The organism is Cytobacillus sp. IB215316 (genome assembly GCF_033963865.1).
Classification (GTDB): Bacteria; Bacillota; Bacilli; order Bacillales; family SM2101; genus Nanhaiella; species Nanhaiella sioensis.
In genome coordinates, this window is sequence record NZ_JAXBMC010000007.1 from 57,672 (window position 1) to 173,014 (window position 115,343).

Below are 115,343 nucleotides of genomic sequence, written 5' to 3' on the forward strand. Positions count from 1 at the left end.
TCTTTTTATAAAAATATTGTTGCTGTATCTACATAAGTATAAAATTTTAACATAAAACTCGTAAACTATAGGAGATAATATATGAAAAAGATGGAGCGGTTGGTTGGAATTATTTATGCATTAAAAGAACACGAACAGCTAACAGCTAAGCAAATTTCAGATCTATTTGAAGTAAGTGAAAGAACAATTTATAGGGATATAGAGGCACTTAGTCAATTAAACATACCTATCATATCCTTAGAAGGATTTGGTGGAGGTTATCAAATAGATGATAACTATTTCATACCAAGTGTTGCTTTTAACGAAAAAGAAATCTTATATTTATTAATGAGCTTGCGGTTAGGAGAAATTATTAAAGTTCCGAATATGCAAGAAGACTACGTATCATTAAAGTATAAGCTACTTAACATCCTAGATAACAATAAGAAGGAAAAATATCTTACTTTATTAGAGAAAATAACTTTTTTTATAAATGATATTTTCCCAGGTTCTTATAAGAAAGATGTAATTCAAATTATTGTTGATAGCTTTCTTGAATACAAAAATATAGTTATACAGTACTACTCACCTAAAACAAATGTACTGATTGAAAGAGAAGTAACTCCATATCAACTATTCTATGATAGTGGTGGTTGGTATATTAATAGTTTTTGCCACCTAAGAAAGCAAGATAGATGCTTTAGATTAGACAGAATAAAGCAAATAAGTATTTCCGAAAATACATATTCTTCAACATTACTAGATGAATTAATGCAAAACAAGAAGCAAGGGCAAGGCGATAAAATAAATGTTACGCTATCAATGGAAAAGAGCCTATATGAAACAGTTAAACATGATTATATGTTTCTAGATTCTGTCGTAAAAGACTGTGGAAATATAGTTACGTTACAGTTTTGGGCGTATGTTGATGATATTATAAGATTATCAATAACGAATATAGATGAAGTGACGATTATTGAGCCACCTATGCTTATAAGTCACTTATCTGAAAAATGTCAACAAATCATGAAAAAATATAAACAACACTGACAAGTTTATGTCAGTGTTGTTTTGTTATGATGAATGGGTGTTTGATTTAAAGTTACAAAATAATAAGGAGCTGGATTTACATGAATGAAGTTAAACAGCTGAAATCTTTACTACTACAAATTAAGTCCAATAACTGGAGTGTACCAGTAGATGTAAATTTAGACCAATTAACAACTGCAATGATGAAACATCTAGGATCAACAGATTCAGAATTAAGAGATGAACTAATTTATTCTCTTTTTCACCAGTTGATTAGAGAAAAAGCCTTATCAGATAATCAATTAAAAGATATATTGAAGCTGTCATTGTCTGATCAACATTTGTTTTATAACATAGGGGCAAAAGGAGATGATACGGTTTTTAATAGGGCTTTTGCTATTTTAATAGTTAGTTCAATTGTAATGTATCATAATCAAAATGGAGAAAATTTGCTGACAGAAGAAGAACTTTTTCACGTACATAAAAATGCTTTATGCTATGCAAAACTTGAAAATGATGTTCGAGGATGTGTGAAAAATAAGGGATGGGCTCATTCTACAGCACATTTGGCAGATGCACTTAATGAACTAGCAATTTGTAAAGTTATGAAAAAAATTCAGCTAACTGATATTCTAGAAGCTGTAAAAGAAAAAGTATGTATTAAAGACTACACATATATAAACGAAGAGGATGAACGTTTAATTACTGCAGTAACAAGTATTATGGAGAGAAATATCTTGAGTGATGAAGAGATTACAACTTGGATACAGCAATTTGATAATATTGAACAAATAAAAAACTCTCAGCAGCAGCATTGTCTGTTAGTTAATCGTAAAAATTTTTTACGTAGCCTATATTTCAGGTTTAAGCAAAACGAGGTATGCCGACCGTTTATTGCAACAATTGAAACTGTTTTAAACAAAATTAGTTTTGCTTATTAATTACTTTATTTTCTCTTTTTTTGTACTTGTAAAAAATAAGGATCTAAATCGTATTCGAGTGGTCTTTTCTTCAATAGAAAAGGCTCCTTTCATAAACATGTTGCTATTCTTACAAATAAATGGACAGAATGAAGAGCTAAATGAGGGCTCAAAAATTTTAAAAGTAGTAAAGATGCTACTACCACAAGATATAGATGTGGTTATATTTAAGTACGAAAAGCAACAAGCTATTTGAAAACAAGTAAAAAAGATAACTTGTACTATCTTTAGAGGAGAATTTATTAATGATTAATGTGAAGAATATTCTTGAAGAATATAAAGGGGAATATGGTGCTGTTGTTTATTGTACAAAAACCAATGCTCTAATTTGTTCTTATCATCCAGATTTTATTATACCTTTAGCTTCAGTAGGTAAAGTTTTAGTGGGGTACGTTGTTGCAAAGTACATCGAAGAAGGGGTTTTATCGTGGAGCTCTATCATCAATCATGTAAGCTTTGACCCTAAAGAAGACAGCCATATTATTTACCCCCACCTTCAAAAAAGGACTTCTTTACCGTTAAGTACTATGATTGAAGTCATGATAGCATGTCACGATAACGTCATAGCAAACCATATAGTTTCATACATCGGTGGTTGGGAGAAAGTAAACAATAAATTATGGGATGAAAACTTTAGTAGTTTTAATCTTACTAAAAATCCACAAGATACTCAAAACTACGGGTCAATAAATGACCTACTTTACATTTTAATAAAGATTTACGATGGTTATCAAACACAACCCGAAATATTTATACCACTAATCACAGGTATGGTCAGGCAGCAGGACGCTCATCGTCAAATACCTAAACAATACCTTGCGCATATGACTGGTGGTTTACATGACTTAATCTTGGATATAGGTATCCTAGGTCATTTCTCAAAAAATCCTTATATATTCGTAATAGCAGGTAATAACGTTCCAAATCGGTTGAAAAATAGTGAGTCCGACAATAATGTAGCAAACATTTTGTTTGATGTATATAGAGAATGGAGAAAAAGCATGGTCCATCATAACGCCAACATTTAGTGGTCTATGTTGTTACAGGGTAATAATCTAGCAATGGTTTTGGATTTTTACTCGACATCTACTAATCAGGTGGAGTGAGTCTTCACCTTATAGCATAAGATTGTATAACGTGTTCACTGATAGCATTAGCATCTTGAAGGTATCCACAATGTTTTTCCTCAATCATTTCCTCTGTAATTTTCATACCTTAAGAAATTTCAATCTGTTTATTATAAAAATTATGGTTATACAATCTGTTTACAATAATATTACTTTTCAAAGTGTATTTTCTGAAAATTTAATAATAGCACTTGTAAATGAAGAAAATTATGGTAATATTAACATATAACCAAAAGGTTATATGTTGGAGGTGAGGATAACAGATTTTTATCGTGCAATTGCAGACCCCATTAGGAGAAGCATTTTATCAATGCTATCTTATAATGAAAAAACCCAATCTCAGATAGTAAATAGGTTCAATATTTCTCAACCAGCTATTAAAAAACACTTAAAGATTTTAAAAGAAGAGGAGTTGATTTATGAAAGACGAGAGGGAAGATACTGTTTGTACGGTTTGAAAAGGGAGATATTTCAAAAACAATATGGGATGTTGAAGCAAGAGCTAGAAGCGGTATTAGATCGTAAGCTTGCGAGCTTAAAAAATTATTTAGAGGAGGATGATGATTAGAGTGACAACATATCATTCAGTGAAAAGAGAGATATTTATTAATGCTAAACCAGAAAAAGTATGGAAGGCTCTAACAAGCGGTGAGGAACGCAATAAGTGGGAAACAAAAAGTTGTAAAATCGAGCTGAAAGTCGGTGGGAAATTTTCTGCAGATTACGGATGGGGTGTAGCTCATAGCGCTACAATCGTTGAAATTGTGGAAAACAAGCGACTCATTATGGAAGATGAAAATAATGGAAGAACAATTTGGACAGTGACCCCTCAAAATAACGGTAGCTTAGTTACACTAGAGTTCAATGGATTATGGACTGGAGACTTAGGAATGATGGAAATGGAAAATAGCTCTTTCGGTCAATACCAGTTCATGAGAAATATGAAAAGTGTTATTGAAAACAATGAGGATATTCGACATTTGTTTTGGAACAGCTGGATAGGTATGCAGCACAAAACAATAGAACGAGAAGGCTTTAAAGCGCGAGAAATCGTCAAGATTGTCCCAAACACTCCGGCTGATGAAGTACTACGAATAGGAGACCTCATTACTTCAGTAAATGATCAAACCGTAACGACATATGATGATCTAGAAAGAGTGATTACTGAAATGCCTCCACAGCAAGAAATAAAGTTAGTTATAAAACGAGATGATAAAATAAAGGATGTGTATTTGGTAACAGTACCATACGGAAGTACAAAGTCACCTACACCATCAAAGTAAATTGTTATGGTCACTGACATGAACATGTTGTCACTAACTAATCTAACCATACAACTTATTAAGCTTCTAACCTAATTTCCATAAATCAAATTTCATCCAATAGACATAATATTGTGGTTGTTAAAGATTGAAGGTTAAAATTCCACTAATAGACTGAGAAACTTCGTAGCAATTATCTGCTTTGTACCCACTACAATTATAAAAAACCTTTTCTTGCTAAGCCTAATTAGTTACAAAAACATATTTATTAATATTAGTTAAAACTGAGGAGTTGTGCTTTGGATAAAGTGTAAACCCTCGGTTATTTTAGTTAATTGATACAGATTGAAATGAAGAAGAAATTGTCCATTATATCAAAACGAATAGATCTGATATAGAAGCCTGTACTACTAATAAAAAGATTTTATGCCACTTTAGAATTATACAACAATAAATAACGAGCATGATTGAATATAATGTGTTAGTATAATTCTAATTCTTGTTATATGAGGTGAGTTAGTTGAGCATAGTTGAGCAAAGTACAAAATTGGATTTAGAAAGAATTATATTTATTGGGAGAACATTCAAAGAATACATGGATATGTTTTCATTCTCTGAAGATGATTTAAGTACTAAAAAGATACTAGATTGTCCCGCTGGTGCATGCTCTTTTGCAGCAATAGGAGAAAAGGTAGGTTTGAATATTACTGCTTGTGATATTGTCTATGACTATTCGGTTGAAGCCTTAAAAGAGAAAGGGTTGAGAGACATAGCACACGCAATGAAGCATATGGAACAAGCTAAAAGTAATTATATTTGGAATTATTTCGATAATCTAGATGGCTTAAGAAAGCATCGGGAAAGTGCTTTATATGACTGTACAAGCCACATGAAACAATCAAGTGATCGTTACATTTCAGCTACATTACCAACATTACCATTTGCAAATGAACAGTTTGATATAACGTTATCTGCGCATTTTCTGTTTATGTATGCAGATAGATTAGATTACGATTTCCATATAGAGGCCATAAATGAACTATTGCGAGTAACAAAAGATGAAGTTCGAATCTTTCCTTTAGTAGATTTAGAAGGGACCCGATATGAACATATAGATAGGATCATCAACTACCTTACAGCGCAAGGTTATAAGCTTGATGAACTCAGTAGTAAGTATGAATTCCAAAAAAATGCTAATTCAATGCTCAAGATAATAAAATAGGAACAGGGGGTAGCGTTCAACGCTACTCTTTTCTCTATGTAAATACATATAGATGATACACGTTTTTTGTTAATGATGTAAAAATCTCATTTATTATAAACCATTTTTTAATTATTATGATTATATATTACATATTTAAATATATTATTAGTAGAAATAGAAAATATAAATAAGTAAAAAGGAGCTCGTAATTAAGGATTTTGTCTCCGAAGTACACAGAGTCGTCTTGAATAGTATGGCCATATTGAATGTGAATTTAATCAGATTCATTGTAGTATTTAAATCAGCACATACACCACAAGATAAAGAACAATCGCCCTTATGGAATGTATAAAAAAATAAGAAGTGTATAAATTAATGATTGTTGTTTAACTACACTGATAAGTAAATTATGTAGGGTTGTCATCTATAAATTGAACTGATTACTCACAAGAAGTTCTGTTGTAATTATTCAAAACAAATATTAATAACATAACGATATGAAGAAGTTAACCTAGGTAAAGAAAAAGGAAAGGACGATGATTTATGATTATTATTCATGCTGTGACTCATGTAAACCCTGCGAAGGAAGAAGCATTTCTTGAAGATATTCGTTCATTAATTACTGCCTCTAGAGCAGAAGGTGGGAATATATCCTATGACCTAATGAAAGATACCGAAAAGGATAGTGTGTATACAATGGTAGAAGCTTGGAAAGATTTAGAGGCTGTTAACAGCCATAACGCTAGTGAACATTTTACATATTTTACGAACAAGGCAAAAGAATATCTCATTGCACCACTGGATGTGAAGATTTACGATGCTAAACAATTAGAAATGTAACATATGGATGTACAATATTCATCGACACCTTCTCGTTACGGAAGGTGTTTTAATTTGATCATAGTGTAAATGAGCAAATGTATTATACTTATTCAAAGGAGAGATAGAGATGTTCACTCAATCTCTTTCTAAGGTTAAAAGTTTGGGATGGAATAAGAGCTATGATGAAAAAATAGAACCAGCTAATATGGTCAATAGTAGCTGGTTCTGAAATAAAGAATGAAGTTTCACATTGTTGAACTTGCTATACTATTTGCTTCCTCTTGATAGTTCTGTAAATAGTAATCAATAAAATGATACTAATAAGAAAAATCGCAGGATAATGTACTAATGGGTCTAAGACTGGGATGCCAAACATATTAATTGCATGGAACGAATTAACAAAATCAGGTGCAGTTATGAAGTTCGCAAAACTATACTTCATCACATAATTCCATAACGGAATGCTAAATGAAATTGTTGGTAAGATAAAAATTGATGCACTAATAATGAACGACATTAATGTATTTTTTGAAAGCGCAGACACTAATAAAACTAATGTCATAAAAGTAAGAGCCACTAGAAAATGAATACCGGTTTGAATGAGGAAAAACTCCAACATAGTCAAGTTATATGGTGTATGCTGTGAGATCATTTGGACAGGTGCATCCCATCCGCCACTCCCATAAACATACATGTTCATTAAAACATCAAATGTTAACCAAGACAAAATCACAAACAATACGTAAATGATGGAAGCGAAAATTTTTGCTGTGATACTCTTACGACGACCATGTGTACTACTATATATTAACTGATCCATTCCCGTATTCGTTTCATTCACAAATATGGTAGCTAGACCGATTAAGATCATTATACTTGTAAAAAAACGTGAAAAATATGCAAAGCCTATTGTTTCTTGTGGTCCTTTACTATAGGTGAATGTTTCAAAATTCAAATCTACCAACATATTTTTTTCTAACAAAGCTTCCTTGTATGAAAAATCACTCTCGTTTAATTTACTCATATTATTTTGAAGCTCAGATAATCTATTAGGAATTATTAAACTATTCATCGTTTCATTTTCAAATAGAGACATTATCACAAATTGTTCAGCAACTTCTTTTTCTGATAATGTACCTTCGATACTTTTCGGTGTAAGCAATTCTTGTATATTTGACGCATCTTCTAATTTCTTCTCAGTAATAGCGCCTTCCCAATTTTCCGCGGCTAACTGTAAATCACTCTTTAACTCCAGAGCCTGATATGGGGAGGTTGATATATGTGCACTAAGACTATTCATACTAAATAGGATAAACATGAGTCCCATAGTAATGTAAATTCCTTTTTGGCGAAATAATTTATATAGCTCAAACTTTACTAGCTGCTTCATATGGCTACCTCCTGATCAAAGTAATATAAATAGAGATCCTCTAAGTTAGGAGTTGCTTTAATAGCTCTTTCGTCAGGCTTCATTTTAGAAATGACTCTAATTCCAACTTCATTTTGTTGACGAATAATATTTCCTACCTTATATTTTGCTTGAAATGCTTGTACCTCATGCTCTTTTACATTTATTGTCCATACATAGTCTTTGATTTGTTCTAGTAACTCTTCTGGCTTTTCTTTATGAATGAGCTGACCTGCTTTTAAGACAAGTATTTCTTTTGCGATGAATTCAATATCAGAAACGATATGTGTTGACAATAAAACAATTCGGTCCTTTGAAATGGATGATAGAAGATTCCGGAATCTAATGCGTTCTTCAGGATCTAGTCCCGCTGTAGGTTCATCAACGATTAATACTTTTGGATCATTTAATAGTGCTTGGGCAATGCCAACTCTTTGCTTCATCCCACCTGAAAACTTACCAACTTTTCTATTACGGTGCTCTGTCAAATTGACAACCTCTAAAAGCTCAGCAACTTTCCTTACTGCTACCTTTTTCTCAATACCTTTAAGAGCAGCAATGTACATTAAATACTTTTCAGCTGAAAAGTTCTTATATAATCCGATGTATTGAGGCAAATAACCGAGTACGTCACGATATTCTTCATCTAACACTTCAATATCTTTCCCATCTAATAAAATTCGACCCGAAGTCGGCTTTATTAATGTAACGAGCATGCGCATCAATGTCGTTTTTCCAGCACCGTTTGCTCCTAAAAATCCATAAACTCCATCAGTTAACTCAAATGAAACATTGTTTACTGCTAACTTATCTCCAAACTGTTTTGTTACTTTTTCAATAGTTAAATTCAAGGAAAACACCTCTATTTATTTTTATTTTTATAAACAAAATTGCTATGACACTGAGGATGATTGATCAAAATTCAAGCCATTGACTTACCAATTCAATTGATGGGAAAAATGACTGGACCTTTTTGACGATCTATAAATCTATTTATGAAAATTGTTCATCACAGTTAATTAAACGAAAAGGGCTTTAAAAAAGTTTTATAGAATAAACATGAAGTTTTTTCCAACCACAAATAAATGAGCTATGGTTTTATAAATCTAACACATAGATGAAGAATCGGGGTCTTACACCATTGAAGGAATGGTGTTTATTTATATAAATAGCAACAATGTTTAAGAAAAAGAGTCATAGGAACACTGTAATTAATATTAGTTCAAGATACTAAAAACATATGAAGAATAAGACAGAAGGGAGGGGTTATTTAAGATTTTAGATTCCCAGCAAAGAAGCACTTTAGCTATTAGTAATCCGTTTTCGTATTGCTATTAATTGGAACAGGGAAGGAAATAATAGTTCAAATGAAATCATATAAATCATACAACACAGGAAATAAATTTCCCAGAAAGAGTATGAAAATATATAAACAATGAATATATAAGTGTTTGTAAATTTGAACCGATTGGGTTCAGTTTTAGAAGAAATGATGTGGTGTGTAGCTTGTTTATTTCGTCGAACAATAACGAAACAATATTTGAACAAATACAGAATAAACAGGAATGACCTAAAACTAGAATTATGATTCTAATTCTGACGAGATTATTAATGCTAACAATTAATTTCATTTTCTGTCTCACTATCATAAGTTTACTTAGTTTATGAGATGGTTTATATCTTTTTATAATTGCTTCCTATAATATATATTATGTAAACTAGATAAAAATATAAAAAAATACCGTATGATCAATCCTCCACTTCACAACAATTATTTAAATCACCTAGATAATCTTTGTACGTTATTGTTTAGGTCTTTAAGCAACTTATTAATTTATTTACTATTAAAGATTAACTTTATCAATTATTATTTTGTTCTCCAATTTTCTCCGTAACCTAAGCAACAATCTAAACTGTTATTTTTTATATCTAATGTTATCTAACATCTGATCCATGACATCCATGTCAAACTCTGAAGCCAGAAAATATTGTTTTAACCAATATGCATTTTCGTTAACATAGGTTTGTAGTGCACTTTTGATAATGTCTTCATTTAGTGTTCTAACAATAATAAATGGTGGGCTTGCAGGAATATAATTAATTTGTTCCTGGTCCATTTGTGTAAAAAGATTTTTTGGAGTTGCTACTACTAGTGTGTACGTCATCCCATCTTCTAACTCAACAAAAACATCAATATTATCATCTTCAATATCCTTTACTTTTTCTAGTGCTGTAGGAAATTCAATATTCTTTATTTTCATCTCATTCTCCTTGCTTTTTTAATTTGCAATATAAAATTTGATAAAAGTATTTATTATGATCTGTTCAATACAATTTAAATATATAATCTGTTTTTTGTTAAGGGTAGGTAATCCTAAAATGAATCAACCACGGCGGATTTTTTGCTATTGGTTGACAAGATTTAGTATATTTCATTTCAAATGGCTAGAAAAATGATATCAGAATCACTAATTAATATTAGAAATGTTCTTATAAACTTTAGCTTCTAGATTCCATATTCTGGTATACTGATAAGTTTATAATTCCTCATCCCAATTATCTATTATGTTGCTCCAGAACCGTATAGGTTTAATATTATTAAAATCTAAATCCTTAGGTTTCTTTAATATAAATTCTTTCTGTAGATAAGATGATAGATTTTCACCATAATAGATAATATCGGTTTGATATACAGACATTATTGGATTCCCGTTCTCAATAGGTTCTGATGAAATATATCTATGAGAATATACAGGAATAAGTTTTGGAGCCTTATGATAATGTAGAGTCGCTATCTTAATTGCATCTTGTAAAGAATCGGGTATGTTGCCCCACTCTTTTATCCAAAAATGATTATGTTCAATATCAAAAATAATACCTTTTAATGGCCAGTTTATCCGATCATTAATACTTTTTACATTTTTTTCACTAATATCTCTCCAGTTTACAAATCCCTCTGAAACTGGTAGAGCATACATTAGAAAAGATTTTAAGTCAGGTGGAAATTTAATGTTGTATAATGATTCAGCTTCAGTAATTTCACTTTCATTTAATCCACTTGTAAATTTAATACCTGCTTTCCCTAATCTTTTTACTATTTTAGTAACATTCAAGTAAAATACCGCCTTTTAGCTCTCCCAGTGATAAGTGCACTTCACTTCTCTACTTCATAAATCAAAACTCTTATAGACAAAACTGTATTAGTGTTTTCTCATCTTTGTTTAATCTGTCTCCGTATTTTTGCTTGTATAATAGATACTAACATCTTATCCATGACATCCATAAGGAAACTTTGAAGGTGTCATGAAAGGAAAAATCAACCCACTTCCTAACGTTTTCACACTAGGAGTGGGCTTCTGTTTTATTGAACCTTAATTTTAGAAGGATTATTTATTTTATATGGAAACTCTTTGTGTTTTTTCTTTACGATCTTCGCACTAAATTCTAATGATTGCCCTTCTTGTAACTCTAACTTCTTCAATGTCTTACTGTATCCGCACCATGCGAAACCAACTTCCAATTGCTTATCTGCTGTAATCTTAACATTATCTAGTAGTAAAATTTCATCATCATTATCGCTAAAAGGATTGGGCTTGGTACCAAACCCCTTTACCGTTGCCATAAAAGTAACTTTGTCTTCTGGTAAAGCGATTTCTGATTTAGTCGCTTTTTCATTTGTTGACTTATTTTTTGGCTTTGTAGTAGATGTTAACGATTTATCTTTTTTAGGTGAGCTTTTAACTGGGACCGGTGATTCTTCCGTTTCTTTTCCAAAGGTCGATTTTTGCATTTCTTTTAAATAATCAGGGTGGATACAAGAAATATTTCCATCCTCGAATTTAATAATTAAAGTGTGGAAAGTTCCGGTTACACCGTACTCTATAAAGCCGACCACTTTGACAGAACGCTTATATCCTTTTCCTTTGTACCAGAAATCTTTCTTAGGCGTTTTGCCAAATAAGCCCCATTCCCTTCCCAGTTCTTCGTAATGCTCGTCATTCTCAAATGTATTGTATTCTTCTTTAGGTGGGATGTACTGCGTTAGTCCACTTTCTTCTATTTGTGGGTAATTTACTGACATTTTAAAACCTCTCTCATTATTTTCATTTAATACTATTATAATCGATATAAGAATTTTTTATAGTCGTAAACAGTAAAGGTATCTCAATAAGTTTTGAGGATATTTGTCTAACAGCTGCTGCCATGCTATCTAGCCGTAGCTTGTAACCCCCTCTTGCTGCATATGCTCCTGATAATGTAAAAAGAATATCTAATTACTCAATCTTAATTTTTTAACTAGATTTATAATTTCTTCATCATTACCTGTGTCAACGAACACTAACTTTGTGTTGTTAATAATATCTATGTAGAATTTTTCACTAGCTGGGTAAATACCATCCCAACGTAAAGGAACGTTGTAGACATTTATCGTGCCGTCCCAATTACGACTATATGTAACTGAACCATCCACTAATCGAGACCCAGCTAACTGAATAACATCTTCAAGATACTTAGCGCTAGTGTCATCATCGGGGTTAAGTGGGGTTCCAACTAGAATATGTCTAACATTTAATTCATTTATCTCTTGATTTGGACCTAGTTGCAACCAAATTCTAGCGTATTCAATTTCTTCTTGAGCGTATTTAAATAATGGTATATTTTCCTCGCTTCCAAGAGCATTTTGTTTTTCCTTCCGTTTGTCTACGTCTAAAGAAGCTTCATTAGAATTATCCTTAGTAGATTGCTCTGTTTCTGTTGTGGACTTGGACTCAACTTCATTAATGTCTACCACAGAATTATCGGTATTTGATGTGTTGTCTGTACCACCATTACAACCGGAGAGCAATAGAATAACCAATAACAGAGCAACTCCATAATACAAAATCTGTGTTCCTTTATTCATTTAATCCTTCCTTCCCTATTCAACTTGTAAAATTTGATTCACAAGAAATACTCTTTAAGTTTGAAGAGTCACTTTTAGTAAAAAATAAAGCCCTTCTCAAAACATTACTCAATATGCTTTATTAGCTTCATTACTTCAGTCATGAAACCTACTATATATATTAGGTCAGAGTCCTCCTTAGTTAAATGAGTATCCAACCAAATTAGAGTTAATTTCTCCAAATGGAAATTGCCTAACTGTAACTTTTTCAACTAAATTTCCTTAGCTAATAACTTGAAAGTTAATTTTCAAAATACTAATAGGCAAATAACACTTGTTCATTATTTTACCAATCCAAAGTATTATTAACTATCAAATTATTCATTTATTTACCCATAACTTTTAATTAATGCTTAAAAAAACAAAAAAACACCCTTAGGATGTTTTAGTATGATTTACAAGGTCTTTTCTTAACCATATCTATTAAATAATGAATAAGAGCAATTAAGTATGATAGCAGTAAAATAATGATTATTCTAAATGTGTTTCTCCAAGCATGACTGTAAAAGTTACAAAAAGAACAAAACTAGTAAAAATTAATGCAAAGAAAATCGCAACGTATCCTTCCAAAGAACATTATGTAAATTTATACTTCGAAAACAAAAATGTACTATAATTATCTAAATCTTTTAAATTAGAATTAGATCTCTGATATCAAAAAAAAAGATAGATGAGCATAATGAGATTTGCTCCAACTATCCCTAATTTAATTGTTCTAATTAGCAGGCAAAACAAACATTTGTACCCAATAAGTAGAGTAATTATTATGTTCTGACCCTTCAATATATCCAATCCCAATTTCAGTGAATTCAGGACGCAAAATGTTTTTACGATGACCCTCACTATTCATCCACGCTTCAACAACTTGTTCTGGAGTAGTTTGACCCGCAGCAATATTTTCTCCTGACATATTATAATTAACACCGAAGTGTAGTAACATTTCACCTGGTTCTCCATAAGTTGGAGAGATATGATCGAAATAATTCTGATCCCGCATATCTTCAGCTTTAATTTGAGCCACTTCAGTCACCTCATTAGATAATATGAGTGGATCTACTCCCTCTTCTTCACGCTCTATGTTAACTAAGCTAAACACTTCATCGACAAAAGCAGTTATTTCGTCTTCACTATCTTCATCTCCAGGGTTCTGGGTATCATCCTCTCCTGGAATAGATACATCATCTTCAACTTCGATGTCAATGGTTTGAGGTGTTATTTTACTATTATTGAAATCTTCAATACCTGATATGTTTAGTTCAAATTTTCTTGTGTTTAAACTTTCAAATAATTCTAAGGTAACTGTGTTTGTAGCATGGTCAGGCGTTACTTTAGCTGTTACATTTTGATCATCAATCGTTATTTCAGATAATGTGTTATAGCTAGATTGTGAGAATGAAACCGGCTCGGAAAAATAAAGTTCAATTTGTTTATTATTCAGTACTTTTACATCTAACAATTCAGGAGTGTTAACATCTCTCACAGTTATTACTTGTTCATATTCAATATTATTATTATCAACCGTTTTTATACGATCTAGTACAACGGTAACATCCTCACTAGCTTTTAACTCTCCTGATTCAAGAATGACGGCTACCTTATCACCATTTATAATTGTAAGATCCATAACCTTTAATTCTTTGTTAGTCTCGTCTAAAATTTTTACAGTTGAAGTAGTTAAAGAACCTTCATTTATGTCCTCATTGAACAAAATTTCAATCTTTTTAAGGTTGTCTGCAATTACACTTACAACTTGTGATTGAGGTTGAGGTTCTTCTATTGGTGGATACTCATCTTCAGTTACTAGTCCAGCCTCTTGGTTAAGTGCACGATATAAGAAAGCTGCGAAGTTCGCACGGGGAACATTTCCGTTACCATCGTAAGTGCCATCACCCTTACCCGTTGTTACGCCATTTTGAAATAAAATTGCGACATTGGCTCTGTGAGAATCATCAATATGCTCTATGTCTGTTAAAGTAACTTCAATCTCATCATTAACTTCTAAGCCGAATGCACGAACAAGAACTGAAGCCATTTGAGCACGAGTTAATGTGTCGTTTGCTCCGAATATACCGTTACTCCCCTTGAAAATTCCAGCTGCTTTTACTGCAGCAGCAGCTTTTTTAAGCTCTAGATCAGTAGAGTCTTCTACATCATTAAAAGAAGTTAAATCTTCAGGAACTTCTAAGTTAAGTGCGCGTTGGAATAATTTCGAAGCTTGACCACGAGTTAATTCAACATTAGGCCCGAATGTTCCGTCTGTAAACCCGTTGATAATTCCTTCATTTGCTAGTTCAGTAATGTAGTTATTAGCCCAATGCTCAGCTGATACATCCGAAAAGCTATCAGTGCTGGCAACCACCGGGACGACTGCGGTTGCTACGAATGCAGCTGAAATAGAACCCGCTAGGAACTTATAATAAGATTTTGTTTTTATAGACATTTCAAAATTGTCCTTCCTTCAATTAGTAGTTTTAAGTAATGACTAAAGAGTTAAAAGAATACATGAAAGATAGTGGCTGAGGGTTAATATTCTCTTAAACATATTCAGAGATTATTATATATCTAACATTTTCTGTTTTGCATGAGGAGATGGTTGTAGTTCCATATTAGGGTCTTGAACCCATATTGTTCTAAATTGGAAGGAAATTATTCATGGAATAATCCGTATTATTTGAAGGTTCTTTTCGTAAGCTTAGTTGCTGTTAGTCCCAATAAATAGCTGTCTTTTTAATCAACATATAGAAGAAAAGATCCTGCCATATGTAGTTGATATGTGTATAATTTTTAGGATGAAAATCAGTCTATTGTAATTATTGCTGTTTTGTTTATAGCATCCTTTTGCACTATGCAATGAAGTTGTTTAAATAAACTTGACATAAATCGAAAAAAGAACTCTTTTGTCAAAGCTTCTATTTTATCAATTGCTGCCCATAAAATTTTAACCCTCGTCCAAATCTCATGTGGATGATTTAAGAAAAATCTTTTTTGTAAGCTCGTTACGCAGTTTACCACTCCATGAACAAACACAAACCTCAAGTTCCATGTGGATGTAATTGACTTCGTATCTGCTGTTATTGTCATTGAATATTTTTTTTGCAGATATTTAAATTGCTCCATCAGTCCATCGTTTCACTCTGGTCTTAGATTGTACGTCCAATTCATTTGAAACAGCGGGATACCCTCTGGACGACCACTCGCTTTAACTTCAAAGTGAATACATCTCATTCATCTTCTATCATAATAAAAACTGCCCAAGCGTCTATTCAGACCCGTTGAGCAGTATAATTTTTCTTTCCTTAGCATGTATTTAATATGAGCACATTACTTACTAGTGAGGCTCACATTATCTAAGAAGATTTCATGAGTCTTGTATAAAGGATCCTCACCATCCATTAGCCCTGCAAAGAATTTTAGATTAACATCATCCTTGTATGGCATCGTAAACTTAAACTCATATGATTTATCTTCTGCGGTTAAATCAATCACTTCTTCTAAGTATCTTACATAATCTTTATTGTCTACAATAACCTGAAGCTTTCTTGGTAATGTACTACTTGCATCAAACTTGACGATGTATTCTTGCTCTCTTCCTAGTGTAGCCACATTCATTTGATTTAAAGATAATGTAAAGAACATATCTCCCTCATTCTGAACCATTATTTTTGCTTTACCTTCTTCAACAGTAATTTCACCTAATTCCTCAGAAAGTAAAAACGGCTCCCAAGACTCTAATGAATCTTCAAACGTTCCATTCATTACTAAATTAGTAGAGAATTTCACATTATCAATGAATATATCATGGGCTTTCGTTAACGGTTCTTCGCCATCAATTAACCCTGCAAAGAATTTTAAATTTATATCATCATCGTTTGGTATCGTAAGTGTAAACTCATATGATTTATTTTCTGTTGTTAAATCAACTACTTCATCTAAATATCTTACATAATCTTTATTATCTACAATAACCTGGAACTTTCGTGGTAATGAACTGTTAGCATCAAATGTAACTCTGTATTCTTGTCCTTTTTTTGCTTTGCCGATGTTCATTTGATTCAAGGATATCGTAAAGAACATATCTCCTTCATTTTTTACAGCAAATTTAGCTTGGCCATCTTCAACTGTAATTTCACCTAGCTCATCAGACAGTATATATGTCTCCCAAGCGTCAAACGAATCATCAAAAGATCCATTATTAATTAAAATATCTGTTGATTCATCATTTTTACTCTCAAGATCTTTTACGATACCTGTCTCTTTAAATACGACATTATCTATATATATATTATGTTCGTTACCTATTGGCTCATTAAAAAGACCCATTAAATATTTGAACGAAACGCTGTCATTTGCTGGCATAACAAATTTAAAGCTATAGGTTTCTGTTGAGTCAGTTAACTCAAACGTTTCATCAAGGTATCTTTCATATGCCCTGTTATCTACGACTACTTGAAACTGTCTAGGGATGGTGCTTCTAGCATCAAATTCAACTACATATTCTTTACCAATTTCAAGATCAAAAAATCCTTGAAAGTATTGAATACTATAGAATTGTTCTCCTTCGTTTTTAATAGCTATTTTTGTCTCACCATTCTCAGTTGCGATCTCTGCGTCACCAGCAAATCCAACATAAGTGTCCCAACCATCAGTTCCATTATCAAAATTGCCGTTCTTAAATTGATCTATTCCACTAGACTTTTCTCCTTTTATTACTCCAGGTGTTTCATAAATCGTATCTATCATTTCTTCTTCAACAGTTTCAGGATTTGTATCTTCATAAACTCTTACATAATCTATTTTCATTTCTGATGGAAATATGTTATCCTCACCTACAGCTCCACCCAAATGTCCACCTACTGCCAAATTAAGTATGAGGTATTGAGGGTTATCATATACCCATTCTATTTCACCATACTCATAATTTGATTCATCTTTATTTACAATATGATATAACGTATCATCAACATAAAATTCTAGTTCGTCCTCATCCCATTCCAAAGAATAGACATGGTAGTCGTCTGTGAATTTCTTTCCCTCTGGTAAACTATAATCACTTGTAATACCTAGACCACTAGACAGTGGACCATGAAGAGTCCCTGCAATTGTTTCTGGCTCTCTTCCTATAAGCTCCATAATGTCTATTTCACCAGATGGCAACCAGCCAACTTCATTAAAGTTTGCACCTAATGTCCATATTGCAGACCAGAGTCCATCTCCTTCTGGTAGCAGTGCTCTAACTTCAATACGGCCGTGTGCTTGACTAAAAAGTCCGCTTGTCGTCAATTTTGCAGAAGTATAAAAGAATTCCTGCCCCGCCTCTTCTCGTGGGACCTCTTCCTTAACTGCATTTATAACTAAATTACCATCTTCAATATATGAATTTTGTGCTTCATCAGTATAGTATTCCAGTTCAGAATTGCCCCAACCTGGATTTCCATAATCAGCACCATTCCCAATCTCATATGTCCACTTTGTGCGATCAATTTCCTCTCCATCAAATTCATCGCTCCATGTCAGCTCCCAGTTCTCGACTTTATCTTCATCTGCTTCAGTTTTAGTCCTTGTCAGTAAAGCCTTTCCTTCTGGATCAATATCTTCAGGAATATCGATGTTTGTTGGGTAATCGTATGTATCATTTATTTTCTCTGGGGTTACAGTCGAAGCATATGATTCCTTACTAGGTGATAAGGTAAAATAAAGCACACCTACAGTAAATAAACATACAATTAATATAATACTAAATTTACTATTTTTTGTTATTTTTCGAACCACTTTCATTCCCCCTAATGATAGATTTTTCTACAAACAGTCTTTTTCCCTCCTTCATTAATTAATAGCCTCTTCTAAATTTTACTTCTCTACCAATTTGTTTTATAGTTACATTTTTTTGGAAACGGTTTCATTTTTTTACATTTTTGAAATACTATAATATTGAACACCACCATATCACTTGTTCATTTTTTATACCATTACGCTAATTGTCTCAAGATTAAATATTAGAAATGTGTTAAGCATTCTTCTGGAATGCAATATGAAAGAAGAGAACTTACGAATACAGACGAATTCAAGCTAGATCTAGAATTAAAATCCATAGAAGTGAGCATATGAGGCTTAAGTCAAAGATATGTCAAAGTAATAAATATTAAGAAGCTAGAGTGCTTAAATGAATTATAAGAACGTTCATTTTCTCGTCTAGTTTAAAACATTCATTTAATTTTGACATAGAAAATGCTGATTTAATTGGAAACCTTTAATGGTCATATTTATTTTCAGTATTAACATCGAATTCATCTAAATGATGTGAGAACTTTGTTGCTGCAATAGTTCTCGCTTCAGAGTTAAGCAAAGTGAAGATTTACAAGATGAGGTAATCTCAAGATTAAAAAGCCCGATTTCTCAGTATTAATATTGAGAAACGGGCTTTTTCAGTTATTCTAGAAAGGAACGAGTTACTGAATAACATGTTACTTACCATTAATTATATCTAAAAGAGCTTATCGGCATATCAATCATTTTATTGCCAATTACAAACCATACCCCATCAAAAGTCATAGTTAAACAACGAATGAGTATTTTATATAATGTATTTTTCAGCGCTAGTTCTGATTATTTAACAAACCGTATTTCTCTTTTAAAAATTGGTGCTCAATAAGCTGATCTAGTGAAAACTTTTCGACTAAAGCTACATACTGTTGAAGTAAGTATTCATATCTAGGCACATTACGAATTGGGATATTCTCCTCCATATAATCAACCATCCATCGATTAATATGACGATAATAATGAATGCCATCTCCCATAAAATTTCCTATGTTAAAAGTAATATACTTAATTAATTGGAAATCATATAACTGTATGTTCGGATACTTACTTAATAATTTAAAAGATTCGGCTTTAAACTTTGCTCTTTCCTCTAAATACTCAGGATTTGACTTATAATATTTAAATTGATTGTAAATTGGATAAGGAGCAAAGAAAAAAGTAAATGTAGTATCAGGGTGATCTTCCACAACCGAGATTACATTTTCTTCAAAAGAACGAAGCATCTTTTCAGCTGTATCGAATTCTGGAACTGCATCTTCCTTATCTATGTTGTCAATTGCTCCTACTATTCTTTCAAAATCATCCTTAGGAGCATCATTACCAAATTTATAAAGAGTCTCAACATCTCGCTTACTTTTTATGTCATTTACGTTAGCTTGAAGGTTTTTTACCAAAACTTCTAAAGAATATGAGTTAAATAAATATCTAATATCATTTAATTTTGAATCATCATACATATATTCAGGAAAATCAGTTACCCAGTCCGGTTCTCCAGAAAATGAATAAAAATTCAATTCCCAGAACACTCGGTCGACTTTTTCTTTGTTTTGAAGGGCTAATTGTACTACCATTGATTGCTCTCTTGCTGTTGAGGCAGGCAACGACCCATTAAATGATTTTGTACCAAATTTTTCATTAACATAGCTTTCTTCAAAATTGCGTCCCATCGATGTGCCAGTAATTAAGGTTTGATAGTCTATTGTCTTTACTAGACCCGGCATCTGATAGCGTTCGTTAGCAATATATTGTGGTTCATAAAGTTCCGTTTGACGATATAAAAATAGCGGATCTATCCAATAAAACAAGGCTGAAATCAGCAATACAAATGCCGAAATAAAGACTCCAACTATGGCTAAAAAATTCTTTGCTGACATTTCTTCACCCCATTAAAAATTAAAATATAGAAATTCACTTACACGGTTTAAATAAAGGATAGAAATAACGGCCAAGATACTTATTATTGCAGCATTTTTTATCGTGAAGGAAAAGTTATTTAGCTTTTCTACTGAATTTTTCATCCAAACTACTATAAATAAAAAGATTAGGATTAGTATTATTAGTTTTAAATCAAAGAAATTAGGTGCTGATTGAACTGGTAGGCCCATCCCAATAACTACACTTGCGATTTTTGGTGGTAATTCCCCGAACGAAAACATTTTTACAATCATCGCATTAGCTGTTGCTACATCAGGAGAGCGAAAGTAAACCCACGCAATATGTACAAATAGGAAGGTCACAAACCATGCAAGGAGTTTAGGTAGTTTAAACCCTAACTGATTCCATATCCGATATGTAATGCTTGCTACACCATGCAATATTCCCCAAATAATAAAAGTCCACCCTGCACCGTGCCAAAGACCACTAATAAAAAATATTATAAAGAGATTGAAGTTCCTTCTAATCGGTCCAACTCTACTTCCACCTAACGGAAAGTAGATATATTTAGTAAAAAATCGACCTAAAGTAATATGCCACCTTCGCCAAAAATCTTGAATATTAAGAGACTTATACGGTGAATTAAAATTAATTGGTAGCTTCAGATTAAATATTAATGCGATCCCAATTGCCATATCACAGTATCCGCTAAAGTCAAAATATAGCTGAAACGTATATGACATAGTTACAATCCAGCTATCCACAAAAGTTAAGTTAGCTAGATTACTATAGCCATCGTTTGCCCAAATAGCAAACGTATCTGCTATTATGACCTTTTTAAATAACCCAATCACAAAAATATACAGACCTCTGGATATATTGTCGAAGTTCATTTTATAGTGAGTGGGTTCTTCCAATTGTTTAATAATTTCCGAATGATGAACAATGGGTCCGGCAATTAATTGCGGAAAAAATGACACAAAAAAAGAATAATTTAGAAAGCTATATCCCTTTGTTTCTCCTCTATAGCTATCTACCAAGTATGCAATTTGCTGAAAGGTAAAAAAGCTAATGGCCAATGGTAACGCTAACTGCAACAATGGAAAGTTAGATTGAAAAAGTGTATTTACATTAGTTAAAAAGAAATCTGAGTATTTAAAATAACCTAATAGAGAAATATTAAATATGATTCCTAATACTAGAATGACTTTTTTTCCTTGAATTCCCTTGTTTATCAAAGTAGCGAGTAGAAAGTTAATTAAGATTGATACAATCATAATTGGTAGATATTTAACATTCCAGTAACTATAGAAGTATAGGGAAGCAAGGACAAGAAAACCTTTTGCAGCTGTTCTAAATTTTAATTTCTGCAATAAAAAGTAACAAATAAAGACAATCGGCAAATAAAGTAGAATAAAAACATATGAGTTAAAAAGCAAAAGTCCCCAACCCCAGTCATTAATTTGAACATCAATTATTATATCAATATTAAATTTTTCATGGAATACAGATAAGGTAAAAAATATAAAATGGGAATTTATAACCAATTTGATTAATTTTTCTATTTTAATGTTGGTACATTTTTTATTTAGGGATTTTGCACTAGCTTTGGTAAACCATAGCGTAGAATGATTTATATAACCATTGAAATTGATTGCATTTTTTTCAATTATCACGATGATAATACATCCGGAACATTTTGTACTGAGTCAAGGTTTTGTTTCCTATAGAATAGATTTCTAGCAGCTGCTTCAATGAATATCTCAAAAAGGTATTAGCTCTTAGTTAATGAATCAAAAGATTTAGCATACACGAAAAGACTGTTGAACCTCTCTACATCTTTTTCTCTATCAATCCGATTCACATCTTTGCCATTGAGTAATAAATATACACTTTCTTCTAAATTGAAATATTAGTTTTCTTATTACCTCAGATTAAAGTAGTTTATATAACTTAGAAAATTACACCAGGTATCATCACAACAATTATTCATTCACTCTTTCCTATATTTCAGCAATTCTTCTCTTCAAGGATAGTCATATTCTTGAAAACTATGTCACTTCATTTGTCAAATCGTGTAATGGAACTTATTTCAATGGGTACCACAACGTCTTTTTTATTTGTATAAAACAATCGTTTATGATTATTTCTTAACTAGACGATTTATTTTAACAATTTAATAATGGATTGGTCTTTATTCTTCTTTGCGTAATATTTAGCGGATAACCACTTTTTATTTTTTATCTTTATATTTACTTCTGCTTGAATTAAAGCTTCCACAACCTCAATATTTCCAGCTCGACAAGCCTCAATGAGAGCAGTATCTCCCTTATGGTTTTGCATATTAGGGTTAATACCATATTCTAAGAGTTTCTTTATAATTTGTAGTCGGTTGTCCCTACCAGCAATAATAAGAGCTGTGTCTCCATAATGATCTTGATGGTTAATATTAGCACCAGCTCTATGTAGCTCGCGGACAATTTTTAACTGATTATCGGTATTTGTTAAATAGACAGCTTCAAATAGTGGCGTTTTACCTCTTTTAGTTTGCTGATTAGGGTGGTTAGGATCTGCACCAGCTTCAAGTAAAGCCTTAACAATATCAAAATGACCATAACTTACAGCACCATTGAGAGGACGGTTATCATTATTAGGATCTATCCCAGCAAGTAATAAGACATTTACAATATGAAGATAACCCGAACTAGCAGCTAAATAGAGAGAAAAGTTACCACTTTCATCATGTATACTTGAATGTTTAAGTAAAGTTTGGACCATTTCAATGTTATTACTGAAAACAGCGTCTACTAAAATTGTATAGCCTTGATCATCTAGTATATTCGGGTTCGCACCAGCTTCAAGTAATGTAAGAAATACCTTAAAATCTCCTCCTACAATCGCTACACTTAGTGCCGTATCATAACTCATGTTCTGAATATTTAAGTCTGCACCATTTTGGATTAAATATTTCACCATTTCAAGATCATGGTGATCAACCGCAAACATAAGAGATGTTGTACCAGATTGGTCGACTATATTAACATCTCCTCCTGATTCTAATAATCTCTTAACAATAGCAATATTACTTCGTTTAACAGCCTCAATTAATAACGGAGCTTCGTTTATATAAAATGTATTAACATCTTCCCCTCGAGAGAGTATTACATTTAAAGCCTCAATATCCTCATTTATCACAGCTTTTACAAATGATGCTTCCACTTCTCTTTGCAATATGCCATCCCCTTTCTAGTATTTAGGTTGTTTTTTACACTAATCCACTACTCATAGTCTTGATTTCATATGACACTCCAAACGTCATCTGTTAGGTGATTTACGACATATATTACTAATTATCCTATATTTTTTTCAATATGCTAAAGTATTTTTAATATTCCTTCAACCTTGATTGGGAAATTAACCTTTATTTCAGATGAGCACCATAAAAGATAAACACAATAAAAAGGAGTAATTAAAACTCTCCTTTGTAAAGTTGAATCATGACTTCTTATCTTAAATACATAAATTTATTTAATCTTTTATTTATTTCATGGTCATTGAATGAATGCATATTTAAATAAAGTTTCATTTTCTACGCTAAACACCATCTCCCCTGTGAGTATTTTAGGTGGACTATATGTACTTTTCTATAGTGGAATATGGTATATTACGGCAGCATGAAGATTGCTTGCGTGAGGACATACTATTGTTTTACCATTATTGGGTAGATAAATCATGAGAGCGAAAAAAGCCTTGTAAAATCAAGAAATTCTTTCATTCATTTCTTTTAACCACTTTATTTTTCCTTTTAATAGTGTGGGACTTGGATGATAATAAAAAGGTCTTTCCTTATGTTCGATCCCGATAATTTTCTCCAGAGGTAATGAGGCATATGCTTTCTTTGCTAGGCTTTTTACTATAGGATTAATGCCCCACCCCAATATGATAGGTCCCTGGCATCTCACCAATACATCTTTTAGCTCTTCTTTGCGCTGACTTGAAAAAATGCTATGCTTTTCAAAGCCCTTACTATAAGCTTCACTTACCACTTGTTTAAAAGTAGATATATTGCCTGCTCGAATATCTGAAAGATTAATTATAAGAATGTTATCCCATTGCTTTAATAGCATGAAACGCATAATTTGATATTGAGTATTGTCAATGTTAGCCGGAGTAAAGTTTTTTGGAATGCTTCCTTTGTTGTAATGAGGGATTTGATAGGTTGGATACTTGGGTGAGCATAAACCTGGGTTTACTAAAACAAACACTGCGTCATAATGTGAGTGAATTATGTTATTCTTGTGGTAGATTTGTGCATAATTTCTACATTCAAACACTTGATTACCTATTTCTACGTTATAAAAACTTGCCTTTACACTAAATAATCTCTTTAAATCTTCTGCTTTTACAAATTCCATATACTTTCCTCCAATATTAATGTTTAGAGTTATCTATATAGAAGTATATTCATTAATAATATTAGCTATCCCCCCTCTTTATGGCTCATAAATTAGCATCTAATTCATATCGCTAAATCTCCTTATCTGTTTATTTGTCGATCCAAGGATATGAAAACCAACACTATCTCTCTTCCTAATATTGGGTGAATGGTACAAGTATTAAATAATATGAAATTTTTAATAAGAAGTTCATGTATTTATCCAATAATTGTTGGAAATCATAGAAACATCTAATCTATTTAGAGGTGTTTCTTATGAATAATCTACTTGATAAACTATGTGATGTAAAATTAATTAAAAAGAGAACTGGTGAAAGACACGATGAACTAGAAATACAATATGTTAACATTTCTGAACCTGAATACTGTAGGTATTATTTATTATTAATTAAAGATAATAAAACCGATACCGCTCATGATAGATTTTCGGTTAATAATATATGTGTATATAACTTCAAAACTAAATGCTATGAAAGTATTCAAGGGTTATATGCCCATTCATTAATGGAGCAAATAATGTACATCATATTATTCAAGTTAAAATATACAGAACATCCTGTACTTACTAGAGTATTAAAAGAAGTAAATTAAATTTTTCATTCTGTTATGCAAATAACGAATAAATAAGCTATATAGATGAATTAGTTCTGGCTACGAATATTAATAGAATTTAAGATCCACTTAATGATGCTGAAATCTAAATATCCATTTCACATTACTAATAGAAATTACCTCTACTAAGATGTTTACTTTAAAACTCTGTTCTATATTTTCTTTAAAAATTTACAAATTTTTTCTAAATTATTCTCAAAAATCCATTTTTTTGATATAATACTAAACATTATATTGCAATATTCAACAAATTCCACAGAGGGGGTAAATTTTGAAACAGTTAGCGCAAAGTACACTTTATATTGTCTTAATATTCTTAATTATGAGTCTTGTCATTTTAATACCGAGGGAATCGTATAATGCGGATTTGAATGATGGAAATGGGGTTCAATTACATTACAATACTGGATTTGAAGCATATAAAAATCAAATAACTAATTTTATTGCGAGTATTAAAGAAAACAAGGGTTTTGGACTATCTTATACTGGGGTCGAAATAAGTGAAGAAATAAAGAGATATATGGGAAGAAGTATTAAACTGATTGCTCCTGCATTCTTAATAGGATTTGTAGGTGGATCATTAATTGGCTTAATTATATACTATTTTAGAAAAAAGAGATTTTTTAAATACATAAGGTCATTTTTAGATTTATTGTTTACAATACCGGATTTCTTTTTACTTCTATGTTTACAACTCATATTAATTAAGTTTCCTTTATATGGACTTCCAAGAATTGATCTTTATGGTCATGAACAAGCTAGTAATATACTCATCCCCACCATTATTTTATCCATATATCCAGCAATCTACATGGTGAGAGTGATGTATAATAATCTGACGCTTGAGGAAAGTAAACTGTATATGGTCTATTTATCAGCAAAAGGTATGTCAAAGTTTAGGAAGATTTTCGTTCACGGATTATGGAATTCATGGAACAGTATATTGAGCGCTGCTCCAAAAATGATGATTTATATATTAACAAGCTTACCTGTAATTGAGATTTTCACAGATTATAAGGGAGCAGCGTACAGATTTATCGTAGCGACAAATTATTATGAATATCAAACACAAATTGCTTTTCTTATCACCTTTATGTTGATCATTTTCTTAACAATACTCATCACGAAGATATTACAAACTTTCTTAACCCCGACATTTAAAGTCGGTGATCAGCTTAGCTTTTCTACTGTTAACAATTCAAATAATCTTTTTAGAAAAATCATAACTTTTTTAAAAACAAAAATAAAAGAAAATTGGCAATTAACGATCGGATTATTATCGATAAGTTTATTACTTCTGATAAGCATTATAACTAGTATTCTACCGATATTTGACATGACCCGTGTTAAGCATTTATACATCAATGATAAGTTATTCATGCCACCTGTTGCTCCTATGGATGAGTATCCACTTGGAACTGACGAATTTGGTAGAGATCTAATTGAACTATTCATTGTTGGAGCAAAGAACACACTGACTTTAATCGTTGGCATTGTGTTGTTAAGATACGTTTTAGCCATCATCATTAGCTTTGCTGTTAGAAATACAAATAGTATATTTAGAAGAATCATCACATTTTGGAATGATTTATTGAGCTATGTCCCAACTATAATTTTTGTTTTAATCATTTCGGTAATTCCACAGCTTGTACTTAGTGAATGGAGACCGTTTTGGATGATTTTACTCATTGCTATTGTTGAATTAGGTGCTGTTGTTCACCTAATGTCTAATGAGCTAGACAAGCTTTCGAGTTCTGAGTACGTCAAATCAGGTGTAGCCGTTGGGAATACGGCATTTAAAAATTATCGCTATTATTATTTACCTCATTTGTACCCAAAAATTGTCGTTAATTTTACGTCTGATCTTGCTAAAACGACAACTTTACTTGCTCAACTAGCGATCATTGGCGTATTTATGTCTCAAGAGAAAATACAAATGGGTTTTACAGGTCAATGGGTGTGGGTTAGCAATTCCCAATCATGGATGGCATTGTTAGAAAATAGTGCCGTAGATATAAGGGTTAACCCTTGGGTTCCATTTTGGACGTGTTTAGTCATTACGTTACTTATCATTAATTTTATGGTTATTGAAAGAGGATTACAAAAGTATTTACGTAAAAAGAAAGTAACTTAACTACGTAAATATCATAAAAAATAATGTATTTTAAGCCTCTCTACCCTTATAAGTCGAAGAAACTTACGTAGAGAGGCTTTCTTTCATTATATTTGCTCGTGTGTCTATATATATTTGTAGAATGACTTAATCTAGTAGGTATTCATTCGGGATAACATTATACGGTTATTCATATTCATGGAAATTTGTATCCTTTGGCATTATGCTACGAATTGTTTGAGCTTCACCTTTGTTTAAAGCAGAGACAACAAATTCTGTTCCCCAATGTTCTGAGTTAAAGGTTATGTTTCCATCTTTGTAAAAGAATAAAGAAAACCATTTTATCTTTCCTGTTTTATCTAGGTATTTTGTTGTCAGTTGGCTAATTAATTCCGGAGATAAGGCTGTTTTAATAATGGTCATACCATGCATGACATCCATAGTATAATCCTCATTTATTAGCAATAACTCGTCGGAAATTACTTGTTCCTCATTCCAACAATGGATTTCAATTGTATTTGAGTGTTTTAAAAAGTGCTTAATTAACGGAATCCAATAATCATAATTTAACGGTACCCCTATCCATGAGTCTTCTTTAAGATAAGTTGATACCGAAAAATACATTTTATTAGTCATATCCCCCCACCTTTCTAACCTTATGAAAATTTTATGGAATCGGTATGGAGTGCTTTGTATATTATCTAACTACTACTTCTCTTAACACATTTCTCAAAATTGTAAGTTATTGATCTACTATTTCCTAAGACGAATCTTATTACATGTAATAAAAAAATTTATGTAGTAGTTTACACTATAGTTTGCATGAATTGTCTCTTTCCATTGTGCAATTTGTTGCTTGAATTCTTACATAAATGGGCGGTGTGGTTCTTTCGTAATGTAGATTCTCCTCATCATTATATAGTAAGTTCATGCTGCTTGATCAAGTAGATTTAATATTTTTAATTGACTGTCACATATTTTTCGAATAACAAATACCCAATATAGTAGCACTGGAGAAAATATTTCATATCCTTTTAACAACGACTAAATGAAGAGGTGCTTTTATTTGGCTACATTTGTTATTGATGCAAAATCCCTTTCAGTAATAGCTACAATACCTAAAGGGAACTTCCCCCCTGCTACCTTTACAGCAACCTCCTTCACTCTTACACATACGTTTTTGCTGTTCAGAGTAGTCAATAATTCAATAATTATGTCCAATCGCATGTTAAGTTAATTCGTTGTTAAAACTGATGGAATAAAGCTTTTATTCTAGCAAGTCTCGACAAATCCTCTTTAGTTAAATTGATCATTTATTAAAGAATGATTAAGTTGACTTAGCACAAAAATACAAGCACCACACTTTAAAGTACATAACATATCTTATAACCATTAATCATCACTCCACCCCCTCCTAACTTTGCTTTTGAAGATGACCTAAGAGGGGGTACATATTGGATAACATTGATTTTCTTATAATATGGTCCATTGAAAAAAAGTGATTGTTTCATATTCTTTGTTATCGTTAAGATGTCTCGTCTAAAAAAACTAAGTTGACTGGTAATAGCTTGCTATTGTATGAGGTGACTGTTTAGTATGATGGTATAAAACGTATAACCCATATTGTTTGACATATGTATTTTTCTTATACACTATGTAACCAAATTGAACGAGAAATTAGCTGTTTTAAATAAGTGTAGGTAGCATCATAGTTTCCTAAAGATGTTGAAAAAATAGTCATTTGTAAAGTAAGTTATTAATTAAAAGAAGCTTTATAACAATTGAACATACTACATATTCTTGAGGAATGAGTAGAATAACAATTTAGAATTTGGTAAAATTCTACTAAACTACGATAAAAATTATATACATTTTAGAGGTGGCTTCAGATGCCTAAAATTGACAATTTACTAGCAATATTATGGATGCTAAGCACTGGTAAAAAAATAACTGCAAAGGAAATCTCAGAAAAATTAGAGATTAATATAAGAACTGTGTATCGATATATTGACACACTCTCTATAAGTGGTGTACCTATAATTTCTGACTCAGGTCATAACGGTGGATATACGTTAATGACTAAATTTATCAAAGCTCCTCTTTTTTTTGATAATGAGGAACAAACATCCTTATATCATGCTGCTGTTTTTGCAAAAGAAGCGGGATACTACGGAGGAGAAGCACTATCTAGGGCAGTTTCAAAACTAAGTAAATATTCCAATCAAGAGCAAGAAAGAAAAATAAACCAACGCAAAGCTAGTCTTGAAGTTATAAATAAAAAAAATTCATTCTCTGCGGTACCTCTACTGAAAGAACTTGAGCAGGCAATTGCCGATAAATACGCTGTTAACATTCAATACCATAAAAGTGGCGAAAAGCAATCGAAGTTTAGGTTGATTGATCCTTATACAATTATTTATTGGAAAACTAACTGGTATGTAATTGGATTTTGTCATCTTAGGAATAATATCCGCAGTTTTAAAGTTGAGCGTATTGATACCATCAAGCAAACCGAATATCAGTTTAACAAACCAAAAGAGTTTTTAGCACGTGAATTTTTTTTAAAAAATATGCTTCCGACTATGGATGATAAGGAAGAGATTATTTCTCTAGTTATTAACGGAAATAAAAACACATTGAATGAAATATGCCAACATTGGTTTTTAGAACATTATTTACATGAACGGACTTCTAATCAAGCGATATTCCTACTTGAGAAAGAAATACTAAATACATATGTACCTCATATCATTTTACCTTATGGTAAATCGATTCAAGTTCAAGAGCCAATAAGTATAAAAGAAAGGTTGATCGAAATTCTTTCGGATTTAATACAATTTTATGAAATTTAATAACTTCCCTGACGCTATCTGTCAGGGAAGTTATTTTATAATTTCTATAATATATTAGATTGGAGTGTTATTAGATGCAAACAAACAGAGTTCTTCTTTACGTATTTAATACGATGTCAGATTGGGAATATGGATATTTAATTGCTGAATTAAACTCTGGAAGATATTTCAAAAAAGGTTTAGCTCCCTTGAAAATAATGACAGTTGGAACTAATAAAGAAACGGTTACTACGATGGGTGGACTGAACATACAACCAGATATTTCACTTGATGAGTGTGATTTAAGGAGTAAAGACCTTTTAATATTACCTGGAGGAAATACATGGGGAGAAAATATTCATCAACCTATCTTAGCGAAAATTGGAGATGCTTTAAACTTTGGTACAATTGTTGCTGCAATTTGTGGTGCAACTCAAGGGTTAGCGAATGCTGGCTACCTAAACTCTAGAAAACATACTAGCAATAACTTAGATTATATGAAAATGAGCTGTCCGAATTATAAAGGAGAACAGTTTTATAAATTGGGACCTGTAGTATGTGATGGAAATTTGGTAACAGCATCAGGTATAGCTCCTCTGGAATTTGCTATGGAAGTACTGAAAACATTAGATGTATTCACGCCAGACACATTACATTCATGGTATAACCTAAATAAGTTTCATAAATCTGAATATTTCTTCCAGTTAATGAATTCAATAAATAGCTAAATCTAATAGTTATTTTTGTTAAAAATGAATAAGTGTGAATCATAATGTAGCCATAAAATAATTTAAATTACTGATTGCCAACAATCTTTATCCTAGTTGTTCTGCTAAAATAATTACAACGCTATAACCTAGATAATATCCTAATCTTTTAGACGGTTTAGAAAAAGGATTATCAAATGATCGTATTTTTAAAGAATGGTTTTCTTTAACCGGTGGCTACCACTATAAGTATGACGTTCATTAGCTAAATTCCATTGTTTAATAAATTTGTTAAGCTAGCTTCTTCAGTGTAAATGACTAATTACTACATAAGGAGTTCTTACTAAAAAAAGAATAAGCATGCTGTTAAGTGAATATAAAAATAAGGTGATCATCCAGCATGTGTTATTCTTTTTTTATTATCATTGATTAATCCAAATAGTTCACTTGAAACGTTTGTTCTAATCTACAGGATAAATTGCTATAACAAAATTCAACCAAAAGATAAAGCTTTTCTCACCTAATTGTCTTACAATTATATGGTTTGTGGAAAGGTTATTCACTTGACATAGAGTCTAGAGCATTTTCAACATTGCCATTTTTTATGTTTTCGGTAACTTTAAATAAATTATAGTATATATTATTGATTTCTTTATTATTTATTTTGTCCTTTAATAGACCTTTACCTAATATCCATGTTTGATGATTTTCTGCATCTGTCATTAAATATCCTTGTGTATGCCCCATATAATCACGAGAGAATGCATCATCATAAGTACCTCTATAATCATCCTCTAAAAAAACCCAGAGAGGTTTGTATAATCCTACAAAGAAAACTGGTGTATGAAAGTTGCTAGCGAAGACTTCTTTATTTGTACGTAACGATGCTTCTTGAAAAACATCTTCTGTTAACACGAAAGCATCATATTGTATATTATCGTCAGCAATTTGTTCTAAGGTAGCTTGATGTAATAATACATTGTGGGATTGAATGTCTGGTAGTGTCCCGATTACTCCAACATTTAGTAAGACACCGTCGTAATAATGAAGCTGTGTATTTTTTACATTTGTATAAGTTAAAATGAATGCAAAGATAACTGTGATCGTTATTAAAACTATAGCAAATACTAATTTTTTCATTAACACTTCCTCGATTCTAAAATTATAAATATTGTCCAACTTTTTTTCTCATATACAAGACGAATCTCTTTAAAAAAAGTTGCAAAATATAAGGTTGAATTTATTGCCAATTATTGGTTTAAAATTAAACATATTAGAATATACTTCAATGGTTCTAATCCATAAAAATTTGAAGGTAATCCCTTTTTTTGTATATTAGATTATAATATTTGGTAGTATGAGTATATATTAAGTGAAAAGGAGGAAAATTGATGAAAGTTAACAAAACAAAGAAAATGATTTCAGGCGTAAGCGCTGCTGTTGTTTCACTTTCATTAACTGGATGCGGGGAATCAACCTTACCCGAAGTACCAGATAATGAAGATTGTTTAGATTGGGAATTCGACAATGAGTTGGGTGTATGGGAATGTGATGACGACGATTCCGATTATTATGGACATTATTTTTTATATGGCAAACGTTATATTAATAAAAGTAAATTGATTAAGAGCTCAGCTTATAACTCTTACAAATCTACCTCAACGTACAAAAATGCTACTACAAAGGCCGGTTTTGGTTCCGGAGCAAAAGGAGGATTTGGGGGTTGATTCAAAGAATATCTTCCGAACAGTAAGAGGACAACAAGTGAGGGTTTTTAATCCATTTGTACTAAACCTGTGACACATACATTATGAAAAGGTTTACAACACAAATATTAACATTTTATAAGAATCTAAGATGGTGTTCTCTAAGGATTAGACATTGGAAAATGAATCTTATTTCTTACCAATTGGTACGGAATGAGAAATACATTTAAGGAGAAATAACAAATGGTAAATTTCTTACTATATTTAGGAACTAATATTATTATGCTTATTATAGGATTATTTTTAATGGAGCTGACAACAAAAAACAAAGAGTTTCGATTAATTGCAGCTGGGAATAAAGCAGCTGCTTATGTTCTTGGTGGTAGATTAGTAGGTTTAGGGATAGTTCTATATTCTACATCTGCTAATTCACTTAACCTTATTGATTTAATGATTTGGGGCTCCATAGGAATCGTCGCACAAATTGTAGTCTTTTTCTTAGCAGAATTACTTACTCCGCAATTTAAAATTACTAAAGCAATTGATGAAGACAATCAAGCGGTAGGTCTTTTCCTATTACTTTTATCAATAGCAGTTGGTTTGATTATAGCGGGATGCTTAACATACTAAACAAAAAGGATTGCCTAGACTGAAATGGCAATCCTTTTTCAATTCATTCATTTACTCGTATTTAATCTAAAAGCCTGTTGTCATTAACAGTAAACTCGTACAAAACTACTTTTTAGGATGGGTATATATGGCTACTCCTAGCTTTAAGTAGAATTAGCTATTATTTTATGATTCTTTGTATATCTCCTTTTTCATCGTAATATACTCGGTAATTGTCCACATTTCCAGTTTCGTTATTAATATAATAAATAGAATATTTTTCTACTGTACCATCTTCATACCAAGTAATAAATATTTGAGCCTCAATAACTCTACTATTTAAACCTTCCACGTCTATAGCATCAAATAATTCATCATTAAGTGGTTGATGATTTTCGTCTTTACCTATATCATACCTCCACAATTGTTCACTATTCTTGGCTCCTATCCCTTTCTGATAGTCACTTCCTAAAAGATGTTCAACTTCATCATTCGATTGGCCTAGTTTTAATTTTTCTTTAATTATCTGAACTGATAATGATTTATTCCCGTTTGCTTGATCTTCATTTTCCATAGTTTCTTCAGCTGACACATTATCTTCATTTGATTGTTCATTTTGATCTTTACTTTCTTCTTGCATAGCATTTTCTTCATGTGCTAGTTCGCCTTTATCTATATGTGTGTCAATTTCCATATTTTCTGTTTGTAGATCATTCTTACTTGTTTTTTCCTTCGTCATTTCTACAGAGCTACAAGCAGTTAAGCTACCTAACCCTAATGTTAATATAAACAATAATATTTTCACAGATTTCATGAATGCCTCTCCTTTGATGTCTAATCTTATGACCGTAAATTTGCTTAAGTGTTTCCTACGTTGTTTGTTTTTGTCCCAATAATTTATAATAAAAAACCGTTCCAAGTAGTTTGCCATCTGATGACTGTGCATAGGATGGTATAGTCCCAGATTCTACATAACCCAAAGATTTGTATAAAATATTTGATTGATCACCTAATCTAGTATCTAAGATTATTAAACTTCTACCTTCATTCGTTGCTCTAGACTCGATAGTTTTCATTAGTGTAGAGGCAATACCACACCTACGACTACTTGGGTCAACCATTAACTTTGAAACCTCAGCTCTGTGTGTTCCATTTTGTTGCATAGCTAAATGCAACTGAACAGCTCCTCTAATTTCATTATTAATCTTTGCAACATACAAAATCACTCCAGGCTTAAGCACTTTGCTCCAATACTCTATCGCTGTATCTGTGTTTATAGGTGCTAAAAACCCTACAGAAGCACCCTTATTAACAACTTCCTTTAACAAATTAGCAAGTTCTATTATGTTGTCGTCAACAGATGTAAGTTCAATTACTTCCAACGAATTATTCATAGTAATATTCTCCTTATATGTAAAATTAATAATCACCTGATTCAGCTATATTAGCTATACATTACTTCATCACGTACTCTACATCATTGGATATAGCGTTGTTATATTCGTCATAAGTGGTAATATTTTACCTCTTCCGTGTAGCCATCTGTCAATTCAATAGAAGATTTAACTAATTTAGCAGTTTTGCCAAACATTTTCACATCTTTAATATTAGGATCGCTTTCTCTTATTAAAGTTACACATATAGAATCCTTTTGGCAATGTGTTGACGAGCCCTCATAAAAAAATCTTTATACCCAGTAACCCAATTTAGGTACTTCTATAGGTCTTAAATACTTTTTACTTTAATAGATGACAAAAACATGTTTAGCTTTAACATCATAATCAATGATGGTACCAAGGTTAATTTGATTTTGAAGTAATAAATCTTGAATTTGTTCTTCAAATGATAAAGTATCATCAACGTTCTCTAATTTAGAACAAGCTGACAACAGCATTACAGTACTAACAATCATATAAATATATTTCAATGTAATCACCTCTTTTCATTAAACATGAAAACATCAGAATATTATATTAGGCACAGTATCCACTAAAAATATCTCGTTTTCAGCATCACAACAATTGTTTAAATCCAAGAAGTAATAATATCCTACCAATTTTGCTAACTGCCTCCTAAATAACTCATTTATACATGCTAGACGAATGAATTCATGTAGAAGTTGCAAAATAAATATGGTAACTTTAGGACAACATGACACGAAGTAGATCGATATAAGAAGGGGTGACAACGTTTGAAATGAGTACATAGATGAACTAAAAGCTACTATAAGTAGCATAGAGAGCTCCTACCCACATATAGAAACCATCTTTTAGTCTACGGACGGAGGCTTATTAAATAAGTGATATTTATGATATGGTGAAGAGGATATATCGTGATATACCTTTTTGAACGACATTAACATAGAGACTACATAAATTGAATAATTCAGTTTAGCTAAATCATTAATGATCTAATAACTATTCTTGGTTTTATGTGTTCACATTTTTCATGCTCTGTTTCTAATCGTTGTATTTTCTATTGTGGATGTTCGTTGCGATTATGAGTGACTTTACTAAATTCTTTTTTCTCCCTCGCCTTTCCGGAGGTACTCTTTACTCTTCAACCTCCTCCCTTTTTTATTGGGAAAAAAGGTATCCACCTCACCACTCTTCCCTCTTTATTGTTCACCATAAAAAATAGAGGATTTTTATCTGTGAATGGCGAAAAAATATCATTAATAAATTTGTGGAAGGAGATGTAATTTTGAGTACATATAATGACAAGGCAGGCTTGTTTAGTGATTTTAATTTTAAATTAGTCGTGATAAATAGCTTGATAGAATCAGATGAATTTACAAGGTTTGAAGATGATTTACAAAAGTTAGAAGAAAAATTTGTCGACAATTACGAATGGTATGAAGATAATCCTCCAATACCAGAGCTTATGCAATATTTTAGTGAATTAGTTCTTGAAGATAGTGATCTGAATTCCATCACAGAGCTAGTATTTGATGGTGGAAATGAAATTTACACCTCATATTTAAAGCCGGATTGGGATGGAGATGATGATATTTTTGATGTGAAAAATATAGAGGGTTATCAAAAGTTAGTAAATTTAAAAACAGTGCATGCAATTGGTATGGTTGATGAAGAACTATTAGCACCAATGATAGATGATGGAATTACAGTAGAGTAATCAATAATGGAGTTGAATAGAGGGCTTGAAACAGCCCTTTTTGTTTTGAAGCTATATTTTAACCTATACAAGCTGTATGCTACTTAATTCTACTCCTCCTCCTCTTTCTTCTTGGAGTTTGTTGAGAAAAGATCACTTAAGAAGTCAAAAAAATCTGACACCCAGTCCCAAATACTCATATTTCATCACCTTTTCCTTATTAAATTCGTAGCCGAAACATATAAAATATAATATTCCTTGTGATTTATTGTAAGTGAATTAGCCAATTTATTTCTCCATTACTTTATTACAACAGGAGTCGCCTAGTATTTTAGGAACTGTTTGGTTTCCGTTGTTAGGAATCCCCACTTTAAATCAAGACCGTGGTGCCTGATAAGTAGAAGATTTTTCAACATAGATTATACCTAGTCGTTTGTTATTTTTAATTTTCTGAAAATGTGGATTTATTTTATTCTAAGAAATACCGCCTCAGACGATCATATTCATTTATTAAAAGCTTTAAGAGGTGGGATTTCCGATATATATAGATTAAAACTTATGTCATTTAAGCCTGCTGCTTATCCTTTAAAATGGATTTAAAATCTCGTTCGACTCAGTTCAGTTTCTATAGCGCTAAATGGGCAGCTTGCACTTCCAGATAGGAAAATCAACACTAAAGTGTCTATGGTTTTATAAAAACTGTATGTAAAATAACCTTATTGGATGATTAATACTTGTAAGAGGTAGTGAGTTGGGAGTTATAAGAAATATTAGAAAGATTTTGAGAAAGCAATTTAATAACCAAAATACGGAACATTTGATTTAAAATGTACAATTAAATATGGGGGTGTATTATGAAAAGAGTTAAACGAAGTGAACATTTAATTGATCCAGAAATACGAGATAGTTTAGATGCTATGGGCGGTTTGAGCTTAACACCAGACAATTATTTAGAAGTTCGAGAACAAATCAATGCGTTTTTCACTTCTAGTATGACAGAACGGTATGATGTTGAAATAGAAGAAATAAGGATTGATAATTTATTTGATGATTCTAAAGTAAGGTTAGTAATTACAAAACCGAAAAATAAAGCTGAGCACCTAAATCCATTAATTTATTCTGTACATGGCGGTGGTATGATAGTTGGTAGTCCAGAAATGAATAATGAAAAACATGCATTTCTAGCACATCACTATAATTTTATCGGTGTCTCTGTAGACTATCGTTTAGCCCCTGAATTTTCTCAACCTGCTCAATTACATGATTGTTATTCAGGAATTAAATGGTGTATCGATCACGCTAAAGAATTAAATATTGACATTAATAGAATTGCTGTTGCAGGTGAAAGTGCTGGAGCTGGATTAGCTGCCGGATTAGCTTTATTTACTCGTGATTGTCAGGAGTTTAATATTCATCATTTGCAATTATCTGTACCAATGCTAGATGATCGTACGGCTATCGAAGAACCCCATCCGTTTAATGGTGAATATTTTTTCGATAATGCTATCAATTATTTTGGGTGGAAGTCTGTTCTTAAACAAGAGCCTGGAACTGAAGGCATTTCAGAATATTATTCGCCTGCTAGGGCCAAAACATTTAAGGGCTTACCAAGCACATATTTATGTGCAGGCTCTATTGAATTATTTGCTGATGAGACATTGGATTTTGCAAAACGTTTAATGTATGACGGAGTACTTACAGAATTGCATGTTTATCCAGGTTATCATCACTTAGGGTTAACAGTGCCAAATGCGTTTCATAGTAAGAAAGATGCAGATAATAGTTTAAATGCATTACTAAGAGCTTTAAATATCCTTAAATGATTTATTTGAATTTTCATCAGAGGATGGTTATCGGTGAAAATTCCCTCCTTTTCATGAACAGAACAGGGAGGTTACATATTTTTCTTAGAAGTATATGTTGTTCTTTCTCTCTTGGAATAATAAGTTAAAATCTGACTTTTGTACAATTAAATGTAGATTTACTTTTTAACAGCACCATTTAGTAGAATTTTATGTCCAAGTTGATCATTAGTCTAGTAAACTGATAGACTCATTAATGAATATGTTTCCTGTCTCCAACTAGGGAAGCCCCTAATTAAATTAAACTTTTAGTTTGATTTACCTCTCATCGTTTTATCTTCTAGAACATTCCCCTATCAACCACAGCCTATCTTGTATTTACTATAAGATTTTAGTTTTTGTTATAAACATACAATTTTTACATCAAAGATACATTTTTCTCATACACTGTAAAAAAATTATTTTTTAGATAGGGGTGGACTTTTTGGCTACTGTCGTAATTGATGTTAATACTCATTCTGCTATAACAACTTTTCCAATTGGTATAGCTATTGGTACATCACCATTAGATATCACTCCGAATGGAAAATTAGCTTATGTTGCAAATGAAGATGTTAACACTGTATCTGCTATAACGATACCAACACAGGAGGTTATAGCTACCATTCAAGCTGGTGTTAATCCATGTAATGTTGTTTTTACTCCTGATGGGAAAATTGCTTATGTTACTAACGGAGGCACAGGTCCCCCATTTGGAGATACTATTTCAATTATTGACGTTAAAACACACTCAATTATTGCTACTGTTCAAGTGGGTAGCAATCCGAGTACCATCGTTTTCACGCCTGATGGAAAAATAGCTTATATTACTAATCAAATGGACAACACTGTTTCTGTTATCGACGTTAAAACCCATTCAGTAATTGCTACTGTTTCTGTTGATACAGGTCCAGAATTAATGTCCATTTCTCCTGATGGGAAGCTATCTTATGTTGCTAATAGTGGAGATGCTACTTTGTCTGTCATTGACGTTAAATCACATTCTGTCATTGCTACTGTGACTTTTAGTCAAAACCTAAGAGATATTGCTTTTACTCCTGATGGGAAATTAGCTTATGTTACAACTAGATCTCAACAACAACCTGGAAATGTATCAGTTATTGATGTAAAAACCCACTCTGTCATTGCTACAATACAAGTTGTTGACCCAATTAGAGTCCTTTTTACTCCTGATGGAAAAATTGCTTATGCTACAAACTTCGGTGGTATCGTATCCGTCATAGACGTAAAAACACATTCATTAATTTCTACTACCCTTGTTAATCCTAGTATCAATGCTAATGTAAATGATGTTGCTATTACTCCTGATGGAAAAATAGCTTATGTTACGATTTCAAATGAAAATTCTGTTCCCGTCATCGATGTTAAAACTCACTCTGTAATTACTACAATTCCAATACCAATGCTAATAAGTAACATAGGTTCAGTTACCTTCTCTCCTAATGGAAAATTAGCTTACGTAGTTGAATCTACTACATAGAATTCAGTATGTCGTAGATTCAACTATGTTTATAGACTTTTAACATTCACCATTAAACCGACTATCATTCGCCTTTTTAAAAAAAATGATGGAATTGAAGTTAAAAACACACTCAAATATAGCCACTATTCTAGTTGGCCCTGCACCTATAAATGTTTGTTTTACTTTATGTGGAAAGGTTGCTTATGTTATTAATGCATCTGCTGGGACTATTTCAGTAATCGTTGTTAAAACACATTCGGGTATAGCTAATGTTTCTAATGGTGGGAATCTGAGATTTTTAGCTTTTCCATCTAATTAACACAATTATTCTTAAATTTCTCTAAAAATTTTTCTAATATATTTGAATATATATCATAATTAGGTAGACAACTAGTGGGAGGTATTAATTTTGGAGATCAAATTTAAAAGGCGATTGATATTTAATACCTTGTTAATAGTTTTACTATTTAGTGTCGGTGTAATCACATATCCACATCAAATCTCTCAGACAGCTTTTCTTTGGGGTATTATCGGAATTATCATTACAATAGGCTTGTTTCTTCCACATACGACAGCAAAATTCATTTTTCTTCCGACCTCAAAAAAATTTAGGTTTGTTGTACTTGTAGTTATATCATTAGTATTCTTTTTTGCAGTATTTTATTATACAGTTAATCTCTAAAAAACTATCTCTAAGTGCTTAGTAACCGTAATAATCATTGCATTAAGAAGCTAGGTTGTTTCGTTATTATTTTCTATTATTAACCTTCTTCTATCATTATTAAATTTTATTACGTTTTTTAGATTTGAAAAGGATTAAAACAACTCCAGTGACAAATATTACTAAACTTGCAACATTTGAAGCAGTAACGTATGTTGACATGTTTATCCTAAAGATGTTTGAAATTGTAAAAGATGCATTTGCATTATACCCTAGAGTTTCTAAAATAAATAGTTTAACAATCGTTATTAGAATTGAAACGAATATGATTATTAATCCAACTGTTTTTTTCTTGAAAATCAATGAGTAACCCTCCAGAGATAGACAAAGTTGTACCTCAATATAACATAAATCCACATATGTATCCATATTTATCCTATTAGTTTCACACTATAGAACTGACAATTTGAATGAGGACAAAAAACGTATAAGTGTATTATCATATACGGCTAGGATTCGGAAATAGACTTGAGATCCATTTATTTTTTGAATAGGAGGATGTTGTAGCTCTTTAAATTTGGTTCAATTTATAACTTTTGAATGTCTGCATTGACCACACTAGGCTTATTATTATTAGAAGCAGCATTGCTTTCTTGAAAAGCACTTGGAGACTTGAGTGGACTTAGATAAAATTGACCGTCCCTTCTTCGGATCGTCTACTTGATATGGATGCATCCATTCACCTTTAAAAGTTCCATACATTTAACTCTCTAACAATGATTGAACGTTTGTTAATGATGTCATAATATTTCAGCTTCATATTGATGTACCCGACTCATAATGGTTGTACGATCGGTTGTTTAGCATCTTTCCCCATCATTTCTACTACATCAAGAAAACTCAGGTTATATCGAATTACCATCGAACTGTATGAAGAGTATTTTTAGGTTGATAACGATTGAGCGAATTTTCGTATATTATCATACACTCACACCTTTTTTAGAGTCATTATATCCAGGTGTTCTCATTCTTTAATTTATTTGCACCCGGACCATTTTTTCTTTTTGTAAATAAATAGTTGAATATATTTTTATAACAAATTATTCTTTATTACAACAATATTGTTAGATTTTAACGAAAGGAGTGTATTGATATATTTGACGTCAATGTGTCTATACGAAAAGGTGAAAATGAATAATAATTCTATACCTAATTTTGAGGATTTAGTAAAAAATGAATATTCAAATATAGCAGGTATTGTTATTGCAAAAAATACTAGTTTGGTTTATGAAAAATATTTTGATGGGTATACACAAGAAGATGTATTACATGTAGCATCTGTAACAAAAAGTATCATATCAGTTCTTATTGGTATTGCAATAGATAAAGGATATGTTAAAAATATTGAACAAAAAGTATTAGAATTTTTCCCTGATTATACAATTAAGCGCGGCGAAAAAACTATAAAAAAAGTCAACATAAAAAATTTGTTGACAATGACTGCACCATTTAAATACAAGTCAGAGCCATATACAAAGGTCTATTCTAATGATGATTGGGTAAAAGCTGCGTTAGATTTGCTAGGGGGCAAAAACCATGTTGAGAAGTTTAAATATACTACCGTTGGTTTAAATATTTTATCAGGTATTCTTACAAACGCAACTGGTCAATCAGTGCTTGACTTTGCTAAAGAGAACTTATTTAAACCTCTTGAAATCAAAGTTCCTAATAATGTTTTTATACAAAATAAAGAAGACTATTTATCTTTTCTCAAGGATAAGTATGTAACTGGTTGGGTAGCAGATCCTAAAGGTGTAAATACTGCTGGTTGGGGGCTTACTTTAACTCCAAGAGATATGATAAAAATCGGTCAGTTATATTTAAATGGAGGCGTATGGAACGGTAAGCAAATTCTATCTTTACAATGGACAGAGGAAAGCACAAAGGAAAAAAGTCACTGGGGAGACTTGCCATATGGTTACTTGTGGTGGGTTGTTGATGATGGCTATGCAGCTTTAGGCGATGGTGGAAATGTAATATTCATAAACCCTAAAAAGGAATTGGTAGTTTCTATTGCTTCTCGCTTTATGCCACGTGCCAAGGATAGAATTGAATTGATTAGAAAGCATATTATGCCATTGTTGTAATTGAGTCAAGTGATTGTAATAAACTATTGGATTCTTTAAAAGAAGACGATGTTATTTATGACCATAGGAAAAGGAGCTTGATTACCCAAGCTCCTCTTTATTTTGTTATTTCACTATTAATTTAGATGTTAATTGATAACCATTTATGGGTCAATTTTCACTGTTTATTGGTGTTTTGGACTCCAAAGCCAACTCCGTTAGTTTTCGATGACTATGCTTTCTTTTTTTGCTTTATCTTTCTACAAGGTCCTTTACGGAGATGGAAACCTACCTGCAGCGAAAGATGTTCCGCCTACATTAACAGTCCCCGTTCCAGTTAGATTAGAAACAAGAGGACCGTAACCACATCACCAGGTTGCAATTGTACGATTGTACATACACTTATTAATTGAGTAGCTGAAGTTGTTCTAGCATCTGTAACTTCCCCTACAGTGCCACCATTAACAGCAATTTGCACTGTAATTATTGATTGCTGTCCAGCCGCTAAATTTGAAATAAAATTCACATTAGTACAAATGGCATAAACACCTGATTGTTGTGGTATAAACTCTGACGAAGTAGCATCGTACTCATTGTTTAAATAAATAATTGATTGTTAAAATTTAAAGAAACTTCTGTATTAATTACTGTTATTTGTTGGGGAGCATTTGCTTGAGCTCTAAAAGCTGATTGAGGGTCAGACATTCCTGATGACCCAGTTGCACCTTGAACTCCCATCGGACCTTGTGGTCCCTGAGGACCTTGAGGTAGTGATGCCACAACTCTACATTTACAATCTTTGTCTTTCATTAGTAATTTTCACCTTCTAAAATGTTTTTTACTTTATATTTATGGTTATGTTTTATAGAAGGTTGGACTATCATATATAACGTGATAAAAATGTGTATGTGTCTATTGCATCTTTTCAACTTTTAAAATCTACGAGCCCTCATAAAACTCATTATATTGACAATTATTATTAAAGATAGCAACAAAGTACGAAAAGAGCCTTCAATAAAAGAAAGGCTCCTTTCCAAGAGAAAGGCACCATATTGCTGAAGATTATTATCGTTCATTCAAGCCGTTAATTAACCTATTAAACCCCTAAGATATAAGTTCTATATTCTTAATCTATGCTTATAATTCAAAAAAATAAGGGCCCAATCCTGCCTCTTGTTCATGGGTTTGTATATAAGTCCATGTAAAATCTTCGTTAACTATATATATATCCCTTTCACCTTTAAAATCCTCTGTCGTAATATTTTCAGCATTTTCAAGTGAGTATGAGTATGTATTTTGATAAAATACATACATTTTGTTTTTCTTTACTGTATTGAAAGCTTCAATGGCTTTTTCTTTTTCTTTACAAGGTAATACTTTATAGCTGAAAATATGCCATAGATATTGGTGTAAAAAGATTTCATCTTTTTTACTTTGATTAATGGAATTCGTAAACGTATCTTCCCATCGTTTCCTTACTTCAGCATTACCAATATAGGTAAGTCCGACCCCTTTTTTATCCATCTTATCTTTAAACTCGTATCTTGACTTGATTTCCTTTGCATAAAATGTCAATTCAAAAACCGCATCATCAGTTAATTCCTGAATAATTGCATTCAACTTTTCCCTATTCGAATTCATGATTTCACCTACAATGAAAATTTATACTACAACATGTAGTTTATAACAATTATGATTGTTTGTAAGCTATAAACATTCCCATTACTAAAATCCCCTATCAAATTTATCACACTTCTACTCGAAAAGTGTCAGGTTATTTAATGACTTTTCGCTCGAACACTAGTAAACTAACATAATCTTGTGTTGCACATCATAAGTTGTTGTATTAGTTCTTCTGCATCAAGCATTTCCTCGTAAAATCATCATATTTCTCAATCGCATATCTAAAAGAAACCCTAGGCATAATCATTTTGTTATTTTTCACATAATGATAGACTTCGTCTGGTTTAATAGTTGAATATATTTTAAGCATCCATCCATAACCTTTTAAAACTAAGTCATGTTCATCATTCATCAGACGATCTACAATTGTAAACGGCTCTAGTTCATCAAACCTCATCTTCTTAATTGGATAAATTAAAATAACAGCTGCTGCACGTCTTACCCAAAAATCAGGATGTTCTGTCCATTGAACAACCTTTGGAAATAAGGTATTATATTGACTTAATAGCTCTCCAAATGCGTGGGTACAGAAATCATCACAATCTCCCCACCTTGTTACATATGTTTTTAGCCATCTTTCAAAAACAAAGAAAGTATCTTTACTATATTGTGTTTTAATCCTGAAAGCCCAATCATATGCAATAACCCCATACTCCCATTTACGTTTCTCTAACAGTTTTTCACAAAGTAGAAGTATATTTGCATTTGATCTATTATCAATTAGTTTAAATACGCTTGAAGAAATTGATCTTATTTGATAGGTCTTTACATTCGAGTTTTTCGTAACATCTTCTAATCGTTTATTAACTTCAAATAATACACTATTATTGTTAATGGCAATTTGATTTTTCATCATTTTTTTCTCCATTTTTACAAGCTTATTTTTCAAATATTGACTGTTAATACCATTAAAACTGATTCTTGTATGTGTTAACTTGAAGACTATTATTCAATAACCATTATTTAGGTTATACACCTAAAATTATTATACAAAACCATTTGTATAAAGGTATAGCTACAAAAGTGTGTCGGTTATCTGTAATGGAGCGATTGACCGCAAATACCTAGATTACTTTTTTATTCCGGATATTATGTATATCATGAAAGGAACTAAGAAGATGTACTTTATTAAGCTCTATTTATACTAGGTACATCCAAATTTTCATATATGTTAAACAAGGCCAAGAGAGTCTTGCAGTCATTATGTCCCACAACACAAAATTAAACTATCAATTATGCTTACTTAATTACTAATAACCTCTCAGTTCGTTATTATTTCTTCATATGACCTGCAAAAAAGAATGACTGTAAGTTATAAAAACTAAGTAAGCCGATAACCCCAATGCTATATTGAGGTATCGGCTGAAATTTACTATTAAAGGCTCACATCATTTTGTATATGTCTAACTTTATCAGGGTTAACAATATAGTAGATTGCTTTTATTTTCCCTTCATAGATTTGAAAGGCGACCACAGCAGTGAATCCTGTTGGGTCCAATATGGTCAAGCCTGTTTGCCCATTTACTGTAATTAAATGAAATTTGTAGTTTTCCTCCAAAAATCTTTTAGCAAGTGCCTCAAATAATATGCTTACTTTTTCTTTACCAACGACTGGTCGTAATGCAGCTGCTTTCTTACCACCACCATCTGCATAGTAAGTGATATCATTTTGCAAATATTTTATGATGCTTGTTACTTTTCCAGTTTGGAATGCGGAGATAAATGTTAGAACTGTTTGTTCATGCTCCTCATCAGGAGTAGGAAGAAGTTCTGTATTAAGATCAGGAAGTTCTTTTTTCAGTCTACTCAATATTTTTCGGCAGTTGCTCTCTGATTTTTGAACGATATCAGCTACGGTTTTATAATCGTATTCTAGAATTTCTCGCAGTATAAAAATTGCTCTTTCTATTGGATTTAATGATTCGAACAAAAGGAGGAGAGCAATAGAAATGTCTTCTTCTACCATTACATGATTTAATGGATCTTCATTTTGAACAATGGGCTCTGGCAACCAAGTTCCGGTGTATAATTCTCTCTTCTTCCTTGATGATTTTAGCAAATCCAAGGAACGGTTTGTCACTAACTTACAAAGAAATGCTTTCACGTTTTGATTGTTCTTTAGTTCATAATTTGTTAATTTAGAAAAAACATCTTGGACGACATCATCTGCATCACTAACACTCCCAGTCATTTTGTATGCAAGAGAAAAAAGAAGTGGCTTATAATCTATATAAAGTTGCTGAATTAACAAATTTTCCAATATCTTTCACCGTCACTTTAGTAAACTTGCAAGATTCCATGTATAATTACGGAATCTCAAGCCTAATTGGCCTGTTAACGTAAAATTCATTCCCCATTTTTGAATCCAAACAAACCCTTCTTTTGGTCCTAAACTAACACAAAATAGCTTAACAGGGTAGCTTGTATGAACGATATGATTTGGCTGTTTAGTCATTTTATGTTTAATAATTTTAGCCAACCTCTGTGCCTGTGGAATAGCCTCCTTACACGTCATTCCATCGTATTTATTTGTAATTGGGTCAATTATTCGAGCACAGTCTCCAATTGAATAAATGTTTTTGTGCCCTTCTACTTCATAACAATCGTTAACAATTAGTTGATTTTGATCAGATAGTGGTAATTGGAGCTGTTTAATGGTTGGATTAACTTCTACACCGTTTGTAATGATACATAGGCCTATTTCATATTTTCTTCCATCTGTGCAGACAAGGTATCCATTATTGAATTCCTTTACCCTTGTGTTAGAAAAAAACTTTACACCAAATTTGTTCATCTTTTTTTCTAATCTCGAACTAATATGGTCAGGTGCTTCGTGTAGAAGGCGTGTTTTCGGATCGAATAATAGTACTTCCACTCCATTTGGATCAATACCATGAATTAACGCTTGTTCTTTTAGCCACACAGCAAGCTCACATGCAGTTTCAATTCCTGTTATTCCAGCACCAACTAATGCGATCTTTAAATTGCTTTGCCTTTTATGATCAGAATTAAGTTTTTTTGTTTTATTTATTAAGTCTATTAACCTATCTTTAATATCATGTGCGCTACTTTCATCTTTAAGTGTCATACCCCCGATAAAGTTCTCATTGTCCTTAACTCTGCTACCTAACGTAATGACTAGGTAATCGTAATGAACTTCAACTACTTGATGGTCTTCCTTTTCAATTTCAACAATATTACCAGTCTTATTAATTCGTGTAACTTCTCCTTGTAACACCTCAATACCCTTGGAAATATACCGTTGAAAGGGAACTTTTAGTTGTAAGTCGTCTGCATCTTCGGTAATTGCTTTAACTAATAGTACCTTTCGAAAATGATACGAGTTTTTATCAACTAATATAACCCTCACTGCTGTTCCTAACTGATCTTTTAATTCTTTCTTCAAACTGTCTACTAAGTTTATTCCAGCGTAACCTCCGCCTAATATCACAATTGTTTTCATTTTATTCGCCTCCTTGCCCTTATAACGAATAAGGAAGTAAGTTTGTGACATAAGGGAGGGAAATTCTTATAAAAACCTAGTCTGATTAGCCATATTAAAAAGTTTTTTATATCTCGTTTGTTTGATTAATTGGTAATGTAACAACAAATGTACTTCCATTATTGAGTTCGCTCATAACCATAGTTTGTCCACCGTGCATTTCAACTATTTTTTTTACGATAGCAAGTCCTAAACCACTTCCTCTTGAAGATCTAGAATGGTCAGCCTTATAGAACCGTTCAAATAGATATTTCAGATCCTTTTCTGGTATTCCAGGTCCTGTATCAGTGATGGAGCAGGTTACTGTTGATTCATCAGTAGTTAGGTCAATGTCTATGTTCCCTAATTGAGGAGTGAACTTGATTGCATTAGTAAGAAGATTCACCCAAACTTGTTCTAACAAATCTTCATCACCTATAAGATATGTTTCTGGTAATTCGATATTTAACAGTAGTTCTTTTGCTTCCCATTGAGGAGCTAAAGATGTGATCACACGACGAATTTGCTCATCTACACGATAACGGACTAATGTAAAAGGATGATGTTCTGAATCGAGTGACGCTAATTTTAATAAGTTTCCACCTATTTGTGACAACCTCGTACTTTCTTGTTCAATAATAGTTAAATACTCCATTTTCGCCTGTTCATCAATTTCATTATTTTTTAATGCTTTAGCAAATCCATGAATAGATGTGAGTGGTGATTGAATTTCATGAGAGACTCCTGCAACAAAATCTTGGCGCATTTGTTCTATTTTACTTAACTCTTTAGTCATTTTATTAAAATGGCTTGTTAATGAACCGATTTCATCTTTAGAAGTAACTGGAATTTGCACTTTATAATTTCCATTGCCGACCTCTTCTGTTGCTTTGATTAATTTTTTAATAGGTTGCACGAGTACTTTTGATATATATAAGAAGAACAAACTCCCTATTATTAGCACGAATGCAAGCTGAGTTAGTTGAATTTTCCGAGAAGATCTCATTTGTTTTTCAGGATTGGATAACACAAATAACGCATATTGCTTGCCATTCTCCTCAAATGGCACACCGATAATTGAATTAAAAGGTGGGTTTACCCCTTTTACATAATTAGTATGCTCTTCACCATTCAACACTTTAACTATGTCCTTTTCTTGAATGACAGCTTGTAATTTACGTTCTCCGATCTCTTGTTTTTGAAGATGCTCATCATATATGATAAATGTATATCCAGTAAAGGACATATTAGTGAAAAATGAGACAGCTTGTTGTGCATTCTCATTACCATATAATTGTATGAATTCATATGCAACGCTCTTCATGTTAGTGGCTAAATTATTTTGAATATCCCTTTTATTAAATGCCGTTACGAAGTAGAACGCTATAATCATACTTAACAAGATTGTTATGATGAAAGAACTTATCAATTTTGCATATATTGTTTTCATTGACTTTGACTCACTAATTTATACCCTAGTCCACGGATTGTTTTAATTTCAAAACCTGTGTCTTTGTTTGAAAAACGTTCTCTCAATCTTTTTATATGCACATCCACAGTCCTCTCATCTCCTTCATAATCATAGCCCCACAATTGATGAATAAGCTGTTCTCTTGTGAATATTTTTCCATCTATACTACCTAAAGTAAAGAGTAACTCAAACTCTTTAGGAGGTAAGGTCATCTGTTCATTTTCAAATGTTATTTGTAATCGTTTTCTATCTAACCTTGTATGACTAATATACAATATATCACTTGTTTCTATCTGGTATCGCTTTAATAACGCTTTTACACGTGCGACCAATTCTAGTGGATCAAAGGGCTTGACTAAATAATCATCCGTTCCCTTTTTAAAGCCTTTTAACTTATCTTGTGACTCTCCTCTAGCTGAAACCATGAGAACAGGTATATCAAAAAATTCTTTAATCTCTTCTGTCAATTCCCAGCCATCCTTATTTGGCATCATAATGTCGACGATAGCTAGATTAATTTTATATTCTTCTAGTTTTTCCCAAGAATCTCTACCATTAGTAGCTTGAATCACTTTAAACCCAGCTTGTTCTAGGTAAAGAGTAATTAATTGGCGAATGTGATTATCATCGTCTGCAACTAAAATTTGCAGCATTTTATTCCCCTCCTACTTTTACAATGCCTATACTGTATATTTTTATATTTGTTTAATTAAGTTTTCACTCATAACCGTTCGGATGGTTAAAGTGCCAATTCCAAGCACTGTTAATAATCGTTCTAAGGTCACTAAATGCTGGTTTCCACTCTAGTTCTTTTTGTATTGCAGTACTATCAGCTACTAATATAGGTGGATCTCCTTCTCTTCTTGCCTCATATTCGATGGGAATAATTCTATTAGTAACTTTCTTTGCTACGTCGATTACATTTGCAACTGAATATCCTTTACCCGTACCTACATTGTATATATTTGAAACTATTTTACCCTCGAACAAAGCTTTTAACGCTTTGATATGTGCATTTGCCAAGTCAATGACATGAATATAATCACGAATACACGTACCATCAAATGTTGGATAATCATTTCCAAACACAGAAATAAATTCTCTCTTTCCTAATGCGGTTTGTAGTATTAATGGTATAAGATGACTTTCCGGGTGATGATCTTCACCAATTTCTCCATCTAAAGAGGCTCCAGCCGCATTAAAATAACGTAGAACGATCCATTGTATTTTATGTTTTTTTCCTAGCCAATATAAAAATCGTTCTGTAAAGTACTTGGACTCACCATATGGATTAATCGGTTTTATTGTAGACATTTCATTTATCGGTTCATCTTCTGTTATTCCGTAAACAGCAGCTGTTGAGGAGAAAACAATTCGTTTCACACCATATTGTATAGCCTTTTCAAAAAAAGAACACGTTTTAAAAGTATTTTCACGAAAATACCCTTCAGGTTTAATTAATGATTCTGAAACTAAGCTTTTAGCAGCAAAATGTATGATTGAATCAACTTGATGTGTATAAATAATATCACGAAGTAATTCATCATCAGCGATGTCACCTATATAGAAATAAGGGCTTTTAACAGCTTCTTTATGACCAGTAGACAGATTATCTAATACAATGACTTTCATGTTCTGCCGCAGCAATTCTTGAACAGTATGACTTCCAATATATCCAGCTCCCCCAGTTACTAATACTGCTTTCATTTGATCAGCTCCTTTTTTTGATATTCGTTTTTTAGAAGCTGGTCAAAATAGGTTAGAAGCTTTGATCTTAATTCGGGTCTTTGAAGCCCAATTTCTGCTATAGCTTTTGTATATCCCAGCTGATCTCCTATATCATATCGATTCCCTTGCAGCTCAATGGCCATTAGTCCATCTTTTTTGCAAACGTGTCGTAATCCATCTGTCAGCTGTATTTCATTACCGGCTCCTCTTTCAATTGTTTCTAAAATAGGAAAAATTGAAGGATTTAAAATATACCTTCCTAATATAGCTAAATTACTAGGGGCTTGCTCTAAATCGGGTTTCTCAATTAGATCATGAATATGATAAACATCGTCTTTTTTATTACTTGGATTAATAATTCCATATTTACTCACATCTGCAAGTGGCACCTGTTGCACGCCTACGATCGGAACGCCAGTTCTTTCATATACATTCATCATTTGCTTGATCGCTGGAGGTTTAGAAATCATAATATCATCACCTAGTAAGACTGCAAATGGGTCATCCCCAATAAATTGCTTTGCACAAAGCACCGCATGTCCTAAGCCCAATGGCTCTTTTTGACGAATATAATAAATATTTGCCATTGATGATATAGACTGTACTTCCTTCAATTGAGCTATTTTTCCTTTTTCTTCTAACATACGCTCTAGCTCTGTAGATTTATCAAAATGGTCTTCAATCGATTTCTTGTTTTTTCCTGTAACAAATATAATACTTTCAATACCTGCTTGAACAGCTTCCTCTACGATATATTGCACTGCAGGCTTGCCAACTACTGGGAGCATTTCTTTAGGTTGAGCTTTTGTTGCTGGTAAAAATCGTGTCCCAAGCCCTGCTACTGGAATGACTGCTTTTTTTATCTTCATACACTTTCGCCTCTTTCTTCAGAATTTTTAAAAACCCAAATTTGATTGCCAATAAAGTTAATAAATACACCAAAGCCTGTCACGATCAATTTGCTTAATAATAATGGCAAGTTTAATTCGTTGTATAATAATGCAAGTAGGATTGAAGTAATGACTATAGTTATAAAGTTGACTAAGATAAATTTAACAACCTCGGTTATTTCAACTCTTCCTTGCTGCTGAAATGTCCATGACCTATTAAGCAAATAGCTATTAAGCAAACCACCTCCATAGGAGATGATTTGCGCTATTAAATAATTCATGCCCATAGCAATCAATAGTGAAAATATTGCAAAATCGATGCCTGTGTTAATCCCACCAACAATACTAAATTTAAGAAAACGTTTTCCTTTGTTATTCATGAACAACACTACTTGTGACTTTTCTTTCATGCCGTTCTACACCATAGCTGTCACTAACAATATATAGAGGACGATTCTTTGTTTCATCGTAAATACGACCAATATATTCGCCAATCACTCCTAACAAGATGAGAATAATGCCGCTGAAGAACAGTTGAATAATGATAAGTGAAGCCCAACCATCTACTGTACTATTTGTAAATAGTTTTTGGTAGATAACAAATACCATATACAGAAAGGCCGTGATGGATAAAAATCCACCTGTATAGCCTGCTAGCTTTAAAGGTTTATAGGAAAAGGTTGTAATGCCATCTAACGATAATTTAAGCATTTTTTTTAATGGATATTTTGTCTCCCCAGCCAACCGTTCATTTCGTACATATTCTACAGCTGTTTGTCGAAACCCAACCCAACTTATTAAACCTCGTACAAAACGGTTTTTTTCTTGAATCCCTTTCATCTCATTACATACTTTACGATCTATTAAACGAAAATCACCTGTATCAACAGGAATATCAATATCTGTTGAAGCTCTTAATACACGATAAAATAAAGTTGCTGTTAGTTTTTTAAAGAGCGTTTCTCCCTCGCGTTTGATCCGTTTTGCGTATACCACATCGAATCCTTGCTTCCATTTTTCTATCATTTGAAGAATTAATTCAGGTGGGTCCTGTAGGTCAGCATCAATCACTACAATGGCATCACCATTTGCATAATCCATCCCTGCTGTAATTGCGATTTGATGACCAAAATTTCTAGCAAAATTAATTAGCTTTACTGATGGATCATCTTCACAGAAATTTTTTATTATAGAAGCAGTGTTATCTTGACTACCATCATTGACGAACAACAATTCATAAACTTCGGCTGTACTTTCCATAACTTCTTTTAAACGACGGTACGTCTCATGAATAACAGATTCTTCATTGTAGACTGGGACAATAATAGAATACCTAACATGCTCATTCATCGGCTTAATCCACCTCCGTAATTTTGAATAACGTCATCGTTCCGCTCATTTGAGATTCATTAGAAGTAGATTGCCATTGATCATTAGGAATTTCCGTGCCATGTTCTTTGATCCAATCTTCTACACCCGAACCTCTACCCATGAGTTCAGATGTCAATATAAAGTATTTAACCTTCCCTTCCTTGACCATGTCACTAAGCTGTTCAACCGTTAAAATTGAATCGGTTCCACTAAATCCTCCCATAGCCATTACTGCCTCACCTGTTTCGATAATGTATGGAGCTGCCGTAGTTGCTTTCGCAGTAGCAAACAAAAACTCTTCACCTGTATTATTTTCTGTTAAATACTCGATTGTTTTCGGGTCAGCTTCACCAATCATCATTTGTGCCATACCTTGTGTATTTTTTATATCAGGTCCTGCCGCCGGAAGCATAGCCATTCCACCATAAAGCATCGGTGTCGTTGACCAATAGAAAGGTGCAATTAATAACACTAGAAGACTAGCTATTGATGTAAGATATGAGAACTTATTATTTTTTTTCATTATAAACAATGCTAATGACAAACCTATACCTAAGAAAGCAACAACTAAAGGTAATCCAAATCCAATTTCTATTACATTTGCCATCAAAATGTATAGCTCAAATAGTGTAGTAACTAAAATAGCAATTGGTAAGAGCCATTTTTGCCAGCCATTATGATTAAGATATGATTTTACTAATTCCATCCAACCTATACCTGTAAGTGCAGCTATTGGAGGAGCAAGCATGACGAGATAGTATGAATGGAAAAAGGATGCTACACTGAAAAAGGCTGCTATAGGTATAAACCATAATAACCAAAATAATATTTGGCTATTTTCTCGTGTTATATTTCTTAAGGTTCTCATCTTCATAAGCAATCCGATACTTGCTATCAATATAAATGGAATGAACCAACTAATCTGATCTGATAGGGCTGTACTAAATAATCTTAGCAATCCAGGTTCACCAGTATCGTCCATTTGGCGAGCGCCACCCATCATTGGATTATTACCACTTTGTATACTTTCTCCACTTTCCATTTGTTCTTGCATTTCTTTCATTCTTTCTTCCATCTCTGGAGTCATCTGCCCATTTGGTGGTCCCCCACCAGGTATCCCCCCCCTACTTCTATTTGGTGACATTTGTTGAGGGGTACCATTTCTTTCCTCGATAGATACAGCATCAGAACCGCCTTTCTGTAAGCCAATTAAGCGAGAAATCCCGTTATAACCGAAAGCTAATTCTAAGACGGAATTTGTTTGACTGCTTCCAACATAAGGCCTATTCTCTTCTGGAGTAAATTCAACTATGACCGCCCATGATAATGAAACGACCAATAAAACAACTGTTGCACCAGATAGTACTTTCGCCTTCCTCTTCCAATCAATTTTTGTTGCTAACAAATAAAATAAATAAAAAGCAGGTAAAACCATGAATGCTTGAAGCATTTTCATATTGAACCCTATGCCAATTACAGCAAATGAACCAATGAGCCATAGAGCCTTTTCATTCTTCACAGCTTTAAATAATACCCAAGTAGCTAAAAGCAACGTAAATACTAAAAGACTATCAATATTATTCGTACGACTCACAGCTGCTGCGATAGGCGTACATGCCATGACTAAACTGGCAATTCTAGCTGCTGTGGTACCAAAAGATGGTTTTATGAGAACATACATCAATATTACCGAGCCTATTCCAGCTAGTGCTTGTGGTAATATGACACTCCAACCATCATATCCAAAAATAAATGCACTAATGGTCTGAACCCAAAACGCAACTGGAGGTTTATCCACTGTTACATAGCCTGCAGCATCAAAGGATGCGAAAAAGAAATTTTCAAAGCTTTGCATCATACTGTTCACAGCTGCAGTGTAATATGGATTGGCATAATCATCTGTCCATATGTTAAAAATGTTCAGTACAGCAGCTAATAGAATAATAAGTATGAGTATATAATCTGGATTTTTTACATGCTTAAGCATCTAGTTAATCACTCCTTTAAATTATCTGACTACAATTTATCATCTGAATATGAACTGATTATGAACGAGTGTAACGAAATGGTAGAATTTAAGTCTTACTTAAATTGATAGGAATGTTAATTTTTGTGGCTTTATAGGTTTCTTGCTATTAAGCACTTGGAATTTATTAGTTTGCAACGAATTTTGTAAACAAATTGGTATGTATATTTCATCCAAGGTTGAACGGTCTTCATATGTTATAGATGAAAATATGTTCTACTGTATTATTCTCTTTTAACGACTGAGAACAAGTATGCAATACACGTAGTTTAGTCGTCTCATCTTTTTTCATATAACACATCTAACATCGGTTTAGAATTGTAAGCCTAGAAAATTAGGTCAGCTACTACACAGTGCTATACATCGTTTAATGAATGATACAGAAACTTGACATTCTAAGATGAAAATGATTTTTCTTGGTTACACTCTCTTAAAATATAATTCTGAGTTGCTACTAAGTAGTAATATGGTATAATTTTATAAAAGGAGGGATAATATGGATAAGTCTAGTGAACCTAAACGATTTGCGTTAAATATGAGTGCAGCTCAATTTGTTAAATTTTATATATTGTATTTGTTGACAACGAGGTTAACGATGTATAGTGAACAATTTAAAAAAGAATTTCGCACGCTCGGTGGACAGTGGTGCCCTGCCCCATCAACGCTTCTGAATACGCTTGCTCAAATGACTGAAGATGGCCTACTAACTAGAGAAGTTCATATTAAAGGTAAGAGACAGAGGATTTATTTGTATCAATTAACGAATGCTGGGAAAGAAGAGTTTGATGTTTTGAAGAAAAAATACTATAGTATTTTTGAAGAACAACGGAAGGTATTAGATAAAGTCATGACGCAAGTGTATAAATGATAGATGTTTCACTAGAATAGAAGTCGAGTAAAAAAGCGAACAACGTCATAAAAGATAAAAAAATTAACTTTCATCCTTACTAAGCAATCGGGCGATCTCGAACATCACCAGGTTGCTGCTTATTTGAACTACTGAAGATGCAGGAAAATTGTTATTATCGGTCAATTTAAAGAATTGATAGGTCAAAATTTAATTTTATTGGATCAAATTCATTAGTTTATCGGTCAAAAAGCTAAATACATATAGGCATTCGACAAACTACATACAGATGTTAACATCATTTACTCAAGGGTTTGTTTGAAGTTCTTCATATGATCCATCGTAGGGGTTAAATAAAAAAGATATAGTTTCACCATTTTTCGTACATGTAATTACGTAAAACCTGATCCCTTCATCCTTGTCCTCTATTGATTTCCTGTTATTGTGTACAATTGTAACGAATTCGTTATCCGCAACCTTCTTTTGTGCCTGAACATATGAGTATTCTGGCTTTGTCATAAAAAAACTAATAGGCAGAAATATTAATATGAACATACTAAGGCCTATTTTCTTAACGAAATGGCTAGTAATTGCTTTTTGATCTAAATTTGAAATTTCTTTGAATGTTATGATTCCTGCCATAGTTAATAAAACTACATGTACTGAAATTGGTGCTAATGAAACATATTTTTTAGCTTGAGTCATAAAATACATCAATTCTACTATACAAACCCCAATAACAAATAAGATAATGGCCAATTTTTTTCTCAACATACTCTCTCCTCTTATTAATACTAAAACAGATGGATTTAAACCATCTTTCTAGATTGAAAGATAGTAAATGCGTTTTTCTGATAACAACTTGTCTCATTAAACTACCGACATACGTGTTTGCGGTTTCCCCCACTCATTTTCTAGCTACACCATCGATAATAAGCCCCTTTTCATGACTCGTTCGCTAAAATTAACTTTGTTCCGCTATCCCCAGTTAATTCAACATTTTATCCATCGGGTATTTTTTTATTTTCCTAGACTTCATGTTAATAGTTGAGTATTATATTTTTTGTTACTAATAATCTGTTTGTTTATTCTGAGTTGCTACTAAATAGAAATAAAGATTTAAATTAAACACGATGTAAAAAACAACCTTTGATTAAGGTTGTTATAAATTTAATAACTAGAAAGCAGTAGTATTAAGCTACCATTGAAAAAGGATTGTTGTTAACATTCCTTGTCTTGGTAAATCTTGTTTATAGTTGGTTTCCCTATGAGGAAATCTCATTCACTCTGAGCTTTTTTCCATAACAACAAAACATTATTATACTTCAACTATTTATTATGAAATGGCGCTTCTATCCTTTTTGACAAACAAAGGAAGTTTAATAGAAAATGTAGTTAACTTTTCATCAGAAACACAACTAATCTCTCCCTCATGTTTGTTAATTATTTTCTTACAAATATACAAACCAATTCCAGTACCTAATTCTTTAGTCGTAAAAAACGGTTCAAAAATCACAGCAATGATCTCTTTAGGAATGACAGGCCCATTGTTTGAAATAGTAATTTCAGCTTTGCCATCAGATGTATTACAGTCAATATTCATTATTTTTGTGTGTCTAACATATTGCAATGCGTCTATAGAGTTTAATAGGATGTTTAAAAAAACTTGCCTAAGCTCCTCTTTATTTGCAAAAACACTAATATCGGAATGAATATTTTTAGTAACTTTAACATCACCATCTACAATGCTTGGATAAATGAAATTTAGTAGGTCATCAAACAATTTTTTCAAGGAAACTTCAAATTTGTCACCGTTTATTAATTCTTTTTTTGATACGTGAAGAAATTGAGTCACGCGTGAGTTTAATTGATGTAACTCATGTTCGATAATATCAATATATTTTATCGTTGGATATTCATTATTAATTAACTTTGTAAAACCAATAACGGTTGTTAACGGATTTCTAAATTCATGTACAAAGCTTGAAGACATTTGCCCTAAAATGGTTAAGCGCTCTTTATGTGTTTGATCGATAAATAGAGTTTTCTCCTCTAATTGCTCTTCCTTAATTTCTGTATACTTCCTTACTGTGTAATACGAGAATTGATCAAAAGTTGTATTTATTTCTTCTAAAATTTGTATGAGTTGGTCGTAGGGAAACCCTGAGCTGATAATCCAGTTATTAATTTCTTTGCGTCCTTCATTAACATTAAATACTAAATCTCCAATATTAATGTTCGCTTCTACTCTTTCTGAAGCTACCTTGTACGCTAATTTTCGCACATCTCCCTCACTTAATGCGTTCTCCAATCTAAGCTTAACTAACTGAAACATTTTTTTACCGTTATTAATAACTTCTTCCTTATGTATATCATTATCTGAAATAAGCACACGTTGTCTCCAAGACTGTATAAAGGTTGAAACATTTTCATCTAAAAATTGTACAATTTCCTTACGAATTGCATTCATCCAATAGCCTCACTTTCTACTTATTTACCTCGTGAATAACTTGTATTGTGATTGTATCTATGTATTATTTTAGCAAAAGAATGAACTATAGTAAGAAAGGTTTAATCTATCTTGGTTAATCTCCCATTGTTCATTTAATTATACGTTTTTCACATCAATTATACTTTTTTGTACTAGAAAATAAATAATAAATACGTATAAGCCTAACTTTGGTGCATTTAAAATCATGGCAACTGCACAAATTTAATTGTTGCACCCTAAATTAGGATGAATAGCAACTATGTTGTCGAAAAGAGCCTTAAATTTCAAACAATCCTTCAATGCTAGCCTTTTGCACAAGCGAATAGTAACCTTCTCCATAAAATACTCTAAAGAGTATGTTTAGTACTTCATAGGCACTGAATCTATGACAAAATATAACTTTAAATTTTTTTTCAATAATATTTCTGACTAGTTCTGCAATAACACATTTTGTTTTTATCCTCTAGTACTAAATAAAATTCCTCGTAAATGAAAGGGGGATTGCAAATGGATTTACCAGTTATTCCCGAATTAGGAAATATAGATAAGGATCAAGCATTATGGTTTTTAATACAAGCTCTTACAGAAAACGAAATAGCTTTAGCACGACTTATGGAAGCGGAAGCTAATAAAGTAATGATGGCATTTACTGCTTTTAAGAATCAAACCATTAACACAACTGAGTTACTTGCTATTACTGAAAGTGTTCAGCGTACACTTACTTGTGTAAATCAACAACAAATCCTATTAAACAATAAGCTATATGATATAAGACAATTGATCACAAAATTAAATATTAATTAATATATTCGGGAAGTATACCGATTTCCCTCTATTGTAGTTGTTTTAAATTGCTACTAGTAAGTTTCTAGTACAAAAATACAATTTGAGCTTCCCTTAAAAAGAAATAGACATTTAAACAAGCAATATCTATCAATCAACATACAAATGTAGTGTAAGACAATACAATAAAGAAGGAGGGATTTAATAATGGGAATGCCTGTTGCACCTACTTTACCTGATTATGATAAAGAGAATGTTCTATTATTTTTATTAGTTACAGTTGGTTTTGAGGAGTTAGCGTTGGCACATATAATGAATGCTGAAGGCGAAAAAATCCAAGCTGCTGTGGCGGCATTTGAATCGCAAAGGCTAGTAACGATTCGTGATTTATTAGATGTCAACAGTAATGTAGCTGAAACTTTAAAACGTGTATTGCAAAAAGAAATCCTACTAGACTTTAAGGTAGATGACGTTAAGGAATTATTAGAAGATCGTTAACTATTAAACCTACAATATAAAGAAACACACTCCTCTTTATGTAGGAGTGTGTTTCTAACCAAGTGTTGTATGAAAGCATATATCCATAGTGCAACAAAATATACTATTTACCTTTTCACCTAAATCTAGCTTATAGATGCTTTGAAATTAAATTAACTAGTTGTTCCTTTGGCTTATATCCAACGGCTTTCTCGATCACTTCACCATTATTTAGAAGTAATAATGTAGGCATACTCATAATGTCATATTTTAATACAGTTCATTCATTTGCATCAACATCTAGCTTAACTATCTTTAATTTATGGCTAAACTCTTGATCTAAATCTTCAAGAATTGGTGCGATCATTTTGCATGGTGGACACCACTGTGCCCAAAAATCTACTAATACTAGCCCATCATTAGTTTCATTTGCAAATGAATTATCAGTAACGTGTAAGATCGCCATTCATATATACCTCCCTTATCGTTTAATAAAGCTATTTACGCATTAATTTTTACTTTTCGCACTTTAGCCATAACACTATACATATAACGTTCTTCGCATCCTACCTTGTCATAAAATGATGTCAACTCATCAAAAATCATTTACTGTTCTGACTCATTGCTCATTAATTTTTGTTGCTTTTTCCAAGAGGAGCTAAACTGCATAATAACTAACGCTGGAGGTATCTTTACTTCTCTAAAAACGATACTAGTTATACTTAAGTTTATAAGAAGCGACAAAGTTTACTTATGCACGAGCAGACTTTACCTTAACGATACTCCCTAATCGTACAACCATTTGAAAGTTTCTTGTGGTAGTAAATTTGCATACGTTAACAACTACCATGCTTCCCTTTTTCTTCGTGACCTGTAGTAAAGTATAATATTCTTTCTTCAAGATTCGATTTAATCATTTCAAGCTGTTTAATTTGGTTGTTTATCTCTTGAAGCTTATCTTTGTATATTGGTAATACATCTCTACAAAACTCTTCATTGTTTTTTAGTACGCATGTTAAAAAGCTAGAAATTTGCTTAGTTGTTAGTCCCAAATTTATATATAATTGGATTGTATTTACCTGTTCTATAGCAGATTGATTATATTCCCTATACCCATTTGCTAAACGTATGGGAGTAATAAGCCCTTGTTTTTCATAATATCGAATTGATCGTTCACTAACCCCGGTTATGTTAGATAGTTCACCTATTTTCATAAATGTGAACACCTCCACCCTGTTCCATATCTAACTATACGGTATACCACTACTGCTTGCTGGCAAAAAAATCATAGCTATTATTCAGCTTATATATACCAACCTCCCTCACTTAAAGATTGTGCTACTTAAAGTAAATTAAGTATAAACGATGACATTAATGTTAAGGTCAAGAAAAAAAGAAAAAAAGGCACATTGTCTGATTCTAGCTAGGCACGTTGATTACTATATTTCATGAGACTTTTTTTAGATTGGAAGGGGTACAAACGATGTCTTTTTCAAATACAGAAAGACCCATTCTATTCTCGCAAGCATAATACACACAAATCTTTGTGCTTATTAATCAGTTAAGACATACTCTTTAGGATAGCGATACTGTTCTTGTTCTTGCTCACCCGATATTGAATAAATAAAAGTTAAAATTCCTATCCTTCCAATAAACATAAGGACAATAATGACTATTTTACCAGCATTGCTCAAACTAGGTGTAATCCCTAAAGATAATCCTGTCGTTCCAAACGCTGAACAAACCTCAAATATGATCGACTTTAATGAAAATGGTTCAATTATGCTCAAGATTACAACAGAGCTTGCACAAACGAAGAAAGCAATCATTACAATGGCAAATGACTTTGCAATATCATCTTTTTCTAATTTTCTCTTGAATATCTTCACTGATCTTTGCCCTCTAATATGTGCATACATCGCTAAAATCACAATAGCAAAGGTCGTAGTACGTATCCCTCCTCCAACGCTACTAGGTGATGCACCTATAATCATAAGCATAGCCAATGTAAGCTGAGTAGCAGTTGAAAAATTATTTAAATCCATTGTTGCTAGGCCACCATTCCTTGCTGACACAGAATGGAACAAAGAAGAAAACAGTGATTGATGCCACGATTTATGTGAAAAAAAATGATTAAATTCGAAGAGGAAAATCAATAGTCCTCCAACTACAATTAAAATCAAAAAAGTAAGTGTAGTGAGCTTTACATATAGTGAAAAACGAAACCTTTCGTTCCATTTCGTAAAAGATAAACTATCCCTCAGTTCTATCAAGACTGGAAAGCCAATTGCTCCAACAATTAATAAAATGATATATATAAATTGAACAAAATAGTCGTTTGCATATGGTACTAAAGAGCTCCCTGTTATATCGAATCCCGCATTCGTCGTTGCGCTAATTGAAGCAAAGAAACCTTGTAAAAATGCGGTTTGCCAATTAGGATAATACTTTAAGAAATATGTGCCTAAAATAAGCATACCTAACGTCTCAATCGTGATTATGATTAATAAAATTTGTTTAATATACATGACAAGCCCTTTATATGTAATGCGATTTTGGTCATAAGTAATGAGCTTTCGGTTTTGATATGAAATTTTCTTTCTAAACAACATCCACATAAAAGTCATTAATGTCATTAAACCAATGCCACCAAATTGTAAAATAAATGCCAAGATAAAAATTCCTGGAACACTAAATGTGTCAACAGTCGACACAACAGTTAGCCCTGTTACGCTTATTGCACTGATAGCAGTAAATAAAGCATCTATAAATGACCATTCCACACCATCTTTTACAGCGATAGGAAGCATGAGTAAAATTGTTGATACGATCGCAGCAACTGTATAATAAAAAACAATCAATTGAATCGATGTAAAAGACAATAATTTTCTTTTAGCTAACATCCTCATTGTTTTTTCTCCAATGTCTATTTAATTAATTATTGTTATAAAAAGAAAAAGCTTGTTTCCATGTTGATTTTTTACTATAGAATAATCGTTTCGTTGCATCTTTACTACATGAAAAATCAGAATCTTGGATAAAAACACCTTTTAACGGTAATATTGTTGAAATTGTAGCGACAAAATTTCAAATACAGTATTAACGATGATAAGAGCTTTTGAGTATCAACTAACTGAAGTCACCCAAAGATAAAACAAGAATTTGCCTTTTTATCATAATTCCACTTTAGGTTTTTTTGCTTTGCTTTTATTCCTTTCAATACTATAGCGAAGAATCTAGTCCTCAATAAACGAATTAGTCATTATAGTAACACCATCAGTGCTACGCGTAAACCTCATGCTAAAATTGCATCATTTTCGTTATATTTCGAGGAAACTTTTTTAGCACAGATTCTCATTTTCTTATAGTAAAATGACAGCAAACAGTTAATAGATTCGGCTGGTTGCAATCTATTTACAATATTTCAAATATCCATTATGATCAATAAGATATAGATAGAAAAATATGATTAATAGAACAATTAAGTTATTTTATTGATATTTTAGGAGGATTTTGATGTTAGCAATTACAAATGTGACTGGTTATATTGGTAATGGAACAAAATTAAGTGAAGGCACAATCATTGTTTCTGACGGGAAATTCGTAAAAATTGGAAATGATATTGCTATTCCTGATGGATGTGAGGTTGTGAATGCTAGAGGCCAAGTTATTACACCAGGTCTAATAGATGTCCATACACATTTAGGAATTCATGAAGAGGGAATTGGTAAAGAAGGACAAGATTACAACGAAGTAAGCGCAGCGTCAACTCCTCAAGTTCGAGCAATAGATGGTATTAATCCTATTGAAAAGGGATTTAATGATGCACGTCTTGCTGGAGTTACCACTGTCCAAATCATGCCCGGAAGTGCCAATGTAATCGGTGGTGAAATGGTTATCGTAAAAACGGTCGGCCATATCATTGACGAAATGGTAGTCAAAAGTCCGTCGGGATTAAAGGCTGCTCTGGGTGAAAATCCAAAACGCTTTCATGGTGGTAAAGGTATTTTGCCTATAACAAGAATGGGGACAGCTGCACTGTTAAGAGAAAAATTAATTGAGGCACAAAATTATATTGAAAATAGGAAAAAGGGCAAGGTTGATCGTAAACTTGAGCTAGAAAATATTGCAAAAGTACTTAATAAAGAAATTCCATTACGTGTTCATGCACATCGTGCTGATGATATAGTAACTGCATTACGTTTAAAAAATGAATTTGGCTTCGACCTTACGATTGAGCACTGTACAGAAGGTCATAAAATTGCTCCTTTCATTGCTAAGCATAATGTTCGTGTAGCTGTTGGACCTACAATGTCTTCTCGATCAAAAATTGAACTTGCTGATAAAGGTTGGCACACACTTCAAGCGTTAGCTAATGAAGATGTACCATTCTCTATTACTACAGATCACCCAGTTGTCGGCATAGACCACTTGATGACTAGTGCTATTTTAGCTGTGAAATATGGTTTAACAGAAGAGCTTGCATTAAAAGCTATTACGTTAAATGCTGCAAAACACTTAGGGTTGGAAGAAAAGATTGGATCTATTGAAGTTGGGAAAGACGCTGATTTCGTACTTTGGAGCGGAGACCCATTTGACTTAAGAAATAAAGTTGAGCAAACGTTTATCAACGGCAAGCTTGTGTACGCTGAAGAGCTTAGAATGAACGTCTAATTGATGTAGCTGATGCGTGATCAAATGACGTATTTACAAAATAATAGGATGCTTTTCGAGCTATGTAAATGAACACCTAAAATACGTTCGTGGCATTTTTTCTCGATAACCTAATATACTAATTTGGTTCTAAAAAAAAAGAGCCTGACAATAAAAACAAGCCTTCATCTGATTAATTTTGAAGGCTTGTTTTTTATTAGTTGTTCATTGTAGCTGAACACGCCTTTATTGTCTGCTTAAGTTTAACCTTCTGCTTAAGCTTCTTCTAGATGTATGTATCTAACGGAACTTGAAGTTAATTTTAATTATTGGTGTATTTTGAACGACAATAGCTGCATAAATTCAAGTATTACATTTAGACACTGAGGTATTGTCAAAAACATATATTCTTGTATTAATTTAAACAATAGCTATAAAGTGAGCCTATTATAATTTACTAAAAATAACATAACTAGTGATAAAATAACATATAACGACGAATAAACTTGGCAAAACGTATGTAACTTTATTTATAGAGCGTTCTCTTAATATTGCATAGTATGTGATGAATGAAAGGATAAGGGTTCCTAATACAGTATAAATATGGCTTGGACTAGAATAGAACAACAGACTACCACTTCTAAACATAACATCAGTAAACACTAAAATTAGTATGTTAAAGATATTACTACCGAGTATTGAACCAATCGCAAGGCCATAGTTTGCAAGCCGCACCGCAACGACAATAGACACTGCTTCCGGTAAACTCGTACTTGCTGCTACTAAAAATGATCCTATAAAGGAAGCCTCAATGCCGGTTAGTGTAGCTATTTGGTCTGCTGTAATAGTTAACAGGGTACCAAAAAGCAGAATAAGAAAAGCAGTCAATATGAAAGTTCGAACAGATTTTTTTAAAGATTCATGTGCATATTTAGTTGATTCTCCTTGAACTTCTACTTCTAGCTGTGGTTTTTTAACCTTTGATAACAGTACGATGCCTAATATATAAACACTAATTAACACAATCGTATCTATTCCAATTGAAAAGAAATGATTTGGGACTCTTATATAAAGTGATATAAAAATAATACTTGAAAGGGTCATTACAAGGACATTTGTATAACCATTTTCTTTGCTAGAGTAATTAAAAATCTGCTTATTTCGATACCAGAGATCTACGAGAGCTAGTATTAACAAATTAAATAAATTACTACCTAGTACATTTCCAGTTGCAATATCTGGATTTTCAATAAAAATAGAAGTCACACTCGTTGTGATTTCAGGTAACGATGTTGCTCCACCAAGCATTAACCCTAACACCGCTGCATTTAAAGTTGATTTTTCTCCAATAATATCAGCATGTTTTGACAACTGGACAGCTAGAAAGATAGTAAAACATGCAGCAATGAAAAAGAGAAAATATACCATAAGTTCGTCCACCTTCAATAAATTTACTTGTAAACAGTATTTCCAAATTGATCTAATACATTACTTAGTTAATTTATAATAAAAAATGACTTCATACAACTATTTTTAACTAACTTGTTACATATCCATTTCTAGTAAAACAGGGCAATGGTCACTTCCGGATATTTGTGAATGAATCTCTGAATCTAACATAATCGATTTAAGTTTATTGGATACGATAAAATAATCTATTCTCCATCCAATGTTTCTTTCTCTTACTTTGTTCAGATAGGACCACCAAGAATAAGCACCTTCCTTATTAGGGTAAAGAAATCTATAAGAATCAACAAAACCAGCATCAAGCAGATTTGTCATCTTTTCACGTTCTTCATCAGTGAATCCAGAGTTGCCCCTATTTGACTTAGGGTTCTTCAAATCGATATCTTTATGAGCTACATTAAGGTCTCCACATAGGATTACAGGTTTGATGTTATCTAATTCCAAAAGATAAGTTCTTATATTATCTTCCCATTGTAAACGATATTCAAGTCTTGCTAAATCTCTTTGAGCATTAGGAGTATAAACATTTACTAAATAAAATTTATCAAACTCTAATGTAATAATTCTACCTTCAGGCTCACTTTCATTATCTCCCACCCCATATGAGACAGATAGTGGCTTTATTTTGGTAAATATCGCTGTTCCAGAATAACCTTTTTTCAAAGCGTAGTTCCAATATTGAAAATATCCTGTTAAATCTAAGTCAATTTGACCGTGCTGTAATTTTGACTCTTGAATGCAAAAAATATCTGCATCAACCTCATTAAAATAATCTAAAAATCCTTTCTTTACACATGCCCTTATACCGTTAACATTCCATGAAACCAATTTCATATACTATTCCTCACCACTGTTTAACATTTTTTTGTTTGGATGGTTTTCACCTTTAAGATAAGCACAAACTTTTCAAAGTAGTAGTGTCTCACCACAGTAGTTTAACCTACACTCACGATCTCTTTTGAAGTACTTTGCTTAACATGACTTATTTTCTTCTCCCTTTTTGAGTAGCCTTCTTTTTGACATTCTTCTTCCGATGCAATTTTTTATTCGAACTAGTTTTAGAGCTATTCCTACTACCTTTAAATGTGGACCCAGACTCATCGTTATGAGTTTTTTGTGATTGCCTCGACCTTGAACTTTGCTTATTAGACTTAGTTGTTGATTTAGAATTGGATTCGTCCTTACTATCTTGACGAGAATATTTATTCTTATTAGTTCTGTTTGATTTATAATTTTTTTTCTTACCCTTGTCCTCGTTCTTCGTTATTTTACCTACGTTTTGTTTTTCTATCTTGATGTTTAGATCTTTTTCAATCATATCAAGGACTGGGCGATCATTAGAAGAGTAAAAGGTAATAGCCTCTCCTGGCATACCAGCTCTACCAGTTCTCCCAATTCTGTGAACGTAGCTTTCGGCATCCTGTGGTATATCATAGTTAAAAACATGAGTAACACCTTCTACATCAAGCCCTCTTGCTGCCACATCTGTTGCAATAAGCAATTGAAGCTGTACATCTCTAAACCGTTTCATCACTTGCTCTCTTTTTGCTTGTGATAAATCTCCGTGTAGTTCATCACATAAATATCCTTTTGATTTCAGTATGTCGTACAGCTTACTAACCCTTCTCTTCGTTCTACAAAAGATGACTGCTAAATATGGGCGACGAGTATCTATTAAATGGAAGAGTGTAGCTTGTTTGGCACGATCAATTGTATGTATTGCTATTTGTTTAACATTATCTGCTGGCCCTTGAATCTTTTCAACTTGAATGTATGTAGGGTCATGCATATATTTTGAAGCTAATTTTTTTATTTCTGTAGGTATTGTAGCAGAAAATAATAATGTTTGACGTTTATCAGGAGTCTCTTTAATGATTTCTTCTACTTCAGTTAGAAATCCTATATTCAACATTTGGTCGGCCTCATCAAGCACGAGAATATCTATTGTAGATAAATCAATCGTTTTTCTTTTAATATGATCTAAAAGGCGACCTGGCGTTCCAACGACGATTTGAGTGTTTTGTTTTAATTTTTTTAGCTGTTTATCTACCTCTTGTCCACCATATACTGCTAAAGCATGAACACCTTCTACATCCGCAATAAATTTTTCTAATTCAGCAGTAATTTGTAAGGCTAACTCTCGTGTTGGAGTTACAATAAGTGCTTGAATGTGTCCTTTTCTCGTATCAATCTTTTCTAAAATCGGTAACATGAACGCAATTGTTTTACCAGTCCCAGTTTGTGCTTGAGCTATAACATCTTTATTGTCGAGTATTTTTGGGATTGCTCGTTCCTGAATCGGTGTAGGTTGAACGATTCCTTCATTTGTTAATGTATTGATTAATGTATCTGAAAGGTTTAATGACAAAAAATCTTGCATTGCTATACCTGCTTTCTTTACGTGTTACGTTTTTTGTAATTAATTCAATGCTGTCTACCCTATGCACGAATGATATGAATGTCATGCTAAAAAGATGAAAGGACAGTACCCCTACTGAGATATCGCCCTTCTTAAACCCTAAATTTATTCAAAGTTTTGTTTGCAATAGTTTAATACTTGGATTTCTTCCTCTGCGTCTAAAGCCCAATCATAATATTTATTTGTGTTTTTTTCAAAAATCTGATATTGCGCAACTTTATAATCATCTTCATAAACTGCGAAGATGGCTTTTATATATAAACCTTCAGGACTAAATAAGTCATCATCTTCCACTACTTCAATATGTAAAAGAAATTCGTATCTATCTCCAACTAAGATCCCTGTAGGGTCTTTTAATTTTTCAACTGAATGACTAATAATATTCATTAATTCCTCTCCCTTATACTACCCCTGACTCAACTATTATAAATCAATAGACCGGATAATTTGTGTTGAGCTATAGCTAAACAATAGATAAAAATAGTTAAAGTCTATCATACATTTTACCATAAATCATAATCCAACGTTCTAATCTTCCCTATTTACATGTTTTTGTTTGGTGGTAAATGTTTTTTTAACCCTTCATAATAAAATTACTAACAGCATGGGTAAACAAACGTTAATCTTAATCCCATATCATTCAGGATAAAGTACACCCCGTAAAAAGAACAAGCTATGTGACTATTCCTTATTTAAATTCAAAATACTTATCATCAATTAGGTCAGATACTGGAACAATTTGAATGTTTCGTTCCTTAAATTGCTTCATTGATTGTGATATTCCAGTATAACAAACTTTACCTGTCTCACCAACATGCCCAATTGCTATTCCTACCCCGTACTCTTCTGCAACTTCTGCTAATTTTAACATTTGGTTCGTCACATGAGACACAGAGGATATATCATCTAGAAAAATATCTCTTTCTAGTAGTGGAACACCTAGCTCCTCAGCAATTTCGGGAAACTTAGAGTTTGGGCTTGTAACACTATCTACAATATACATGTTTTTTTGTTTAACAACTTCAACAATTGCTCTGACAATATCTTCATTTTCAACGACGAGAGAACCCATATGATTGTTTAAACCTTTTGCATAAGGTACACTTTCGATTGCTTCAGTTACTCTCTTTTTCACTTCCGATGGAGGTAGATCAATTGTTATGGGCTTTGGACCTAACCAAGATTTTTTTCCTTTCTTTGGCTGCATAGGTAAATGTACCATTATTTCAAACCCTTGTTGATGTGCCAACATCGCATGCTCTATTGAGTTATCAGCAAATGGCATAACAGCGACAGTAATTGGAATATCACCTTTCAAAAATTCCATCACTCCACCGTCTCCCCCACCAAAATCATCAATAATAATGGCTGACTTGATCTTCTCAGCTTCTCCATTTACATTATGAGTTGTTAACAAGCAAACAACAATAAAAAACGCACAAATAACAGCATTTTTCAAAATCATCCCACCTAATTATGTTAGTCATTTTATTATTCGTCGTTACCCATTTGCTATTCATGGACTTAAATGAACTTAACACATTAAAATGAATGAATTTTTGCTAATGACAGTGTTTGCTTATATAACGTGAAAGCTGTCGGAACTCGGTGTTAACATAATTATTTGTATATATTGTACTTGGTGGTTTTTTTGAATTCATAAACTGCTGTTTTTTTCGTTATAACCGTTAATTAGGCTCGACATGAACATGGATATCATATACCTCATGTTCATTTCTTAAGACATTTTCAACCATCGTTGATATATCATGTGCTTCACGAATATTTAGGTTAGAGTTAACAAGAATAACAATGTCTACTACAGCGTTATTCCCATACCTCCTTCCTCTAATCTCTTTTACCCCTTTTACGCCATATAAACTAAGAACTGTTTCTTTGTAACAGCTTATGAGCTCTTCATCAAAACCGTCTGTTAAATGTAGCGATGCATCTTGAAAAATCCCCCAAGCTGTTCTGCAAATAAGAATTGCAACTATAATTGCAGTGAGAGGATCTAACCACGGCAAATTAAGCTGTGAACCGACTATACCCACAGTTGTACCTATACTTACCCATGCATCGGATAAATTATCTTTAGCTGCAGCGAGGACGGCTTGACTCTTAATTTTCTTCCCTAAATTTCTATTGTATATGTATACAAAATACATGACTACTGCACTAAAAATTCCTGTCCATGCAGAAATCATGTCAGGGGATTGATGTTTGCCACTTACAACTGAGATTACAGCGTCATATAAAACTTGGACACCAACAAACATCATAATAAACGAAGCGACTAGTGAAGCTACTGTTTCTGCTTTCCAATGGCCATATGGATGATTTTTATCAGGTGGTTTTTGAGACAATTTTAGACCTATTAAGACTGCAACAGATGCTATGATATCCGTTGCATTATTTAGTCCGTCTGCGATTAAAGCTTGAGAATTTGCAGTGTTTCCTATAAATAACTTCAATGCTGATAAGCAGATATAAGCAATGATACTTATCACTGCTCCACGTTCACCCATTTTTAGTTCTTGATATTTTTGTTGCTCCATAATAACCCCTCCACTTATCTTACGTAACATCATAACAACTATACATCGTGTGGGTCTAGAGCAACCTTTTTTCCTTAAACTTTACTATTAATAGGCGTCAAAAAATGTTTCGCTTAGTAAAAATTAAGCTCCTTTTTCATTTGGAATTTTATGTCGTACGTACAGTGCAAACATAACAATTGCCAAAAGAAGCAGCAACGATAGAACAACAAAAATATTCCTATAACTTATCTCTGCTATTAATCCTCTATGTTGTTGCATCGTTAATAATATCCCTGTTAATGTTACACCAAAAGCGCCTCCAATGAATTGCGTCAATTGAGCCATTCCCATACCAGATCCTATTTCAGAACTAGGTAAAATCCTCGTTAATTCATTAGAAATACTTGAAGTAAGTGCAGAAAAACCAATACTCATGAACATATATGTTACAAGAATGAAGTATGGAGATATACTAGCTAGGATAGCAAACAAAACAGTCGCAATCATAAGAAACGTTTGTCCGAAAGTGATTAAAGGTATATTACCGAATTTATCTATTAATCGTCCAATAAACTGTGCAGCTACTGCAGATAAAATCGCACCAGGAAAAATGATCATCCCAATTGCAGCAGGCTCCATATTATACACATTTGCTAAAATAAGTGGTAGTAGGAATAAGGAGGCAAAGTGTATTATAAATGCAGAAAAAGCAATGAATAATAGCTTTAAATATTGTCTATTTTTAAGTAATGCAGGTTGAATAAATGGAAGTTCTGTTTTTCCTATATGTCTCCACATAATAAAAATTAACATAATTGTAATTATTAAAATGACATAAGAAAAAGTTGAAAGAAACAATAACAATCCAGTTACACATAAAGCGGTAAGAATTCCACCAATCGTATCAAACTTTACCTTTTTCACTTCTTCTTGAGGTAATAGTTTTAAAAAAATAGGAATAAACAGTAAAACAAGACCTGTGACAGCAAATAGATAATTCCAACCCAAATATTGCGTAATTGCCCCACCTATTACAGGGCCTAACCCAAAACCTAATGAAGCAGCCGATGAAATCAGTGCCATCGCTTTCCCTCTTCTAGAAAGTGGAATGTAACGACTTGCAATTACCATTGCAAGTCCTGGAACTGCCCCCGCACCAGCAGCTTGAAATATACGTGCCACAAGCAAAACTAAAAAGCTCTGAGAAAGAAACCCTAACACTGAAGCAACACCTAATATTATCAAGCCTATAAGTAACAGTCTTGAAATTGGAATATAGTCAGATAGTCGACTAAATGTTAACGTTGCAATAGCAAAAGACACTGAATATGCAGAGACAATCCAGGACGCTGAAGCAGAAGATAAAGATAAATCGTGTAACACACTCGGCAATGCTACATTAAACATCGTTGTATTCATCACAACAAGCCACACAGTAAAACTCCATATAAGGACAATTTTGTTTTCCTGTATCTGTTCATTGTGTGCCTGTTTGCTAGCTGGAACAGAAATTGAAGTCATTTAAACCCACCTTCACTTATTAAATTACTGATAGTTGTCAAAAGAACGAGAGTCATTTTACATCAAGGCTCTTTTGGTAAGCTTTGTTGCAATTGAGATAATTGAGGATAGCAGCAAAAATTTACGCCATTGACTTAATTTTAAATTGAGAACAGATGCCACGAACACTTGATTTTTAAGCATTGATCTCTTAGTGCGAACAGCAACAATCTATACGAAAACAGCCTTCATCAATATTAAATGTTCTATTATTACTATTCGCATGAACGACTTACTATTTCGAATAGATGAAATTTACGTATTCTTACTAATCATAAAGCGAAAAGATGGATTTTGAAAAGAATAATGCTTATAACGTCTGCTGCATTCATTAATCTACAGATCAGCTTCTAACATATCAGGTGATGACCCCATACCACCTAATTGAAAGATCCACCTATAAAGGCGGAGACTATAATTATTAAAACAAGCTTAGCTTAGCCTAGTTTTATGCTCTATTTATTCTTTTGTTTCGCCTGTTTTGTAAGATATTGTGGTTTTCAAATAATAAGGGAAAGAGTTTGTGGGATTTTATGTTAATGGTTAATATATAAAGAAAGTATTTTTTCTCAACTAAAGGATTGAATAGTTTAAGAGATATGCCAGTTTTAGGGTGAGGAATGGTAAAAGTAAGCTATCTTTAAGGGGGAAGAAAAAAGATGGATGTATCTATTCGAAACGCTGATATGAACGACTACGAGTTATTGTTGCCTTTATTTAGGCAAGTTCACAACCTCCACGTGCGTGCAAGACCAGATTTATACATTGACAATCCCAATCCAGTCGAGCAAGAATTCTTTGAACGTCAATTGAATGATGGTAAACAACATATTTTTGTGGCTACTATTGGCAAGGATATAGTTGGTGTTATAGTGACGAAGGAAGAAGAAATAACCGAAAATTCTTTTGTCAGAGCAAGGAAAATATTGGTTATAAACAGTTTATCAGTTGCTGAAACGCACCGGAAGAAAGGCATCGGAAAAAAGCTAACTAAATATGTTTTTAATTTCGGGAAAAGTCTCACAGTTGATAGTATCGAATTGGGAGTATCCGAGAAAAATATATCTGCCATTGAATTTTATAAGTCAATTGGAATGACTACAAAAAGCAGAAGAATGGAACTTAAATTTACCTAACAGCTGCTAACTATAAACGCAAGAAAGGGTATCTACGTAAACACATTTATATCATTCCAACACGTTAACAGTTATTACAACCAGTTAAAATAGCCACACGTGCACTTGTTCTAATAATTATTATATGGGAATTAGACGCTATCCATAATATTTAAGGAAAAAGAATTTTTTATAACATCAACAGTCACACACTCACCTTATACACGAAAAACTGCTGTTTTTTTTCACAATTGACTTTCAACTCTTTTTTCACTATATAGTATGCAATAGACCAAATCATTGAGTAGATTTGGTCTATTGCTTCTTTGTTAAACTTAAATTTATTTTCCTTTGTCTGTTTGGAAAGTTAAGATCACAAATCTATTTTGTGATTTGAATCGAATAATCGACTATTTCCTCCCCGGACCATGTATAAGCTATAATGTAGTACGTACCCATTGGAAGGTGAAAAACATTGTCACGAAGTGGCTCTGCTACAATTTCACCATTCTCATCCTCAACAACAACATTATAATTTCCACCGGAACGATTAAGGTTAATTGTCACTTCTCCATCATTCACCATATCAAAATAGTACCAATCAGTATGATCTCCTGCTTCATAATCAAGAGACCCAACAATACTGCCTTCAATGAAGTTGGCATTAGATTTTCGATTATTTGGCTCAGTTTCAGTTATTAGTACGTCATTATTAACAGTGATGCTCATTATTGTCACACTTGTTTCTCCAAAATCATCGGTAACAGTTAATTGCACATCAAATGAACCTACTTCTTCATAAACATGGGTTGGGTTTGGCACTGAACTCGTATGACCGTCACCAAAATCCCACTCATAAGAAGTTATCGATCCATCTTCATCATATGAATCACTACCATCGAACGCAACTGTTTCATTTACAACAACACTACTAGGTGCATTTATGATAGCTACTGGAGCAATATTTGTACTAGCATTGTCGTGAGATATTGATATTGTATAATCAGCAGATTCTCCAGACCATGTATAAGCGATCACATAATATCTCCCTGTGGATAGCGTCATTGTATTATTTCTTAGAGGCTGGCCAATCCGATTACCATTTTCATCTTCTACTATGGCATTTATTTCTCCACCTGTTTTTGTAACATTTACAACGATATCACCTGCTTCTTCAACATCAAAATAAAACCAGTCTGTATGATCTCCAGTTGCATAATCTAAAGAGCCCTTAATTTCACCTTCAACTTGTATGTTATTCGCAGCTGATTTTCGGTTATTTGGTTCCGTTTCTGTTCCTTCTTCATCAGATCCTTCTACAACTATCGTCTTAGTTGTAAATCCAGTAGCTCCTTCATTATCTGTTACCGATAATGTTACGACAAATGAGCCGGCTTCTTCATATATATGAATAGGATTTTCTTCTGAGCTTATGTTTCCATCTCCAAAATCCCATTCATAATTCACGATAGAACCGTCTTCATCATATGAATCACCACCTGTGAATAAGGTCGGTTCATTAACTACAACACTAGCAGGAGCATTAATCACTGCAATTGGCACACTGTTATTCGTTTCGCCTGCATAAATTCCATGCAAGACTACATCAAACTCAAATTGTCCATTTGAATTGACTCGATGATTTACAAAATAAGCAGTAACAGTTTTATAACCACTCCAAACACCACTATTATCTAGTTCACTTAATGCAGTATTCGTAGCATTATCCATCTCAGCAATATCAACAGCTTCGCCACGAGATGAGCTTTCACTAACGTATGTTCCTTCAAGCGTAAATGTTTCAAAGAAAGTCGATGATTTTGTTGTCACCTCAACATTATCTAAATTCATCAAATTAGTAATATCATTCTGAATTTGTCTTATAGACCTTTCAGGATGCTCGTATAAATACTCATCACCTACTAAAACAGTGCGGTACTCTCCATTCGTGTAATTTTCCCACATTTCATTCATATGTTGCTGGTATGCTGCTTCAACGGCATTGTCTTGAGAAAGATCATCTACATATTGCCTATACAAAGTTGAAGCTCTTTCAAAATCTTCGTTAGCTACAATTTCATTTAAATCATTTAAAATATATAAATAGTCTCCGTCGTTGCCGTTGACCATAAAATCATAGAAGCTGTAAGCATAATCATAATAATCAAAACCATATAAATCATAAGTAGCATTGATCACTTGTTCAACTGTAAACCGAGAGGCTGGGTCACCTATTTCCTCAACCATCACATTTCTACCGTCTACACCAGTTCTAGTAGAACCAGCGAAAAATTCAGCTCCGCCTTCGCCGAACCAAGGTAAATTGTTATTGTTATCGTACAAAGGAGTGTCAGCATAAAAACCTGGTATTAGAAATCTACTCATTAAGTAATGCGTATATTCATGTCGAAACAACTCTTCTAATTCAAACCTACTATCTCCTGCTGCAACACTTCTATCCCATGTGTAGAATAATCCTGCACTTTCTATATATCTACCACCATTTTCAACACTATAATCATTATTTAATAAGCCATTCATAAGTTGGTATTCAAATTTGCTGTTATACACAATTGATAATAAGTTGTCATCAGGATTTCCAGGTCCGTCGGCTGGATTATCGGTTCCAGAAAACCTATGAAACTGTGACTTAACTTCTCTTGCTGCCCAATACATTCTTTTTATTTTGTCCTCTGGTACGTCATCTCCTGCCCAAATTGTAAACTCACCAGCTTCAAACACATATTCATTACCGAAATATCGATCAACAAATGAATCATAAGGAGCTACTCTTGCTACAGTTGTTCCATTTGCATCTATGCCATCATATTGCCAATAAATATGATAAAGAGCTAAATATTCCCTTGCTCCCCATCTATTGTATACTGTATCAAGAGCTTCTGTAATAGCCTCATAGCCATAATATTCATTTGAATGATATCCACCTACGTTAAAATGAAGGATCAGCCACATAGTGTTGTCTAATGCCCATACTAAACGGTAATCTTCTTCCATCTCGTAAATAAAACGAGTTATTTGTTCTATTAAATAATCTAAACCAGCGTTAAACTCCCAACCTGTTGTCCCATAGTTATATTTTGTTTGCCAATCAAGTGAATAAATAAATTCTATATAAGCATCAATTGCTTCATCATAGTCGGCATACAATGTTAAATTAGAAGTAAACTCACGAACAACATCACCAAATTTATAGTACATATCACTATCTGTAACCGCATGATTTAAAAACCAGCTTAATTGGGTGATCAAGTAGTTGCCTTCAGCCGTGTCACTAAAACCAACATTACGATTGTCTAAAACTGCATTGATCGCTGGATTTACTTTCTCTCGATACTCCAAGTCTTCATAAAAGCTTAATTCACTATATTCATCTGATTTATAAAAAGGTCTGTTTGCCATCTCTATAAGATTGATTAAACCTACATCATTTGTTTCTCTCCACTGAGGAGCTTGTTGTACGATTGCATCTAATAATGCTTGATGGCGACTTTCATCAACATAAAAGTCAACAGCATCTGAGCTAAACGTCCAAAAATCCTCTATATCATCGACGCTATTAAGATCATATATTAGGTAGTCTATTAAACTGTCATAGGACAAATTATTTAAATAAGCAAAATCTATAACTGTGCTAGTTGCTGATATAACATTTTTTTCGATGTTATTAGATTTTATTGATCGAACCGTATTATGAACATCATTGTGTTCATACACGCTACTCAAATCTGAAAATGTCAAATCGCTATATCCAGGTGCATGTTGTAACGGCTTTTTTATTTCCTCTCTTCCCTTGACGATAGAAGCATGATCATTATTAATTGAGTTGGCTTGAGTAAGGGAACCTGTCGATAACATAACAGTAAATACAAGGATAATGCTAGTAATTTTGTACATGACCTTTCGTTTTTTTGACAACATAATTCCTCCTTTTTGTATAGTTATTCTTTTTTCTTAATTTTCTGTTTTTTTAAAATGCAACATATTTACTTAATAAGTGTAAACATACCGTAATCAATTCCTAGGACTAGGACTTGGAATCAATCACATGAATACGTCGTAACTCCTCCCCCCAATCAACAAAAAATATAAAACCGAACAACACCTCTTTTCTAATATTTAGACAACAATACCGATGATTGTTCGCCTTGTTAATATAAAATTGCAATTGATATACCAAAACTATCGCAACAACTAAAAATTACTACATTTGAACTACATAAAAAAAAGGAAATAAAATGTCATTATTTCCAATGAGACTTATGTATGATATTTAATTATGTACTTGAAAGAAGTTAAATATGATGTGTAAATTTTTATACATTGTTATGTATAAAAACATATACATGACTGACGTATGATAGAATATAACCTTAAGTCAACATTCAGCTATTAATAAGATTGAATGAAAAATATCAAATAGCATGCTTCTTAGAATGACACAATAAAAAAAAGAGTAACTAGTACTCCATATATGATCCAATACTATACATATTAGCTTCAAAACATTTATCAAATGACACCTAGTTGCCAATTTTAGTTTTTTATATGGCTCTTTTTTTAAACTTCACTTACAATTGAGAAAACTGATGTCAATTATTTAACTTTTTTAGCCTAATTAAAGATACCTCGACCTAATTGCGTTTAATTCTTATAATGAAAAGCGACATAATGTCTTCATTCCTACAATAGATGCGAAACAATTCATTATAACACCTTAAGTATACAATGTCCTTACTTCAAACTAACTTTTGTTTTGTGTTAAATTATCTGATCATATAATGAAATATTACCCCTTAGGCAAAACAATTTTTCTAGATTTGATGAACTCTTCCGTTACAAATGAATATAAGAAGTGGTAGTACCAAAAAAAGATTCTCTATATGTAGTCTCCTCTGCATATAGAGATTGAGAAAAATAGCTACTAAGCTCATTATGATAAGATAATAATATATAAAGTAAGTCGCCTCGAATGCCACATGCATATCATATAACGATCCAAATCGTTCTCATTTTAAATGTCAATTACTAATATTAAAACCCCAATAACGATTGAAAATTGGAAACACCCATTTATCTTACTAATAGATCTTGATGGAAAACGAACCTATGTCTCTCATTTTCATAAAAGGACTGTTTCAGTAATAATGTAAAACATATACAGTTATTGCTACTATAACTTGATTTCTCTCTAGCTAGTAACTTAGTTTACGGTCATATAAAGCTTCATCACACAATCAACATAACCCTATGTATGCAAGGTTAAGAGTTTATAACTCTTGCAATCTTGTATAATTATACTTAATGAAAATGGCTATTATTTATACTTTTCTTTTATAGTAGACAATAACACTTCCTTGAATAATGCATGTAACAAGAATTACTACCCACAAACTATCACGGTAGATTTCGAGTGATAAAGGCTGAATATATTTATGAAATAATTCAATTATTAACCAGCCTATTAAAAATATTGGAAATGATCTCTTATACGATATATTAGAAATATGTATTCCTCTTTCGTCTTTTCCTTCTTCTCCCCATATAAACTTTAAAGAAATATACAAGAAAATAATAAATAATGGAGTTAACAAAAATCCAACTTCTAACACGATTCCTCTCCCTTTCGATTATATTGAAAAACTTCATTTATATCTTTATTAAATAACAATGAAATTTCGTAAGCTAATTTTAACGAGGGATTATAACGGTTATTTTCAATCGAAATAATGGTTTGTCGACTTACTCCTAGTTTATTAGCAACCTCCTTTTGTGACCATTTCTTTTCTGCTCGTAGGATAGATAGACGGTTTTCGAGATAACCTGTTTCCTTTAATACCAAATTAATCACTCCGTATACGAATTACTCAGCTTAAGAGTAATATATTTTTTACTTTAGGTCAAGAATACTTTACTTTTTGGTATATATTTGTATGAAATAGAAATACATAAATCACTATTCGTAAACTTTGTTGCTTCTTTCACTTACATTAAGAGTAACTGATGTTGTTAAGGGTCTTAGAAAGGACTAGTTACCCCAAACATTAGTTATATTCAGGTATAGCTCAATTATAAAAAAAACAATTAATGCTATAAAAACCTTTCATGCTGACAACATGATCATCTAAAACATAATTTATAAAAAATGACGAAGAGTTATATAAATAAGGAATCTCAATTATATCGTTGCAAAAAATGAGGGAAGGTAGGTTCGAGGCGCCAATTTATTGGGGTCTTTTTATTAGGCTGTTTTCGCATTGATTGTTGCTTTTCGTTCAAAGATATTAGCACGTATATATCTAGCCTTCGTTGCATCTTTTCTACTTATACAATCATAAAAATCGTAATATAGTCCATTTTTAATTAAAATACAAACAAAGTTTACAAAAAGAGCCCTTTATTAATAATCATAGAACAGCTTGTATCGGTCAACGCGTTAGACGTCGTATCTGTCAACAATACAGATATTGTTCAAGTAAAAAAACCAAATAAAAAATAGATAAAGTAATATTCTTTACCTTATCTATTAAAAAATTTACAGATAATTATATTATCGGGATAATGAAGATTCAACACAATCATGCTTTTAAACATAAGTATTGAATTTAACTTTCCCTTTTATCACTTCATGTTTATGTTGATTGAATGCCACCACTCCAAAATGCAAATTATTGTTCTCACGATCCATTAATGTTGCCTTTAATGTAATTATATCGTTTATGAAAACCATACTTTTAAAGCGAATTGAATAGTCTTGAATATAACCATCTAGCAAAAAAGGGCTAAATAACTTAGATAAATTCCCCATCGTCCACATCCCATGAGCAATAATCCCTGGTAAACCTGCTTTTTGAGCTTCTTCATCAATCGTATGAATTGGATTGTAGTCACCTGAAGCACCAGCATATTTAATTAAATTTAAACGAGAAACAGGTGGTAATTCGACATCACTCAGTGCATCCCCCACCTTAAGTTCCATCAATTCTATCACCTGTTCATCTCCTTTCGTAAGGCAGCATTAAAAACAATCGTTGACTTAGCAGTAAATACAATGTTACCGCTTACATCTTCTCCGTAGCTTTTGAGCACTAAGAAGCCCAGCTCTCCACTATTGCTCGATTTATCATAAGAATCCTCTACTTCCTGATAACAAAGTATCTCTTCATTAACAAGTAGTGGCCTTTCATAATGATACAATTCTTCTCCGTGGATCAGCCCTTTCTTAGGGAGCTGCAAACCTTCAATTACACCATAATTTAATACTCTTGGAAACGTTACTGGTGCAATATTAGTTTTGTATCGAGATTCCGTCCCTACTTTCTCATCTACAAAAATAGGATGAGGATCACCAATTGCCTCAGCAAATTTTTTGACAGCTCCTCTTTCAATGGTGTTTCTATGTTTTTTAGAACGCTTGCCGATTAATTTTCTAAACAAACTATAACACCCCACAATGACTCGTTAATTTTTTGGGCCTCCAGCGACGTAGATGACTTGGCCATTTACAAATGATGATTTTTCATCTGCAAAAAATGTTACAGCATTCGCAATATCACTCGGCTTACCAGTCCTTCCAACAGGGATCGTTGCTATACTAGCCTGTATTAAATCTTCAAACGATATACCAATCCTTCTAGCTGTTTCTTTGGTCATTTCCGTTTCTATGAATCCTGGTGCAACTACATTTGCAGTAACTCCATATTTACCCAATTCAATAGCTAGTGTTTTCGTAAATCCTTGTAAACCAGCCTTGGCAGCTGCATAATTTACTTGCCCACGATTTCCTAGTGCAGAAGTTGAAGATATATTAATAATTCGCCCATAATTATTTTTCACCATATGTTTTTGAGCAGCACGAGTGACATTAAATGATCCTTTTAAATGAACATCCATAACGGTCTGCCAATCATCATCAGTCATTTTAAATAATAAATTGTCACGAATAACGCCTGCGTTGTTTACAAGTATATCTATCGATCCATATTTGTTATATACTTCATCAATCGTTGCATTTACGGCAATAGGATCAACAACATTAACGACTTTTGAAAAAACTTCGAATCCTTTTTCCTGAAATTGCTGAGAAGCTTCATATAATGCTTCTTCATTTATATCAAAAATAGCTACTTTTGCACCTTCCGCAGCAAATTGTTCAACAATGCTTTTTCCTATTCCTCTACTTCCACCTGTGACAATTGCTACTTGATTATGAAACCTTCCTGACATGAGTTATATCTCCTTCCCAAAAAATCTTCTTAACCGAATTGTCCTACTTTTACATGGCCTTTTAATAGATTTCTAGAAATGATTAAGCGCTGTATTTCATCTGTTCCATCAAAAATCCTCCAGAGCCGTGCCTCACGGTACCACCTTTCTATTGGGAGCTCCTTCGTATATCCCATACCACCATGAATTTGCAGCACACGATCAACTACTCTATTCCCCATATTTGCTCCGTATAGTTTTGCGATAGACGCTGCATGACGATTGTCTTCACCTTGGTCCAGTGTAAATGCTGCATTTAGCACAAGCCAGCGTGCAGCTTCAATTTCAACAGCACAATCGGCAATTTGCCATTGAATAGCTTGTCTTGTAGCAATCGGTTTCCCAAATGTCTCCCTCTCTTTAGCATAATCAATAGCCATCTGAAGCAGTCTTTCAGAAGCACCTACTGCACGTGCCCCAACTATCCATCTTGCAAAGCCTATCCACTCCAAGCCTAACTTATAGCCTCCATTAATCTCTCCAAGGATATTCTCTTCTGGTACACGTACATTTTCAAAAACTAAACTTGCAGGGCCACCTTCTCCCATCGTTAAAATTTCTTCTGATCTCCAGCCCATGTCTCTGTCAACAATAAAACACGTCACCCCATCTCTTCCTGTTGCTTGATGCATTTCTTTGTCAGTAATAGCAATAACCATAACAAAATCAGCATCATTACCACCTGTAATAAACGTCTTTTCTCCATTTAAAACCCATTCATTTCCTTCTTTAACCGCTGTCATTTTTATGTTTCTCGTATCTGAGCCTGCACTTGGTTCTGTTATGGCAAAACACGATTTTTTCTCCCCATCAATAGTAGGAATTAAATACTTTTTCTTTTGTTCCTCATTTGCGTAATATAGAATGATGTCCGCAGAGCCACCAAACATGAAAGGTACAAAAGTTTTTGACACTTCCATAAGAACAATTGCTAACATCATCTGCCCTAGGTCTGCTCCTCCATATTCCTTTGGCGTACTTATACCCCAAAAACCAGCTTCTTTCGCCTTTAATTGAAGCTCTTTCAATTTACTAGCAGGAAGACCTGGCTTACCTGCACGTTCATTTCTGAGAACGTCGTTTTCAAGAGGAATTAATTCTTTTTCAACAAATTTTCTAATAGTTTTTTGAACCATCTTCTGCTCATCGGTTAATCTTAAATTCATAAAATCAACTCCATATTATATTTTTTGAATTTTCCGAATTAATAAGCTATAGTACCCCGTTTAAATAGTGTAATATATTTTTTCGTTTACATGAAAATAATCATTCATATTCTATATTTTTGCGAGAGAAGTAGAGAGCGTTAATGCACAGTTTATTAAGAGGCAGCCTCCTTTCACTTATTAACAGGCTCTTTGCGTCATATTTGTTGTTAAGTATCTAAATAGGCATAGCAACAATTGTATTAATTTAGCAAGTTGACATCAATTTTAAAATTTAAAATAGCAAAGATACCACGAACGATCATTATAAGTTTTACATCCTTTGGTATGAAGGAAAATATCATGCGTAGGTAGCCTATTAAAAAGTACTATAATAATGGATTCTATATTTTTGACTTTACACCTTTAAAAAAGTTGTTACTATTTTGACATACCCTACTATATAATTATATTTTCTCTATTAAAAAAACATTACCTTAATCGTTAATAATTTCACATTAAGGTAATGTAGACGCTACTGAGTATGCTTAAATTGTCGTAAAGGTAATTTTGTAAGTTTTTCTTTCCATTTTTACTGTAACAATTAAGTTTTCTAAAAATTGTTTAATGTTAGAGTACGCCAGATAATCATCCGCTGTTGTAACACTAAAAAAAGATTGTTTTACATTAGTTTGGCCCATAGGTTCAATGGTTGTCTCAGCTAATACTTTACGGCAAGCATTCAACTTACCAGTGCCACCACATGTTTCGCAAAATTGTATCGTACCTTTACAACCACACGGAACAACTTTTATCCTTTCAATCGCCATATTGATTCTCTCCTATCACAATTTAATTACTAGCTCTATCCATCATTTTAATTAACCAAGCATGTTAAATATCTTGCTTCCGACGCCAGTCATTTTGTTGCATTTACAAATGTTTTACTTATTTCCAACATGCTTCTTATCAATGCGTTTCTCGATTTTGGCAATAGTATCCTTGTCTTTAAGAAGTTCTTCTTTGTTTTGTCTAATTAGTTGTGCTAACGGCATTTTTACTTTTTTCAATACATTCACTCACCTTTCAATTAGTTTTTCTTATTAAAGGTCAATATAATATTTTTTTAAACGATTATGATACTGTAGAAAATTATCGTGTTATGTCATGTATAGTAGATCAATATTTTTACATTTCTTCACTCCACTTTTGTACTACCTATCAAAAAAAACCTTTACCAGAGTGGTAAAGGTTTTTCTACATATAAAGACCTTTACCGCTAGATAAAGGTCTTGCTAACAACGTTATGTCGCCAACAAAGCCGAGAGTATCAAACTCCGTAATGACGACTTTGCTGTAAAAGCTACTCCCCTTTAGGAGAAACATTAAGTTAATTTACCTATATCATAAAATAAACGATATGTCTTTGTCAATTAGTATTTTCATATTTTATGTGACAGCATATGTGATGTGGGCTTATTTTCTATTAACAAATTATTCACTACCTCATACGAAAGTTGTAGTAATACTCAACCATCTGCCTAATGCTCTGTTTAATAAAGTTTATTACAATAAACTCAACAACAAATTATATAAAGATTTTTTTAAAAAAACAAAGGAGAGATTAAAAATGAAGATTATTGAGTTATCTATGAAAACATATAACTTAGAAAAAATGAAGCAATTTTATACAGATGTTCTGCAAATGACATTAATTGAAGAAAACGACAGGATGTTTTCTGTAATGGCTGGAAAGACCCGGCTAAACTTTGAACATGATTCACAACTTCCATTCTATCATCTTTGTTTTCGTACAAACGATCTATATTTCGAACATATATATAAAACGTTGTCAAAGAGGGATGTGTTATTACCAGATGAGTCAGGAGAAACCTCTTTATTTTGGGAAGGACAACAAGCATATTTTTATGATCCTGATGGGAATATTTTAGAAGTGCTTGTGAGACCGTTTAATGATAATGAAGAGGAACCATTCGGCTGGTTTGACGTTGGAGAAATCGGCATGCCTTCCAGTTCAGTCAGACAAATGCAAGAAGTTTTGATCCCTCATATTATCGACAAAATGTATGGAATTGGTGATAATTTTGCATTTTACGGTGATGAATTTGGTGTTTTTGTTTTAGTGAATGAAGGAAGACATTGGTATCCAACTGAACGCCCAGCAACGATCCATCCACTAGATATTACTATACACGGTGAGAGGTTTCTTCATTTCAAACATTCAAACCTCCCTTATACAATCACAGTTAAACCTAATTAATTATTGAAAACAGTTGGTTAATTTAGCATTGTTGTCCCAAATCCTTCACCTAACCGAGCTGTGTTTGATTTAACCTTATTACAAGACCACTCTGTAAAGATGGTAAAATGCATATTTGCTATAGCAGGTTGGACTAACATATATAACGTAACTAAAATAGACTGAGGCCTATGTAAATTGTACATTTTCCAACAATTATGATATTCTAATCATAGACAAGCAGTAACTGCATACAATAAGAAAGACCGCAAGTGTCGCAAGCACTCACGGTCTGTACAATAGACGATTCTCTAGAGAGTCGGCTTTAATAGTCTAAATAGACCACCAACCGCTCTGGCTAAAGCGTTAAGGGTGGTCTATTTGTTGTCATCTTTGTTGAACGACAGTACTGAAATAATCAGCCCGCAAAATGCAATTGCCAACATCAATGCTTCAAATACCGTCATACGCCTCACCCCCTTTCATGGGGAATGAAGCCGACCACCCTTAGAAATTCGCTATTGTATTCCAATTATACCATAGTTGCCCATATTATTGTAAGTTGGTCCCACCTTGCATGTTTATGTATAATCTCAAAAGCATCTAGAACTAATTGCCTTACTAATCAATGAGTCAAAAAAATGATTTATTTGACCTATCACATTAATACAAGCTTAAAATTACATGCTTACACAACATAGAGTACACCCTTTATTAGCACTCTCCCCTCTCTGGTTGGTACATTACTCCTTTCGTGAACGTACGGGCGGCGGACTACTAATTACTGGGTGTGCACTCTTTGTTCGCATCTATTTCTGGTTGGTTGACATTTAGGTTTCCAATTCCAATATTAATAATGTTTGTTCTTCTCACTACTATTAACAACAGTAATGGAAAAAAGAAAAATCCCGCTAACACTAAAAAATCTGTTCTATGATACTTCATGTCATCTCTCCCTATTGAGTTTACTGTCAAAAAGCTTTTTTCTACTAATTTTTAACTTTTTCAATCTGCTATAAGCCATAACTTAACTGAATTAAACTAGCTTCAACACATAAAATCAAGCTATCTCCACTCAATTTGAGTCAGCCTACCAGAACTGATAAGTTGACCCATTCTTTGTATTGCAACTCCAAGGTTCTTGATAGCTTAAAACGTTGTTAGTACTTCCTCTATGATGAACTTTTTTTACTTCTCCTCTTGAGCTTTAATGGTACTTTATATAATTCAGCTCCTGAAGGTTATTGATGTAATAAATCTCCAATAAGAATGTAACGAATAGTTGTTGTAGTTTAGATTCCTTAAAATATTCCAACTGCACTTACATCTGATATACATGATAGTCGATCGGACAGTAGTAACCTAATTTCTCACTTTGATCTGTAAAGATGATCCGTTGTCCATAATGCAGCATAGAAAAATTGTGTATCTCAGTTATTTTATCCTATGGCAAATCCTCTTTTATATACTTCATTTCTTCAACTGCTTGTTTCTTCATTATAAAAGACATCACCTTTCATTATTGGATATACAATCCCAATTCGACAAGAAAGGTGATTTTCCTACTATTTATATTAGAAGATTTATATACAACAAATATGTAAGAAATTCGGGAAATAAAGAAATGGCATAACTCTTATTAAGTTAATTAGATTTGTATACCATATTATTCCACATACAAACATCGTCAAAGAAAGAGCCCACCCATAAAGGAGTGAGCACAATATCGTTGTATTAATTCTTCAGCTAAATAGAGACATGACTTTCTGATTCAGGAATTGGTGTATCATTTTGTCGGATGCCAAGGATGACAAATTCAACAGACTCACCAGATTGTAACATTACCTGTGTAGAAAAGGACAATCGTTATCATCATCATCATTGAGATTGATGAACATGTCTCCACTTGCTGGATTTCTTTCTATTGCAGCACCACCAAATACTCTTGGCATTATAGTTTATGATGTCACCAACTGCTGCAACTCTATGGGGTCATTATTTGATAAGAAAGTGTAATTCCCGCCATCTAGTTTGAATTACAGATAAATTGAAAAACTGAAATCGTGGAGCATCTATAACACTTGTTATTATAACGTCATAAGTTGTAGAAAATTCTTCCACATTAAAACTAGTACACTGCTTAACAGTGTTAACTAACATAGTTATCCCTGGTGGACCATGTCTTCCCTGTGATCCTTGTTTCCCTGGTGGCCCTTATGGCCCTTAAAGTGGTGGTGGAACTACTCTATATTTACAATCTTTTTCTTTTCTATCATTATTTTTACTATATTGTATAGTTATTTGCTATAACAGGTTGGACTAATCATCTATAATGTGTCAATAATGTACGATTGTCTATGTTATCCACTAGTTCCTCTTGCTTCTATTTTGCAACCTAGATTTAAACATCATATTCACAGTTCTTCAAAAAAATCATACATGCAAAAGACACTCTGGTAATTGGAGAGTACCCGTGTGTTACTTATGTGTACCTGATTATCGTTAGATATGGTCTAAAATAAGTTGGTGTTAAATTAGGAACTTCATTGATAAGGTCGGATACCTGTATAGTAATAGGTTCTCCCATCATCCCGTTATAAAGAAAAGTTTTAGATATTGGTATACCTAGATCAGAGGCGTTGTCAGGTGTATTGTCTATAATTGTACTAGATTCATCAAACAAGCTTGTTCCATTATAGATTTTAAATCCAAGTAGTTGCCCATCTCTCCCAATATCAGAATTACCGCCTTCTACTAGACAAATCATACCGTATGTGATTTGATAAAAGCCATTAGCAGGAAGAATGATTGCGTTGGGATTATTAGCATCATTATTTATAAAGCCACCCGTACATGGTTGATTTGAATCAGTAAGCAGCACTGTTTGTGTTATATTATTTACTGAAATAGGCGTAGCGGATGTGTTAAAAAGACCGCAAATACCTAGTGCACTACCAGGTGTTCCTGGATTACCCATTGGTCCTTGTGGTCCTTGTTTCCCTGGTGGTCCTTGAGGACCTTGAGGTGGTGGTGGAACTATTCTACATGCACAATTTTTATCATTCATTAGAAATTTTCACCTTCTAAAATTGTATTTATTTTATATGTATGGATTTTTGCTGTAGAAGGCTGGGCTATCATAATAACGTGACAAAAATGTACTTAAGTCTATGTTAATACTCCATATTTTCCAATAACAACTATAAAATATACCAGCCTTGAATAATGTTAATAACATCAATCAAACTTTGCTATATTTATTTTGGGAGGGATATTGATGCGTCTTATTTATAGTATTTTAAGGGAAATACATCAATCAAATTTACCTAAGGCACAAGATTACAATATGAAGTATTATGAATTTAGAAAAGTAATCCACTACATTAAAGAGCATAATTACATAAAGGGCGAAATTATTACTTTTACCGATATATTTTTAGGTGGAGCAAAACTTACTGAGGAAGGATTAGATTTTTTAGCTAATAATAAACGTTATGAAGATGAATACCCTTCAAAAAAGGATATCCCTTTTTGGGTTAGGAAAGAATAGAGAAAGTATAGGAAGATTCCTAGGTTGTACATTTTCCAACAAATATGATATTCTAATCATAGACTAGCAGTAACTGCATACAATAAGAAAGACCGCAAGTGCTCGCAACACTCACGGTCCTACAATAGACGATTCTTCAGAGGATCGGCTGATATATCTAAAAAGATAGACCGCAACCCTATTCCGTTAAGGGCGGTCTATTTTTTATGTTGAAATGAAAGAATCGCTACGACTAATGTTGCAAAAGCAATCATGAGCATTATCCCTTCAAATGTAGTCAACATAGGCATCACCTCCCTTCGCAAGGAGTATGAAGCCGACCACCCTTTAGCTACCGAACTATTGTATTCCAATTATACCATAGTTACCCATATTATCGTATGTTGGTCTCATCTAGCTTGTCTATTTAACATAATAAAAGTTCCAATTATTCATCTGAACAACTGAAACTAATGGACTCAACAATTATTGTGCTTTCAAGGTTTATTATCTCCTTTAGCTGTATATATTACTCCATATTAGACGACTTATGCGTAGCACGGTTCTGAAATAACGTGATTTATAAATAGAATTATTAAGTTGGAAAATATCGGAAAAGCGGTCACAACCATCAAAGTTATTAGACGACTGTTAACAGAATTAGTAAAAATATGCCTAAGCATGTTTACATGTTCGTTTAAGCTTGCATATAATAATGTAATTTTATTATGGGAAGGAGGACGTGATGTATAAGCTAATGTTGATGTTGTTCAGTATTTATTTTTTTCTTTCCTCGGCATTTGTCTATGGGCAAATGTTAATAAATGATTCTATCATATTTATAGCCCACCGGGGAGCATCCGCTTATGCACCAGAAAATACTTTTGCAGCATTCGATAAGGCAGTTAAAATGGATGCTGATTATATAGAAGTTGATGTACAAATGACAAAAGACTCGCATTTAGTCATTATTCACGATCTAACGGTTGACAGAACGACGAATGGAACTGGTTATGTAAAAAACTTAACACTAATAGAATTACAGCAGTTGGATGCAGGTAGTTGGTTTCATACAAAATATGCAAATGAACAAATACCTACATTATCAGATGTTATAGAACAATATAGCCGACATATTGGCATTATGATTGAAATTAAAAACCCTTCACATTATCCAGGTATAGAAGAAAAAATAGTGCAAGTACTTCAAAAATACCAAAGCGAACAAAACTTGCTGCAGCATATTAAAGTACAATCATTTAACGAAGCCTCTATGGTGAAATTCCATTCACTGCTCCCTTCAATTTCTTCCGGAATCATTATTGATAAATCAACCTCACCTTATCAAATCCTACAATATTCAGGTATATTTGATTTCATATCAGTTCATAAGTATTTTGTAACAGACGTACTAATAAAAACAGCCCATTCTATTGATGTCAGCATTTTTGCTTGGACGATTGATCGTTCTGAAACTGCAAACAGGCTTGCTATAAACGAACCTATTGACGGAATCATAAGTAATAAACTAATGACTAAGAATGATATGACTAATAAGCAATTAATACTATACGAAAATTTTTGTGTTATGCCATCAGGGAACTTAAATGAACAGCTTATTTCACAAGAAGAAAAGTCAAAAGGTTGAGCTTTCAGTCAACCTCTTGACTTTCTTATCATTTTATTTAGCAATATCTCTCGATTAGTTCTTTCATTTTTTGTGTAAGATAATCCATATCATTAGTTGTAACTGTAAAACGGATGATGGATTCGTCCATTTCCAACGCTTCTGCTAAAAAGCCACCCAGACCTCTCGCTCGACGGTCTACTTCCATAAGTACTTCAACACTGTCATGTGATTGAGGGAAGAATACTAACTCCAACTCATCTAACTTACCTCTAAATGGTCCACTCGTAGGAAAAAACTCAAACTCTTGAATAAATGGCAAACGCCCTTTCATACTATACGGAGCTTGTTCACTTTCAACTTCACGCAGACGAAAACCAAGTTCGTTAATTGAGTTAAAAATAGCAGTTGTTAAAGGCATCGGCTCTACTAAAATGTAATCCTTGTCACTAGGATCAACAGCATTTTTAATGTCTAATCCTGTTTGAATCCATACTTTTGTTTTACCCATTGTAACAGGAGTGTCAATAGGTAGCTCAAATGAGAAGGGGATTTCTTTTGCTTCCCCAGCCTTTATTGTAAAAGGTTCATTAATTTTAAACTTTCCAATATCAACTTGTCTATTAACCTTTGTATCATTAACTTCTTTAATATAAGTTGTTTTGACAGACAAATAGATTGAATCGATGTCCTGATCAACATTACCACCAGTTAGTTCAACAATACCTTTTACTTCTTCACCAGCTACTAATCGGTCATTATACAGCTTTGTATCAACTGTTGTCGAACCAATTCCAATACTTGCAAACATTTTATTAAAAAATGACATATTCATATCCTCCCATTTTCGCAAATATATTGACTAATCCTATTATACTATAAACACCATGTTCAAATAGGAAGTATTTTCAATAATTTTTTGCAGTCTTAGTCGGTATCAAATTCCTCGTCAATGATGTTCTTCTTCAGTAAATATTCAAAAGTGATATCTGCTATATCTAAGAGATCTTCTGCGTGTGGAATATGTCCTCTCTTTAGTAATTCATTAAAGAAAAACTCAGCAATTTCTTCTGTATCAATCACTACATTGATTTCACTCATTACATTTACCGCCTCCTTTTTTACAGGTTTATGTGTGAAATTTTTACGATATACCAAAAGATTCAAATCATGACACGAACACTATTTTTTGCAAAGGGTTTATTCGCATTATTTGTTACTTTTTAAAATTGGATGTTTCCTACTAAAAAACCTTGGCAGCTTTCTTCTAACGATAACTGTTGATTAAAACAACATCCTTATCTTCTATTTAGGGACTATAGGAAAAAAGCTTATGAAAAGAGCGTTATAAGTGGGGCTAAATACGAATATGACTAACGTTCGGGGCATTTTTTTCTCTAAACACTATAAGAATCATATCATACACATCAGTTATTCAAATGTTGGTGGAAAAGTTAATGAAAAGAATCTTTGTAAAACATGTATATTATGTAATGACATTACATATCGTGTAATAAAAGTTAAGTTTTTTAGGAGGGCTATGTATGTATGCAAAGCAAGTAACTTATGTAAAGCCTCATGCGGAAAGTGAGGAGATAAATGTTGTAAGTGGACAAGCTTTTGACAGTTTATTAGAAAAGGTTACTAATGGGATGTTTGCATGCATCAAATATGTTGGTTTGCCTTACTTGATCTACATCTTAATTAAATTTTTTCAATTATAAAATTATTATCTACTTAAATAAAGTGATAGTTTTTCTAAATGATAGAAAATAATATCCATTATTTTTTTATATTCCTCATCCTGAAATGTTTCATATAGGCGTTTGTAGTCGTTATAAATATCTAAATAGTAGTCAATCAGTTGTAAATATTTTTTTTTAATATACGTACGACTTTGATCAGATTCTTCTACATAAGAAGGTGAAAAATGATCTAATTCCTTATGTTTTAAATATTTTAACGTTACATGTTTTTTTGTTAATACCTCACTACTATCTTTATCAGATAATAAAACTAGCTCTTCTTCACTGACTTCAAGCCACTCCCCCTCATTAATGCTTACGAGTTCATAAATAATATCAACAGCAACCTCAGCTTGATAATGCCATATTTCTGTTCTAATTCCTATTACTTTGAATAAGGTGTTTCCATATTCTAACACCTTCACAATATCACCAAAATAAAATTTATAATCGATTTCCATTTTTTCAATTTCAACATTATTTTCATAATCAGCTAATAACTGAATCGCATTTTGGACATATAACTGATCACTGTAATTTACTTCATATAAAATTAACCCATCTATCATGGTGACATTTGTAATCATCCCAACAGTACCATATTTGGAAATGACAACTACATCACCGACTTTAAATTGTGGTTTTTTTTCATTCTTCAAATGTATTAACCCCCTTGCTGTAAGCTACATTCTAATACATTATTATATGCAGCTAGATCAGAAGAGGGATAAATCAATTTAACTTCATGACAGGATATTTTAACGTTATATTTCTAATGTTCCTCATGAGCTCTATATAGCTCCCAAGCTGTATCAAATATTGACATACTGGCTAAGTACGAACCATTCATTTCTAAATACGTGCTAATTTCATTATAATCAAAAGAATTTTTAGGAAAGCCATGATCTTGGTAAGCATTGTTTGCAAAGCCCCCGATATCAGTCTTTGCTTTAGGTTCCCTATATGTCATAAGATAATGATAAAATGATTTCAAAGCTACTACCTCTCAATCTCATATACATGATATTAATTGTGTTCATTGTGTTTATATTAACTTTTTATATAACTATGGGTCAATTATTTTACTTGTCTCGTGGTACTTTGTTTTACTAACATGCAGTGGGCTTTTATCATGATCTAAGAGGAACACAAACTTTTCTAACAGAGTTCTGCAATCCCTTCGTAGCTGAATTTTCATAAACCTAGTATCAGAAAGAAATCAAAAAATAAACACGAACAACTAGATAACTATTTTTTACAGTAATTATTTTTCCCCCAGCTCCAACGTGCAACATAGGAGCTACTATTACCTCAATTAGATCATACATATGTTGTACTCACACGCAAGTGTCTACATCAAAAGTCGTATATAAATTACTTCATCTTATTGATGTAATTATTGTAAAAGTAGTACAAGATTGAAGGAGTATACAGTCCTTGGTAAATTTTTTTAAATCTGTAATGAGGTGATAGGATGTTAATTAAATGGATCGTTTGTAATGTGCCATTACATAAGAGAAGACAGTTTTCAATTGCACAAGAACATTGGAGATCACTCCAAAATATAGATGGTTTTCTAGGCCAAATTGGAGGATGGGATATAAATACACCTACTAAAGCATGTATTATCGCTTTTTGGAAGGATCATTCCTCATATAAGTTATTCATGAAGAATAAGCATGATGAAATCATAGAAGGTAATGATCAAATGAACGAATATGATAGTACTAAAGTTGAAATTTTTGAAAACAATTTAAAAGTAATGAATTTTAATATAAGTGAGGTTATACAAAAAGCAACATTTTTAAACGTCGAAAAAGGCACCTGTACAAAAGAGTGGCAAAACGATTTTGAAAAGAGTCAAAATTCATTATGTGATACAAAAATGAATGAAAATAAAGATATGCTAGGATGGATGTTTAGTAATAATCAGCGTTCATACTTAATAGCTTCATTATGGAACAATATAGAAGTCGATCATACATATACAAAACAATCATTAACCAAAGTAAATGAACAATTAACAATAAGGAAAAATTCACGCCAAATGAAAGAAAATTTAGTACAGTTGGATAGAAGTTGGTTAGTAAGTTGTAATATATAAGCACACATAAAAAACAAGGACGTCATGTTAATGAAAACTTATATTATATATTGTTAACGGGATACATAACATCATAGAATTGTATCCCAACTTATAATATAAGTTTTTAATCATTATACAGATCCAAATTACATAATGCTAACGTCTATGGAATTGAATGTACTATTTTTTGTTAGAAAGAGTATCATCATTTATTTTAAGTAGCTAACTTTTTTACATACCTCTACTAAAAAAACGTTTATATTTTTTAAAAGCTTTATATGGTGGAAGATTGACCGTTTCATCAGGTTAGTAGCATACCCTATCATGATACGGCATCTCTAACATTTGCCATTTAAAATCTTCTTCTGTACATTTTATAAAAAAATCATATCCTTCATCATCAGAAGGAAATAGAGTTAATCTTGCCTCTTCGTAATTTAACGCAGTATCAATGGCATCTCGTAGCTCGGTTAAAGCAGCACGATTAGCAATTAAAAACGCATTTCCATGCCACGATTGCTGCCCATATATATGACACGTAGGCATAGATTCATCCTCCTCATAAAAAAGATTGTTATATACTTTTTCAAGCTGATGTAGAATTTCTTTTGGTTTAGTAACATCTAGATAGGTGTCCATGCCCCATTCCGAATCCCTTTGTCCACCACCCCAAAACTGTGAGATAAACTCATCATAAAGAGCATTATTTTGAACAAATAAATACCTTTCTGACCTATCATCTAAATCTCCGATGAAATAATAGCAGTGAATTTGCATTTCTTCTTTTTTATACAAATAATGATATAAGGTTTCTGCTATTTTTTCTGTTTTACATATTTTAAATTTAAATTTTTTCGCCCTTTTCGGCTTTAGTAAACCATTGACAAAGGGTGTCTTTGGAATATAGATGGCTGTAAACAAATCAGTATTTGACACGACTAAAAACACCTCTGTTAAATTTATTGTCTCATCCTACTTTGTCTTTATTATTATGATGACCATGCTTGTAAGATTATTGCAAATAATCATGAAGGTTTACGCCCGCATTATGAAAAATTTTATGAGTAGATATTTAATTATGGTCGTGAACTAATAGACCAGTTGTTAAAATAAGGAATTGTCAATATATTTAAAACTCTTATTCTTTGATTTTATACCACTTTTCTGTCAAGAACTCATCAGGAATCCTCTGTTCTGTTGGGTCATCAAATACTAATTTATAAAGTGTTTCAAACCATAAATCCCTTTTCGATTCCGGAAGTTTGTTCCCACACCATGGACAGTAATAAATTGTTAAAACAGAGGTACCTCCATCATGAATGATTAACCCATACTCATCTAAGTTCTCTGTATAGTGTATTAGACTATCGGGACAATCAAAAATATTAGGATGTTGTTTACATTTGAAATTAACGTAGTGTGTCATTGTTTCACAGCAATGTTGCTCCATTCTTATGCCTCCAAACTATAAGTAATACAATCCATTTTAAGTGATCAAATATTATTTAAATTTAAGGTACTAATAAAACAATTAGTGCAATTGATACAACTAGACTAAATAATACTGATAATGTTTTTATCCAACATTTATCTTTCATTGGTATAAGCTTACCTCTCCTTATATTAATAATTATGTTATTTGACAGGTCTTATAAACGGTTCAATGCTATTCAATTAAAAAATAGGATAGTATTATCAATAATTGCATTTGTTTTTACAGCTTCTTTTTTGGCTTTATTGGATAATATAATGTTTGAAATTACGGGAAAGATGCTATTCTTTTAGAAAAACTAAACTGCCTAACAATGGTCATTTTTTTATAAATACAGAATGCAGTAGAGCTGCTGTAATTAATGAGTTCATTCATTTTTCTTTATAGAGATTTGAATTTATATTATTAAAAATGTTCTTGACACTTTTACGAAAAAGGAAACCATCTTAAGTAACAATTTTCGAACGGTATATAAATTTTGTAAAAAAATAAAAAAACTCTGCTTCTAATAAAGTCAGAAGCAGAGATATTTCAAACATTCAAAGACGTCATAATTGAGCATGCAGATATATCAATGATTTACTTACTACTTGTAGCAAGCATGTTTATGACATGTTTATATTAAAACTTGAAGTAATTCTTCTTTAATAAACGTGGTATTGCTAACAGCTCCTCATAAGTAATTGACTGTTGAATTTGCTCAGTATTGATTAACAACAGTTGCTCTTCTATTGTATCTACTATTGCTTCTTCTTGATATTCGATACCACACGTTAAACATGTAATGCATGGTACAGCATTAATCTGTATAGCCTTCGTACCATCTGGTAATTCCCAATAAACAGTATTTTGTTCGTGTTTTATTTTATCCGATTCACACCATTGACAACCGATTTGATTAACCATTTGTATCAAGCCTCTTTTGTTGATTCGTTATTTTTTTCTAATTTTTGTATTTGTGATTGATATTTTTTTTCTTTTAATACATCTCGTTTTTCTCTTTTATCTTTTAATGAACTATGATCAGGGTTTTGGTCATAGTCTTGACGTCGGTTTAGTCTTGATACCCCTTCAGGAATAAGGTTAAATTGTTCCTCATTCATTAAACCCGCTATCCCAATTGATGATTTCTTCTCATCCATAGACGGATAAATTTCTTTAAAATACCCATCGGCTCTACCCGCTACATAGTTTTCTGGCTCAGGGTATGTCGTAATAACACCTTCAAAATTACGTAACACAACTTTGTCTGCACTTTGGGAGATCAAATAATTAGGTTGAACAGCAATTTTACCTCCTCCACCAGGTGCATCAACTACGAAAGTCGGTACCGCATATCCTGATGTGTGCCCTCGTAATCCTTCTATAATTTCTATACCTTTTGAAACAGGTGCCCTAAAATGGCTTATTCCTTCTGAGAGATCACACTGATAAATATAGTAAGGACGCACACGTATTTTAACTAAATCATGCATGAGCTTCTTCATAATCGGAACACTATCATTGATACCAGCTAAAATTACAGATTGATTCCCTAAAGGAACACCAGCATTTGCAAGCATTTCACATGCTCTTTTTGATTCTTCTGTAATCTCTATTGATGTATTAAAATGAGTATTTAACCAAATTGGATGGTATTTTTTTAAAATATTGCACAAGTTTTCAGTAATCCTTTGTGGAAACACGACAGGAGCCCTTGTTCCTATACGGATAATTTCTACATGTGGGATGTCTCTTAAGTTTTTTAGAATATATTCTAAAATATTGTCATTGATTAAAAGTCCGTCTCCTCCAGATATTAAAACATCACGAACTTCTTTTGTATCCCTAATATATGCAATTGCAGCATCGAGCTGTTTTTTCGGTACGCCCATACCAATTTGACCTGAGAAACGACGTCTCGTGCAATATCTACAATACATTGAGCATTGATTTGTTACGAGAAACAATACGCGGTCAGGATACCGGTGTGTTAAGCCTGGCACAGGAGAATCTTCATCTTCATACAATGGGTCTTCTAGATCGTATTGTGTTTTATAGATTTCGTTTGCAACTGGAACAGATTGCATTCTTATAGGACAACGTGGATCATCAGGATTCATTAATGAAGCATAATATGGTGTTATATTTAACGGAATAGTTTTCGTCGATATTCTAACTCCTTCTTCTTCTTCAGGGGTTAGGTTAATAACCTTCCTTAAATCATCTAACGTTCGAATGGTATTCGTAAGCTGCCAAATCCAGTCGTTCCATTCCTCCTCAGATGTATCCTTCCATAATTCTATATCTTTCCAATGTCTAGAAGGTTTATATAAATCAAACATTTACAATCTCCTCTTTTCACATTTTTACATTTACCTTGCAACTTTCATGCCAATGAATACTAGTAGTATCGTAACGATAGTATGAAGACGTGCAAACAATACGTTTCATATTACTTCATATGCAACGGATAGGAGAGAAAAATTCATAATAATTCGATGTAGTATTTTCTGCTTTTTTAGCTACGACAAACAAAAAACTGCCAATATTTTGGCAGTTATCCTAAAGGTTAAACTTTTTCATTTTATATTGAAGTGTTTGTCTAGGGATTTGTAGCATCTTCGCTGCTTGTTGAATATTACCTTGGGCTGTTTGTATTGCTGATTCAATCATCGTTTTTTCAGTTTGGCTTAGCACTTCTCTTAGCGGCTTAATTGTCTGATGTCGTTCAATTAGCACTTCATTGTTTTTTTTCACACTGGAAATGATGTTATGTGGAAGATGCTCTAATGTTAATTCTTTTCCGTCAAGTAAGGTCATCGCATACTCAACGGTATGCTTTAATTCCCTTATGTTCCCGGGCCATGAATAATTGTTAATATATTCATAAACCTCTTCGTTTATATGTATTGCCCCCATTACAGAAGATTGATTATAACTAGCTACAAAATACTTAAGCAGAAATGTTATATCATCTTTCCTTGCTCTCAAGGGAGGTATTTCTAGAGATAAGACGTTTAAGCGATAATACAAGTCAGGTCTAAGTTGGTTGTTTTTTAAACAATTAGCAGGAGTTTCATTCAATGCTACGATAACCCTCACATCTACTTGATATGCAAACTCACTCCCTACTCGTCTAACTAGGCCATCCTCTAGTACACGTAAAAGTTTAGCTTGAAGTTCTAGAGGCATTGAGTTTATTTCATCTAAGAAAAGCGTACCTCCATGTGCGATTTCGAATAAACCAGGACGATCAACAGCACCTGTGTAGCTTCCTTTTACAGTTCCAAATAACAAGCCCTCTAGTAAATTTTCTGGTAAAGCTGCACAGTTTTGCACGATAAAAGCCCCTGATTTACGTATAGACTCATTGTGAATAGCATGTACAAGCAATTCCTTTCCGCTACCAGTCTCTCCGTATACGAGTACTGTAGAAGCGTTCTTAGCTATTTTTTTTGCCTGCTCCTTCACATGCTCAACAGCTTTATTTACAGTTAAAATATCTCCAAACGTGTATTTTGCCCCATTTATCTTCTTAGGTTTTTTTGTAGTAATATTCAGCTTAGACTGTAGATCCATGAGCTTCTGTGAAAGTAATTTCATTTTCGAATAATCTTTAGCGATTTCTACCGCTCCAACTATGTTATCATTTACAATAATCGGTATCGTTGTGTTGACTGTATCGATTAACTCCCCCCGAATGTTTTTATACGTTTGCGGTAAATGAAAAATAGGTTTTTTTGATGCTATGACCTTCAACAAAGTACTTGTTTTTTCTGTCAGTGATGGGAATGCATGAAGTAAGTGTTTCCCTAAAACTTCCTCTATCGACACTCCGTCATGCTTGGCTGCTATATTATTATAGAAAATGGTCACTCCATTATTGTCTACTACATGAATTGCTTCATCTATACTTCCTAATATTGCTTTAACCATTTCCTCTGTGTTTACCTGTTCGATAAACAAATGGTAGCCCCCTTCTAAAATGATGCTTAAATATCGGCAATAAGTGCCAGAATATTGGCATTATTAATATCGTTAATTACTTGATAAATCTTTCACCCACACATTCATATCTTCAAGCTTATCAAATATATAACAATTATTTTTAAGCCTTCCTGTATACGAGTAGCCTAATTGCTTTAGCACAGCATTCATACCGTATGAAAGTGCACGAGCGATTGAATAAGCACAATAAATATTGTGATTTATTAGTTCCTGTTCTAATTGTAATAGGAGGATTTTCATCAAACCAAATTTACGATGCTGTGTCAAAGTTGCGCAGTCAGTTAATTCTGCATTATTGTACTCTTGATTGATTTCTGCAGAGGCTGCGCTCACGATTTCAGCTTGATGCTCAACCACGAAGAAAATTGTTCCGTTATTTATGATCTTAGTTATGTAATTCGGATCGTTTAATGGCGTAGGATATATTTCGAAGACAGTGGCATAAAGCTTTGCTAAGTGATTAGCATCAGCATGAGTTGCTTTTCTCACTATATAACCGTCTGGTAGTTGCGGTCGAAGATCACTATCCTCTAGTTTTTGAACTGCTGTAAGTATTTTATCTTCTTCTATCCAATTATTACTTGTATATCGAGAATCGTCATAATACTTACACATACAATACGCATCACTACCATTAAACATTTTTTGAAAAACTGCCTCTAACATAAAACCATGCTGCAAAAAAATATGTAAATGCTCATTTCTCACCTTTACAATTCCTTTGGTAAAAGAATGTGTTTGTATTAATTCATTGATGACTACAAGTAATGACCCAACATCTCCTCGGTAGTCATCAATTTTTAGTCGTTTATTGAAATAATCTAATGTTACTTCTGCAGTAAAAGTCTTTTCCTTTAGTTGAATATGATCGAAGTACTTTTTAACAGCCAAAGCTTCTTCCCCCTTTATAATAAATGGTAACAAATTTACCAGTTTTTTTCACCATTTATTGTTGTAGCATACTGTTTACCAATAGGCTCTTTTTCGACAAATTTTTGTTGTTATTGTTGTAAACTAGAGTTTAAACTATTTTGAACATCGTCGGAACAGCAAAGTCCGTACTGAAAAGATTTAAATTTTTATAGCTAGAGAAAAAATTAATATTTTACTGAATGAGTTTTACATTTGTGGTCAATATATACCATAAGGAGGGATAAAATATGTCACGTTCCCGGAAAAAGCTCCTCGTTCCTGAAGCTAGGGAGGCCGTTACACATTTTAACTTAAAGTAATGGAACAGCAAGGTTATCGAACATTGACAAATGATGCTAACAGTCTTAAATATGAAATAGCAAAAGACAAAAATATACCCCTATCTCATGATTACAATGGTCACATAACATCTACTGATGCAGGTAAAATTGGTGGTCAAATAGGTGGGACGATGGTAAAAGAACTGGTTAAGATGGGGAAAAAACTATACGTCAATAACAAACAATAGGAGGTTTCATATATGCCAAGCTATAGCTGTCCATCATGTCAAGCTAGAAGCCGTTTCAATATGATAGATCAAGTTGTTACGCCTGTTAAAATTAACTTAGAGAATGGAGAAGTAGAAGAGCTGAACAACCTCGAGCCGTTTCATCTGCAATATAACGGGCCAGCAAGAAAGCTTCAATGCGCAAGCTGTGGATTAATCGAAGACGAGCAGCGATTCATAAAAATGGCAGAACATTTTCAAAATGAGCACAGCCATTCTCCTCCAACAAATTCTTAAAGACTTCATTCTACCACATACAAAGTCTGACGTTGTTTGTCAGATTTTTTTATATAAAGGCTATTTTCATGTTTTTCGAGCTAGCAAATAAACACGAATACAGCTAAATTACGTGGCATCTTTTCTTCTACTAAAGTGATGACTTTTGAGTAACACGTCAACTTTATTTTCTTGATGTTTCAAAATCGAAAATAGCCTGTTGATGCTTTGTGCTAACTTTATACGTAGATCATATATCTCGCGTTTTTATGACCGATTCATTAGCACACACTGGGATATGTGATTTTTTAACAAAATCAACATTACAAAGCTTACGAAAAACACCGTTAATTATCATTTAAGAGCTGTGTTTCTTTCGTCAGCCCTATAGCCGCTAATGAGGCTCCAATTACTTGTAGCCAGCTCCCAACTCTAGCAATTTGTTCACCTAAGTCCTCTTGCCCTTGTAAAATGTAAACAATCCCTATAGCATCTAATGCAGTTCCAAGTGTCTGAAGCCCATTGCCAATAACACCAAAGCTTTGGTACTCTGACTCCTCCATACTAGCTCCTATTGCTTCAAACGCAGCTCCTATTGATTGTACTATATTACCAAGCAAGTAGACCTGAAAACCTTCCTCTTCTTCACCTAATATATCTATCTCATTACCTACTACATTTGTTACATTCCCGCCTGCTTGCAGCCAGCTACCAATGATCAATAACGTCTCAGCCTCTTCAGCTCCACTTGCTGGTAAGTCTTGTTCTCTCCCTACAGCCTGTAATGAATTCCCCACTGCTTCTAAGCCATTTCCTATACTAATTAACTCCTCGGCTATTCCAGCTTCCTCTGGAATTTGTTCAGATTGGCCAATCGCAGCAATAACTGTACCTGCTACTTGTAACCAAGCACCTATTACTTCAAGTTGCTGACCTCGACTGACCATTCGTAACCCACCAATCTTCTTTTTGTTATGCTTATCATATTCAACAATAGAAGATTTATTTTATTGAAAAGCCTAATTTTTTAGCACATTTTTTATGAATTGTAGTATATTTGTTAGTTTTTTGGATGCTTCCGTAGAGGGTGTGAAAAGCTAATTTTCAACAATGCCTTCTAGTCCTTTGAGGGTGACTGTAAAAAAAGTTTATATTTTTCTAAAGCATACCAATTTTGTTTCTAACATTTCATCAATTGCATACTTTATTCCTTCTTTCCCGATTCCACTCTCTTTAACACCACCATAAGGCATATGGTCTACACGAAACGTTGGGATGTCGTTTATCATAACTCCTCCAACCTCCAGTTGATCAGCTGCCTTAAGGGCTAGTTGAAGATCATTCGTAAAAATCCCTGCTTGCAAGCCATACTTAGATTCATTTACTTCTATTATCCCTTCTTCCATTGAAGAAATTTTATTAATCATAACAACAGGTGCAAAGACTTCCTGACAAGAAACTTTTTCAGTTGAAGGAACATTAAGCAATACAGTCGGTTCTAACATATTATTAGCTCTTCTCTGGCCACCAATCACTAGCTGAGCCCCAGCAACAACCGCTTCGTTAATCCATTTAAGAGAGCGCTCAACATCTTGCTCGGAAATTAATGAAGAGATGTCAGTAGTATGATCTAATGGATTTCCAATTTTTAACTTCTTTGTTTCTTCTAGAAAACTCGTAACAAATTGATCATATATTTCTTCATGAATATAAATCCGTTGTAATGAAATACATACCTGACCAGCAAAGGAGAAAGAGCCATTAACACATCTCCCTATGAAGTCAGTTGAATTAACGTTCTTATCGATTAATAATGCGGAGTTCGAGCCAAGCTCCAAAGTCACCCGCTTTAAACCAGCTTGGTTTTTTATTTTTTTTCCTATCTGTGGGCTTCCAGTAAAAGTAATCGCTTTAATTCTATTGTCGGTCACTAATTTTTCTCCGATTTTTGCCCCACTTCCAGTCACTATATTGAGTGCACCTGGTGGTAGCCCACATTCCATTAATAGCTCACCTAAGTAGATAGAAGAGAGTGGTGTTTGGCTAGCCGGCTTTAATATAATTGTATTTCCAGCTGCAATTGCTGGACCGATTTTATGAGCTACTAAATTCATTGGGAAGTTAAAAGGGGTAATAGCAGCAATAATGCCAAGTGGTTGACGCAACGTATAAGCAATTCGATTCTCTCCCCCTGGAGCGGCATCCATTGGTACTGTTTCTCCATTAATCCGTTTTGCCTCTTCAGCTGCAAATGTATATGTCATTATCGTCCTGTCAACTTCAACAATAGCTGCCTTAATAGGCTTTGCTGATTCTTTAGCGATAATCGTAGCACATTCATGACGGCGACCCTTTAATAATTCAGCTAGTTTCATCAAAATTTGTGCACGTTGAAAAGCTGTTAGCTGCGCCATTGACTTAGTCGCATGATCAGCTGCATCAATTGCGAGATTTATTTCTCGTTCATTTGCAAACGCTACCTCAGCTAACTTATCACCGTTGTATGGGGCATATAGATCTCTATATTCGCTCGCTTTTACCCAATCTCCGTTAATAAGCAGGTGTTTTTTCATCATACTCCCCCCTATTTGCTACTATAACTACTCAATATTTTCTTCAATCACACCACACCATTCCAAAACTGTCAGAGCGATAATCTCAGCTGTTTGAAATATTTTGTCTAATTCAACAAACTCGTTTGGATAGTGAGCAACCTCTGTAACCCCTGGGCCAAACACAACTGTTGGTATATCGCCAACTTGTGAAAGCAGCCCACCATCAGTTCCCCAAGGTGAAGCTTCTACTATAGCCTGTTCATTCATAATTAAACGATATTTAGAGCTTAATACATTGATTAACTCATGGTCTAAGTTAAGCGTTCCAGGTACCCACCTAGCACCAAACCATTCCAAATCAACTGGGTTATGTTCAAACCAGCTATCTTGTAAAGATAGGGTTGTTAGCCAATTTTTCATTTCGGCTTGTGCTGCTTGTAATGATTCATTCGGTGCAACACCCATTCTTCCTTCTATAATCACCGTATCAGCTACTGAGGATGGCCAAGTTCCTCCTGAGATTTTACCGATATTTATTGGGATTGGGATTGGGATATTTGCATATAGAGGATCATCTATATTTTCGTTGCGTTTTTTTTCAAGTTGTTCAATATGGGTAACAACAGACATGCTTTTTTCAATCGCACTAACACCTTCATACCTAGTACCCCCATGAGCGGCTCTGCCTTTTACCATTAATCTAAACCACATAGATCCTTGTTGTTTAGGAAATATTTTCATATTTGTAGGTTCTGGAATAATTGCTGCATCTGCTTTATACCCTCTTAATAATGTAGCTAATGTTCCAGCACCGCCACTCTCTTCTTCAATGACACTTTGAAAGATCACATCCCCTTTTAATTTAATACCTAATCCCTTAATGGCATCTATGGCTAATAATAATGCAATATTTCCACCTTTCATATCAGTAGACCCTCGACCATATAATCGGCCATTTTTTACTTCCCCACTGTAAGGGTCAATATCCCACTGATTATGATCACCTTCTGGAACAACATCTATATGTCCGTTCAAAATAATCGATCGACCACCACCGCTTCCCTTCAATACAGCAACAACGTTAGGGCTATTAATGAAGTTCTTCCGTGTTGATACAAAATATGCACTAGTCGTTAATTCACTTATAGAAGGTTCCCATATATCGATCTGTAAACCTAATTCCCGACATTTTTCAATAATTACAGCTTGAGCTGACCCTTCATTTCCTTGAGTACTTTCCTCTTGAACTACTTTTTGTAACAACTGTGTCGCTTTCGTTTGATTATTACTAATCCATTCATGAATGCGCTCTTTGTGATGATGCATTTGTTAGACGCTCCTTTCTTGTCAATTATGGAATTACTTGTAGATTGTCACTTACATGTAGCAAGGCATCTGTTTTATCAATAACATCTTGAACTGAGAACGGTGCCATTAACTCGGATAATAACAAACCATCTTTCGTTACATGGATCACCGCCATATCTGTAATGATCATGTGAACACAGCTTTTTGAAGTAAGCGGTAACGAGCATTTTTCAAGTATTTTTGGTTGTCCCATTTTATCTGCATGACTCATTACGACAATAACTTTTTGTGCTTTTTGTGCTAGCTCCATCGCCCCGCCCATACCTGGTACCTTTTTACCTGGTATAATCCAATTGGCCAAATCTCCTTTTTGACTCACTTGTAACGAACCTAAAATCGTTAAATCTACATATCCACGTCTAATCATTCCAAATGCAATAGCGCTGTCGCAATAAGAAGCACCGTTTACAACCGTGACTGGATATCCTGCTGCATTGCAAAGATTCTCATCTTCATTTCCTTTTTTTGGGCTTGGACCAATTCCAAGCACTCCGTTTTCTGCATGAAACATGACATGAATATCTTGTCGAAGGTGATTTGGAACTAATGATGGTATCCCAATTCCTAAATTCACAATCATCCCATTCTTTATTTCTTCAGCAGCTCTATTAGCTATTCGATTACGTACATCTATTCCCATACCCATGACCAATTCACTCCTTTACTTTGAACAATGCTATTGACGAAAATCCCAGGTGTCACAATTTCTTCAGGGTGAATATGACCTAACGGTACAATTTCTTCAACTTCGGCAATGGTATAATTTCCTGCCATTGCGACGAGAGGGTTGGTATTTTGAGCCGTTTTGTCGTAAATTAGATTCCCGAACGAGTCACTTTTTTTAGCATATATAATAGCCACATCTGCAGTTAATGGCGATTCTAGTAAATATTCTTTTCCATCAACTGTTATTCTTTCTTTTTCATGGTTAACAGTTTCATTATCTATACCGATATCTACTAATATCCCTCCAAGACCGACTCCACCAGCTCTGATTCTTTCAACTAAAGTTCCTTGTGGTGAAAACTCAACTGTTAAGTTATCGTCTGACATTAACTTTCCTGCAACTGGATTTGATCCTATATGTGATGCAATTAGTTTACTAGCTAATCCTTCGCACACAATTTTCCCAATACCTATTTCCGGAAATCCAGCATCATTACCAATTAAGGTCAAATTTTTTGGTCTTTTCGATAAAATTTCATCAATTAACGTTGGGGGACTACCAACTCCTCCGAAACCACCGAACATTAGCGTGCTATTATCTGTTATTTGTTTTACAGCATCATATGCGGTAATAATTTTTTTAAATGAGTTCTCGATACGAGACACCACTATTTCACCTCTCAATACTAGGAATCTTACATCCCTATAATTTGCAATTCTTTTTGCACTTCTTGTAATGATATTTCAAAAAGGTTAACTAGTTCATCAATTTCTTCATTAGAAATAGTCAAAGGAGGAGCTATTAATACAGCATCACCACCAACCCCTTCAGTTCCAGCGTTGGCTGGATAAACAAGCAAACCTCTCTCCTGAGCTTTGTGCACAACAATATCTGTTACATTTACCTCTTCTTTAAATGGTAGTTTACTAAATATGTCCGAAACAAACTCAACACCAATTAACAGACCTTTCCCCCTAACATCACCGATAATTGGGTTGTTTTGACGTAGTTTATCCAATTTCTCCATCAAGCTATATCCCTTTTTTTCAGCTGATACTACTAAATTATGTTTTTCTACATAGTTAATTACTGCTAATGCTACTGCTGCTGATTGTGGATTCGCACTAAACGTATGGCCGCTCATGATTGTTTTTGATCCTTTAATAAATGGTTGCATAACATGATCGCTTACTAACGTCGATGCTATTGGTGTATAGCCCCCACTCAATCCTTTCCCTAAGGTGATAATGTCAGGTTCAACATTCCAATGGTTAATTGCAAACATTTTTCCAGTACGCCCTAAACCTGTCATTACTTCATCTGCGATAAATAAAATATTATTTCTTTCACAAATATCTTTAATCGTTTGATAATAATTCGCAGGTGGAATAAGTGCACCAGCAGCAGCTCCAATAATCGGTTCTGCAATAAAGGCTGCTATGTTCTCGGCGCCAATACGTTTTATCACTCGTTCAAGCTCTGTCGCACACATTAACTCGCACGAAGGGTATGTTGAATGATATGGACAACGATAACAATAGGGAGGTGGAATAATAGGTAAATCGTCAAGTAAAGAAATAAATCGAGCCCTCCGTTTTAAGTGACCAGACATAGATAATGCGCCTATGGTTATGCCGTGGTAACTCATCCATCTAGATAGTATTTTATTTTTTCCTTTCATATTGCGCTCCTGCCAATATTGAATGGCTATTTTCATTGCTGTTTCGGTTGCTTCTGAACCACTATTTACAAAAAACGACCAATGAAAATCACTTGATGTTAGCTCACTCATTTTTTTAGCTAGTTGTTCGGCAGGTTCATTTGTAAATTGCGAACGATAAACAAAGGAAACTTTTTTCGCTTGATCTGCCATCACGTCTATAATTTCTTGAACCCCATGACCAATACTTGCAGTAATCGCACCAGATGATCCATCTAAATATTTTTTTCCTTTAGTATCGTACAAGTAAATACCTTTACCATGACTAATAATAGGGTACTCTTTGTCTAATACAGGTTTAATTAAATGAGTTTCCTCCAAACTATAACCTCCTTTCATTAACAAAGGCTGTTTATTGCAATGTTGTTTTCCCATCGATTAGTGCTTTTCGTTTTTAGGCACAAGCACCTAAGCTGCATTTTTGGCATTTTTTCTAAGATTACATGAATTGAGCTCTCATAAAACTCAACATACTGTCCATTTTTAGTAAAAATAATAACATTGTTTACGAAAAGAGCCTTTTACAATGATTGTGATTTACCTATTAAGGAATAACCAAGTATGCAACTTTTGTTACGTATATAAGTCTTAGCTTTTCACCCTTGGAGTTTCAAAATCAGTATCCGTTGATAAATCCCTAGTTAATTTTTTTAGAGTTAGAATAGCAACTTTTCCTCTTTACACATCATATGTAAGAAAGATTCACTTTTTTCTAACTGAAAAAAATTTATTTATTATTCAACATATACGGTACAAAAATAAGTGGTTTTAGATTGGTAGATATCAGGTAATTTTGTATATTTGTGTATGATTCCTAACTTTTTTAGCTCCAGAGAAGTTTTGTGACATATGAGGATAGTTAATAATGAATATCATGAGTCTTTATTATATAAATGAGAATTAATAAGATGAGGAAGTTATTGTTGAATTAACTCGGGATGATCACCAAGTTATAATATCATCCAATCGCTTCAACAATCATTTTGTCATATAAGAGGCTAAAATAACATTTGTTCGGAGTATAGTAACTTATATTAAATAATGTTTTAATAAGATCAAATTCACCTTTCTTCAAGAATACGTTTATGGATCCAAATAGCTGCTTGGGCACCCTCCCCCATCGCTAGCGTTACTTGTTCAGAATGTATAGTGATGTCACCTGCAGCCCATATATTTTTAACACTTGTTTCTTTTGTGCGATGATTTGTGACAATATGATGATTCTCCATTCGTTCTACTCCTAGCTTGTATGCTAAGTCACTGTTCACTTTATTGCCTCCAAATCCAATAAAGCCTCGATCAGCCATAATGATTTCTCCGTTACCAAATTGAACTCCTGAAAACTGACCTTCCCCTTGTACTATAATCTCCGTAATACTTTCATTAGCTAATGTGATATGATGTTCACTTAGCTCGTTCAATAGTGATTGTTTGATAGTTTCTTTGCCATGGTTTACATAGACAATATTTTCCGACCAGTATGTAAGTGTTATCGCAAGAGATGCTCCAACATTTCCCGAACCTATAACTATAACCTTTTTATTAGTCACTTCGTATCCATCACAATCCGGACACACATAAACCGTTAACCCTAAACATGGTACAAGTTTAGGAATGTTGGGGAACCGTTCAACAATACCTGTTGCAAACAACACTCTTTTTGCTTTATATGAGTCCCCCTTTTCACCGATTAACACAAATAGCTCATCCTGCTTCCTTACATCTACTATTTTGTCTTTGATAAAACAAACTCCTAAGCCTATCGCATGCTCTTTACCTAATTGACGAAGCTTCTCTCCACTTACACCATGAGGCCAGCCCAATATATTATGGTAACACCGGCATATTGAAGACCTCCCTTGGTTATTGTCAATGACTGTAATACGATGATTATATCTACCTAGTTGGATTGCTGCTTGAAGTCCTGCTATTCCTCCTCCAATAATGAGACAATCATTTTCCACTATACTCCACGCCCTTATAACATTATTTTTTTATTTTTTTAAGAACTACAATTAACAACATATTCCTTATTAGATCCTTAATAGATAGTAAAAACGAACTCAGATGTTTCATCCTCCATCTGAGTCAAATTATTTTTCTTGAAAGCAAGCTGCCTTAAACTTGTCGACGCTTGTTCTTTCTAGATTTAAAAGGCACTTGTTTCTTACTTTCAATAACTCTTTTATTTCTCTCGTCTATTTCTGCATCATTTGCTTCATAAATTAATTTAATTTCATAATCATTGTTAAGCATAAATATACCTCCAAACAAACCAAACTCCTACCATACTTATCATGACCGAAAAGCTGTCTCAATATGCACTAGGCTAGTTTGGAGACTGTATTACACATTGTTTCAATTTTTTCACCTATGTTGCAATAAAAGCTAGTTGTTCAAAGTACGATAATATACTCAAAGTGAAAACAGTTTTATATGAGTTTTTATTTTAAAATTTGATTTATAAATGAAGTATATACGACGAAATACATACAAAACGATCACCACTCGTCTTTGTATTATGTGTAAAATGAAGATAGTTAGCATCTTGTTAACATAATGTATTTATAGTAAAGTTAGTTTTCTTTTCTAAAGTATCTAGGCTCTGTTCAATCGTTGTAAGTAAAAAAATAGACCTCTATCATCACATATAGTAGGTCTAATGCTGTAGCTATTTGTTATTGGCTGTTTTTACAATTATTTGCTGCTTTTCATAATAAGATTCCAATACGCATATTGCTAACGTTTTGAGTAATCTTTTCTTCTCTAATGATTATAAAGATTTATATCATCAAGATACCTAATTCAAATTTAAGCAAGAAAAACAACAAACTGTAAGAAAGAGCGCTGTTATTTCATGTAAAATGTAGAACCATCAATTATTTCAATTTGTTCTACCATCTTTAACTGTTCCATAATTGTAAACAATGCTTCGTCCTTTCTTTTCGCTTCAATCATACAATCAATTTGCGGAATGCTACCTTTTATCTCATTCAAAAAACGCATGAACATTGATAGGTCAATATAATCTGCATGATGCCTAAAAGCTGTTTCGCTTTTCGGACTTGAAATATGCATTTTAATTGGGAGTGGTGATGTTTCCCAAGTATTAACAATACGTTGCCAGTTCATTTGCCAACTTTCTTGCTGATGGTGTGCGAGGTGATGGTGATAATCGAAGACGAGTGGAATATTTAGTTTTTCACATAAATATAGTGTATCGTCAACTGTAAATGAAGTATCATCATTTTCAAGCATGATCATTTTTTGAATTGCTCTTGGTACAACCATCCAATTATCTACAAATCGTTCAAGTGATTTTTCCGTTTCCTTATAGTTACCTCCAACATGCATGACACAACGGTGAGTTATATCAATTCCCATTGCCTTTAGTAGAATAAAGTGAAGCTTTAAAGTTTTTAATGAATTTTGTAAGACGTGTTTTTTGGGAGAATTTATGATGACAAAATGATCAGGGTGAAAGTCGATCCTCATTTGATGCTTGTTGACAAAATTTCCAATATCACGCAGTAACAATTTTAATGGCTGTAAAAAATTCCAATCAACAAGCTCTTCGTGGGTTGCTAATGGAATTAGCCGTGATGTGAAACGATAAAAATGAACATCAGATGCGACATTGTGTTTTAAATGTTTGAAAGTGTTGTTTAAATTTAACTGTGATATTTGTTCCAATTTATGCAATGCTGCCTCTCGATCCTGTATTTTCTGAAATTGTGAGAAGGTCATTGTTTTTGATGGAGAGGAATTTGCCAGTTCCATGCTCATTGCAACATATCCAAGTCTAACGATCGTCATAGTATTTACCTCACAATAGTCATAGATGAGTAAAGCAATGCGGTCTTATTCATTATTAACAAATATTAAAATGATATGTAAAGTTTATATTAAAGTTCATCAGAATGCGCTTAACGGATAAGTCCCTATCTTTTGACGGGCTTTTATCCGTTAAGCGATTGTATTTTTTTATTGTCTGTAAATGCATAGGTTGATACTATACGAATTAAAAATGATTACGTGGACAGTTTACATTCGTGTCATCTTGTCTTTTATCTTATATATTGATGAAAACTGCTTAAATTTTTGTAAAAAAACAAGCAGAGACTTTATTTTTTGAATAGTCTCTTAAAATCACCATAGCCTTGTTCTTCTAGCTCAGCCTTTGGAATAAATTTTAGTGCAGCTGAATTAATACAATAACGTAAACCGTTAGGGCCTGGACCATCCTCAAAAACATGCCCTAAATGAGAGTCTGCTTGTTTACTTCTCACTTCAGTTCTTACCATATTATGACTTACATCCATATCTTCTTTGACACCTGTTTCATATATTGGTTTAGTGAAGCTAGGCCAACCACAACCTGAATCAAATTGTTCGAGAGAGCTAAATAGTGGTTCACCTGAGACAATGTCCACATAAATCCCTTCTTGCCTATTATCCCAATATTCATTTTTGAAGGGTGGTTCTGTACCATTGTTTTGTGTAACCTCATATTGAATTGGAGTTAATCTTTGCTTTAATTGTTCATCTTTTTTTGTGTCTCGCCAATGTTTTTTCAAAAATGTATCTCTCCCTGAGCCTTGTCGGTACATTTTATAGCGAAACGGATTTTTTTTGTAATAATCTTGATGATACTCTTCAGCTTGATAAAATGTCATTGCAGGTAAAATTTTTGTTACGATAGGTTGTTTAAACTTTCCACTTCTTTCGAGGTCTTCTTTTGATTGTTCTGCTAATTTCTTTTGTTCTTCTGTATGATAGAAGATAGCAGTTCTATACGAATCCCCTCTGTCATGAAATTGTCCACCAGCATCTGTAGGATCAATTTGCATCCAATATAATTCTAACAATTTTTCGTACGGAAAAACCTCTGGATTAAACGAGATTTGAACTGCTTCGTAATGACCTGTTGTTTCAGAACATACTTCCTTGTATGTTGGATTTTCTTTATGTCCACCAGTATAACCAGATATTAATTTGTTAATGCCTGGTTGCTCGTCAAAAGGTTTAACCATACACCAAAAACAGCCCCCAGCAAAAGTAGCTAATTCATTATTTCTCATCTAATCACACCTTTCAATTGTATGTAACTGATAATACATTTTTTTTATAAGAAAATGCAAAAGATTAAGCTTGTAAAAAAGAAGCGATTATCGAGTGCTTCTACGATTATTAAATGATATAAGACGTAACTTCTCGTAAATAGCTAGAGGTCAATAATTTTGTTTAGCTCTAAGTCTTGAACTATTTTCGTATTGATAGGTCCTTTTCACAAGAAAATATAACAAATAAGACTTAAGTCATTATTGTAAGATGCACTAATAAAAAGGAGGTATTGAAGTCATTAGAAAAAAGTTATTATACCTTGCTATGATTCTCATTTATTTATCTTCTTGTAGTAGTCAATTGGATGAATCAAAGTCAGAAAAAACAATGTAACAGAAGTTGTGATATTAGGAGCTGAAAAAGATCCGGTTGATCTGAACAAAGGATCACTTCATGTAGAAATAACATTACCAATTGCATTATTCCTAGAAAATGAGATTGAATTAATAGCTTCTGATGGGATTATTGAGATAAATGATAACGGTGACGGTACTGTTACGTGTATTATGTCAACATCCAAATATGAGGAAATGAAGCAGCATATGTACGATAGTCTATTTGAGACATTGCATGGGTTGAAAATAATAAAGGTAATGTTGCCTCTTTTCTTCATGACAATACAATAGCTAAGTAAATAAAATCCCTTTTAGAAAATCACAAAATTATATGATTATTTTTAATCCTATAAATTGCATAGCAGTTACACATATTGGCATCATTCGGTAGTAATGCTATAATGATACAAAAAATTAACAAAGGTGTGATGATACTTGTCATGGGGTGTTGTTATCTTTATTGCGATTGTATATGCTCCAATTTTTTATCGGATAAACAGGCGGATAAACCAATTGGAAGATGAAGTACGGCGTTTAAAAAATAACTAGTTTGTTTGGGTATACTCTCTTACACTATTAGTAGAAGTAAGGGAAGAAATGAACGGTCATGTACGGGGTTTTAATTAAATTTTTTTAGCCATTTGTTGACTAATGGACTTCATGTCACTATTTTTCTATGTTAATGATTGGAAAATTAACCTTTTAGCGACATATATAAAAATATAAGCAACACAGATTGTAACAAAACCTTTTACAAATGAAGACAACAATATAAATGATAGGTGGGGTAAATTCCCCACCTATTGTTGTTCATAAACCATGAATATGAAGAAGATTTCATTGTTGTTCTGTTGTTAAATATTCAATGGCTTTAACATTTTGCTTTAAACTCAGTTCTAATTTCTCAATTTCTATCTCATTAAGTACATTTGGATTTTTCGCAAAATTTGCTAACTTATCTATTTCTGCAATGATGTCATTAAACGTTCCTTGCATATAATTGTGGAATTGTCCTTTTACTTGCATCTTCCAAGCTCCCTCCAATATAAAATATCGTCGATTTACTCTTTAACATATGTTTCGACTAATATTTTGCAGTTTATGGGGGTAGCACTAAAATTTCTTTAATAAGGCTGCTTTCGCATTGATTGATGTTTTTCATATTAAGAAGTAATCCCTACACATTAGAGTGCGTAGCAGCTTTTCTACTGTATATTGAGGACTAACAATGTAAAACACTTTTTACAAGTACTTCTTTGATAACAATTCAATGTTTACGAAAATAACCTTTAGCAATTTGTGACAAGTGAGTTTCGATACTACACTTATTTTATAGCTGGAAATAATAAAACCATCTCAATATGATCATTTGCTAAGTCAAATTTATTAAACTTCATTTTCATTCCTTCATCATCTATCTGTAATTCGTTAAAGTTAACATTTATAAGCTTCTGAGAAGGCTGAATAGTAATCCAATCTGGTATAGGATAATGGTCACTAATATATTTTAATATAGCGGATACTGGTATTTTGAGGTTCCCAACTGACATCGATTGTTGTTGTAAAACAATCGTACCATCTTCCTGCAGATCGGGAATAAAGTCCATTACCATATTTATTTTTTTCCCAAACATTGAAACCGTTCCTATTAACTCAACAGTTTCTCCTAAAATCACCTCGTATTCAATTGGTTGATCTTTCGATTGTTTTTTAATGTTATAGTTGATTAATTCATTAAGTTCTTGTTTGTTCGTTCTTATCAAAAATTCAGAATATTCATCATCTGTTGTAGATCGTTCTTCTAATCGGACATGATCATCCGACTGCATGATTAAATAACTAACATAAAAAACAACAATTATATTTATTGTCAATAGTCCTAAAAAAAGCCACTTCCAATATTGTTCTTTCATCATAATCCCTACTTACTTAAATTTTAGCTTAGAAATTTCTTTGAAATTGTTGATAGCTTTGTTTTAAGCTATCATACACTCTTTCTGCAATTAGTTGAT

110 protein-coding genes and 1 pseudogene (1 of these 111 only partly in view) are annotated in these 115,343 nt (G+C 33.0%); 33 read left to right on the top strand and 78 right to left on the bottom strand.

Annotated elements, in window-relative coordinates; genetic code table 11:
- Positions 1-81 precede the first annotated feature (81 nt).
- From SLH48_RS12825 to SLH48_RS12855, 7 genes are all read left to right on the top strand, one after another.
- Entirely contained in the window at positions 82-1,029 is a 948-nt protein-coding gene (locus tag SLH48_RS12825; RefSeq protein ID WP_320258509.1) for a YafY family protein, read from the top strand.
- Positions 1,030-1,109: 80 nt separating this feature from the next.
- Positions 1,110-1,949, top strand: coding sequence for a DUF2785 domain-containing protein (locus tag SLH48_RS12830; protein ID WP_320258510.1), 840 nt, complete (start codon positions 1,110-1,112; stop codon positions 1,947-1,949).
- A gap of 284 nt (positions 1,950-2,233) precedes the next feature.
- Entirely contained in the window at positions 2,234-3,016 is a 783-nt protein-coding gene (locus SLH48_RS12835; protein WP_320258511.1) for a serine hydrolase, read from the top strand.
- A 349-nt stretch (positions 3,017-3,365) separates the two neighbouring features.
- Positions 3,366-3,683 (top strand): metalloregulator ArsR/SmtB family transcription factor, encoded by a 318-nt coding sequence (locus SLH48_RS12840; RefSeq protein ID WP_320258612.1) that lies wholly within the window; start codon positions 3,366-3,368, stop codon positions 3,681-3,683.
- The gene (locus SLH48_RS12845) at positions 3,676-4,398 is read left to right on the top strand and encodes an SRPBCC domain-containing protein (RefSeq protein WP_320258512.1); all 723 of its coding nucleotides are present in this window, start codon (positions 3,676-3,678) and stop codon (positions 4,396-4,398) included. Before SLH48_RS12840 ends, SLH48_RS12845 begins: the two co-directional genes overlap by 8 nt.
- A 499-nt stretch (positions 4,399-4,897) precedes the next feature.
- On the top strand, positions 4,898-5,599 hold the full coding sequence (locus SLH48_RS12850; RefSeq protein WP_320258513.1) for an SAM-dependent methyltransferase: 702 nt from the start codon (positions 4,898-4,900) through the stop codon (positions 5,597-5,599).
- Positions 5,600-6,124: 525 nt separating this feature from the next.
- The gene (locus SLH48_RS12855) at positions 6,125-6,421 is read left to right on the top strand and encodes a putative quinol monooxygenase (RefSeq protein WP_320258514.1); all 297 of its coding nucleotides are present in this window, start codon (positions 6,125-6,127) and stop codon (positions 6,419-6,421) included.
- Positions 6,422-6,665: 244 nt separating this feature from the next.
- Here SLH48_RS12855 and SLH48_RS12860 read toward each other — a convergent pair whose 3' ends face one another.
- The 12 genes from SLH48_RS12860 to SLH48_RS12915 form a co-directional block, all read right to left on the bottom strand.
- Positions 6,666-7,793 carry an ABC transporter permease subunit gene (locus SLH48_RS12860; protein WP_320258515.1) on the bottom strand — a complete coding sequence of 376 codons (1,128 nt, stop codon included), beginning with the start codon at positions 7,791-7,793 and terminating at the stop codon, positions 6,666-6,668.
- The gene (locus tag SLH48_RS12865) at positions 7,790-8,662 is read right to left on the bottom strand and encodes an ABC transporter ATP-binding protein (protein WP_320258516.1); all 873 of its coding nucleotides are present in this window, start codon (positions 8,660-8,662) and stop codon (positions 7,790-7,792) included. Before SLH48_RS12865 ends, SLH48_RS12860 begins: the two co-directional genes overlap by 4 nt.
- A gap of 1,065 nt (positions 8,663-9,727) precedes the next feature.
- On the bottom strand, positions 9,728-10,072 hold the full coding sequence (locus SLH48_RS12870; protein ID WP_320258517.1) for a hypothetical protein: 345 nt from the start codon (positions 10,070-10,072) through the stop codon (positions 9,728-9,730).
- Positions 10,073-10,348: 276 nt separating this feature from the next.
- The gene (locus SLH48_RS12875) at positions 10,349-10,924 is read right to left on the bottom strand and encodes an SMI1/KNR4 family protein (RefSeq protein WP_320258518.1); all 576 of its coding nucleotides are present in this window, start codon (positions 10,922-10,924) and stop codon (positions 10,349-10,351) included.
- Between the two features lie 248 nt (positions 10,925-11,172).
- The gene (locus SLH48_RS12880) at positions 11,173-11,892 is read right to left on the bottom strand and encodes a hypothetical protein (protein ID WP_320258519.1); all 720 of its coding nucleotides are present in this window, start codon (positions 11,890-11,892) and stop codon (positions 11,173-11,175) included.
- A 189-nt stretch (positions 11,893-12,081) separates the two neighbouring features.
- Positions 12,082-12,714, bottom strand: a complete 633-nt coding sequence (locus SLH48_RS12885) for a hypothetical protein (protein ID WP_320258520.1) — start codon at positions 12,712-12,714, stop codon at positions 12,082-12,084.
- Between the two features lie 754 nt (positions 12,715-13,468).
- Complete coding sequence (locus SLH48_RS12890) at positions 13,469-15,193, bottom strand: S-layer homology domain-containing protein (RefSeq protein ID WP_320258521.1); 1,725 nt, start codon at positions 15,191-15,193, stop codon at positions 13,469-13,471.
- 881 nt (positions 15,194-16,074) lie between these two features.
- Complete coding sequence (locus SLH48_RS12895) at positions 16,075-18,522, bottom strand: carbohydrate binding domain-containing protein (RefSeq protein WP_320258522.1); 2,448 nt, start codon at positions 18,520-18,522, stop codon at positions 16,075-16,077.
- An 824-nt stretch (positions 18,523-19,346) separates the two neighbouring features.
- On the bottom strand, positions 19,347-20,447 hold the full coding sequence (locus SLH48_RS12900; protein ID WP_320258523.1) for a hypothetical protein: 1,101 nt from the start codon (positions 20,445-20,447) through the stop codon (positions 19,347-19,349).
- Positions 20,448-20,459: 12 nt separating this feature from the next.
- Positions 20,460-21,887, bottom strand: a complete 1,428-nt coding sequence (locus SLH48_RS12905) for an MBOAT family O-acyltransferase (RefSeq protein ID WP_320258524.1) — start codon at positions 21,885-21,887, stop codon at positions 20,460-20,462.
- A gap of 724 nt (positions 21,888-22,611) precedes the next feature.
- Complete coding sequence (locus SLH48_RS12910; RefSeq protein WP_320258525.1) at positions 22,612-23,679, bottom strand: ankyrin repeat domain-containing protein; 1,068 nt, start codon at positions 23,677-23,679, stop codon at positions 22,612-22,614.
- 527 nt (positions 23,680-24,206) lie between these two features.
- Positions 24,207-24,863 (bottom strand): hypothetical protein, encoded by a 657-nt coding sequence (locus SLH48_RS12915; protein WP_320258526.1) that lies wholly within the window; start codon positions 24,861-24,863, stop codon positions 24,207-24,209.
- 296 nt (positions 24,864-25,159) lie between these two features.
- On the opposite strand from SLH48_RS12915, the gene SLH48_RS12920 reads away from it, so the two are divergent.
- On the top strand, positions 25,160-25,495 hold the full coding sequence (locus tag SLH48_RS12920; RefSeq protein ID WP_320258527.1) for a hypothetical protein: 336 nt from the start codon (positions 25,160-25,162) through the stop codon (positions 25,493-25,495).
- A gap of 292 nt (positions 25,496-25,787) precedes the next feature.
- Positions 25,788-27,650 (top strand): ABC transporter permease subunit, encoded by a 1,863-nt coding sequence (locus SLH48_RS12925; RefSeq protein WP_320258528.1) that lies wholly within the window; start codon positions 25,788-25,790, stop codon positions 27,648-27,650.
- A gap of 165 nt (positions 27,651-27,815) precedes the next feature.
- Here the strand turns inward: SLH48_RS12925 and SLH48_RS12930 are convergent, their stop codons facing one another.
- A complete protein-coding gene (locus SLH48_RS12930) occupies positions 27,816-28,265 on the bottom strand; it encodes a hypothetical protein (protein WP_320258529.1) in 450 nt (149 codons plus the stop codon).
- 1,253 nt (positions 28,266-29,518) lie between these two features.
- Here SLH48_RS12930 and SLH48_RS12935 point away from each other — a divergent pair.
- Both SLH48_RS12935 and SLH48_RS12940 read left to right on the top strand, forming a co-directional pair.
- Entirely contained in the window at positions 29,519-30,481 is a 963-nt protein-coding gene (locus SLH48_RS12935) for a YafY family protein (RefSeq protein ID WP_320258530.1), read from the top strand.
- A 74-nt stretch (positions 30,482-30,555) separates the two neighbouring features.
- The gene (locus SLH48_RS12940; RefSeq protein ID WP_320258531.1) at positions 30,556-31,188 is read left to right on the top strand and encodes a type 1 glutamine amidotransferase family protein; all 633 of its coding nucleotides are present in this window, start codon (positions 30,556-30,558) and stop codon (positions 31,186-31,188) included.
- A gap of 534 nt (positions 31,189-31,722) precedes the next feature.
- Here the strand turns inward: SLH48_RS12940 and SLH48_RS12945 are convergent.
- Entirely contained in the window at positions 31,723-32,307 is a 585-nt protein-coding gene (locus SLH48_RS12945) for a hypothetical protein (RefSeq protein ID WP_320258532.1), read from the bottom strand.
- Positions 32,308-32,558: 251 nt separating this feature from the next.
- On the opposite strand from SLH48_RS12945, the gene SLH48_RS12950 reads away from it, so the two are divergent.
- Complete coding sequence (locus SLH48_RS12950) at positions 32,559-32,894, top strand: hypothetical protein (protein WP_214481900.1); 336 nt, start codon at positions 32,559-32,561, stop codon at positions 32,892-32,894.
- A gap of 222 nt (positions 32,895-33,116) precedes the next feature.
- Positions 33,117-33,503, top strand: coding sequence for a DUF350 domain-containing protein (locus tag SLH48_RS12955; protein WP_214481710.1), 387 nt, complete (start codon positions 33,117-33,119; stop codon positions 33,501-33,503).
- Between the two features lie 160 nt (positions 33,504-33,663).
- On the opposite strand, the gene SLH48_RS12960 is transcribed toward SLH48_RS12955, so the two are convergent.
- The 3 genes from SLH48_RS12960 to SLH48_RS12970 all read right to left on the bottom strand — a co-directional run bounded on the left by SLH48_RS12960 (position 33,664) and on the right by SLH48_RS12970 (position 35,409).
- Entirely contained in the window at positions 33,664-34,296 is a 633-nt protein-coding gene (locus SLH48_RS12960; RefSeq protein WP_320258533.1) for a hypothetical protein, read from the bottom strand.
- 55 nt (positions 34,297-34,351) lie between these two features.
- On the bottom strand, positions 34,352-34,876 hold the full coding sequence (locus SLH48_RS12965) for a GNAT family N-acetyltransferase (RefSeq protein WP_320258534.1): 525 nt from the start codon (positions 34,874-34,876) through the stop codon (positions 34,352-34,354).
- Between the two features lie 347 nt (positions 34,877-35,223).
- Positions 35,224-35,409, bottom strand: a complete 186-nt coding sequence (locus SLH48_RS12970) for a hypothetical protein (protein WP_320258535.1) — start codon at positions 35,407-35,409, stop codon at positions 35,224-35,226.
- A 776-nt stretch (positions 35,410-36,185) separates the two neighbouring features.
- Between SLH48_RS12970 and SLH48_RS12975 the strand changes: the two genes are divergently transcribed.
- The 7 genes from SLH48_RS12975 (at position 36,186) to SLH48_RS13005 (ending at position 42,728) form a co-directional block, all read left to right on the top strand.
- A complete protein-coding gene (locus SLH48_RS12975) occupies positions 36,186-36,617 on the top strand; it encodes a DUF6892 domain-containing protein (protein WP_320258536.1) in 432 nt (143 codons plus the stop codon).
- 833 nt (positions 36,618-37,450) lie between these two features.
- Positions 37,451-38,419 carry an alpha/beta hydrolase gene (locus SLH48_RS12980; RefSeq protein WP_320258537.1) on the top strand — a complete coding sequence of 323 codons (969 nt, stop codon included), beginning with the start codon at positions 37,451-37,453 and terminating at the stop codon, positions 38,417-38,419.
- Between the two features lie 463 nt (positions 38,420-38,882).
- A complete protein-coding gene (locus SLH48_RS12985) occupies positions 38,883-39,938 on the top strand; it encodes a beta-propeller fold lactonase family protein (protein ID WP_320258538.1) in 1,056 nt (351 codons plus the stop codon).
- A gap of 94 nt (positions 39,939-40,032) precedes the next feature.
- Complete coding sequence (locus tag SLH48_RS12990; RefSeq protein ID WP_320258539.1) at positions 40,033-40,239, top strand: hypothetical protein; 207 nt, start codon at positions 40,033-40,035, stop codon at positions 40,237-40,239.
- A gap of 90 nt (positions 40,240-40,329) precedes the next feature.
- Entirely contained in the window at positions 40,330-40,602 is a 273-nt protein-coding gene (locus tag SLH48_RS12995; RefSeq protein WP_320258540.1) for a hypothetical protein, read from the top strand.
- Positions 40,603-40,750: 148 nt separating this feature from the next.
- Positions 40,751-40,951 (top strand): hypothetical protein, encoded by a 201-nt coding sequence (locus SLH48_RS13000; RefSeq protein ID WP_320258541.1) that lies wholly within the window; start codon positions 40,751-40,753, stop codon positions 40,949-40,951.
- An 820-nt stretch (positions 40,952-41,771) separates the two neighbouring features.
- A complete protein-coding gene (locus tag SLH48_RS13005) occupies positions 41,772-42,728 on the top strand; it encodes a serine hydrolase (protein WP_320258542.1) in 957 nt (318 codons plus the stop codon).
- 316 nt (positions 42,729-43,044) lie between these two features.
- Here the strand turns inward: SLH48_RS13005 and SLH48_RS13010 are convergent, their stop codons facing one another.
- The 13 genes from SLH48_RS13010 to SLH48_RS13070 all read right to left on the bottom strand — a co-directional run bounded on the left by SLH48_RS13010 (position 43,045) and on the right by SLH48_RS13070 (position 55,318).
- A complete protein-coding gene (locus SLH48_RS13010) occupies positions 43,045-43,317 on the bottom strand; it encodes a C1q-like domain-containing protein (RefSeq protein ID WP_320258613.1) in 273 nt (90 codons plus the stop codon).
- A complete protein-coding gene (locus tag SLH48_RS13015; RefSeq protein WP_320258543.1) occupies positions 43,305-43,517 on the bottom strand; it encodes a hypothetical protein in 213 nt (70 codons plus the stop codon). Before SLH48_RS13015 ends, SLH48_RS13010 begins: the two co-directional genes overlap by 13 nt.
- A gap of 327 nt (positions 43,518-43,844) precedes the next feature.
- Complete coding sequence (locus SLH48_RS13020) at positions 43,845-44,348, bottom strand: DUF4275 family protein (RefSeq protein ID WP_320258544.1); 504 nt, start codon at positions 44,346-44,348, stop codon at positions 43,845-43,847.
- 205 nt (positions 44,349-44,553) lie between these two features.
- Entirely contained in the window at positions 44,554-45,243 is a 690-nt protein-coding gene (locus tag SLH48_RS13025) for a DNA alkylation repair protein (protein ID WP_320258545.1), read from the bottom strand.
- A gap of 522 nt (positions 45,244-45,765) precedes the next feature.
- Positions 45,766-46,650: an RNA polymerase sigma factor SigJ gene (gene sigJ / locus SLH48_RS13030; RefSeq protein WP_320258546.1), complete on the bottom strand. Its 885-nt coding sequence runs from the start codon at positions 46,648-46,650 to the stop codon at positions 45,766-45,768.
- A gap of 12 nt (positions 46,651-46,662) precedes the next feature.
- Positions 46,663-47,853, bottom strand: a complete 1,191-nt coding sequence (locus SLH48_RS13035; RefSeq protein WP_320258547.1) for an NAD(P)/FAD-dependent oxidoreductase — start codon at positions 47,851-47,853, stop codon at positions 46,663-46,665.
- A gap of 106 nt (positions 47,854-47,959) precedes the next feature.
- Positions 47,960-49,321 carry a HAMP domain-containing sensor histidine kinase gene (locus SLH48_RS13040; protein ID WP_320258548.1) on the bottom strand — a complete coding sequence of 454 codons (1,362 nt, stop codon included), beginning with the start codon at positions 49,319-49,321 and terminating at the stop codon, positions 47,960-47,962.
- Positions 49,318-49,995, bottom strand: coding sequence for a response regulator transcription factor (locus SLH48_RS13045; RefSeq protein ID WP_320258549.1), 678 nt, complete (start codon positions 49,993-49,995; stop codon positions 49,318-49,320). Before SLH48_RS13045 ends, SLH48_RS13040 begins: the two co-directional genes overlap by 4 nt.
- A 64-nt stretch (positions 49,996-50,059) precedes the next feature.
- Positions 50,060-51,049 carry a UDP-glucose 4-epimerase GalE gene (gene galE / locus SLH48_RS13050; RefSeq protein WP_320258550.1) on the bottom strand — a complete coding sequence of 330 codons (990 nt, stop codon included), beginning with the start codon at positions 51,047-51,049 and terminating at the stop codon, positions 50,060-50,062.
- Positions 51,046-51,939, bottom strand: coding sequence for a UTP--glucose-1-phosphate uridylyltransferase GalU (galU, locus tag SLH48_RS13055; RefSeq protein ID WP_320258551.1), 894 nt, complete (start codon positions 51,937-51,939; stop codon positions 51,046-51,048). Before galU ends, galE begins: the two co-directional genes overlap by 4 nt.
- Positions 51,936-52,370, bottom strand: a complete 435-nt coding sequence (locus tag SLH48_RS13060) for a GtrA family protein (RefSeq protein ID WP_320258552.1) — start codon at positions 52,368-52,370, stop codon at positions 51,936-51,938. The genes galU and SLH48_RS13060 overlap by 4 nt, the downstream gene beginning before the upstream one ends.
- Positions 52,333-53,310: a glycosyltransferase family 2 protein gene (locus SLH48_RS13065; RefSeq protein ID WP_214484123.1), complete on the bottom strand. Its 978-nt coding sequence runs from the start codon at positions 53,308-53,310 to the stop codon at positions 52,333-52,335. The genes SLH48_RS13060 and SLH48_RS13065 overlap by 38 nt, the downstream gene beginning before the upstream one ends.
- A gap of 4 nt (positions 53,311-53,314) precedes the next feature.
- Positions 53,315-55,318 carry a glycosyltransferase family 39 protein gene (locus tag SLH48_RS13070; protein WP_320258553.1) on the bottom strand — a complete coding sequence of 668 codons (2,004 nt, stop codon included), beginning with the start codon at positions 55,316-55,318 and terminating at the stop codon, positions 53,315-53,317.
- A 535-nt stretch (positions 55,319-55,853) separates the two neighbouring features.
- Here SLH48_RS13070 and SLH48_RS13075 point away from each other — a divergent pair.
- Complete coding sequence (locus SLH48_RS13075) at positions 55,854-56,225, top strand: PadR family transcriptional regulator (protein WP_320258554.1); 372 nt, start codon at positions 55,854-55,856, stop codon at positions 56,223-56,225.
- Positions 56,226-56,510: 285 nt separating this feature from the next.
- Here SLH48_RS13075 and SLH48_RS13080 read toward each other — a convergent pair whose 3' ends face one another.
- Positions 56,511-56,975, bottom strand: a complete 465-nt coding sequence (locus SLH48_RS13080; protein ID WP_320258555.1) for a hypothetical protein — start codon at positions 56,973-56,975, stop codon at positions 56,511-56,513.
- 565 nt (positions 56,976-57,540) lie between these two features.
- Positions 57,541-58,674 carry a histidine kinase N-terminal domain-containing protein gene (locus SLH48_RS13085; RefSeq protein ID WP_320258556.1) on the bottom strand — a complete coding sequence of 378 codons (1,134 nt, stop codon included), beginning with the start codon at positions 58,672-58,674 and terminating at the stop codon, positions 57,541-57,543.
- 528 nt (positions 58,675-59,202) lie between these two features.
- Here SLH48_RS13085 and SLH48_RS13090 point away from each other — a divergent pair.
- Both SLH48_RS13090 and SLH48_RS13095 read left to right on the top strand, forming a co-directional pair.
- Positions 59,203-59,499: a hypothetical protein gene (locus tag SLH48_RS13090; protein ID WP_320258557.1), complete on the top strand. Its 297-nt coding sequence runs from the start codon at positions 59,203-59,205 to the stop codon at positions 59,497-59,499.
- 186 nt (positions 59,500-59,685) lie between these two features.
- Complete coding sequence (locus tag SLH48_RS13095; protein WP_320209890.1) at positions 59,686-59,976, top strand: hypothetical protein; 291 nt, start codon at positions 59,686-59,688, stop codon at positions 59,974-59,976.
- A gap of 130 nt (positions 59,977-60,106) precedes the next feature.
- Here the strand turns inward: SLH48_RS13095 and trxA are convergent.
- From trxA to SLH48_RS13110, 3 genes and pseudogenes are all read right to left on the bottom strand, one after another.
- Positions 60,107-60,421: pseudogene (gene trxA, locus SLH48_RS13100) on the bottom strand (thioredoxin).
- A gap of 370 nt (positions 60,422-60,791) precedes the next feature.
- A complete protein-coding gene (locus SLH48_RS13105) occupies positions 60,792-61,169 on the bottom strand; it encodes a MerR family transcriptional regulator (protein ID WP_320258558.1) in 378 nt (125 codons plus the stop codon).
- 339 nt (positions 61,170-61,508) lie between these two features.
- A complete protein-coding gene (locus SLH48_RS13110) occupies positions 61,509-62,864 on the bottom strand; it encodes a TrkH family potassium uptake protein (RefSeq protein ID WP_320258559.1) in 1,356 nt (451 codons plus the stop codon).
- Positions 62,865-63,471: 607 nt separating this feature from the next.
- Here SLH48_RS13110 and SLH48_RS13115 point away from each other — a divergent pair.
- A complete protein-coding gene (locus tag SLH48_RS13115) occupies positions 63,472-64,629 on the top strand; it encodes an amidohydrolase (RefSeq protein ID WP_320258560.1) in 1,158 nt (385 codons plus the stop codon).
- A gap of 426 nt (positions 64,630-65,055) precedes the next feature.
- Here SLH48_RS13115 and SLH48_RS13120 read toward each other — a convergent pair whose 3' ends face one another.
- The 7 genes from SLH48_RS13120 to SLH48_RS13150 all read right to left on the bottom strand — a co-directional run bounded on the left by SLH48_RS13120 (position 65,056) and on the right by SLH48_RS13150 (position 72,555).
- Positions 65,056-66,036 (bottom strand): sodium:calcium antiporter, encoded by a 981-nt coding sequence (locus SLH48_RS13120; protein ID WP_320258561.1) that lies wholly within the window; start codon positions 66,034-66,036, stop codon positions 65,056-65,058.
- Positions 66,037-66,153: 117 nt separating this feature from the next.
- Positions 66,154-66,909, bottom strand: a complete 756-nt coding sequence (locus SLH48_RS13125; RefSeq protein ID WP_320258562.1) for an exodeoxyribonuclease III — start codon at positions 66,907-66,909, stop codon at positions 66,154-66,156.
- Positions 66,910-67,057: 148 nt separating this feature from the next.
- Positions 67,058-68,455: a DEAD/DEAH box helicase gene (locus SLH48_RS13130; RefSeq protein ID WP_320258563.1), complete on the bottom strand. Its 1,398-nt coding sequence runs from the start codon at positions 68,453-68,455 to the stop codon at positions 67,058-67,060.
- Between the two features lie 144 nt (positions 68,456-68,599).
- Positions 68,600-68,881, bottom strand: a complete 282-nt coding sequence (locus SLH48_RS13135) for a DUF6509 family protein (protein ID WP_320258564.1) — start codon at positions 68,879-68,881, stop codon at positions 68,600-68,602.
- Positions 68,882-69,182: 301 nt separating this feature from the next.
- Complete coding sequence (locus tag SLH48_RS13140; RefSeq protein WP_413785421.1) at positions 69,183-69,959, bottom strand: divergent polysaccharide deacetylase family protein; 777 nt, start codon at positions 69,957-69,959, stop codon at positions 69,183-69,185.
- 223 nt (positions 69,960-70,182) lie between these two features.
- On the bottom strand, positions 70,183-71,052 hold the full coding sequence (locus SLH48_RS13145; protein WP_320258566.1) for a cation diffusion facilitator family transporter: 870 nt from the start codon (positions 71,050-71,052) through the stop codon (positions 70,183-70,185).
- Between the two features lie 123 nt (positions 71,053-71,175).
- Positions 71,176-72,555, bottom strand: coding sequence for an MFS transporter (locus SLH48_RS13150; protein ID WP_320258567.1), 1,380 nt, complete (start codon positions 72,553-72,555; stop codon positions 71,176-71,178).
- 698 nt (positions 72,556-73,253) lie between these two features.
- On the opposite strand from SLH48_RS13150, the gene SLH48_RS13155 reads away from it, so the two are divergent.
- On the top strand, positions 73,254-73,730 hold the full coding sequence (locus SLH48_RS13155) for an N-acetyltransferase (RefSeq protein WP_320258568.1): 477 nt from the start codon (positions 73,254-73,256) through the stop codon (positions 73,728-73,730).
- 360 nt (positions 73,731-74,090) lie between these two features.
- Here SLH48_RS13155 and SLH48_RS13160 read toward each other — a convergent pair whose 3' ends face one another.
- The 9 genes from SLH48_RS13160 to SLH48_RS13200 form a co-directional block, all read right to left on the bottom strand.
- Positions 74,091-77,645, bottom strand: a complete 3,555-nt coding sequence (locus SLH48_RS13160) for a PKD domain-containing protein (protein ID WP_320258569.1) — start codon at positions 77,643-77,645, stop codon at positions 74,091-74,093.
- A 1,403-nt stretch (positions 77,646-79,048) separates the two neighbouring features.
- Positions 79,049-79,339: a hypothetical protein gene (locus SLH48_RS13165; protein ID WP_320258570.1), complete on the bottom strand. Its 291-nt coding sequence runs from the start codon at positions 79,337-79,339 to the stop codon at positions 79,049-79,051.
- Positions 79,333-79,569, bottom strand: a complete 237-nt coding sequence (locus tag SLH48_RS13170) for a helix-turn-helix transcriptional regulator (protein WP_320258571.1) — start codon at positions 79,567-79,569, stop codon at positions 79,333-79,335. Before SLH48_RS13170 ends, SLH48_RS13165 begins: the two co-directional genes overlap by 7 nt.
- 744 nt (positions 79,570-80,313) lie before the next feature.
- Entirely contained in the window at positions 80,314-80,718 is a 405-nt protein-coding gene (locus tag SLH48_RS13175) for a MaoC/PaaZ C-terminal domain-containing protein (protein ID WP_320258572.1), read from the bottom strand.
- Positions 80,715-81,164, bottom strand: coding sequence for a MaoC family dehydratase N-terminal domain-containing protein (locus tag SLH48_RS13180; protein WP_320258573.1), 450 nt, complete (start codon positions 81,162-81,164; stop codon positions 80,715-80,717). The genes SLH48_RS13175 and SLH48_RS13180 overlap by 4 nt, the downstream gene beginning before the upstream one ends.
- Before the next feature lie 24 nt (positions 81,165-81,188).
- Positions 81,189-81,953, bottom strand: a complete 765-nt coding sequence (gene fabG / locus SLH48_RS13185; RefSeq protein WP_320258574.1) for a 3-oxoacyl-ACP reductase FabG — start codon at positions 81,951-81,953, stop codon at positions 81,189-81,191.
- Positions 81,954-81,982: 29 nt separating this feature from the next.
- Entirely contained in the window at positions 81,983-83,158 is a 1,176-nt protein-coding gene (locus SLH48_RS13190; protein ID WP_214484146.1) for an acyl-CoA dehydrogenase family protein, read from the bottom strand.
- Positions 83,159-83,685: 527 nt separating this feature from the next.
- A complete protein-coding gene (locus SLH48_RS13195) occupies positions 83,686-83,967 on the bottom strand; it encodes a hypothetical protein (protein WP_214484147.1) in 282 nt (93 codons plus the stop codon).
- Positions 83,968-84,081: 114 nt separating this feature from the next.
- Positions 84,082-84,216 carry an FbpB family small basic protein gene (locus SLH48_RS13200; RefSeq protein WP_413785422.1) on the bottom strand — a complete coding sequence of 45 codons (135 nt, stop codon included), beginning with the start codon at positions 84,214-84,216 and terminating at the stop codon, positions 84,082-84,084.
- A gap of 551 nt (positions 84,217-84,767) precedes the next feature.
- Here SLH48_RS13200 and SLH48_RS13205 point away from each other — a divergent pair.
- Positions 84,768-85,418 carry a VOC family protein gene (locus tag SLH48_RS13205; RefSeq protein WP_320258576.1) on the top strand — a complete coding sequence of 217 codons (651 nt, stop codon included), beginning with the start codon at positions 84,768-84,770 and terminating at the stop codon, positions 85,416-85,418.
- A 356-nt stretch (positions 85,419-85,774) separates the two neighbouring features.
- Here SLH48_RS13205 and SLH48_RS13210 read toward each other — a convergent pair whose 3' ends face one another.
- The 3 genes from SLH48_RS13210 to SLH48_RS13220 form a co-directional block, all read right to left on the bottom strand.
- Complete coding sequence (locus tag SLH48_RS13210; RefSeq protein ID WP_250886792.1) at positions 85,775-85,864, bottom strand: putative holin-like toxin; 90 nt, start codon at positions 85,862-85,864, stop codon at positions 85,775-85,777.
- Positions 85,865-86,174: 310 nt separating this feature from the next.
- Complete coding sequence (locus tag SLH48_RS13215; protein WP_320258577.1) at positions 86,175-86,342, bottom strand: hypothetical protein; 168 nt, start codon at positions 86,340-86,342, stop codon at positions 86,175-86,177.
- A gap of 1,537 nt (positions 86,343-87,879) precedes the next feature.
- On the bottom strand, positions 87,880-88,464 hold the full coding sequence (locus SLH48_RS13220; protein ID WP_320258578.1) for a hypothetical protein: 585 nt from the start codon (positions 88,462-88,464) through the stop codon (positions 87,880-87,882).
- Between the two features lie 210 nt (positions 88,465-88,674).
- On the opposite strand from SLH48_RS13220, the gene SLH48_RS13225 reads away from it, so the two are divergent.
- A complete protein-coding gene (locus tag SLH48_RS13225) occupies positions 88,675-88,947 on the top strand; it encodes a YjcQ family protein (RefSeq protein WP_214484151.1) in 273 nt (90 codons plus the stop codon).
- Between the two features lie 197 nt (positions 88,948-89,144).
- Here the strand turns inward: SLH48_RS13225 and SLH48_RS13230 are convergent, their stop codons facing one another.
- Positions 89,145-89,237: a putative holin-like toxin gene (locus tag SLH48_RS13230; RefSeq protein WP_250886864.1), complete on the bottom strand. Its 93-nt coding sequence runs from the start codon at positions 89,235-89,237 to the stop codon at positions 89,145-89,147.
- A gap of 434 nt (positions 89,238-89,671) precedes the next feature.
- On the opposite strand from SLH48_RS13230, the gene SLH48_RS13235 reads away from it, so the two are divergent.
- Complete coding sequence (locus SLH48_RS13235; protein ID WP_320258579.1) at positions 89,672-90,574, top strand: glycerophosphodiester phosphodiesterase; 903 nt, start codon at positions 89,672-89,674, stop codon at positions 90,572-90,574.
- A 37-nt stretch (positions 90,575-90,611) separates the two neighbouring features.
- Here SLH48_RS13235 and SLH48_RS13240 read toward each other — a convergent pair whose 3' ends face one another.
- Together SLH48_RS13240 and SLH48_RS13245 are read right to left on the bottom strand one after the other, a co-directional pair.
- On the bottom strand, positions 90,612-91,382 hold the full coding sequence (locus SLH48_RS13240; protein WP_214484845.1) for a sporulation protein: 771 nt from the start codon (positions 91,380-91,382) through the stop codon (positions 90,612-90,614).
- A gap of 98 nt (positions 91,383-91,480) precedes the next feature.
- Positions 91,481-91,654, bottom strand: a complete 174-nt coding sequence (locus tag SLH48_RS13245) for a YozD family protein (RefSeq protein WP_214484846.1) — start codon at positions 91,652-91,654, stop codon at positions 91,481-91,483.
- A gap of 443 nt (positions 91,655-92,097) precedes the next feature.
- Here SLH48_RS13245 and SLH48_RS13250 point away from each other — a divergent pair, with 443 nt between their 5' ends.
- Positions 92,098-92,277, top strand: coding sequence for a hypothetical protein (locus SLH48_RS13250; protein WP_320258580.1), 180 nt, complete (start codon positions 92,098-92,100; stop codon positions 92,275-92,277).
- Between the two features lie 5 nt (positions 92,278-92,282).
- On the opposite strand, the gene SLH48_RS13255 is transcribed toward SLH48_RS13250, so the two are convergent.
- Together SLH48_RS13255 and SLH48_RS13260 are read right to left on the bottom strand one after the other, a co-directional pair.
- Positions 92,283-92,957 carry a hypothetical protein gene (locus SLH48_RS13255; protein ID WP_214484848.1) on the bottom strand — a complete coding sequence of 225 codons (675 nt, stop codon included), beginning with the start codon at positions 92,955-92,957 and terminating at the stop codon, positions 92,283-92,285.
- A 113-nt stretch (positions 92,958-93,070) separates the two neighbouring features.
- Positions 93,071-93,292, bottom strand: a complete 222-nt coding sequence (locus tag SLH48_RS13260) for a YozE family protein (RefSeq protein WP_214484849.1) — start codon at positions 93,290-93,292, stop codon at positions 93,071-93,073.
- Positions 93,293-93,772: 480 nt separating this feature from the next.
- On the opposite strand from SLH48_RS13260, the gene SLH48_RS13265 reads away from it, so the two are divergent.
- Positions 93,773-94,402, top strand: a complete 630-nt coding sequence (locus SLH48_RS13265; protein WP_320258581.1) for a YdbC family protein — start codon at positions 93,773-93,775, stop codon at positions 94,400-94,402.
- Positions 94,403-94,690: 288 nt separating this feature from the next.
- On the opposite strand, the gene SLH48_RS13270 is transcribed toward SLH48_RS13265, so the two are convergent.
- The 6 genes from SLH48_RS13270 to ablB form a co-directional block, all read right to left on the bottom strand.
- Positions 94,691-95,320 (bottom strand): hypothetical protein, encoded by a 630-nt coding sequence (locus tag SLH48_RS13270; protein WP_320258582.1) that lies wholly within the window; start codon positions 95,318-95,320, stop codon positions 94,691-94,693.
- Positions 95,321-95,522: 202 nt separating this feature from the next.
- On the bottom strand, positions 95,523-95,834 hold the full coding sequence (locus tag SLH48_RS13275; protein ID WP_320258583.1) for a DUF6980 family protein: 312 nt from the start codon (positions 95,832-95,834) through the stop codon (positions 95,523-95,525).
- Between the two features lie 663 nt (positions 95,835-96,497).
- A complete protein-coding gene (locus SLH48_RS13280) occupies positions 96,498-96,770 on the bottom strand; it encodes a YokU family protein (RefSeq protein WP_214484277.1) in 273 nt (90 codons plus the stop codon).
- A 17-nt stretch (positions 96,771-96,787) separates the two neighbouring features.
- Complete coding sequence (gene ablA, locus SLH48_RS13285) at positions 96,788-98,200, bottom strand: lysine 2,3-aminomutase (RefSeq protein ID WP_320258584.1); 1,413 nt, start codon at positions 98,198-98,200, stop codon at positions 96,788-96,790.
- 220 nt (positions 98,201-98,420) lie between these two features.
- The gene (locus SLH48_RS13290) at positions 98,421-99,818 is read right to left on the bottom strand and encodes a sigma-54 interaction domain-containing protein (protein ID WP_320258614.1); all 1,398 of its coding nucleotides are present in this window, start codon (positions 99,816-99,818) and stop codon (positions 98,421-98,423) included.
- 78 nt (positions 99,819-99,896) lie between these two features.
- Complete coding sequence (ablB, locus tag SLH48_RS13295; protein WP_320258585.1) at positions 99,897-100,757, bottom strand: putative beta-lysine N-acetyltransferase; 861 nt, start codon at positions 100,755-100,757, stop codon at positions 99,897-99,899.
- A 340-nt stretch (positions 100,758-101,097) separates the two neighbouring features.
- Here ablB and SLH48_RS13300 point away from each other — a divergent pair, with 340 nt between their 5' ends.
- Complete coding sequence (locus SLH48_RS13300; RefSeq protein ID WP_320258586.1) at positions 101,098-101,307, top strand: alpha/beta-type small acid-soluble spore protein; 210 nt, start codon at positions 101,098-101,100, stop codon at positions 101,305-101,307.
- 12 nt (positions 101,308-101,319) lie between these two features.
- The gene (locus tag SLH48_RS13305; RefSeq protein ID WP_214484268.1) at positions 101,320-101,583 is read left to right on the top strand and encodes a DNA alkylation repair protein; all 264 of its coding nucleotides are present in this window, start codon (positions 101,320-101,322) and stop codon (positions 101,581-101,583) included.
- A 326-nt stretch (positions 101,584-101,909) separates the two neighbouring features.
- Here SLH48_RS13305 and SLH48_RS13310 read toward each other — a convergent pair whose 3' ends face one another.
- From SLH48_RS13310 to msrA, 10 genes are all read right to left on the bottom strand, one after another.
- On the bottom strand, positions 101,910-102,509 hold the full coding sequence (locus tag SLH48_RS13310; protein WP_214484267.1) for a DUF6944 family repetitive protein: 600 nt from the start codon (positions 102,507-102,509) through the stop codon (positions 101,910-101,912).
- A 201-nt stretch (positions 102,510-102,710) separates the two neighbouring features.
- Positions 102,711-104,135: an aldehyde dehydrogenase family protein gene (locus SLH48_RS13315; protein WP_320258587.1), complete on the bottom strand. Its 1,425-nt coding sequence runs from the start codon at positions 104,133-104,135 to the stop codon at positions 102,711-102,713.
- 27 nt (positions 104,136-104,162) lie between these two features.
- Complete coding sequence (locus tag SLH48_RS13320) at positions 104,163-105,443, bottom strand: peptidase (RefSeq protein WP_320258588.1); 1,281 nt, start codon at positions 105,441-105,443, stop codon at positions 104,163-104,165.
- A gap of 25 nt (positions 105,444-105,468) precedes the next feature.
- Positions 105,469-106,131 carry a 3-oxoacid CoA-transferase subunit B gene (locus tag SLH48_RS13325; protein ID WP_320258589.1) on the bottom strand — a complete coding sequence of 221 codons (663 nt, stop codon included), beginning with the start codon at positions 106,129-106,131 and terminating at the stop codon, positions 105,469-105,471.
- Positions 106,116-106,817, bottom strand: coding sequence for a CoA transferase subunit A (locus tag SLH48_RS13330; RefSeq protein WP_320258590.1), 702 nt, complete (start codon positions 106,815-106,817; stop codon positions 106,116-106,118). Before SLH48_RS13330 ends, SLH48_RS13325 begins: the two co-directional genes overlap by 16 nt.
- Positions 106,818-106,846: 29 nt before the next feature.
- Positions 106,847-108,193: an aspartate aminotransferase family protein gene (locus SLH48_RS13335; protein ID WP_320258591.1), complete on the bottom strand. Its 1,347-nt coding sequence runs from the start codon at positions 108,191-108,193 to the stop codon at positions 106,847-106,849.
- Positions 108,194-108,933: 740 nt separating this feature from the next.
- Complete coding sequence (locus tag SLH48_RS13340; protein ID WP_320258592.1) at positions 108,934-109,836, bottom strand: NAD(P)/FAD-dependent oxidoreductase; 903 nt, start codon at positions 109,834-109,836, stop codon at positions 108,934-108,936.
- 154 nt (positions 109,837-109,990) lie between these two features.
- Positions 109,991-110,128: a hypothetical protein gene (locus SLH48_RS13345; protein WP_214484260.1), complete on the bottom strand. Its 138-nt coding sequence runs from the start codon at positions 110,126-110,128 to the stop codon at positions 109,991-109,993.
- A gap of 594 nt (positions 110,129-110,722) precedes the next feature.
- Positions 110,723-111,688: a UV DNA damage repair endonuclease UvsE gene (gene uvsE, locus SLH48_RS13350; RefSeq protein ID WP_320258593.1), complete on the bottom strand. Its 966-nt coding sequence runs from the start codon at positions 111,686-111,688 to the stop codon at positions 110,723-110,725.
- A gap of 308 nt (positions 111,689-111,996) precedes the next feature.
- On the bottom strand, positions 111,997-112,953 hold the full coding sequence (msrA, locus tag SLH48_RS13355) for a peptide-methionine (S)-S-oxide reductase MsrA (RefSeq protein ID WP_320258594.1): 957 nt from the start codon (positions 112,951-112,953) through the stop codon (positions 111,997-111,999).
- Between the two features lie 384 nt (positions 112,954-113,337).
- Between msrA and SLH48_RS13360 the strand changes: the two genes are divergently transcribed.
- Positions 113,338-113,622: a hypothetical protein gene (locus SLH48_RS13360; protein ID WP_320258595.1), complete on the top strand. Its 285-nt coding sequence runs from the start codon at positions 113,338-113,340 to the stop codon at positions 113,620-113,622.
- A 546-nt stretch (positions 113,623-114,168) separates the two neighbouring features.
- Here the strand turns inward: SLH48_RS13360 and SLH48_RS13365 are convergent.
- The 3 genes from SLH48_RS13365 to SLH48_RS13375 form a co-directional block, all read right to left on the bottom strand.
- Positions 114,169-114,357 (bottom strand): hypothetical protein, encoded by a 189-nt coding sequence (locus SLH48_RS13365; protein ID WP_214484256.1) that lies wholly within the window; start codon positions 114,355-114,357, stop codon positions 114,169-114,171.
- A 299-nt stretch (positions 114,358-114,656) separates the two neighbouring features.
- Positions 114,657-115,244 carry a YpmS family protein gene (locus tag SLH48_RS13370; RefSeq protein WP_320258596.1) on the bottom strand — a complete coding sequence of 196 codons (588 nt, stop codon included), beginning with the start codon at positions 115,242-115,244 and terminating at the stop codon, positions 114,657-114,659.
- Between the two features lie 28 nt (positions 115,245-115,272).
- Positions 115,273-115,343 carry the end of an SGNH/GDSL hydrolase family protein gene (locus SLH48_RS13375; protein ID WP_320258597.1) on the bottom strand. Its footprint extends 718 nt past the window's final position, so the window shows 71 of its 789 coding nt (coding positions 719-789); the start codon falls outside the window, past its right edge; it ends in the stop codon at positions 115,273-115,275.

Bases quoted from the DNA above. Each gene is read 5' to 3' on its own strand.
- SLH48_RS12825 (WP_320258509.1), top strand. From the start codon at position 82: ATGAAAAAGATGGAGCGGTTGGTTGGAATTATTTATGCATTAAAAGAA.
- SLH48_RS12830 (WP_320258510.1), top strand. From the start codon at position 1,110: ATGAATGAAGTTAAACAGCTGAAATCTTTACTACTACAAATTAAGTCC.
- SLH48_RS12835 (WP_320258511.1), top strand. From the start codon at position 2,234: ATGATTAATGTGAAGAATATTCTTGAAGAATATAAAGGGGAATATGGT.
- SLH48_RS12845 (WP_320258512.1), top strand. From the start codon at position 3,676: ATGATTAGAGTGACAACATATCATTCAGTGAAAAGAGAGATATTTATT.
- SLH48_RS12855 (WP_320258514.1), top strand. From the start codon at position 6,125: ATGATTATTATTCATGCTGTGACTCATGTAAACCCTGCGAAGGAAGAA.
- SLH48_RS12860 (WP_320258515.1), bottom strand. From the start codon at position 7,793: ATGAAGCAGCTAGTAAAGTTTGAGCTATATAAATTATTTCGCCAAAAA.
- SLH48_RS12870 (WP_320258517.1), bottom strand. From the start codon at position 10,072: ATGAAAATAAAGAATATTGAATTTCCTACAGCACTAGAAAAAGTAAAG.
- SLH48_RS12880 (WP_320258519.1), bottom strand. From the start codon at position 11,892: ATGTCAGTAAATTACCCACAAATAGAAGAAAGTGGACTAACGCAGTAC.
- SLH48_RS12885 (WP_320258520.1), bottom strand. From the start codon at position 12,714: ATGAATAAAGGAACACAGATTTTGTATTATGGAGTTGCTCTGTTATTG.
- SLH48_RS12890 (WP_320258521.1), bottom strand. From the start codon at position 15,193: ATGTCTATAAAAACAAAATCTTATTATAAGTTCCTAGCGGGTTCTATT.
- SLH48_RS12900 (WP_320258523.1), bottom strand. From the start codon at position 20,447: ATGTCAGCAAAGAATTTTTTAGCCATAGTTGGAGTCTTTATTTCGGCA.
- SLH48_RS12915 (WP_320258526.1), bottom strand. From the start codon at position 24,863: ATGGAATTTGTAAAAGCAGAAGATTTAAAGAGATTATTTAGTGTAAAG.
- SLH48_RS12920 (WP_320258527.1), top strand. From the start codon at position 25,160: ATGAATAATCTACTTGATAAACTATGTGATGTAAAATTAATTAAAAAG.
- SLH48_RS12930 (WP_320258529.1), bottom strand. From the start codon at position 28,265: ATGACTAATAAAATGTATTTTTCGGTATCAACTTATCTTAAAGAAGAC.
- SLH48_RS12935 (WP_320258530.1), top strand. From the start codon at position 29,519: ATGCCTAAAATTGACAATTTACTAGCAATATTATGGATGCTAAGCACT.
- SLH48_RS12940 (WP_320258531.1), top strand. From the start codon at position 30,556: ATGCAAACAAACAGAGTTCTTCTTTACGTATTTAATACGATGTCAGAT.
- SLH48_RS12945 (WP_320258532.1), bottom strand. From the start codon at position 32,307: ATGAAAAAATTAGTATTTGCTATAGTTTTAATAACGATCACAGTTATC.
- SLH48_RS12950 (WP_214481900.1), top strand. From the start codon at position 32,559: ATGAAAGTTAACAAAACAAAGAAAATGATTTCAGGCGTAAGCGCTGCT.
- SLH48_RS12955 (WP_214481710.1), top strand. From the start codon at position 33,117: ATGGTAAATTTCTTACTATATTTAGGAACTAATATTATTATGCTTATT.
- SLH48_RS12960 (WP_320258533.1), bottom strand. From the start codon at position 34,296: ATGAAATCTGTGAAAATATTATTGTTTATATTAACATTAGGGTTAGGT.
- SLH48_RS12965 (WP_320258534.1), bottom strand. From the start codon at position 34,876: ATGAATAATTCGTTGGAAGTAATTGAACTTACATCTGTTGACGACAAC.
- SLH48_RS12980 (WP_320258537.1), top strand. From the start codon at position 37,451: ATGAAAAGAGTTAAACGAAGTGAACATTTAATTGATCCAGAAATACGA.
- SLH48_RS13005 (WP_320258542.1), top strand. From the start codon at position 41,772: ATGAATAATAATTCTATACCTAATTTTGAGGATTTAGTAAAAAATGAA.
- SLH48_RS13015 (WP_320258543.1), bottom strand. From the start codon at position 43,517: ATGAAAGACAAAGATTGTAAATGTAGAGTTGTGGCATCACTACCTCAA.
- SLH48_RS13020 (WP_320258544.1), bottom strand. From the start codon at position 44,348: ATGAATTCGAATAGGGAAAAGTTGAATGCAATTATTCAGGAATTAACT.
- SLH48_RS13025 (WP_320258545.1), bottom strand. From the start codon at position 45,243: ATGAAAAATCAAATTGCCATTAACAATAATAGTGTATTATTTGAAGTT.
- SLH48_RS13035 (WP_320258547.1), bottom strand. From the start codon at position 47,853: ATGAAAACAATTGTGATATTAGGCGGAGGTTACGCTGGAATAAACTTA.
- SLH48_RS13040 (WP_320258548.1), bottom strand. From the start codon at position 49,321: ATGAAAACAATATATGCAAAATTGATAAGTTCTTTCATCATAACAATC.
- SLH48_RS13045 (WP_320258549.1), bottom strand. From the start codon at position 49,995: ATGCTGCAAATTTTAGTTGCAGACGATGATAATCACATTCGCCAATTA.
- galE (WP_320258550.1), bottom strand. From the start codon at position 51,049: ATGAAAGCAGTATTAGTAACTGGGGGAGCTGGATATATTGGAAGTCAT.
- galU (WP_320258551.1), bottom strand. From the start codon at position 51,939: ATGAAGATAAAAAAAGCAGTCATTCCAGTAGCAGGGCTTGGGACACGA.
- SLH48_RS13060 (WP_320258552.1), bottom strand. From the start codon at position 52,370: ATGAAAGAAAAGTCACAAGTAGTGTTGTTCATGAATAACAAAGGAAAA.
- SLH48_RS13065 (WP_214484123.1), bottom strand. From the start codon at position 53,310: ATGAATGAGCATGTTAGGTATTCTATTATTGTCCCAGTCTACAATGAA.
- SLH48_RS13070 (WP_320258553.1), bottom strand. From the start codon at position 55,318: ATGCTTAAGCATGTAAAAAATCCAGATTATATACTCATACTTATTATT.
- SLH48_RS13075 (WP_320258554.1), top strand. From the start codon at position 55,854: ATGGATAAGTCTAGTGAACCTAAACGATTTGCGTTAAATATGAGTGCA.
- SLH48_RS13085 (WP_320258556.1), bottom strand. From the start codon at position 58,674: ATGAATGCAATTCGTAAGGAAATTGTACAATTTTTAGATGAAAATGTT.
- SLH48_RS13090 (WP_320258557.1), top strand. From the start codon at position 59,203: ATGGATTTACCAGTTATTCCCGAATTAGGAAATATAGATAAGGATCAA.
- SLH48_RS13095 (WP_320209890.1), top strand. From the start codon at position 59,686: ATGGGAATGCCTGTTGCACCTACTTTACCTGATTATGATAAAGAGAAT.
- SLH48_RS13105 (WP_320258558.1), bottom strand. From the start codon at position 61,169: ATGAAAATAGGTGAACTATCTAACATAACCGGGGTTAGTGAACGATCA.
- SLH48_RS13110 (WP_320258559.1), bottom strand. From the start codon at position 62,864: ATGAGGATGTTAGCTAAAAGAAAATTATTGTCTTTTACATCGATTCAA.
- SLH48_RS13115 (WP_320258560.1), top strand. From the start codon at position 63,472: ATGTTAGCAATTACAAATGTGACTGGTTATATTGGTAATGGAACAAAA.
- SLH48_RS13120 (WP_320258561.1), bottom strand. From the start codon at position 66,036: ATGGTATATTTTCTCTTTTTCATTGCTGCATGTTTTACTATCTTTCTA.
- SLH48_RS13125 (WP_320258562.1), bottom strand. From the start codon at position 66,909: ATGAAATTGGTTTCATGGAATGTTAACGGTATAAGGGCATGTGTAAAG.
- SLH48_RS13130 (WP_320258563.1), bottom strand. From the start codon at position 68,455: ATGCAAGATTTTTTGTCATTAAACCTTTCAGATACATTAATCAATACA.
- SLH48_RS13135 (WP_320258564.1), bottom strand. From the start codon at position 68,881: ATGAATATTATTAGTCATTCAGTTGAAAAATTAAAAGACCCTACAGGG.
- SLH48_RS13140 (WP_413785421.1), bottom strand. From the start codon at position 69,959: ATGATTTTGAAAAATGCTGTTATTTGTGCGTTTTTTATTGTTGTTTGC.
- SLH48_RS13145 (WP_320258566.1), bottom strand. From the start codon at position 71,052: ATGGAGCAACAAAAATATCAAGAACTAAAAATGGGTGAACGTGGAGCA.
- SLH48_RS13150 (WP_320258567.1), bottom strand. From the start codon at position 72,555: ATGACTTCAATTTCTGTTCCAGCTAGCAAACAGGCACACAATGAACAG.
- SLH48_RS13155 (WP_320258568.1), top strand. From the start codon at position 73,254: ATGGATGTATCTATTCGAAACGCTGATATGAACGACTACGAGTTATTG.
- fabG (WP_320258574.1), bottom strand. From the start codon at position 81,953: ATGTCAGGAAGGTTTCATAATCAAGTAGCAATTGTCACAGGTGGAAGT.
- SLH48_RS13190 (WP_214484146.1), bottom strand. From the start codon at position 83,158: ATGAATTTAAGATTAACCGATGAGCAGAAGATGGTTCAAAAAACTATT.
- SLH48_RS13195 (WP_214484147.1), bottom strand. From the start codon at position 83,967: ATGGCGATTGAAAGGATAAAAGTTGTTCCGTGTGGTTGTAAAGGTACG.
- SLH48_RS13205 (WP_320258576.1), top strand. From the start codon at position 84,768: ATGAAGATTATTGAGTTATCTATGAAAACATATAACTTAGAAAAAATG.
- SLH48_RS13210 (WP_250886792.1), bottom strand. From the start codon at position 85,864: ATGACGGTATTTGAAGCATTGATGTTGGCAATTGCATTTTGCGGGCTG.
- SLH48_RS13215 (WP_320258577.1), bottom strand. From the start codon at position 86,342: ATGAAGTATCATAGAACAGATTTTTTAGTGTTAGCGGGATTTTTCTTT.
- SLH48_RS13220 (WP_320258578.1), bottom strand. From the start codon at position 88,464: ATGAATGATAAAAATTGTGCATGTAGAATAGTTCCACCACCACCTCAA.
- SLH48_RS13225 (WP_214484151.1), top strand. From the start codon at position 88,675: ATGCGTCTTATTTATAGTATTTTAAGGGAAATACATCAATCAAATTTA.
- SLH48_RS13230 (WP_250886864.1), bottom strand. From the start codon at position 89,237: ATGCCTATGTTGACTACATTTGAAGGGATAATGCTCATGATTGCTTTT.
- SLH48_RS13235 (WP_320258579.1), top strand. From the start codon at position 89,672: ATGTATAAGCTAATGTTGATGTTGTTCAGTATTTATTTTTTTCTTTCC.
- SLH48_RS13240 (WP_214484845.1), bottom strand. From the start codon at position 91,382: ATGTCATTTTTTAATAAAATGTTTGCAAGTATTGGAATTGGTTCGACA.
- SLH48_RS13245 (WP_214484846.1), bottom strand. From the start codon at position 91,654: ATGAGTGAAATCAATGTAGTGATTGATACAGAAGAAATTGCTGAGTTT.
- SLH48_RS13250 (WP_320258580.1), top strand. From the start codon at position 92,098: ATGTATGCAAAGCAAGTAACTTATGTAAAGCCTCATGCGGAAAGTGAG.
- SLH48_RS13265 (WP_320258581.1), top strand. From the start codon at position 93,773: ATGTTAATTAAATGGATCGTTTGTAATGTGCCATTACATAAGAGAAGA.
- SLH48_RS13275 (WP_320258583.1), bottom strand. From the start codon at position 95,834: ATGGAGCAACATTGCTGTGAAACAATGACACACTACGTTAATTTCAAA.
- ablA (WP_320258584.1), bottom strand. From the start codon at position 98,200: ATGTTTGATTTATATAAACCTTCTAGACATTGGAAAGATATAGAATTA.
- SLH48_RS13300 (WP_320258586.1), top strand. From the start codon at position 101,098: ATGGAACAGCAAGGTTATCGAACATTGACAAATGATGCTAACAGTCTT.
- SLH48_RS13305 (WP_214484268.1), top strand. From the start codon at position 101,320: ATGCCAAGCTATAGCTGTCCATCATGTCAAGCTAGAAGCCGTTTCAAT.
- SLH48_RS13310 (WP_214484267.1), bottom strand. From the start codon at position 102,509: ATGGTCAGTCGAGGTCAGCAACTTGAAGTAATAGGTGCTTGGTTACAA.
- SLH48_RS13315 (WP_320258587.1), bottom strand. From the start codon at position 104,135: ATGAAAAAACACCTGCTTATTAACGGAGATTGGGTAAAAGCGAGCGAA.
- SLH48_RS13320 (WP_320258588.1), bottom strand. From the start codon at position 105,443: ATGCATCATCACAAAGAGCGCATTCATGAATGGATTAGTAATAATCAA.
- SLH48_RS13325 (WP_320258589.1), bottom strand. From the start codon at position 106,131: ATGGGTATGGGAATAGATGTACGTAATCGAATAGCTAATAGAGCTGCT.
- SLH48_RS13345 (WP_214484260.1), bottom strand. From the start codon at position 110,128: ATGCTTAACAATGATTATGAAATTAAATTAATTTATGAAGCAAATGAT.
- uvsE (WP_320258593.1), bottom strand. From the start codon at position 111,688: ATGACGATCGTTAGACTTGGATATGTTGCAATGAGCATGGAACTGGCA.
- msrA (WP_320258594.1), bottom strand. From the start codon at position 112,953: ATGAGAAATAATGAATTAGCTACTTTTGCTGGGGGCTGTTTTTGGTGT.
- SLH48_RS13365 (WP_214484256.1), bottom strand. From the start codon at position 114,357: ATGCAAGTAAAAGGACAATTCCACAATTATATGCAAGGAACGTTTAAT.
- SLH48_RS13370 (WP_320258596.1), bottom strand. From the start codon at position 115,244: ATGAAAGAACAATATTGGAAGTGGCTTTTTTTAGGACTATTGACAATA.